Below are 115,343 nucleotides of genomic sequence, written 5' to 3'. Positions count from 1 at the left end.
GGATAATACCCTCTGACTTGTATATCAGAAAAATAATAATTCTGTCTTTCTGTTTCTAACGCTTCCCAAACATCATGGGGATTAGGCGTCAATGGGTAAATTGGAACACCTAAAATCATACACCCAATCTGAGCATTTGGAATCAATTCATGACATTTTTTAACCGCACGAGCACTAGCAACTAACTCATGGTGAATGGCTTGGTAAATATCTTCATGACTTAATTCTGATTTAGGAGTATTGATCCCTCCACTTAAAAATGGAACATGTGTAATGGAGTTAATTTCATTAAATGTCAACCAGTATTTTACCTTATCTTTATATCGTTTAAACACTACCTCAACATATTTTTCAAAAAAATCAATTAATTGCCTATTTTTCCATCCATCATACTCTCTCGTTAAGTGTAAGGGTGTTTCATAGTGAGATAATGTCACTAAGGGTTCTATCCCATACTTCAAACATTCATCAAATACTTCATCATAAAATCGTAACCCCTCTTCATTTGGTGTGTTTTCATCACCATTGGGGAATATTCTAGGCCACGAGATAGAAAGTCTAAACACTTTAAATCCCATCTCAGCAAATAATTTTATATCTTCTTTATATCTATGATAAAAATCTATTCCTTTTAATTTTAAATTATCTTCGGTTGGGTATTCTTGTGGTTCTTCTTGCCACCCTTTTCTAGTAACATCTTGTACAGATAATCCTTTTCCACCAATATTATACGCACCTTCAGCTTGATTCGCTGCTATTGCGCCTCCCCATAAAAAGTTTTCAGGAAATTTCATCTCTTCTCCCCTCTTCCTCTAAATTGTATATAAAATAGTATCTTGATTTGAAACATCACCAGTATCATTTGGCACAACAATGTCAATATAATTTGCGGTATTTGTCACAATAACAGGAGTCACTATGTCATATCCAGCTTCTTTCACTTTCTCTATGTCAACAGTAATCATTTTTTGTCCTTTTTCGACTGTATCGCCTGATTCAACAAACGATTCAAAATATTTACCGTTTAATTCAACTGTGTCAATTCCTATATGAATTAACAATTCAATACCAGAATCACTGGTTAATCCTATTGCATGTTTTGTCGGAAAAACTGCCGACACAACTCCAGAAAATGGAGCAACTATCTCATTGTTTTCCGGAACAACAGCGATACCATCTCCCATTATTTTCTCAGAAAAAGTTGGATCATTTACTTTTTCTAATGCTACTAATTGACCTTTTACAGGAGAATACACTTTTTTCGGATCATTGCTAACAGATAAATGAGTATTATCTACTTGGCTCTGGTCATTTGATGACATACTTTCTTCGTTAAATCCGTAAATCCAAGTAAAAACAAATGATAAAATAAATGAGCCAACCGCAACAATTATGGCATTAATAATATTTGAGTTTCCATTTTCTCCAATAAACTGAGGAAGTGAAATAAATGATGGTACAGCAAATGCATAAGATTCTAAATGGACAAACCCTGCAAATACACCCATAATTCCTGAAGCTAACATTGACGCATACAACGGTTTCTTAAATTTCAATGCAATCCCATATAAACCAGGTTCCGTTACACCAGCTATTAAGGCAGATAAACTGGCAGCTAATGCTGTTTGTTTTGTGTCTTTATTTTTTGATTTAAATGATACTGCTAACGCAGAAGCTCCTTGAGCAATATTCGAAGCTAACATAGCAGGTAAAATAAGCATATCTGGATTTTGGAAAGAGGCTATTAAAAAAATTGGTGCAAATGCCCAATGCATCCCTGTCATAACAATTAAAGGCATAAAAGCAGCCATCAACCCTAATGCTAACCAACCTGCTTTGTCTTGTAACCAAATCATCATAGTAGATAACCCTTCACCTACCAATGTTCCTAAAGGCCCTACAATAACTAAAGCTAGCACACCGGATACAATAATAACTAATAACGGTTTTGCAAAACTTTGAATAACAGATGGAATGATTTTGTCAAAGAATCGTTCAATATAACTCATCAACCAAACTACAATTAAAATTGGAATAACTGATGAACCATAGGATGCCAACGTAATAGGTAACCCAAAAACGTTTAAAGGATTTCCTTCCGCTACTAATGCAACGAAATTAGGATGCAACATAATCCCTGCCACAGTGACTGCCAACATTGGTGATACTTTAAATTTCTGTGCAGCGGTATAAGCTAACATGATTGGAATAAAATAAAACGGAGCATCACCAAAAAATGATAACACGGCAAACGTTTGAGAATCTTTGCTAAGTAAATTAATCATCGGTAGTATAATCAGTAATACTTTAATCATCCCTCCACCAATTAAAGCGGGAATTAAGGGAGACATACAACTAGTTATCACGTCTACAATCGCATTTAATACCGTTGTTTTTTCTTTAGGCTCTTCACTTGCATCATCTGTTTTAAAATCACCTAATTTTATAAACTCTTTGTAGTATTTATTGACATCATTTCCTAAAATAACTTGATATTGTCCTCCTTTTTTCATAACCCCCATAACCCCAGGAATATCTTTAACTTTTGCATCATCAACCTTATCCGTATTTTTTAATTTCACCCTAAGTCTCGTCATACAATGAGTAACTGAAATAATATTTTGTTCTTCTCCTAATGCTTGGTAAATTTCTTTCGCTGTTTTTTTATAATCCATTTTTCTTCCCTCCGAATATAAAATAAGAGCATAACCTATTACTAAATGTTTAGTGATAGGTCATGCTCTGTTAAGATAACAATCCTATTAATTTAAATTTTTTGTAATTCTTCTAATGTGTGCCGTTAAATAGACTAGTTCGGTGGCACTTAATTCGTATTGATAGTCCATCAAAATAGACTCTTTTATTTTAAGAGAACACACATATTCATTTTCATATTTATGTTTCAGTGTTTCTAATAAATCATCGTCCTCATCATCATAATGTTCATGTGCCAACAGTCTCTGAGCAAAAAATTTAACATGAGTTATAAAACGATAATAGTCTAATGAAGATTCATCAAATTCCGTATTGTAATGCTCTTTTACAATCTCATCAATTTTTTTGGTAATACTTGTCACCTCATAAGCATAATCATTTGTTTTACTATCAGACGCATTTATAAAATGTAATGCAATGAACGCTGCTTCGTCTATTTCCAATTCTACATTTAATTCTGATTTAATAATGGCTAAAGCTTTTTCTCCAACAGCATATTCATCAGGATAAAATCTTGCAATGTCCCATAGTAGAGGATTTTTTAATCGAATACCTTCCTGATATCTCTCAATAGTTGAATAAATATGGTCTGTCAGGTTAATGTATATTATCTCATTTAAGGCTCTACCCAATTTGATTTTTCCAAAATTTATAATTTTTTCAGAAACTAAAACATATTCCATTGGCACATTGATCAAAAGTTCTGTAAACTTATTTTGATTATTCTTATCTTGTAAGATGAATGTTTTTTCAACCTGTTCCATCTCAACCTTGGAACCTTTCTTCTTACCAAATGCAATTCCTTTACCCATCAGCAATATATCCAAACCTTTGCCATTTGAAGAGATGACTGTGTTATTATTTAATACTCTTTCTATGATCATAGCTAATCTCCTATTTAAACAAAAAAATCCCATTTAATCATTTATCAAATGATGTAAATAGGTCTCAGCTCACTAATGTGATAACTTCCATATTTAAAATAATCACTGTCTTGTATTCAAACATGCTTACCCTAAGTAATAACATAATGAATTATGAACATATATTAGCATTTTATTAAAGCGTTGTCAAACAAAAATGGCGTTATTTATAAATACCTATTTTTACTAGTTTCTCAGTCCGCTATTCTTGATGTAATCGTTGATGATAAGTTTTTCATGATTTGCTATATTTTCAGGTAAATTGTCTAATGGAACGAACTGACAATCAATTGTTTCATTCGTATGTTTTATAATGCTTCCTGTATAGTCTTTTATTAAGAAACTCATCGAAACAAATGAACAAATATCTCCATTAGGGTATGTAAATACATGATTTTCACCGCCGAAAACATTTAATAGTTCGACGTCTTTTTCTAATGTTTTCAATCCTGTTTCTTCAAAAAGTTCTCTGCATACTGCTTTATAGGGAGATTCATACAACTCAATTGAACCAGCAGGCAATCCCCATAATCCATTATCACTTCGTTTAATTAGCAATAATTCGTGACGCTCTATTAGTAAACCTAGCACGCCTGCTACTACTAATGGCCGATTTCCCACATCTTTTCTTAGCTCTAATAAATAGTCTTTCATATTTCTCCCTTTGTTTTTATTATAGTTTTTTTCTTTCATTTTCTTTGGCTATATCTTTTTGCAAGTCCTTTGCAAAATCTTTCGTATCAACCAAGCTTGCTTTATTTAAGCCTCCTAGTCCTGTATTTACCATCTTCCCCCAACCTTTTAAAGGATCTTTTCCTTTAGCTCGTAACTTGTCATTTTTTAACCGTATTTTTTCTGATTTTAAGAGTTTTTTATCATCCATTAGAGTCACCTCACCTTTATTATTAAAATTAATTAACTACATCTATAAATTTTGAATATCTCTTACGATCATTTTCTCTCCTACTCTTTCAATTATCCAGATATCTTTAAATGATATAGGCTCAATTTCACCACTTGGTGGCATACCATTTTCTTCAAAATAGTCAACCAGCGTTCCCTCGAATAGCACTTTTTTTAAAGGATTGTTTTGTGTGGAGCGTGTTACTTTGACCTTATCTATCTGAATATTTGTGACAATATTTTGTTTATTCAATCGTTTATATTCTGCTAGTTTTTGCTGAAAATCTTCATATAATGTGACATCCATTTGGTCTTTTACTTCTGTCATATCACCATGACTCCAAGCAAGTTGTATATTTCTAAACAATGATTTGTATTCCCATAATTCTAAGTCATCGATATCTGTATACATAGTATTTTCCTTTAAAGAGGATAAAAAATTTTTCAACATGAATAGTGGCGCTAATAAAATTAATAAAAGCACTTGAAAGATATTATGTCTTCCTGAATTGTTTCCTCCACTAATACTTCCACCAGTGTTTCCCCCACCACCTGCTCTTGCTTCAACTATTACTGGAAAAATATGATAAAAAAGAAAAACAAAGACCAAAAATACAAATAAATACCCTAATCTCTTTAATAATTTCTTTTTCATTTCCTATCCTCCTAACTATAAATAGTCGAAATTTTTAGTTGTAATACAGAACAACTCAAGGTTTACAGAATTTCACATCGTTTATTTAATTTTTTTGATACTATCACTGTTTCTCTTGAATAGCCTATTTCAATATATACGACATATCTTTTATATGATATTATCATAAAACCAATAATAAACATACTTTTTACTTGTTTGAAATAAGCTATCACCTATGATATTCACAGCATTAATTCTTATTAAAAGCCAAAATAAAAAGACCTATCAATAAAATAGGTCAAAAAATTAAAAAAATGTCATAAGAAATTCAGTAATAAACTTAACTACTGTACCTAAAATAGTAACAACACCTAAAAAACTTGTTACGATTAAGATTTTTTCTTTAAGATAGTTTTTTGTACTACGATTTTTTTGTAACTCCTCTAAAGTCCCATTACCTTCAGAAAAAGCAATAATTTCTTTAAATGTTTTGATGTTATATTTCTTCTTCTTTTTTTCTATCTTCATTGCATAATACATCATACCTATTGAGAAAAATAAAAAAGAAATCAACCCTTTTATGCCATCAAATACAATTAAACAAGGTATCCCAATAATTAACATCAGTATAAGAAAAATCAACATGCCTTTTACGTCTGTATCCATCTTCTCATTATCCACAACATTTTTCATTATTTCCATGTCCCCTTTGACTAATTCATCTAGGGTGATATCAAAAAGAATACTCAAAGCGAGTAAATTATGAATATCAGGATAACTTTTGTCATTTTTCCATTTAGAAATTGTTTGACGTGTGACATATATTTTTTTGCTAATACCTCTTGAGAAAATCCATGAAGTTCCCGATATTTTCTTAATTGTTTGCTAAAGTTCATTTTTTTATCCTCCTAGTGAATTAAAGAGTACATGATAAACTAGAGTCTTGTCTGTCTATTTATCGTGACAAAGCCTATATATCAACATGTATACAGTTGTTTACATATATCAATCACTATGATTAGTCACTTTTTTACTTGTTTCCGGTAAATCGTACCGTAGTCGTCTCTTACCAAATAATCATTATCTACTAAAAATCGTCTTAGAATAGCAAAGTCATCATAATAGTTTTTCAGGATGTTATTAATCTCTTTTTCAGTATAATCAGTATTTTGTTCAAACTGATCGCTCAATTTTTCAAATAATAATCGCTTATCTTTCGTTTTCCGAGGAATTGTTGTTAACTTTCCATCTTTAAAAAAACGTTCTATTGTCATTTTTAACCCTCCTTTTTAAACACCATTATAACGTAACGTTTCTCTTTTTGTCACCATTATTCAAAGCAAAAAAAGTCATAGATTATATCATATCAATGACATCATCAAAATGATTTAATCTACCACTTTTTAAATGAATATTATTTAATAAATATAATTAACCACAACTTCTTGTTCACTTTCTTCAAGATTAAACCCTGAATCAAACGTCACATGGGCAAACTTATAATCCATTTTATTTGGCAAATGATCGGCTAATAGTGTATCAAACGTACTATCCTCAAATGATTCCCCCGAAGCATGATTAATTTTAACCGTTAGTTGAACGAGTTCTTCTCCGTTTATCTCAATCCTCTCAAATCCTGGTCTATTTTCTATTATGTCATGATGTAATGTTCCAATATAGGTTGACTGTTTCTCCTTATCAAATAAAAGGGTGATACCTTTTGCAATAGGTGGATTGTGTGCCATCCAATAATCATAGTTATTAGGATACAATATATTCATGTATAAGTGACTCATAAATTTGTCGTGTTGTTCAGCTTCTTCGTACTTTTTCCCTAAAAATATTTCTGTCATAATATCGTTTTTTATACTTAGTGTGCTATTCATATAATCCCTCCATCTAAATAATCGTGCTACAAAAGTGACAAAGTGTTACTTTAGAAAAAGAATAACACAATAGTGACACTTTGTCACTTGAAACCCACTTTAAATAAAAAAGAAAAACCTACCCTATAAAGGTAAGTTTTCTTAGATTTCATATAAACATATCTATAACTTCTACAACATCTATCCAGGTCAACATGTCACATTGCTCGATTTTTTCTAAATGACGTTTTGTAAAATCAATTGCTCGTAACTGGTGGGTGACAATTTCACCTTCTACTTGTTGTGGCTGTTTAATCGTCACGTAAGTAGAAAAATCTCTATTTGTTGACGTGATGGGACACACCAAACAAAAACCAGTATGCTGATTAAATTCGTCTCGGCTAACAGCTAAAGCTGGTCGACGTTTTTTAATTTCTTTACCTTTTGATGGATCAAAGTCCATCCAGACAATATCCTTCTGTTTTGGCGCGTTCATTTAATGCTCGTCCCCTTTAGACATCATAATATCCCACTCGGTATCTTCTTGTACCACAGAATCCCTAAAACCTGCCCAATCCTTAGCATCTTTAAAAATATCTTCTTTTTTAGGTTTTAAAATATAGGCTTCGCCAACTTTAGTAATAGTAAACGTATCTCCTACTTCAGGAGAAATATCTTTAGGAAAAATAGCTCCAACAGAATTTCCAATTTTTCTAGCGACTGTTTCCATTACTCTCATCTCCTATTCACTTGTTAAACTCAGTATAACTAGATTTAACCACTCTGTCAAAAGTAAGAACGTCATTTTTCGCATTAAAAAAGCTCTTAGAATAGCTTCTAAGAACTTGTACCTTATTTGTTACTGTCACTATTAAAAAGAGGTTCATCTTTATCATGGTAATATTTAGGATTAATTTTTAAATACTCTTCTTTCTTTCCTTTTCCAATAAGAGACATAATCATGGGACTAAAACCTAACACACCTAAAATGACGGAGCCAACTACTAACTTTGTTTTACTAAACATGGTTATCATCCTCTCTCTTTAAAACTTACATTAAGTGTACCAAAAAAAGAATGTCTTGTCATATAATAATAGATATTAAAAAAAACATAAATTTCATTCAAGTTATTAATAAATAACATATTATTTTGACTATTATTGCTAAAATAAATGTAACTAGCGAACGATTGGAGGGTGACTAAAATGCTTGATAATCTTAAACAAGAATTCGATAAAGGAATGCCTGTAATAACTTATATTAAAAAGAAATATGGATTTGACTCAGTGGAAGAATTCGAAGCCTATATTAAAGAGTTAAAAGAAAAAGCTGATAAGTATGATGAACAACAAAAATAATCCATGTAAAAGCCCTTAGTTATTTTGTAGCTAAAGGCTTTTAAAAAAAACAAAAAATACCCACTAGTAAATTCTAGTCGGTATTTTTATTTTTTTCTACTTTAAAGTGAAAGGTTGTTTTTGCTTGATAATTTGGATGGGTTTGTAAAAAGTTGGAAATAAGCTCTGTCATATCAACTGTCACTTCTTTGATGATTTTTGACGCATCAAACATTGCGTAATTTCCGCCACCTACTGCACGATATTGATTAATGACAATATCTAGTGAATCATCCATCTTGATTGGTTTTCCTTTGTAAGATAACTCGCTCACACGTTCACCAACAGGATAAGACACATTGATTTTGTAATCAATACCACTATACATATCATAATTGTAATGCTCTGTTTTAGGGTATAAGAATTTATCGCTTACGACAATCTCGTCATCTTCATTCAGTGCAAAGTACTCAGCACTTTGTTCTAACGCATCTTTCAAGTCCTGTCCAGAAACTGTCAAAACGGCTAAAGTATTTGGATAAATATAATTTGTCACGATATCTCGCATCGTCACATCAGACTGGAATCCTTTACTGTCATTATCAAATAAAGCTGTACCAGAAATATCTGCCCCAGTGGCGTCCATCTGAACATCTTGAATGAATTCAATGTAAGCATGCCCATTAATTCGCACACTCATTGGATCAGTAATCGTCATGTCTCCATCTATGTGTCCAAGTGGTTGATCTAACCAGTCTTCTACAGTATCTAATACTGGTTTAAATGTTTCTACTATGTCTTTGTCAGCATCATAATCAGCCATTGTTAATAATTCAGCACTTGAATCTGTCACTTTTTTATCATCAGATAAGCATAGCGTGATTTTACCAACATGTTTGGCTTTATCTCCCGGTTGTGTAACAGGTGTGCCTTTAATTTTTTCTGCAATCACTCGGTGCTGGTGTCCAGTTACAAACGCATCAATTCCCTCAACTTGGGTCACGATATCGTATCCTTCGTTTTCACCAGTTAAGTTTTCTGTAGGAGTGCCAGTTTGCAAATCTTTTTCAAATCCGCCATGATAACTCACTATGACCACATCTGCTTCTTCTTTAAGTTTTGGTACATAGTGTTTAGCTGTTTCAAGTGCAGATAAAAAGGTTAATCCTTTAATCGTTTCAGGTTGTTCCCAATTTGGAATATAAGGTGTGGTTAGCCCTAACACCGCAATTTTTAAACCATTTTTTTCTAGTATCACATAAGCTTGACCAGTAAGTGGTTCATTGTTTTCATTTAAAATATTCGCACAAACGATTGGGTAGTTTAGTTGCTCCACTGTATCAAGTAAGTATTCGACACCATAATTAAATTCATGATTGCCTAGAACGCCAACATCATACCCAACAGCGTTCATAATATCTGCGACTTGTTTACTCTCTTTTTTCTTCGATAGGTAGTAACTCATGGGTGAACCTTGTAAAAAGTCCCCATTGTCTATTAAGACAAGTGTCTCATCAGATTGGCGTTGTTCTTCTTTCATCGCTGTGACAGCTTTTGATAGGCCAAATGGTAAATCTTGATTAACTGCTCTAAAATCTGTCGGGTACAAATAACCATGTGTATCACTGGTAGAAAGAATTGTTATCTTATCCATTGACTAATTTTCCTCTCAAATAGTTTGATATAACTTCGACAATTAAGATTAACACGATTAAGCCAATTAAGATAGACCCTACTTGATGCCAACGATATGAATTCATGGCAAAAATAAGTGGTGCCCCAATACCACCAGCTCCTACTAAACCTAAAATAGTCGCATCACGTAAGTTCATATCAAAACGATAGATGGTAATGGAGGTAAAGTTAGCAATTAATTGTGGGATAATCCCAAAACGAATTTTTTCAAACGTTGTACACCCAAAAGAATCCATTGATTCTAAAATACCTGTATCAATTTCCTCGATGACATCAACATATAATTTTGATACCATCCCAATAGATGTAAGAGACATGGTCATTACTCCGGCAAATGGCCCAGGTCCAGTCACACGGATAAACATTAACCCATAGACTAATGCCGGAATGGTTCTAATCACGACCACAAATGCTCTCATGAATAAATACACTGGTTTTGGCATAATACTTGGTGCCATTAAAAAAGCGATTGGAATAGATAAAATCGCACCAAAAATGGTTCCTAAAAAGGCAATACAGATTGTTTCAAATAATAAGTAAGGGACACCTTGTTTTGTGCCGTTAAATAAAAGCTGAGTATCCGGTTGAACAATCCCTTTGAGAATGTTTGCGGCAATTTTTCCACCGCCTTCGTCCATGGCATTAAAATTTAATGCTGACAACGACCAGATAAACGCTCCAAGCAAGACAGCTACTAATATAACGTATTGCTTTGTCTTATTTGGTTCTTTGTTTAATTCAGTTAAAATACGTTGATTCATATATGTCTTCCTTTTCTATTGTAATTTTTTACGGAAAAATTCGCTGATTGTTTCGATGATTCCAACAGAGATAACCAATACTACTAGAATCGTTCCAACGTTTCCGTAGTCTCGCCAACCCAACTGCTCGTTCAGTAAGATACCTAATCCACCAGCTCCAACATACCCTAAAATTGACGCATAACGTAAATTTCCTTCAAAGTTAAATAAAGAAGTCGATAGATAAGATGGTAAAATAGCTGGAATCACACTATAACGAAAAGCTTGCAAACGAGTTAGCCCCATTGATTCCAACGCTTCAAATGTTGACATATCAAGTGCTTCGATTTGTTCATATGTTAATTTTCCAACATAAGAAATCGTAAAGATAAAAATAGCAACTGTCCCTGCCATTGTTCCAAGACCAAATACAAATGTTGCGATTAAGGCAATAACGATTGTTGGTAGAGTTCTTAAGAAACTTAAAATCAATTTAAATAATGACGAAACAAAGCGATTTTTTACAATATTATTAGAAGCCAATATAGCAAATGGAACAGCTAATAATGCCCCAATGAGTGACCCTAGTAAAGACATTTTAATCGTGTCAAAAAGAGGAACCCACACTTTATCTAAAAAATCCATTTTAGGTGGAAACATGGCTTTTAGCATCACAAAAAACTGATCGCCACGAGTGACTAGTTGCGTGAAGTTAAATTGTGTTACTTGAATTGAAATATACATAAATATAAGAACTAATAACACAATCAACGGAGTGTAAGATGCTTTTTGAACGACTTGTTTTCCATTTGGCAAAGTGATCGTTTTTTTACGCATGTTTACTCTCCTTTCTTATCCCCATCATAAATGGTTGATAATACTTCTTCTGTCACGTCTTTTGATGGGCCATCATAAACAATTTGTCCTTGTCTAATCCCAATCACTCGATCAGCATATTCTAATGCCAAATCCACGTGGTGAATGTTAATTAATACTGAAATATTTAAGTCTTTGTTGATTCGTTTAAAATCATCCATGACAGTTTTAGCTGTGACAGGGTCAAGTGCCGCAACTGGTTCATCAGCTAAGATAACTTCTGGATGACTAGCCAATGTTCTAGCTAAAGCCACACGTTGTTGCTGTCCACCTGATAGTTGATCCACTCTGACAAAAGCTTTGTCTAAAATCCCAACATTGTCTAATGACTCTAAAGCTGTTACTTTGACGTCTTCTGGGAAAATACCAAACACACGTCTCCACCAAGGTAATTCAGGGACTGATGAAATCATGACGTTTTTTAGTACGGTTGCACGAGTGATTAGGTTAAATGATTGGAAAATCATCCCTATTTTACGGCGAAATTCCCTAATTTCTTTTCCTTTAATCTTTCCAACGTTTGTCTCATTAACCATTAATGTTCCTTCAGTGATATCATGCATACGGTTAACACAACGAATTAACGTTGATTTACCCGCTCCTGACAGTCCAATGATTGCGACAAACTCACCTTGTTCAATTTCTAAATTAATATCTTTCAAACCCACATATCCATTTGGATAGACCATTTGGACGTTATCAAACTTTATCATCTTAAAATCCTTTCTAAAAACAAACTGCCATCATCAAAAGAGATGATCGCAGTTTGACGTTTCGTTTTTCTTAAATTTATTTAGCGTCTTGAACTAATTTTTGTGCTTTTCGTTCATTATCATAGTCTTTAGGATTTGCTTCTACATATCCTTCGTGACTGTAGATACCAATAACTTTTTTACCTTCATCTGTTTTAGCGATGTTGATAAATGATTTTTGTAACGCTTTTTTCAAATCATCTGTCATTGTTTTAGAGTTTTTACTTACTGAGATTGTATCGTTATAAATCGCTGGTGTCACACCGATAACGTTTGTTTCATCCCAGATAGATTTTTCACGGCCAAATTCTTTTGTCCAGTTTTCTTCATTATCACGACGAGCGTCAGCATAAGTTAATACCACATCAACTTGACCTGAAGCTAAACGAGCAAAGGCACTACCGTAAGAATCTGATTGTACAATATTTTTTAAGTCAGTGATTTTTTTGTCATAGTTTTCATTTAACCATAAACTTGGGTAAATGTATCCAGCTGGAGAAGATGAACTCATCACACTCCATGAAAGGTTATTTAAATCATCCCATGATACTTTTTCACCTTTATTTACTTTATCTGCAACTGCTTGGCCTTTTGAAGATGGTCCAGCAATCATTAATGCACGGTAAGAATCAACTTGTTTGTCAGTTGGCTCAGTTGGTTTGTTTTCATTCCAAACTTTCGCTTCGTCTGAGTCGATTGACAATCCAGCGCGTGTTGCAGTTAAGATAGGTTCTGCCCCTTCATCATATAAGACGTAAGTTCCACCAGGGATAAAACCAATGTCAAGTGTACCTGAATCTAGTGACTCACCAACCGCTTCAAAGTTAGTTCCAACAGTGATGTCGATGTTTTTTACATCATATCCTTGTTCTTTTAACTCTTTTTGCATTAATTCTTTTAGAGGTTCTGTTGCTGAAACAATTTCCTCTGGATCTCTTGATGGGACAAAACCAACTGATAATGTTTCAATGGCTTTATCATCCTTACCTTTACTTGATTCGCTTCCTTTATCTTTAGCAGAATCGCTACCACATGCACCTAATGTTGCTACCAACGCAACTAGACCTGTATACTTCAAAACTTTTTTAAACAACGACTGTTCCTCCTTTAAATTATCTGCATCCACTTCCTTGAATACTCTTAAATTATAGCATTTTACTTCATAAAAGCAATTACATTTGAAAAAATTTGTCTTAAAAACGAATATTTTACCCTGTTTTTACACAAAATTTACGGTAAAGGAAGATTAAAAAAACAAGTGCAATTTTGCACTTGTTGATTATTTTTGTAATTCGATTTTAATACAGCGATTCATAATAACATCTGTTATACCATTATCATATAAAAGGTCAGCTGCTTCATCGTTTTCTATTCCTAGTTGTGCCCAAAAAACAGGCGCATCTGATTTTAAGAAATCTTTCGCCACATCCACTAATGCTGCACTTGGTCTAAATACATCAACGATATCAATTTTTTCATCAACTGATTCAATAGAAGGATAAACTTTTTCACCTAAAATCGTTTTTCCTTCTTTCATTGGATTAACTGGAATAATCTTATAACCTGCTGCTTGCACAACTTCTGCCACACGATAACTTGTTTTTTCAGGGTTATCACTTAATCCTACAATCGCCACAGTACGAGCAATGTTTAAAATCTCTTTTACTTTCTTATCGCCTAAATCTTTATATGCCATCATTATCAACCTCCTAATTGTTTCATTTATTATAACAAAAAAAAGCGATTACTTCTCTTAAACTGCCTATCTCAATTGTTCACTCGTTTATTTCATGGTAAAATAGACTAGCGTTAAGGAGGACACAACGTGAAAACTATTTCGTTATTTATATTAGCTTATTTACTTGGTTCGATTCAATCTGGTGTGTGGATTGGAAAATTCTTCTATCATAAAGATATTAGAGAGTTTGGAAGTGGCAACACAGGAACAACCAACACATTTCGCGTACTAGGAAAACGTGCTGGGACAGCCGTATTATTTATGGACATCTTAAAAGGAACAGTGGCAACTAGCTTACCAATCTGGTTTGGTTTATCAATTGATCCATTGTGGTTTGGTGTGGCTGCGATATTGGGGCATACTTTTCCAATATTTGGACACTTTAAAGGTGGTAAAGCTGTGGCAACAAGTGCTGGGATGCTACTAGCCTACTCACCCACTTTTTTCATCTACTCAGCTAGTTTGTTTATCATCTTTTTATTTTTAACTAGTACCGTTAGTTTAGCAAGTATGATTAGTGCTATCATTATTACCATTTCTACTATAGTATTACCAATTTATGCACCATTTATTCTAGCTGAACAAAACTGGCTACTCACTTCACTTGCTGTGGCCATCACATTGTTTATTATTATTCGTCACCGTGATAATATCAAACGAATCAAAGCAGGGACAGAAAGTAAAGTAAATTTTGGTTTAAGAAAAACAAAAAACCGTTAGACTCCATGGTTAGTCTAACGGTTTTACATTTTCTATAAAAATGTAAATTATGCTTCTTTAGTCATAACGTCTTTTCCATCATAATGACCACATGAAGGGCACACATGATGAGATTTTCTCATTTCACCACAGTTACTGCAAGCTGTTAAGCCTGGTACAGATAATTTGTAATGAGTACGACGTCTATTTTTTCTAGCTTTTGACGTTTTTCTTTTTGGTACTGCCATCTAGATACACCTCCCTACTAACTTAAATACGTGACAAGTCACATATATTCCAATCCTACTGCTCATCTTCCTTAAAAAAGTCAGATAATTTAGCAAGACGAGGATCAATGGTTGATGCTGCTTCAGTTTCTTGTTCTACCTTAATATCATCTTCTGAAACAACTTGCCAAAAGTCACCTTTTGGTAATTCTGTTGATTGCTTTTCTTCTTCTGTTAAAACTTGTAATGGTAAATTTAGTAGGATAAAGTCTTCAATCGCTTCTGTTAAATCGATTAAATCTTTTTCCAACACAATTATCAAGCTTTTATCATCTTCTGACACATCTTTTAATGCATCATACTGTCTAGGCGTCATGTATTCTTCATCTATGAGAAGATTTAATGGCATTTCAACAGGTTCTAATGAACGAGATGATGGAACAGTAAGAATGGTTTCAATTGTCATATGAGCATAGTAACCTATCTCATCGACTTCTAAAAACCCATTGACTTTAATTGGAGAAATATCAATAATAGATGGTTCTCTTTTTTTTAAAGAGGCTGATAAATCAATTGTTTCTAAGAAATCCACTTGACTTCCTCTAAACTTATTTAATTCTGACAATGCCCACTTCATTCTATCACTCCTTAAGCAACAAAAATAATTATACTAGTCTGTAATTCCTTTGTCAATCAGTTTTTGATAACATCATTCGGTTTAAATTAGTTATCTAATCGACGATTCTCACCAATCATGGTAATTTGTTTTGAAAGGTACTTAATCCGCTCCATGATGCGTTTTGCTTTCAATGGTTCGTCATCTCCTTTTTGCGAGAAGCGAAGATGTTCTTCTTCTAACTGTTTCATATCTAAATTAGAAGAGAAAAAGGTTGGTAATTTTTCTTGCATACGATACTGTAAAATCACACCCAATACATCATCTCGTATCCATGCACTCATAGAATCTGCCCCAATATCATCCAGCATCAGGATGGGTGTTTTCTTCACCGTATCCAGTTTTGATGCAACACTGTCATCTTTGATTGATTGCTTCATCTCCACACAAAAGGTTGGAAAATGGACAATCGTCGTTCGGATACCTTTTGTTGCTAACCCATTCGCAATGGCTCCTAACAAATAGGTCTTTCCTACTCCAAATGTGCCATACAAGTATAGTCCTTGATGAAATGCTTTTGGGTTCTCATAGTAATCATTCATAAATGTGATGGCTTCGCTCAATGCTTCTTTTCTCTCAGCCGTAATATTAAACTGATCTAATGAGGCGTCTTTGATATCTTTTGGCATTGAAATAGCTTGAACACGATTTCGAATCGTTTCATACTCTTTTTTCTTCAATAATTCTTCAGTCGGAACATAGGTGACATCAATAAAATGATGATTTAAAAATAATTTTGGTTCATATCCTGGGGCAATCATACTCGCATCATTGGCAAGAAATTTTTCTTTTTCTTTGACAAACTCATATAATTTAGCAGAACTTTTTAAAATATCGTCATCGGTCAACTGATCACGATGTTCGGCAATAAACGTTTGCACGTCTTGATCTTTTTGCACAACTTCCATTAGTTGCACTAAACGGTCTTGGATATTTTGATTGTTGACTGTTCGATTAAGTTGTTGATTGATGTGTTTCATGATGATTCACCACCTTGATTAAATTTCTTTAATTGTTGCTCTAGCATAGACAACTCTTCACCAGAAAGAGGGGTTTCTTTTCGACTGTCACCTGTTGCCCAATCTGGTAACGTTTCTTTTCTCGTTGGTTTTTTTGAATAATGTCGATTATAGTTCTTGTTTGTTGCTTTCTTGGTCGATTCTTGTTTGAAATTCTTCACTTGTTTTAAGGCTTCCGATGCTTTATATACTTTATTTTGTGCCCAGTTATTAGCAATTGTGTTCACCATATTTTGATTAAGTGATGGATTGTTTAACACAACCAGTGAATAATGAATCAACATATTAATCACTTCATCTGGCAATTTAGATTGCGCTTTTAAATTTTCAATCGTCCAACGTTCATTTTGCGCCACAAACCCATTTTTTTGTTCTTTAATGGCTTTTAAAAAAATGAGTGGGGCAATTCTTTCACACGATGTAATCACGGCAATTTCTTCTGGAGAGAATCCTTGATGTTTTAAATCATTTTTATGACGTTCAATCGCTTGATCGTCTTGTTTAGGTGTTAATGATGTGACTTGTTTCTTTTCTACATTTGATGCTATCGATTTGGTTTGATGATATTTTTTATAAATATGACGTTTAAACTCTTTCACATCGACTTCATTGGTGACATAGTCTAAACAATATTTCACATGACTCACCATATCTAATTCATTTATACCATACAATCCATGAATCGTGTAAACAAGTGGTTTAAATTCGGTGTTTAAAAAAGTTTGATCAATGTTTAAACCAGACAAGTTATCTACGAAAAATTCCCAATCAAATGTTGAAGCTTCTGCTTTAGGTACAACAGGTGTTGGAACCTGTTTCATCACCTGATTCGTTTGTTCGATTAACTCGTTTGATTGTACTAATCGCTCGGAGCTTAATTGAAAAATGTCAGTATAGTTGCTTGTAATGTCACTATAATCAGAGGTGTCAGGGGTATCTGGTTTAAATACCTCCACTAACGATTGAAATCTCTGTTCTCCAACTCTATCTAATAATAGCAAACTCAACACATCATCCGCTAAAAAAATATGTGGTGGTAAGACATTACCTAATATATAAACATAATGATAACCCTCATCTTTTTTTCGAACATAAGTCTTTAGTAACCCAATGGCTTCTAGTTTGATGCGAGATTGGTATAACTCTTGAAGTCCATTATTCATCATATCTTGTAACACAAAATGAGAGGTTGGTTTTTTAAATTCAGATACATGACTCAACAAATTATGGTACAACATCAACGCATTGCCACCAATTATTGGTTGATACAGTAGGTTCAAAACACGTGTATCTTCTCCATTTAATAGGCTATAACAATGTACTTCAAACGTATCTTTAGGCTTTAAATGGGGGTGTGTTTTAATCACCTCATACTCACTTCACTTTCTATCTTCTTAATCATGTTGCTCTTTATCAATAATTTCTTGTAATTCTTTTAAAAAGACACTCATATCTTTAAATTGGCGGTAAACGCTGGCAAAGCGAATATAGGCAATCTCATCTAGATTAACTAATTCTTCCATGACATATTCGCCAATTAAAGTGGTCGATACTTCATTGTCCCCTTTTTGTCGGACTCTATTTTCCACACGTTCAACGACTTGTTCCATCTGGTCCATGGACACGGGTCTTTTTTCTGCCGAACGAACTAAACCTCTTAGTATTTTTTCACGGTTAAACTCTTCTCTTGCCCCATTTTTCTTCACAACAAGTAATGGAGATACTTCAATACGCTCGAACGTGGTAAATCGAAAGCCACACGCTTCACATTCTCTTCTACGACGAATGGCACGATTGTCATCAGCAGGACGACTATCTACTACTCTTGAACCATTATAGCTACATTTAGGACACTGCATGTTTTTCACCTCTTCATAAACTGTCTCAACAGACGAAATAGTAGCACTATTATAACACGTAACACCACTATCGGTATAGGCAAACTCGTTTAGACAGATTAGACCATTATAACAAATTTTTATCCATACTAAAAAACAAAGAATCTTTTTTGAGAAATTCGTATTTAATAATGAATTTTTTGTTTAAAATATCGAATAATTTGTGCATATGTAAAAGATATATGATGATATTGCAAATTGTGTGACACAACGTCACTTTAGGTGTAATATACACACGTAAACAAATATTTTAAGTGAGGTGTACAAAGTGACAGATACAACAACTACGCAACAAAACACTGTCAAACATAAATGGTGGGCACTAGCCATATTAGCTCTTTCTGTGTCATTAGTCGTCATAGATGGGACCATTGTTAATGTGTCATTACCCGTCATTATGAAAGATTTGAAATTATCTTTTACTGATGCTGAATGGATTATTACGCTTTATTCGTTAATTTTCTCCTCTTTGTTAATCACAATGGGACGCATTGCAGATAATTTTGGTCGAAAAAAAATGCTGATTATTGGGATTGTTATCTTTTTAATCGGATCTATAATGGCTAGTTTTTCAAAAGATATTACGTTTATGTTAGCTGCTAGAACCATGCAAGGGATTGGGGGAGCAACGGTTTTACCAACTACCTTATCTGCTGTTAACTCATTATTCTTTGGCAAAGATCGGATTGTGGCTTTTGCCGTATGGGGTTCTGTTATTTCTGGTATGGCCGCCATTGGGCCTTTGTTAGGTGGGTATTTTACCACTTATATGACATGGCATTGGATTTTCTGGATTAATTTACCAATTGGATTATTTATTATTTTAGCGGCTTTAAAATTTTTACCTGAAACTTATGGTGAAAAGATGACGAACGGTTTTGATTTTATTGGCTTTATTTTATCAACTATTGGGTTAATTTTATTAGTATTTGGTATTATTGAAGGACGTAATTATGGTTGGTGGCACGTAAAAGGCGATCATCCTACTCTCTTTAACTTATCTATCATCCCAACCCTACTTGTTGTAGGAGCTATTTTCTTTGCTTTATTCTTAGTTTGGGAAGCACATCTAAGTAAAACAAATAAATCTCATTTACTTGATTTATCATTGTTTAAATTCAAAAGTTTTTCATTGGGGAACACCATTGCAGGGATTGTAGCAATTGGGGAATCCGGCTTATTATTCTTATTACCGCTATTTTTACAAAATATTTTGACACTTAGTCCTATTAAATCAGGTGCTATTTTAGCGATGATGGGACTTGGAGCCTTTTTAGCTGGTGGGATGGCATCCTTTATTGTTGAGAAAACATCTGCTTCATTTGTGGTTTCTCTTGGGTTATTCCTAGAAACACTTGGCTTTTTCGGATTCTTTAAAACAGTTGATCCCAATAATGGGTTAACTTGGATTATTGTTTGGTTAATCGTCTATGGTATTGGATTAGGTTTTGCCTCTGCCCAATTAACATCTATTGTGTTAAAAGATGTGCCACCTGCTCAATCAGGTCAAGGGTCAAGTATCCAGTCTACCGTTCGTCAAATTGGTTCCGCATTAGGAATTGCAATTATTGGGACAGTATTTGGTTTACAACTTCAACACGATATCCCAAATACACTAGACAATGTTGGATTGCCAACTCAAGTTCAACATTCACTTGAATCAAGTGTGATTGATAGTGCAGGTTCATCTATTCGTGTGTTAAAACAATCAAATCCTGAAGCATTGCATTTAACAAAATCAATTCAAGATAATATTGTCACAAAACTAGACCATAACTTTACAAACAGTGTGGTTAAAACAATCGGTATTGCATCTATTATTATGTGTATTAGTTTCATCTTAACATTTGGTCTTTACAAACGAAAAGATAAAGCGAAAGGATAAATAAATATAAATGAAACCACCTGAGCGAAAACGCTCAGGTGGTTTTTTATGAAAATGGTGTTAGCCAATTATCGACTTGTTTTAATGTTTCTTCGATTGATCCACTATTGTCAATGACAACATCAGCTAATCGTTTCTTTTCTTCTAAGTCCATCTGACTACTGATTCTTTTTAAAGCATCAGCTTCGTTCAATCGATCACGCGACATCAAACGAGATAGTTGCACCTGTTTTGGAACATAACAAACCATGACACGATCAACCATTTTATCATAACCGCCCTCATATAATAATGGAATATCGAGTACGACAAGTGGCTGTTCTTGTTTTTTATAGTCTGATATTTTCCTCAAGATATTTTCTCGTATTTCATCGGATAAAATACGATTAAGTAATTCCCTTTTTTCCTTATCTTCAAAAATAATCGACCCTAATTTTTTTCGATTAAGCTCGCCATTGGATAAAAGAATCTCTTCACCAAAATGAGCCACGATTTGATTTAAACCAGCTGTATTAGGTTCCACAACTTCTCTAGCGACGATGTCTGCATCAATCACAGGTATCTGTTTTGATTTAAAAAACTGACTAATCGTTGATTTCCCAGAAGCAATGCCACCTGTTAATCCTAATAAATAAGTCATGGTTGACTCCCCCTAATCATGAGTGACTTGACAGATAGGACAAAAGTGTGTGCCACGTTGAGCGACTTTTATTTTTTCAATCGTGTGCCCACAACGTTTGCAAGGTTCACCTTGTTTGCCATATGCCGATAAATACACTTGAAAATGACCGGCATCACCTAAAGCATTTTTATACGTTCTAATGGTGGTTCCACCAGCCTCTACAGCTGTTGCTAAGACATCAATAATGGCTTGATGAAGTGTTTCAACTTCATTATCCGTTAGTTTTGATGCTATCTGCTCTGGGTGAATACAAGACTGATACAATGCTTCGTCTACATAAATATTCCCTAACCCTGTGACAAGTGTTTGATCCAATAATAACGGTTTAATCGCACGATGCTTTTTCTTTAGTTGTTGCTTAAAAGTCTCTAAATCAAAATCTGGTAAAACAGGTTCTGGACCAAGTTTTTTTATTCCTTTATACTCTTGCCCTAATCCTTTTGGCTCAAGCGATAGACGTCCAAATTTTCTCACATCGAGATAACGCAACTCTGTTCCATCAGTAAATTGAAAACGCACATGGGTATGTTTCTGAATATCATCTGTTTGATTATGATATTCAAATTTTCCTTCCATTCGCAAATGGCTAATCATATCATGATGACTTAATTTAAAAATCAAAAATTTACCACGTCTGTCCACATCTAAAATCGTTTGACCGACTAATGTATGAATAAATTCGTCTACTTCAGGGGACTCAATAATTCTTCCCCAATCGACGATAACATTACTAATTTCTTTTCCTTTAACAAGTTGAACCAGTCCTTTTCTAACTGTTTCAACTTCTGGTAATTCAGGCATTCACTCTACCCCTTTAACTTATTTGGCATCATACCATGTGTCACCATAGCTACTATCCGCTCTAAGTGGCACAGATAATTCAACGGCATGGTTCATGGTTTCTTCAACTAATTGTTGCAAAGCTGGTATTTCTTCTTCAGGTGCTTCAAATACTAACTCATCGTGTACTTGTAACAACATCGTAGCTTGCATGTTTTCTTCTTTCAAACGTTTATTAATTTTAATCATCGCAATTTTTAAAATATCAGCAGCACTTCCTTGGATTGGCGTGTTAATCGCTGTCCTTTCAGCAAATGAGCGCAGATTAAAGTTTCTAGCATTAATATCTGGTAAATAACGGCGACGATGATACAACGTTTCAACATAGCCTTTATCTTTCGCTTCACGCACAATGTCTTCCATATATTTTTTAACACCTGGATACATCGTAAAGTAACGGTCGATAAACTCTTGTGCTTCTTTTCGTGTAATGCCTAAATTTTGTGATAAACCATAATCACTAATCCCATACACAATCCCAAAGTTCACGGCTTTTGCTTGACGACGCATATTACTATCTACGTCTTCAGCTTTTTCAATACCAAAGACACGCATCGCTGTACTTGAGTGAATATCTAATCCTTCAATAAACGCTTCTTTTAAGTGCTCATCATCAGAAATAGCCGCTAAAACACGCAACTCAATTTGAGAGTAATCTGACGCAAATAATTTCCATCCTTTTTGTCGTGGAACAAACGCTTGGCGAATTTTACGGCCTTCTTCTAATCGAATTGGAATATTTTGCAAGTTAGGATCAACTGAGCTTAGTCGCCCAGTTTGAGTTAGTGTTTGAATGTATCTAGTATGAATTTTATTGTCTTCAAAAATGACCTTTAACAATCCTTCCACGTATGTTGATTGGATTTTAGCTAACTGTCGATAAGACAAAATACTATCAATAATTGGTGACTCTCCCTGTAATTTTTCTAATACGTCAACTGCTGTCGAATAACCGGTTTTTGTTTTCTTAATAACAGGCAATCCCATTTTTTCAAATAAAATCACACCCAATTGTTTTGGTGAATTAATATTAAATTCTTCACCAGCAATACCGTAAATCGTTTGCTCAATTTCACTTAATCTCTCAGCAAATTCGCCTTTCATTTCTTGCAATCGACTTGCATTCACCGTGATACCTTCTATTTCCATGTCAGCTAAAATTAACGAAATAGGCAACTCAATATCATAAAATAAATCTGCTTGATTTTTATCTTCAAGATCAGTCATGATTGGCTCATACAATGAATCAATCGCTACAACTTTACGAGCTAGATGCTCATATAACGTGTCCATAGACCCTGGAAGCCCCTTTTTAGCGCCTTTTCCAAAAACCACTTCATCACGATCCACATCATAATAATCATAAAAATGAGCGATTTGAGCTAAGTCTTCACTGTTATTCGTTGAATCAGCTAAATACGCAGCTAATAGCATATCAAATTTAACATTTTCAAGTTTAATGTCATAACGATTTAACGCCACATACTGTCTTTTTGCATCAAAAACTTTTTTTGTTTTTTCATTGTCTTGGAGCCACTGAATCAACAATGGATGAGAAAATAAGTCCATATTATCTGTCACATAGACTTTTTCTTTGTTTCCAAAAGCAAACCCAACAATTGGGGAAGTATGATAGTTTTCTCCTAACATCTCCGCATAAAACGTCATATCTGAAGTAAACATGTCTTCCGTTAAGTCTGATATCACCTCATAATGAATTGCGACTTTTTCAACTAAATCACTTTCCACATTACTGGTATCTAATTTAGCTAAGAATGAATTAAAATCCATTTCTTTATAAAAAGGAATCAATTTTTCTAAATCTTTCCCATTGTAAGCTAAATCATCTAGTGTCATATCTAGTGGAACATTTGTGTCAATGGTTGCTAATTTTTTACTTAATAAGGCAATGTCTTTTTCATTAATCAGATTTTCTTTCATTTTACTTTTTTTCATGTCATCAATGTGTTCATATATGCCTTCAACTGTCCCATACTCTTTTAACAACTTGATGGCCGTTTTTTCACCGATTTTAGTGACACCAGGAATATTATCTGATTGATCTCCTGCAAGACCTTTCATGTCGACAATTTGTGACGGAGTTAATTCATATTTTTCCATGATATGCTCAGGTGTATAGCTTTCGATTTCACTGACACCTTTGACTGTCACATCAACTGTTGTGTGTTCACTAGCTAATTGAGTCAAATCTTTATCACCTGATAGTACCACAACATCCATTTCTTCAGACGCATATTTGGTCGCAAGTGTTCCAATGATATCATCTGCTTCATAATTATCTAGTTCAAAATGCTTCATTCCAAGCCCTTCGATTAAATCTCTTAAATAAGGCATTTGTTCCTTAAACTCGCTTGGTGTTTTCGCTCGTCCAGCTTTATAATCCTCGTAAAAGGCATGTCTAAAGGTTGTCTTACCTGCATCAAATGCTACTAGTACATGAGTTGGCTCTTCTTTAGCTAATATATTTTCTAACATATTGTTGACTGCATATAACGCATTTGTATGTAAACCATTGTTATTTTTGAAACGTTCAAGTGATTGATAGAGTGCATAGAATCCTCTAAATGCAATACTATTTCCATCGACTAATAATAATTTTTTCTTCGCCATTATGACACTCCATTTCTATTCTTCTGTTAGTATTCTATCAAATTTTGAGTGCTATTGCGAAAGTTAAAAATCGTAATGGGCTTTATTTTTGTCTAGTTGCGTTGTTTTTTAAAAGATTATCTTGTTTGCGATAATAGTTATAAAATATTATGCGCCATAATAACTGGCAAAGTAAAATATACCAACTTGTTTCGCTTTCCAAGCATTGGTTGGTCCAGTTTGATGGCTAACTGGTGTTGGTTCTAAAAAATAATATTTTGTATTCTCGTCATGTTTAAAGACATACTCAATATCTGATGTTATTGCTTCTTTGGGAAATCCATTCAAAAGTACTGTCAATCTAAGTGCCCTATCTGAACTGGTATGACTAAACAAAAACGTGCTGAAAAATATCATTACTAATAATAGTGTTATTTTCTTTTTCATTTTTCCTCCACACTTCACTAATTTTATTTGAAACATATTCTTTTTACTTAATATTTGATATGATAGATAAAATAATCAATTGAGGTGCTTTTATGAACAATTATGTAAATTTCTTATTTCTCACAGTTGTTCTGGTTATCATTCCAGGGCCTGACTACATTTTAATTACTAAAAATACGCTAGAATTTGGTAAATTAGCTGGATTTAAAACCATTTTTGGTACGTGTACTGCTTTAATGTGTCACACGCTATTTTCTATTATTGGTCTATCAGCGTTGCTCGTTAAGTCAGCTATTTTATTTTCCATTGTCAAATACATTGGAGCTGGCTATTTAATTTATCTAGGTATGAAATCTTTATTAACCAAACAAGACAGCACTCAACAACAAGAGAAAGCAACAAAAACAAACTTTTATTCTCAAGGATTAGTGACTAACTTATTTAATCCAAAAATCGCTGTGTTTTTTCTAACCTTTCTTCCTCAATTCGTGGATGCAAGTACAGGGACTTGGTGGCACTTTGGGGTATTAGGCATTACTTATATTAGTATTACTTTCATTATTTTTGGTTTATACACGCTACTTTTAAGTCGAGTAAGACACTTCTTTGAAAAGAATAGCACACAAACGCTCATTAATAAATCAGCTGGCATCATTCTACTTTTCTTTGGCTTGAAATTAATGCTTTCAGAGTAAACAAAAAGGCACAAAATCGCATGTATTTTGTGCCCTTTTATTTACCCAATAAAAAAGGAGAGTCCTAGTATAAAAACAATTGGAATCACGACAAACGCTACTGCTTTCCAATTTGCCAAATTAATTGTCATACCAATACCCATTCGTTTTTCAACCCAAAAGGATGGATCCTCTCGATTAAAGTAAAACATCCCCCATTTCCAATATTTATCATCATCATAGGCTTGTGGTGTCACACTTGATGGATCTAATCTCGATCCACTTTGTCCATAAATCACCATTAAACCAATAATAGTGAGTAACATGATCCCTATAAGAATAAATACTATCTTAGACATGGTCTTTTCAGTCAGAAATGGTACCACACTAGTCATTTGAATACTAAACATCATGATTTGGACCAAGACAGCGATCACTGTCCCTATGTAAGAGGATATTTTTCTAAAAGACTGACTCCATTTAACTGATTGATTATTCATCACGCGTTGCTTGCCACGTTTATACGATTCATTGGTGAAGCTTAATATAAATACCATGACTAATTGAATAACGGGTAAAGAATAAATATTAAACCATGTTTTATCAACCATTCTGGTTGGATTCCCCTGAAAATCCCATTGCATGATGATTTTATCAGGGATAATCGCCTGATTTTTTATCGTAATAATTATTTCGATTGCGATAATAATAAGTTGAATAGCAACTAATAACCATGTTGGAAAAATCGTCATGTTTTCTCGGTAATGTAAATCAAGCACCATTTTTTTATTTGGTTGATAGCCTTCTTCAATTAGTTTATTTTTATAATAGTCTACTTTTCGATTCGCAATGAAATAAGTCACAATACCAAACACCATTTGAAGGGATATAAATACTACCATTATAATACTTAACTTTTCATCAGACACATTCATTCCCTTATCAAATAAAACAAATAATACTACCATCAATACGCTTAATAGCATATTTTGATTAAAATATTGTTTCTTTAAATGAGTTATGTCATCGGTTTCCTTTGGTAATGTGATACCGAAAATAATCCCTCTTTGTGTTATGTAGGGTGTCATCGCCATTGAAAACCCTAAAAATAAAAGTAAAGCACTAATTATCCATATCATTTATTTCACGTCCTTTAATTACATTTAATCTTTGCGCAATTAACGCCTTTATATCTAGATCAAAAATTAACCCATCGATAATGATTTCATCTAATTTTTGTTGAATTTGTTTTTTATTTTCTTCGCTGGTTTGAATCGGTTTCTCACAACTCACCGTAAAACCCTTTTTTTCTTGAACCAATACGCCCTCTTCTACAAGTAATTTGTACGCCTTGTTAATCGTATGCAAATTCACTCCAATATCTCCTGCTAACGCCCTTACACTTGGCATATTTTGCCCTTTCTTTAGATTCCCTAATACAATCGCTTGCTTTATTTGAAACATTAGCTGACTATATATTGGGATAACACTCTCTGTATCAATCTCTATCATGGTCTCACCTCTTTTTGTTATAGTTATAGTATAACAAAAAAACGTTATATGTCAACTATAACAAAAAAGGACATCAAAAAAAGAAGCCCCCTTTTTAAAAGGACTTCTTTTACTTGTATTAATCTCTTCCAAAAATTCTTACTAACGCTAAGAATAAGTTAACAATATCAAGATATAAACTTAATGCACAGTAAACGGCTAATCCTGATGCTGTTTTTGCACCACTTTCTTGATAAATCACTTTAATTTTTTGGTTATCGTATGCAATTAATCCGGCAAAAATGACAACCATTGAATAAGAAATAAAATAATCAACTGGGGCACTTTTTAGGAAAAAGACGTTAATCAGTGTAGCAATAATGACACCTATCACTAAACTATATAACGCATGACCAATAGCACTTAAATCTTTTTTGATAAACACGCCAAGTAGTGACATCCCAACAAACATAATCGCTGTTGTAACAAACGCACGAACGATTGCTTGTTGATTATACATCGCAAGTGTGACAGAAATGGTAACACCTGTTAAAGCGGAATAAGCAATAAAACCAATTAGTGACTTAGCTGAATCATTAAAGGCATTTTTACCTAAATAAACAACTAATACTAACTGCGCAATCCACATACCCCAGAATAATAATGGGTTACCAAAAATAACTGGTAAAACAGATTCAGCAAATACATTAAGCACTAGGAAAGAAATTAAGGCACTAATACCCAACCCAACTCCTAAGTAGCCATATACTTTACTATAAAACTTCGCTAATCCATTTGTATTTTCAATTGTTTGATGTTGTTGATTCATTGACATCTCTCACCTTCTCTTTTGTATTAAGTTCGACAATAACCACCGAATTTAAAATGCGTTCATCATCATAATCATACGCTTTAACAGAAAGTGTCATCGTTCTTTTCAACTCATCAATGTTTATGATTTCAAAATGAAACGTCAATGTTTCACCATGATACACATTTCTCAACAAGTTAAATGTTAGATTCACAATATTCCATCCTGGACCAGGTAAATGTTTTGAGATATTACTTGAAATAATTCCCATTAGCATGACACTTGGTACAATTGGCGCATCATTAATCGTTTCTTCTGCAAATTCTGTTTGAATAAATAAAGGGTTCGCATCTTTTGTTAAACCTAGATAGAGTAAAATTTGACTATCTTCTAAAGTTTCTGTAATGCTTAAAATCTCTCCTTCATTAAATTCCGTAATGGCTTTAATTTTATTTTTTGACGAATCGATGATTACCTCTCCCTTCTTTTTTATCTTACCATATTAATAAAACAATCACCAACTACATTGTATTTGGACGAGTGTTTCCTAACAAACTTTCATACTCAACTTCAAATTTTTGTACATCTCCTGCTCCCATAAAAATCACAACAGCCTCTTTGTAATCAAGTAGTGGTGACATATTTTCTAGTGTAATTAAATCGCCACCTTTAGAAATTTTAACGCCTAAATCTTCAATTTTTACAGAACCAATTTCTTCTCTTGCAGAACCAAAGATGTCACATAAATAAACTTGGTCAGCGTGATCTAGTGATTCAGCGAATTCATCCAATAACGCAATGGTTCTAGTAAACGTATGTGGTTGGAAGACAGCAATAATTTCTTTTTCAGGATATTTTTGTCTTGCAGCATCAATCGTTACTTTAATTTCTGCTGGATGGTGAGCATAATCGTCTACAATAATCATATCAGAGACACGTTTTTCACTAAAACGACGTTTCACTCCACCAAATGTTAGCATCTCTTTGGCGACTAAACTCATATCAAATCCTTCTAAATGAGAAATCGCAATCACACTTAAAGCATTTAAGATATTATGCACACCATATGTTGGTACTTTAAATGAGCCAATCATGTCCCCTTTATGAAGCACATCAAATGATGACCCTTCTGTTGTTCGCTCGATATTAACTGCTTGGAAATCATCCGTCTCATTTAATCCATAATAATAAACTGGCACATCTGTTTTTAGACGTCTTAAGTTTTTATCATCACCAAATGCGATGATTCCTTTTTTCACTTGATTAGCAAATGATTGAAATGCATCAAATACGTCCTCAATGCCGTGATAATAATCAGGGTGATCAAAATCAATGTTTGTCATAATGGCATAATCAGGAGAATAAGCTAAAAAGTGACGGCGGTATTCACATGCTTCAAAACAGAAGAATTTCGCTCCTGGTTCACCATGTCCAGTCCCATCTCCGATTAAGTAACTTGTTGGTTCAATGCCAGAAAATACGTGAGATAAAAGACCAGTTGTGGTTGTTTTCCCATGAGAGCCTGTCACTGCAATGCTTGTAAAATGTTTGATAAATTCACCTAAGAATTTATGGTAACGAATAACAGGTAATCCTTTTTTAAGTGCCGCTTTTATTTCAATATGGCTATCTGGAAAAGCATTTCCGGCAATAATCACCATATCATCTTGTATATTAATTTCTTGAAAAGGTTTAATCGGGATATTAGCTAATTCTAACTCTCTTTGAGTAAAGATGTATTTGTCGATATCAGACCCTTGCACGGTAAATCCTTTTTGATGCAAAATGAGAGCTAAGGCGCTCATGCCTGTTCCTTTAATTCCGACAAAGTGGTACGTTTTATTTTTATGCAGTTCCATTGAAAAGCTCCTCTGTTAATAAATTATTACTATCTTGTATTATCTTACAAATAAGATAACAATTCAATAAAAAATACTTACAAGAATCAATTGATCCAAGTAAGTATTTCCTTAGTCAAAATAAAAGTTGTCTAAGTGTTGACTTGATTCATCTTGCATAATGCCAGACAACGATTTTTCTAATCGATGATTCTTCTTAGTCGCTTTTGGTGTTGGCGTTGTTTCATCAACCATCTCCACTGGATCTAATTCATCCATCATTAAAAAATTATCTTCAGCCGCTTTTCTTAAGTCTTTCATAACCTGTGTTGGCTCGACTTCACTCTTACTAACCGGTTTATCCTCAATTAAAGAAGCTGGAATATACTTAGGTTTAAATAAATCTTGTGGATTCTCCCCTGGCAAATGATAAGACGATTCAAACGGTTTTCGGTTATTATATCGTTTACGATATTTTGCTTGACCATTTTTATCTGTTTCATATAACTTATTGGAAAAAGATGATTGTGGCGCTTTATATTCTTGTTTACTCGGCTCAGCATACACCTGATTGTTCATCGTTTTGATTTCAACATTATTGGTATTTAAGTTGACGGTCTTTTCTACAGGTTTTTTAGGCACCGTAGTCTTAGATGTCAATGGGGTTTTCGGTTTCTTCACATTAATTTGTTGTTGCACACTACGTGTCGGTTCCGCTCGCTCGATTTCTACTTCTGGCAAGCCATCTCCACCAAAGTATTTAGGTTCAGCGACCATTTCGATAGGATCTAAGATAACTGTGTCATTTTCTTGATTGCTCACAGTTCGTTTAGCATTATCACTCGACTGTTGTGGTGGTCTATTTAATTTAACTCCTGACTCATCATCATAAGCAGGAAATCTAAAATGTTTACGCTTTTCAGAAAAATTCATCATTTATCATTCCTTTAATTTCACTTTATTTATTTTAACATACCTCTAGATAGAAAACATCTAATTTAACGCTAAATAAATAAAAGAGGCTGACCCAGAAGTCTTAAAATAGAAAAAATCCCGTGAAATCAGTTTATTAAAATATTGATTTCATGGGATTTCTGTTTTATTAGTTTGGTGATTTTTACTTAATAAATTACTTTTGGGTCAGCCTCTTCCTAGTTTGTTTAATGGAATAAATGCCATAGAAATGGTATATATACATCTAGCAGTGGGGCAAGAATACCAAAAAGAATTAAACTAACACCAAAAATAGATAACACAATACCGCTAACTTTACGCGATTTCTTCAACATATAAAAGATTAATACAACAATAAGAGCAACTGCCAATAAAATAGCTAGCTCAACTGAGCCCATATTTAAGGTTTTGCCTTCCATAAGTGGTTTAATAATTTGAGAATATAAGAACCAAATTAATTCAATCACATAAATAACAAAAAACCCTTTTAATAATAAGCGATATTTATTGTTCGACTGATTATTTGCCATTAATTCACTCCTCCCTTCTATATAGCACAATACGCATTATACCAAACTAAATCGCTTTTGTTAATCTTATTTGACTGCCAAGCAACAAAAAAACTAGTCTTAAAGACTAGTCTAGTGAAAAAATTATTTAATAATGTACGATTCCATTTCAGGAGCGTTTTCAATTGTGTCTGCTACTGGACATGTTTTGTTGATAAAACGCACGTAATCAGCAATTTCTTCGTCTGTGTTGTCAGCGTCGATATAAAAGTTTGATACGATTTTAGAAAAACCAACTTTAGCGTTTGGGTTTTTACCTGAAAAACCATCCGTATCTAATTCGCCTTCTACTTCAACTTTAATTGATTTCAAATTAATTTTATGATAAGCAGCAAAACTTTTGGCTACAATCACTTTACATGCCCCTAATGCACCTAATAATGCTTCCACTGGATTCATTCCAGTATCATTTCCACCTAAGTTTTTAGGCTCATCCAATACAAATTCAAAGCCTCTTGATTTTACGGAAACTTGTACTCCTTGAGTATTCTCTGCTACTGTTTTAAATGTTTGAACTGTCATACTAACTTCCTCCTAACCTAATATACCTCTTATGGTATCACAAAATAAATTTTTTAAAACTCAATTTAATTTATTTTACTAATATCCCATCATTTAAAAACGCTCTCAATCCTATTATTTCACTCATCATTACTTTAAAAGAGTAATATAATTGGAAAATAACAAAAAAAAGAAGCCATAATAGTCGCTTCTTTTTAATATTAAAGATTAATCAACTAACGCCTTATCATAGATCGTGTAGTCGCATCGGTAAATAAACAAATATTTTCCGTCAATTAAAATCCCCGTACTTTTTGGCACATCTGTTGAGTACATCGATACTTTGTTTCCAGCATAGGTAGCCAGTGGGGTTCCATTTTGACTTCTTATCAAGATCACTTTGTCTTTTCCTTTAAACGAATTACTAAAATCATTCACCATTGAATTAATCATTGGCACACTTCTTTTAGTGTTGTTGATATCTACTTTGTCAGCATATTCATCAAAAATATTCGTCAACCCTTTTTCTTCGATAATCATTGATGAGCCAACATGATGCATTTCATTTCTACCAACAGTGATTTGAATGACACTGGAATCTTTACTATCTTCATCTGTGTCAAAAGTATCATCCCGTTCAATTTTGACTGATTTACCTTGAACTTGATCCATCACTTGGCTTTGTTCATCATACGTTCTAACAGTCATCTCTAAGCCTTTAAAACTTTGTTCAAACTGCTTAAAAGAATTCATAATATCTTGGCAACCTGATAACATGATTACTGTCATACTTAATAATCCCACTACTAATAATTGTTTTTTATGTTTCATGATTAGCTCCTCTCCTTACTAAAAAAAGCAAAGACACCTTAGCATCTTTGCTTTTTATTATACTACTCTTCAGTTTGTAATGCAGTAAATGATAATTTATCATCTACAATTTCAATCATCACGTCAGATTTAGGGCCAATTTTTCCAGCCACAATTTCTTTAGCAAGAGGTGTTTCCACTTCTTTTGTTAAGAAACGTTTGATTGGACGAGCTCCGTAGATTGGGTCGTATGCTTGTTCAGCAATCCATGTTTTCGCATCATCTGAAATATTCAAGTGAATATCTTGATGTGATAAACGACGAGTTAAGCTTTCAGTCATTTTCACAATGATATCTTTCACATTGTCTAGACTAAGTGGACTAAACAAGATAGTATCATCAATACGGTTTAAGAACTCTGGTTTGAAGTGGCCACGTAACATGTCAAGTACGCCTTCTTTCGCACTTTCAGAAACATTTCCATCTTCATCGACTCCATCAAGCAATAATTGTGAGCCAATATTACTTGTCATGATTAACACAGTATTTTTAAAGTCAACCACACGGCCTTTAGAATCAGTCAAACGACCATCATCCAATACTTGAAGTAAAATATTAAACACATCAGGATGCGCTTTTTCAATTTCATCAAGCAAGACAATTGTGTATGGACTTCTTCTTACAGCTTCTGTTAATTGACCACCTTCTTCATAGCCAACATAGCCAGGAGGAGCTCCAACTAAACGAGACACGCTATGTTTTTCCATGTACTCACTCATATCCAAACGCACCATGTGGTCTTCAGAATCAAACAAGTTTTCAGCCAATGATTTCGCTAACTCTGTTTTACCAACACCTGTAGGTCCTAAGAATAGGAATGAGCCAAGTGGACGATTAGGGTCTTGTAAGCCAGCACGAGAACGAATCACCGCGTCAGACACGGCATCGACTGCCTCATCTTGACCAATCACACGTTTATGGAGTGTTTCGTTTAAGCGTAAGATTTTTTCTCTTTCGCCTTCTTCAAGTCGTTTCACCGGAATACCAGTCAAACGACCAACTACAACTGCGATTTCTTTGTCAGTTACCACTTCTTGTACCATACGGCCATCATGTTTTTCTTTTTCTTCTAATTCTTTTAACTCTTTTTCAAGTTTTGGAATTGTTCCATGACGTAACACTGCCGCTTCTTCTAAATCGTAGTTACTTTCTGCGTTTTCAAGTTGTGTTCTAGCTTGATCTAACTCAGAACGTTTTTCATTTACTTTGTTTAATTCTTCTTTTTCTGTTTCCCATTGCATTTTTAGTGTATTGGCTTCTTCTCTTAATTCAGCTAATTCACCTTGAAGAATATCTAAACGTTTTTTACTTGCGTCATCGTCTTCTTTTTTAAGAGCCGCTTCTTCGATTTCTAACTGCATCAAACGTCTAGTTACTTGGTCTAACTCAGTTGGCATAGAATTCATCTCAACACGAATAGTCGCACACGCTTCATCGACTAAGTCAATCGCTTTATCTGGTAAATAACGATCAGTGATGTAGCGATTAGACAACGTACTTGCAGCCACTAATGCATTATCATGAATGTTTACCCCATGATGGATTTCAAAACGTTCTTTCAATCCACGTAAAATACTAATGGTATCTTCAACAGTTGGTTCTTTCACTAATACTTTTTGGAAACGTCTTTCTAAGGCTTTATCTGTTTCCATGTATTCACGGTACTCATCAAGAGTAGTTGCCCCAATACAATGTAACTCACCACGAGCAAGCATTGGCTTAAGTAAGTTTCCAGCATCCATGCTTCCTTCTGTTTTACCAGCACCTACTATTGTATGGATTTCATCGATGAACAAGATAATCTCGCCATCGCTATTTTTTACTTCTTTTAAGACTGCCTTTAGGCGCTCTTCAAATTCCCCTCTGAATTTCGCTCCAGCAATTAATGAGCCCATATCTAAAGAGATAATGGTTTTATTTTTTAAGTTTTCAGGAACGTCTTTTTTCACAATACGTTGTGCTAATCCTTCGATGATGGCTGTTTTACCAACACCAGGTTCACCGATTAATACTGGATTATTTTTTGTTTTACGTGATAAAATACGAATCACATCACGAATTTCTTCGTCACGCCCAATGATTGGGTCTTGTTTTCCTGATTTTACTGCTTCATTAAGGTTTGTTCCGTATTTTTCTAGTGCTTCATATTGTTCTTCTTGATTTTGACTAGTCACACGTTCTCCTCCTCTCAAATCTTTAATTCGTTCAGTTAACTCCGCTTCTGTCACTTTTTGAGCCATTAAAAAACGAGTTAAACTAAAGTTTTTTAATTTCATTAAAGCTAACACCACGACTTCAGTTGATAAGTAGTCATCGTTAAAGCTTTCTCTTATTTTGTCAGCTTCTTGCAATAAGTGAAACAAGTTTTGACTTAAATTTTGTCCATATTGAACATTCCCACTAACGGTTGGTAATTTATCTAATTCATTATCAATTTCTCTTTCAAATGCATCCACATCTAAGCCAATACCGGCATATAAGTTTCTAGCAAAATGATTGGGTTGTAAGAATATTTTCCATAAGTGGACAATATCAATCTCTTGATTTTTTCGAGTGACTGCAACTTGTTGTGCTTCTGCAATAGCTTGTTGCAATGTCGTAGTCATTTTTTCTATATTCATATCAATACCCCCTTGTTCTTAACTACATTATTATTTTACACTTTAGGTCAAAATAGGTCAAACAAAAAGACTCGATGTTTGACTATAAATTTATTGTAATCAATCATTTAATGGATAACGACATTTTTTTGAGGTTTTAACCGACAGAATCTACCAAAAGACACAAAAAAGACTCGATTATCACCGAGTCTTCATATTTTTAGGCTTTTGCTTCATTTAATTTAACAATTTCGACAATTAAGCTAGTTGCTTTTTCCATGCTTTCAACTGCCACATATTCAAAACGTCCATGCATGTTTTCTCCACCAGCGAAAATGTTTGGTGTTGGTAAGCCCATGTAAGAAATTTTAGAACCGTCTGTTCCACCACGTACGGGTGCTTTGTTTGGTTCAATATCTAGGTTGCGCATGGCTTCATCCACTAAATCAATAATACTCATATCTTTTTCGATGACTTCACGCATATTGTAGTATTGGTCAAACAAGTTTAATGACACACGTTCTTGACCAAATCCGTCGTTAAATTCTTTTACGATTGATTCAATTAAAGCTTTACGTGCTTCAAATTTTTCACGGTTGTGGTCACGAATAATATAAGTCATGGTTGCTTCATCAGGCACGCCATCTAATTGTAATAAATGGAAGAATCCTTCATAACCATCTGTTTTTTCAGGTACTTCATCTTGTGGTAATTTGTTATGTAAGTCAATGGCAACTTGTAACGCATTAATCATTGTGTCTTTTGCTGTACCTGGATGGACATTTTTACCTTCGATTGAAATTTCAGCTTGTGCTGCACTAAATGTTTCAAATTGTAATTCACCAACTGGTCCACCATCCATTGTGTAAGCAAAATCAACTGGGAATTCTTCGACGTTAAATTTATCTGCTCCAACACCGATTTCTTCATCTGGACCAAATGCTACCATGATTTTACCATGTTTGATTTCTGGATGATTCACTAAGTATTCCATCGCAGTCATAATTTCAGCAATCCCTGATTTATCATCTGCTCCTAAAAGAGTTGAACCATCCGTTGTAATCAATGTTTGACCTTTATAGTTAGCTAAGTTAGGGAAATCTTTAACGGTTAACTTAAACTTGCCTTCTTTATCTAAAGGAATATCACTTTGACCATCATAATTTTCAACAAATTGAGGATTCACTCCAACAGCGTTAAAATCAGCTGTATCCATATGCGCGATAAACCCAATGCTACGCACATCTTTGTCAGTATTGCTTGGTAATGTAGCAATCACAAAACCATTTTCTTCGTTATGGAATACATCTGACATTCCAATATCTTCTAGTTCTTTTTTTAACTCTTTTGCAAACGCAATTTGAGTTGGTGTAGATGGTGTTGTTTTGCTTGTTGCATCCGATCTTGTTTCTGTCTTAACATACTTGATAAATCTTGGTACTAAATTTGTATACATAATTGACACTCCCTTATATTATTTCAAATGGATTGGTATTCACATCACTTTCGATAAACGTGACATCCCAATCATTTTGTTGTTTCCATTGATTAAATAACTCAACATAGTATTTTTTACAAACTGACTCTATATAATGTCCTGGGTCAATCACTGATAACCCTTCCTCCATCATATCATGAGCCGTATGATAATACACATCTCCGGTAATATACACATCTGCCCCTCTTTTAAGAGCGTCTTTATAAAATTTCTCACCACTGCCACCACAAATAGCCACTGTTTTTACTTGTTTATCTTTTGTGTCAGTCGTTAAACGAATGGCATTTAAACCAAACGTCTTCTTCACTTTTTCAACAAAATCAAGTAAGCTCATAGAGTTCTCTAATGTGCCGATACGACCGATACCATATGTTTTTGATATGTTTTCTAATGGAAAAATATCAAACATAGGTTCTTCGTATGGATGATACTCATTAATAATGGCTAACACGGTTGGATACTGTTGTGGTAAAAACATTAATTCAATTTTTTCTTCTTCAACACTTGTCAGCTCGTTATTCTCACCAATTGCCGGTTGAGCCTTTTCAAGCGGACGGAAACGACCTGTTCCGCTAGATGAAAAACTTGTGTAGTCATAGTTATGATAGGCACCAACACCTGCCTCACCAAACGCTTTTCGTAGTGACTCTGCATGGGTTGTCGGCACATAAACCACTAACTTACGATAAAAATATTCGTGAGTTTGACGTAAATAATCAGTCGCTTCAATACCCAACATCTCACAAAACAAATCATTCAACCCATTGTCGACGATATCCATATTGGTGTGTGCTGCGTAGACCGCAATGTCATGTTTCAATAAGTCAGCATACATTTTTGTCTGAAAATCATCAACTAATAAATGCTTCACTGGTCGAAAAATCGGCGGATGTTTCGCCACGATTAAATCTATTTTTTTATCAATCGCTTCTTGCACCACATCAGGTCTAACATCTAGTGTCATCATCACACGATTAATCGGTTTATTAAGCGTGCCAATATGCAACCCAACTGGATCATTATCTTCAGCAAGTTCTAGTGGAACAATTGACTCAAACTGCTTAATAAACTCTGTTCCTGTTATTTTCAAGCTAATACCTCCTTGATTAAATCACACTGATGATTGATTTGTGCTATTTTTTCATCTTGGCTTGTTTTAGATTGAGACAACTGATTCATCACACGTTCGTATTGTTCTAATTCAAATTGCCATTTTACTTTAAACACATCAGATGATTCTTTCATCAAAATGGGGCCAAATAACTCTTCTGATTCAGTTAGTTTCACCTTTTTGTCAGACTCTTTTGCGACAATAATTTCATATGTCTTATCATTTTCACGTAGTATTTTTTCATCTTGAATAAGGTAGTCATTTTCTACCAACCAACGTCTTAAAACATGAGAGCCAACGTTTGGTTGTAAGATTAATAATTCTTTACGTGTTAGGCATTTCTTGTTTTTACCACGTTCTAAAATATCACGAATGAGTGTGCCACCCATCCCACAAATCGTAATGGCACTCACATCATCATATGGTTTAATGACCTCTAATCCATCCCCTAATCTGACGTCGATTTTATCGGTTAGTAATAAATCAGTCACTAATTTTTGAGCAGATTCATAAGGACCTTTGACAACTTCGCCAGCGATGGCTCCTGTAATCTGATTATTTAATATTAAATGAGCAGGCAAATACGCATGGTCAGAGCCGATATCAGCTAAAAAGCTATCCTGTGGCACTAAATTTGCTACTGCTTCTAAACGGTTTGATAATTGTTGATAATCCATATATTCGCCTCACTTTTAGTCATTAAACTTATTATAACACTAATCATATTTTTTTAAATGATATAAACTGTATGATTTCTGTTATTTATAAAAAAAGACCGACAAGATAACTTGCCAGTCTTTCCAATTTAATTAAGCATTGTCTGCTTGTTTTTTACGTTTCGCTGCTTTTTCACGTTCAGCTTTGTTTAAGATTTGTTTTCTTAAACGAATGCTTTCTGGTGTTACTTCACAGTATTCATCATCATTTAAGAATTGTAATGATTCTTCTAATGTTAAGATTTTTGGTTTTTTAATCACTGATGTTTGGTCTTTTGTTGCAGAACGCACGTTAGTCATTTGTTTAGCTTTCGTGATGTTAACACCTAAGTCATTTTCACGAGAGTTTTGACCTACAATCATTCCTTCGTATACTTCTGTACCTGGTTCAACAAAGACAGTCCCACGTTCTTCAATACTCATAATAGAGTATGTTGTTGCTTTACCTTGATCGATAGAGACTAATGCACCGTTACGACGACCACTTACTAAACCAGAGATTACTGGTAAGTATGAGTCAAATGTGTGGTTCATAATTCCATATCCACGAGTTAATGACATAAATTCAGTTGAGTAACCAATTAATCCACGAGCTGGAGCTAAGAAGATTAAGCGGACTTGACCGTTACCTGAATTAATCATGTCTTGCATTTCTGCTTTACGTTGACCTAATGACTCAATAACGCCACCCATGTATTCTTCTGGAGTATCAATTTGTACACGCTCAAATGGCTCACATAATACGCCATCAACGTCACGATAAATAACGCTTGGACGAGATACTTGTAACTCGTATCCTTCACGACGCATGTTTTCTATTAAGATAGATAAATGCAATTCCCCACGTCCAGAAACAATCCATTTATCTGGTGATTCAGTTTCTTCAACTTTAAGAGACACATCTGTTTGTAATTGGTTTTGTAGACGTTCTTCAATTTTACGAGCAGTCACATATTTACCTTCGCGACCTGCAAATGGAGAGTTGTTAACTAAGAAAGTCATTTGTAATGTTGGCTCATCAATATGTAAGATTGGTAATGCATCTTGGTTGTCAACTGGTGTAACAGTTTCCCCAACAAAGATATCTTCCATACCTGAAACAGCGATTAAGTCACCAGCTTTGGCTTCATCAATTTCCACACGAGTTAATCCTAAGAAACCTAATAATTTAGTCACACGGAATTTTTTAACCGAACCATCTAATTTCATTAAGGCAACTTGGTCCCCAACTTTGATTGTTCCACGGAATACACGACCAATACCAATACGTCCAACGTAATCGTTGTAATCAAGTAATGATACTTGGAATTGTAATGGCTCATCACTATTATCAACTGGAGCTGGAATGTGCTCGATAATTGAGTCTAATACGTGATTCATTGTGTGTTCTTGATCTGCTGGATCATCAGATAAACTTGATGTTCCGTTTACAGCCGCAGCATACACTACTGGGAATTCTAATTGGTCATCATCTGCACCTAACTCGATGAATAATTCTAATACTTCATCCACTACTTCAGCAGGACGAGCAGTTGGTTTGTCAATTTTATTTACAACCACGATTGGTGTTAATTTTTGTTCTAAGGCTTTTTTCAACACAAAACGTGTTTGAGGCATTGTTCCTTCATACGCATCAACAACTAATACCACACCGTCTACCATTTTCATGATACGTTCAACTTCTCCACCAAAGTCCGCATGTCCTGGTGTGTCCAAGATGTTGATGTGTTTTCCAGCGTAGTTGATTGCTGTATTTTTAGCTAAAATCGTAATACCACGTTCTTTTTCAATATCACCAGAGTCCATCGCACGTTCTTGTAACTGTGTATGACCTTCCAATGTATTAGATTGTTTTAACAACTCGTCTACCAAAGTTGTTTTACCATGGTCAACGTGGGCAATAATTGCCACATTACGAATATCTTCTCTTAATTTCACTATTATATACTCTCCTTACTGTTTAAAAACATAAGCGATTAATCCTCGCTTAAATTAACCGACTATTCAGTATAACAAAAAAATTCCATGAAAAAAAGTGAAAGTTTTTCATTTTTCACTTATTTTTAAAAAAATTTTTGAATATCACTAAAAGTCTGTGGTGTTGCCACAATAAAATACTGTCTTTCTCCCAAAATATTGTAGTCTAAATCAGGAAATTGACGACAGACTAATCCTAACGCTTGTGATAAAACCGTTCCTGCTGCAAAATCCCAAGGGGCTAGATTGGAAATGTAACCATTTTGCTTGCCTCGAATGACATTTAAAAAATCTAACCCAGCACATCCTAACATTCTTACACCAATGGCTGCTGAAGCAATTTCTCTACTGTGTTCATAATTATCTGTATACATTTTCGCATTGCATCCCATTAACCCATCTGCTAAAGAAAGGTCTTCAGGTGCGTTTATCACTGTTTCGTTTAAGTAAACACCTGTGGATGGACCACCGTACACAAACTCATTTTTCATCACATCATAGATAAAACCTAGTAATGGATTTCCGTCTTCAAAAATGCCGACCATCACACAGAAATTTTCTTGTTGTTTGACAAAATTCAGCGTGCCATCAATTGGATCGATAATCCAAATGCGCCCTTTGGTTGAAGAAACATCTCTTCCTGTTCCTTCTTCGCCAATGATTAAATCATCGGGATACGCTTCATTTATTTTTTTTACTAAAAAGGCTTCTGTGCCTTTATCAACGTTCGTTACCAAATCACTGCGATTCGTTTTTTCTTCTACCTTGACCACTTTTTTTAACTCATCTTTAATGTATTGACCAGCTTCTTCAATCCACTGTTTGACTTGTAGCATTAATTGTTTGTTATCCATTCACTAAATCCTTTCTCTTAATCAAACCTGATTGTTTTTTTCTTGCCAATTGAACCACACGATATAAGGAATAACCACTGACTTCTTCAAATTCACGGCCTAATTGACGTTCTTCACCAATACTTTTAACGACTTCTTTAAATTCGCTATAGGTCTCTAAAAAATCATTGATGTCTATTTTAGATTCATATGCTTGTTCCACTGCTTGCCAAATTCCCATCACTTTTATTAATTCATCCGTTGTCCAATCTGGATTCATTGGATACGTAAAATTTTCTTTCACACGCTCACCTGTTCTCTTTATCATAATATTGTCTAGTTAAAAGTGTATCAAAAAAATCACTAAAGAGATAGTAAAAACAAATAAAAGCCAAAAAAGACGAAGAAAACTGTCCTTTTTGGCTAATAATTATTTTTTAATCTCATGATCTGGAAACGTCACTTTAAAGGTGGTTCCAACACCCAACTCACTAATGACTTGGATAGAGCCTTTATGAAGTTTCACTAACTGATCGACAATAGATAGACCTAACCCTGATTCACCATATTTTGTGTTTTTCCTTGATGGATCAGCTTTATAATATCTATCCCACATATTTTTTTGTTGCTCTTTATCCATCCCAATACCATTATCAGAAATAGAGACAACTGTCGCATTTTCTAGGCGAGACAAGGACAACCGTATCTCACCGTCTTGCGTAAACTGAATCGCATTAGTCGTAATATTTACCACTACCTGAACAAAACGATCGTAATCAGCACATACTGTAATCGGCTCAGATGTTTCTAAAATAAGTTGATCATTTTTATCACTCGCTTTACCTTTTAGCTGTTCAATAATCAACTCTAACACTTCAGTCGCATTAAATTGTTGCATAATCATTTTGATTTGATTGGTTCGAATTTTTTCATAATCAAGATTTTCATTGACTAAACGAATTAATCGTCTGGTTTCATTTTGCATAAGCGTAATGCATTTTTCTTCTTGATCTTTCGGAATCGCACCATACGAAATCCCTTCTAACAGACCATTGATGGTTGTTAAAGGGGTTCGCATTTCATGAGCAACATCTGCCATAAAATTACGACGACGCTCTTCTTGGCGTTCGATTTCTTCTTGTGACTCTTTTAGCGCAACGGCCAGTAAATTAAAGTCAGACGCAAGTTCATCTAACTCATCACCTTTATCTTTTACCTTTATTTGCACATCATAATCCCCATTAGCTAATTGATTAGTTGCTTGTTTCATTCGGTCTATTCGTTTAACTTGGAATTTAGCCAAAAAGTAACTTAACCAAATCGCAATAATGGTCGAAATTAAAAATCCTTTAAATAAGTCATTGGTCAGTGATTTTAAACTAGCATCTATGCTGCTATCTGGTCTTGATACTAACAACAGTCCAATAAATTTTAAGTCAGGCGACGAAAAGAGTGGTTGAATAAATAACGATGTTGGTTGACTAGTATTTGATAAGTGTGTATCTTTTACTGTCTTCTTAATCGTATTTCCATTTTTTAATGATTCCAATTCTGATTTTGTTACATAACTAGAACCACTTTGCCCATCAAATTCTACTGGATAGCTAACCGTTAAATCAGGATTTAGCATCGTAAATGCCACTTTTTGTTTTTTCAACACAGATTGAGACGTATCGAGTGATTGCTGAAGCGTCCAGTTTTGTTGTTTGATATTTTCAATAACGGTATCAGAGTATCCCTTTAACTGAGCATACGAGGTTTCTGTCACTGTTCGCCTAGTATACGAGCGAAACGAAATGCCAAAAATGATTAATACCGTTAAAATAATCACAACAAAAGCGAGCATCTGTTGGAGTAGATATTTCATAAAGCGCTACTCTTTAATACCTGAATCGTCAAATTTATACCCAACGCCCCAAACTGTTTGAATCACTTGTGGACCAACTTTTTCGATTTTTTGTCTTAATTTTTTGATGTGCGCATCAACTGTTCGTTCATCTCCAAAATATTGGTAATCCCAAACTAATTCCAATAATTTTTCACGAGAGAATACTTGTCTTGGTTTTCTAGCCAATGTTAATAATAAATCAAATTCTTTTGGTGTTAAACCACTCACCAATTCATCATCAAAGTAGGCTTCGCGTGTTTTAATGTTAATTTTAAAGTGTTCTGTTTTCACATCAAAATCTTCGTTTCCACCGTGTTCAGTGCTTCCGTCACCGTCTTCTTTGATTTGTGCTCTTCTATGTAAAGCTTTAATTCTAGCAATCAATGTAATTGGGCTAAATGGTTTTGTGACATAGTCATCTGCTCCCATTTCTAATCCAATCACTTGGTCACTTTCAGAATCTCTTGCTGTTAACATGACAATCGGAACAGATGATGAATGTTTTCTCATTTCACGACAAACACTCACACCATCCATTGTTGGTAAATTTAAATCTAGTGTAATCATGTCCCAAGATGTTGGATCTTCTAAAAAGGCATCTAGTCCTTCTTTTCCATCATCCTTAAAAGTAACGTCCCATTCTTCATTTAAAAAGAACATTTTCATCATTTCTGAGACAGACTCGTTGTCTTCAATCATTAATAATTTCATGTGTATATCCCCCTATTCATTTTTACCAATCTCGCGGTCAAACTCATCATTGAACAACTCAAGACGTCGTTCAATTTGATAGAACACACTAATAATAGGTATTGCTATCAAAAATATTTCTAAAATAAAGAATTGTGTCATGCCACTACTCTTTATAAGAAAACCAATTAACCATGTGATGATTCCAATCAAAAGCAATACTTTAGCCGCTATTTTTTGAGCATACTTGAATGAGGCATCTGTGTATCTTGCTCGCTGCGTACGGTACCCGTATTTGTTTTCTCGCTTTTTCGATGGAAAAATCAAGTAGATGACACCAAGCACCGTCATCAACATTCCAACAAAACTAAATATCAAAATAACACCTACCTTACATTTCTTCTAATAGTATACTCTTTTTAGAACGTACATGGAACTAAAATGGACAGATTAGTTATATAAGCACCTAAATAACTTTACAAAACAATTTCAAATATTTCAATGATTGCGCTGTTTTTTTAAATAAATATTTAATCTTTGAGCTATTATTCACTAATTAGTTTCAATTTTTTCCAACTTAATGATTATTTTAATAAAAAAAAGAAGATAAACGCTTTTTTTCTTCACGTTATCTTCTTATTTTTTTGGCCTTTGAAATTAGTGTGTTTCTCCGCCAATTGTTCGAATATCTTCCTTGTTGTTAAACAAGACGATGGCCTCAAGTGATTTTTCAAGTGAGCGTACAATATCTTTTAAGCTCATGCTTGGTTGATTTGGTTTATCAACCACTTGTGATGGGATAAACGGAACGTGGATAAACCCACCTTTTACATTTGGAAATTCTTTATCAATCAAATATTGAACTTGATACATGATATGATTGCAGACAAATGTTCCTGCCGTGTTTGATACTGCCCCAGGTAAGCCTGCTTCTTTCATTGATGCTACCATCGCTTTGACTGGTAATTGAGTGAAATAAGCGGCTTGACCATCTTCTTGAATCACTTCATCAATTGGTTGGTTGCCTTCATTATCTGGAATACGCGCGTCATCTACATTGATTGCCACTCGTTCTGGCGTCACAGAAAATCGTCCGCCAGCTTGACCGATATTGACCACGACATCTGGTTGATGTTTTATCATGGCTTCTTGTACAACCTCTTTTGACTTATTGAAAACAGTTGGTATTTCTAATTTAATAATTTCTGCCCCATTTATTTCATCTGGTAATTGCTTTACTGCTTCAAGAGCAGGATTAGTTGATTCTCCGCCAAAGGGATCAAAACCTGTTACTAATAGTTTCATCTTTCTCTATCCTTTCTTTTTTAAAATGCTAATACATACATTAAAATGATATGAATGATAATCATCGCAATAGCCATTGGTGCTTGGGCTTTTATCACACCATTTGTGTCATCCATCTCAAGTAAAGCCACAGGTAACGCATTGAAATTAGCGGCCATTGGGGTTAAGAGTGTCCCACAAAATCCTGCCGTCATCGCAAGTGTCCCAGCAACAACAGGGTCCCCTCCTTGCATCATCACAAATGGAACACCAATTCCTGCTGTAATAACAGTAAAGGCTGCAAACGCATTTCCCATTACCATAGTGAAAATCATCATACCTAAACAATAAGCAATGACGCCTGCTAAGCGATTTCCTTCGGGAACAACACCTGAAATAGCATGAGAGATCACATCACCCACACCTGCTGCATTAAATACCACACCAAGCGCTGCTAGTAACTGTGGCAAGATACCTGTCGTCCCCACCGATTGTAGCATGCGGTCAGTATCTTCTAATGCTGTTTTTGGTGGAGCTTTCGTAATCACCATCGCCACAAGTAACGCGACAATCGAAGCCACACCAATCCCCACTTGCCCTCCAAGTGGTGTGTACGAAATCACCACAGCGACAATTGCTAATAAAACAGATGGGAAAAAAATCCAACTTCCGATTCTTTCGGCTGATTTTTGACCTTCTTCTTCACTAATCTCGGCTAATTTACCAACTTTTACTTGTTTGAATAAAGTTAAAACACCAATAATAGCTAATAACACACCTGATACAACATAAGGCATTAGTTTTCCAGCCGCAAAAATCACCCCAAGGATTAACCAAAAAAGCCCAGTACCAATACGGGCACTATTGGTCTCGTCTTTAAAACAACGAACAGCTGTCATCATAGATAGTAAACCAATTAAAATATAAAAGAATTCTAAAATTGCTGGAATATATGCCGCCATTATTTTTCAACTCCTTTATTCTTTTGGTATTTTCTTGCTAATTTTTTATCAAATAACCAATTTGACGCAGCAGAAAGAATTAAAGCGATCACTGCCACAAGTAACGCCATACGCGCAATGCTTGCATCACTTACTTTATAACCTAAATCTTTTAACGTTCCATAAATTAATAGCACACCTGCTGAGGCAATAAAGGTATTTTGAGCAAAAAAATTAGCAAAATTTTCGTTTGCTGCAGCTCTTGCTTTAATTTTATCTTCGTCTTCTTTTGACATATCCCCATAAGTATGTTTGGCTGCTGCTTGAGCCATTGGGTTGACGATTGGACGTACAAACTGAGGATGTCCAGATAAACGAATCCCAAATAAACCGGCTAATTCACGTAGTGCAGTATATAGTGTGATAAATTTTCCGGGCGTGAGTCCTTTTATTTTCTTTATTAAAATAACTGCCTGTTGCCTTAATCCAAATCGCTCAGATAAGCCAATCATTGGTAATGTTAATAGAAATATTGTCACCAAACGATTATTAACAAAGGCTTCACCTAACATTGTAAAAAATTCGTATAATGACATACCTGATACAAGCGCTGTTGACAATGCTGCCACAATAACTACTGCGATGGTATCAAATTTAAAAATAAATCCGACTAAAATAATCAAAATGCCGATTAGTTTAATCCATTCCATAAAATCCCTCCTAAAATAAAAAATATAATTAAAAGTATAATTAACGTTTCTAATAAAGTAAACACTTTTATTACTAAGAATTACCATTTGATGTCATCTAATAGCTATACATAACCATCTTTTATACTTCGTCATTTATATAACACATATTATTGATAATTACGTTTTTTTACATAATTTTTACACTCTATTCATAAACTTCACGATAAATTAGTTGATTAAATAATTGGTATATGTTAAATTAAAGATGTGGTTGACGTGAGTCTTCCATGAAAGTTTTAAAAAGGAGGAATGTGTTATGGTATTTACACAACAAGCCATTCAATACCGCGTAACCTTAAACACTGATGAAAACATCTTTATTGTATTTGATGCAACAAACGATGAAATCTTTGCAACAGGCGCAACCATTGAAGAAGCAAAAAATAACTTAAATCAACTTGTTAAGGAGTAATTACATTGGACGAATCCAGTAATTAAAGCAAGTATTCACCCCTAAACCCATGGATGAATACTTGCTTATTTTATTTATTAAAATGAAAAGTGACTTTTTTCTTTCAGTAATTGTTATAAAATCCATTCACCCTAAAAAGTGGTATAGGTAAAAAAAATCAAAAAACACAAAAAAAGACAATGTTTTTCAAATACAAACACTGTCCACATTTTTATTATTTGTCTTTAATTGGTTCATCATCAAACACTGCCATTATCTTTCCATCGGCTTGTTTAGTCGCAGAAATCAGATACAATGTTTTATCTGGGTATTTATCTAATGTATAAATACCATCTTTAGCTTTATCATCTAGAGCATCCCAGGACTCAAATTCTTCTGTGTATTTTCCTTCGTCCGTTGTTTTTGAATCAGTTTTCGAATCATCCGTTTGCTCTATTTTGGATAAATCAATACTTCCTGTATCTTTTGCCACAATATCAGGTGCGCCACCTTTTATTTGTTCAGTGTAAAAGTAATAACCTACCCCACCAATAATAATGACTAAAATTAAAATAGAAAAAATTCGTTTAAATACTTTCATGTCTTATCTCCTCTAAAGGCTAGCTCATGCTATTGACACCATCGACGATTTTTTTTACATCTTTATATAATTCTTCAATGGGAACAAACCTTGCTTTTCTTAAATATTCTCTACCATCTAAAAATAATAATATGACTGGTACTGTCATTACTTGATATTCCCCAGAGACTTCTGGAATATCAAACGTATTCACTTCTAAAAATGTCACATCTTCACTAAATTCAGCTAATTTTTTCTCCACTTGTGGTTTCAATCCGTGACAAACACTACAATTCGGTTGGCCAAAATAAACCATCGTTAATCCTTCTTGAGACACTTTTTCATTTAATTGATTGATGTCATAAACTTTTTCAAACATAACGTTTCCCCTCATTTCTCTCTTTATTATATAAAGAGACTAAGGTTAATCCAACTTTTATGCCTAAAGCGGTTTAAACCCAAATAGAGTAGGATAATATTCCAACGTACCTGCTAAATCCATCACATCTAAAAAAGAATAAATTGCCATTATCTCCCATGATCTATTAAAGGTTTCATCAAATCGCTCAATGATTGAATCAAGTTCTTGATGAATCACTTCCAACACATGTTCCTCAACACTTAATACATTTAACTTGTAATGGTGTTCCTCTATGGTCAAATACCCCAACGTGACAAGTGAAGCTAGAAAAATATCAGGTGTGTCGGATGAGATGATTCGTCCTTTTTCAATCCGACGTAATTTTCGTTCAACATATGTTAAAAAATAAGACTCATTTACATCACCCAATTGTTTTTCTAACGCTAAAAACTGTGGTGATTTTGTGTTTTCTCGGTAAGTTTCTTCATAAAAAAAACTTGGTAAACTGACACATTCAGCTAAATTGGTTAGACTTTCAAACGATAGCCATTCTGTTTTTTTACCAGTTAATTGTTGAAAATATACAGGCAACTGCTTTATTTCCGCTAATACTGGTGTGTCTTCCATATACTGTCCCAAAGTTATATTACCTTGTATTTTTTGGTGCAAAGCATACAAAAAATACAAGGCACGCTCTTTTGTCGATAAAGCCAATTGGTTGCATTCAGCTTTTAATTTTTCAACACAAGGTAAAAAAAATGACTGATAGGTCTGTTTTAATTCTTCTTGTTTTTCTTCGGATATCACGTTTCCAACTAACTCATATCGTCCATGATGACGCGTGATAAGTCCTGCTGATATCCATATTTCGATTATCACCTCAATCTCTTCCACATTAGGCAAGGCACGTTTTATATCGCGCAAGGTCACACTTTCCCCTTGCTCAATCATAAAATTAACAACTTGTTGAAATGCTTTATCTTGCATTAATGACCGATAAGTCTGTTCTGTTTGTAATGTTATAAATTGATACATTAAATTAACGCCTCATTTGAAAAAAATCTCCAAGTTTCCTCAGAGATTTTTAGGTTTTTTATGCATTAAATGCGTTTGTTAGCGGTGGAACCACTTGTTTTTTACGTGACACGACACCAGCTAATTCAGCTGTATTATTTTCTAAGGTCACACCAAAAGCTGCTTCCACTTTTTCTTTTGGTTCTCCAACAACAAGAGCCACTGAATTACTATCTAAAATATTTGTAATCACTAAGACAAATAAATCAAACCCGTTATCAGTGTTTTCTTTTGCCATCGCTTCTTCTAATTCTGCTTGACGAGCTAATACGTCGTTCACATCTACTGTATTAACTTGACCAATACGAACTGATTTATCGCCCATTGGGAAAGTTTTAGCATCCGCATTGATTAATTCTAATGCTGTTTTAGTTGAAAGATTAGTTCCTGCTTTTAACATATCCAAGCCATAAGCATCTAAATCAACACCAGCAATTTCAGCTAATTCTTTCGCTGCCGCTACATCTTCATCCGTACAGGTTGGTGATTTAAATAGTAATGAATCAGACACAATCGCTGAAAGCATCATACCTGCTATGTCTTTTGGAATGTCAATGCCATGTTCTTTATAGATTTTTAAGATAATAGTATTCGTACAACCGACTGGCTCAGCACGATAATACAATGGATTAGCTGTTTCAAAGTTTGCAATACGGTGATGATCCACTACGGCTAATACGTCTAATTCTTTAATGTCACTCACACTTTGTTGTGCTTCATTGTGATCAACTAACATCACTTGTGTTGTTTCATTTGCACAGCTTTCAATCACTCTTGGTGCATCCACGTTAAAATAGTTTAATGCATACGTTGTTTCTTCATTTGGTGTTCCTAAAGCAACAGCTTCAGCTTCTACACCTAGTTTATTTTGTAGATAAGCAAATGAGATTGCTGAAGCAATTGCATCTGTATCCGGATTTTGATGACCAAAAATTAATACCTTTGTCATAGTTATATATCCCTCCAATTAATGTCATACAATTTGTATTATATCACAATTTTTATCATCAATAAGCAGAAAATTTTAAAATTAAGAATGTCAAGCTGACTTGACATTTTTAATCATCTTTAGTAATCTGTAAATGTAAAGGACACTTTACAAAAGGAGGAGCTATGAAAAACAATTTAGCTAACATCAGAAAAGAGAAAAAAATGACTCAACAAGACTTAGCCAGTGTGTTAGATATTTCTAGACAAACCATCATTTCACTTGAAAAAGGAAAATACAATCCTTCTATTATCTTAGCACTAAAAATTGGCAATTTTTTTAATATCCCTGTTGAAGACATTTTTTTACTCGAAGAAGACGATTAAAAGGAGAACACACATGAAAAAGAAAAAAATCGCAAGTGTCATCTTATTTACCATCGGAGTGATCTTACTACTTATCGGATTATTAGTTCAATCAAATCTATCCTCTATTTCAATTGGCCTTGGATCAGGATTTATTGGAGGAGCGATGGCAAACTTATTAAAATACAAAAAATTCGTTACCAATCCGCAATATGCCAAACAATATAAAATAGAAGAAAATGACCCTCGTAACATTGAAATACGTACTATGGCACTAGCTAAATCTGGCTCCATTTTATCTATCTTAGTAGTCATTTTATCTCTAATTACATCTGCCACACAGCAAGCTCTTTGGATTACAGCAACATTAGTTGGCTTATTTTTCATTCATACCGCTTTAACTTTTTATTTTATCACCAAACTAAATAAAACCATGTAGAAAAAACAGATAGGTTAACCTAGTGTAGCTAATCTATCTGTTTTGTTATTTAATCTGCGTCTGTTTCAATAATTTCTCCAGTTTGGGCATTAATCTTATACTCAATTTCTTTTGTCAAACCAGCTTTAATGGAAATATCCCAATAAGTGACACCCATATCTTCTTTGATTTCCCAATCATCTATTTTGCCAGAACCAGCTTCTTTCAAGGCAACATCAAAAATTTCATTCATATCTTTTAAGTTTGTTAAGTCTAGTTTATTTTCTTTTCGTTTTACGCCATCTTTCTCATCTCGATCTAAGTTTTCTTCACGTTCTTTTTTTACATCTTTTGTATCAGTATTTACTTTTATTTCATATTCTTTATTATCATCTACACCTTCTATCGCGTAAAATGATTGGCCTAAACTAGTGTCTAAACTAATTGATGTAATATCAGTATCTGGATAAGTTTCTTTATATGTTTCTATCGCGTCTGCTAAACTCACATTGTAAACTGTTTCTGAAGAAGTTGACGTACCAGTCGATGAGCTACTAGACGTATTAGTGGCACTATTTGAACTTGAAACTTGTGAGCTTGATGACTTAGTTGTATTACCCGAATCAGTGTTTTGTGATGAACACCCAGCAAATACTCCTAATGATAAAACCACACTACTTAATAAGATTATTTTTTTCATTTTTCATTCTCTCCTTTTGTTTTCCTTAACATGTTCTTATTATAAAGTATGTTTTATGAAAATAATATCCTACTTAAGAATGATTTTCAATAAGACCTCATATCTATAAACCCTAAACTCACAAAAAAGCCTAGAAGATACTCCTTCTAGGCCATCCATTATTTCACCGCACGTTTTTCTTTATACTTGTTATAGTCTGCCGTATGAAGTAATTCTTGGGCATTTTTCACTCTTTCTTGAGTTGGTGGGTCAATCCCTTTTAATGGGTAATCAATCCCTAAATCTTTCCATTTAAAAAGGCCCATTGTATGATATGGTAATACTTCTACTTTATCGACATTTTTTAATTCTTTAATAAAATCATCCAATCGAATTAAATACTCATCATAATCTGTTCTTTGAGGAACCAACACATGACGAATCCAAACTGGCTGACCAATATCAGACAAATACTTTGCCATTTCTAAAATATTATCATTAGTATGCATTGTTAGTTCTTTATGACCTTGTGGATCGATATGTTTAATATCAAATAAAAACAGATCAGTGTATTTCAGCATCTCATTAAATTTGCTAAAAAATGGTTCGTCAAACGTAAATGGTTTCCCGCATGTATCAACGGTTGTATGAATCCCATGTTTTTTTGCTTTTTTAAATAAATCAATGATGAAATCAAGTTGAAGTAATGGCTCACCACCACTAATGGTAATTCCACCATCTTCACCCCAATATGATTTATAACGCAATGCTTCTTCTAATATTTCATCAGTTGTTACTTCGCGTCCTCCACCAATTTTCCAAGTATCAGGATTATGACAAAACTGGCAACGCATTTTACACCCTTGCATAAATACAATAAAACGAACGCCAGGACCATCGACTGTCCCTAAATTTTCTGTTGAATGAATTCTACCTGTTACTGATTCTGTCATTATCGTCACTTCCTAACTTTGCTTTAAAAAAAGGATGACCGCTAAAACAGCCATCCTTTTATTTTACTAATTGTTTAATTACATTCTATCATGAGCAGTACGAGAAATAACGTCTGCTTGTTGTTCAGGTGTTAAATCACGGAATTTAACAGCATATCCAGATACACGGATAGTTAAGTTTGGATATTTTTCTGGATGAGCTTGAGCGTCTAATAATAAATCTGTTGTAAAGACGTTCACGTTCAAGTGATATCCTCCTCTATCGAAGTAACCATCCATTACGTTACGTAAGTTGTTAATACGAGTATCATCATCTTTACCTAAACCATTAGGGTTAATAGTTTGTGTATTTGAGATACCATCTAAAGCTGATGTATAAGCAAGTCTTGCAGTTGAGTTTAATGATGCTAAAAGACCATTTTTCTCACCTAAGAATTTACCATCTTGGTAACTTGGGTTAGCACCTGGTGCTAATGGTTTACCTGCACGACGTCCATCTGGTGTGTTACCAGTTGCTTTACCATAAACAACATTAGAAGTAATCGTTAATAATGATGTTGTAGGTGTTGAGTTTCTATAAGTATGTTGACGTTTAATTTGAGTCATGAAGTAGTCTAAGATCCAGTTTGCCATTGCATCTGCTTCTTCATTGTCATTTCCGTAAGTTGGGAACTCATTTTGTGGAACATAGTCAACTGCTAATCCATCTTCGTCACGGATAACTTGTACGTTACCATGTTTGATAGCCATGATACTATCAGCCGCATGTGAGATACCAGCGATACCTGTTGCGAATGTACGTTTTAAGTCAGTATCCATGAATGCTAATTGTGGTGCTTCATAAGCATATTTATCATGCATGTAATGGATAACGTTTAATGTGTTTACATATAATTCTGCTAACCAATCTAACATATCTTTGTAACGAGTGATGAATTCATCGTAGTTTAATGTATCACCAGTCATTGGACGGAATCGAGGTGCAACTTGTGCTTTCGTCACTTCGTCAACCCCACCGTTGATTGCATACAATACCGCTTTTGCTAAGTTAGCACGAGCTCCGAAGAATTGCATGTCTTTACCCATTACAGTTGCAGACACACAACAAGCAATCGCACAATCGTCTGATCCCCAGTTAGCACGTAATAAATCATCATTTTCAAATTGGATTGAAGAACTTTCTTTCGCAATTTTAGCTGCATAAGTTCTGAATCCTTCTGGTAAATGAGAAGAATACAATACTGTTAGGTTTGGTTCTGGAGATGGTCCCATGTTTGTTAATGTATGTAAAATACGGAAATCATTTTTAGTTACTAATGAACGTCCGTCAATTCCCATACCAGCAATTGATAATGTTGCCCAAATTGGGTATCCAGAGAATAATTGGTTGTATTCAGGAGTACGAGCAAATTTAACCATACGTAATTTCATAATTAAGTGGTCAATTAATTCTTGTGCTTCTGCTTCGTTAATCACACCGTTTTCTAAGTCACGTTGGATGTAGATATCTAAGAATGCTGAAATACGTCCGATTGACATTGCTGCACCATTTTGAGATTTAATAGCTGCTAAGTAACCGAAGTATACCCATTGGATTGCTTCTTGAGCGTTTTTAGCAGGTTTAGAAATATCAAATCCGTAGTAAGTAGCCATTTCTTTAATGTCAACTAATGCTTTGATTTGATCAGATACTTCTTCACGTAAACGGATAACATCATCTGTCATCACTTTGTTACCTACGTTAGATAAGTCTTTTTTCTTTTCAGCGATTAAGAAGTCAATACCGTATAATGCTAAACGACGATAGTCACCGATAATACGTCCACGACCATAAGCATCTGGAAGACCTGTAATAATTTTATTTTTACGAGCGGCTCTCATTTCTGGAGTGTAAGCATCAAATACACCTTGGTTATGTGTTTTTCTCCAGTCACTGAAGATTTTAGTCATTTCGTCATCAACTTCATAACCATTAGATACTAAGGCATTGTTTGCCATGTTGATACCACCGAATGGCATAAAGGCTTGTTTTAATGGTACGTCAGTTTGTAACCCAACGATTTTTTCTTCTTCTTTAATTAAGTAACCTGGTTCATGTGATGTTACTGTGGCAGGGATGTTGTTATCCATGTCATAAACACCATTTTGTTCGTGTTGAACTTCAAATAATTCTTGTAGTTTAGTCCATAATTTTTCTGTGCTGTCAGCAGCTGGCTCTAAGAAACTGTCGTCACCTTTATACTCTGTGTAGTTTGCTTGAATAAAATCTCTAACATCCACTTGTGTGCGCCATTTACTACCTTTAAATCCATCCCAGTATCCCATAATATGAGAACCTCCTTAAGTTAGTTGTTTCAAAGTTTTATATTTAATTTCTTTACATGTTCAGTATAACACAAAAACAGATTTGCGCAAGTGTTATAGTGAAAAAAATTACTAATTTTGTTAAAAAAAACACAAGGACTGTTTAAACGCTAGTTTATTGACTTTCTTAAAATTTTATTAAGGTGCTTTTCTGTTTTATCTGTTTCATTTATTGTGTCTATCTGTATTATAACAGCGGTTACATTTCAACTTGTGTCATATAACAGAAAAAGAAGAAATCCTTGAAAGATTTCTTCTTATTATTTAGTCTTCTTTTTCTTTTTGTGAAAGAGTTATTTTAACCACTTCTCCATCTACTTTTTCATTTGAAATAAATGAGCCATTAGAGGTTCGATCATTAACCGGGATATCTTTTGTATCTGTTGTGTAGCTTGCACCGTTTTTGGTTTCTACTATAATTGATTCATTATCATCATTAGTTGATATCGCCGAAAAGACGCGGTGTGGATTATTTTTTAATTCTCTTAATACCATCAATCCACGTTTTGCTCGACCTAATTTACTAATCTCTAATACATCCATCTTCTTGACTGATCCGCGTTGTGTCACGACTGTCACCAAATGTTCTGCCGTACTAATTGGGAAAATATGACTTGAAACTAAGTAATCTCCCTCTTTTAAGTTCATGGCTTTAACGCCAGATGCTTTAGCACCAACTGTTGGCACTTCACTTAGATCATAACGCAATCCAAATCCTAAGTGACTTATCAAGGTGACTTCATACTCTATTTGAGTTGAGATTAGATTTGCACTAATCAACTCATCTGTGTCTGTTTTGAGTTTCATACACATCAACGGACGGCTCTTATAAGTACGCCAACTAGCAAATTCACTCATTAGTGTTCGCTTAATCATGCCTTCTTTTGTTACGAAAACAAATTCTTTCGTTTCATCAATCGTTTCATAAGGGAAAACTTTCAATATTTGTTCATTTGGAAGAAGGGTACTTAGTGTTTGTGAAAAATGTTCACCAACATCCTTCCATTTTTTATCTGTTAATTCATGCACAGGACGGTAAATAATATTCCCCTTTGTTGTAACAAACAACACATGATGATGGGTATTTAACTGTTCTACATAAATTAGATCATCTGATTCTTTCATGTCAATGGCATCATCTTTTGATGCACCGTATGATCTTAAACTACTACGTTTAACGTATCCTTCACGTGTCACGCTGACCATGACGTCTTCTTGAGGTACGATAACAGCTGTTTCTATATTGATTTCTTCTATTTTATCCTCTAAAACAGTTCGTCTAGCGGTATCATAATTTTTCTTCACTTCACGCAATTCTTTTTTCATGACTTTTAACAACTCATTCGGGTTATTAATAATCAACTCAAGCGATTTGATTAATGCTTCTAACTCAGCTGCTTCTTGTTCAAGTGCCGTAATATCCGTATTTGTTAAACGATATAATTGCAATGATACAATCGCTTCTGCTTGCTCTTCACTAAAGTCATGTGCTGAAATCAAGTTATCTTTGGCATTCTTTTTGTCTTTACTTTGACGAATAATACGAATCACATCATCTAAGATGGATAAAGCTTTCATCAAACCTAGCACAATATGTTCACGTTTCTTCGCTTTATTTAAATCAAACTGACTGCGGTCAATAATCACTTGTTTACGGTGAGTAATATAGCCTTCTAAAATATCTTTCAACCCAACTTGTTGTGGACGAAGTTTATTGATGGCTACCATATTAAAGTTATAATTCACTTGAAGTTCCGTGTTTTTAAGTAGATAGTTTAAAATACCTTCTGCGTCGACTTCCTTACGAAGCTCCACCACAATACGTAAACCCGTTCTATCCGTTTCATCTCTGACTTCAGATATTCCCTCTACTCGTTTTGTCAAACGTAATTCATCCATTTTTTTCACTAAGTTTGCTTTATTGACTTCATAAGGAATTTCAGTAATGACGATTTGCTCACGACCACCTTTTAGTGGTTCGATTTCAGTTTTAGAACGAATAATTACTCGACCTTTTCCTGTTTCATAAGCTTTCTTCAATTCTTTTTTTCCTTGAAGAATCGCGCCTGTTGGAAAATCTGGTCCAGGAATAAATTCCATTAATTTATCGACACTAGCATTTGGGTGATCGACTAAGTAAATCGTGCCATCAATAACTTCACCTAAATTATGTGTCGGAATTTCTGTTGCATACCCAGCTGAAATCCCTGTTGACCCATTAACTAAAAGATTCGGAAATCCTGCAGGTAAAACAGTTGGTTCTTTTTCTGTGTCATCAAAGTTCCAAACAAAATCAACGGTTTCTTTTTCGATATCTTTTAATAGCTCACCACTAAGTTTAGATAGTCGTGCTTCTGTATAACGCATCGCAGCAGGGGGGTCGCCGTCCATACTCCCGTTATTCCCATGCATTTCAATTAATGGTTCACGTAACTTCCAATCTTGACTCATACGAACCATTGCTTCATAAATACTGCTATCACCATGAGGATGGTAATTCCCCATGATGTTTCCGACAGATTTAGCTGATTTTCTAAAACTTTTTTCGTAAGTATTACCGTCCTTATTCATTGAAAATAAAATACGGCGTTGAACAGGTTTTAGTCCATCTCTTATATCAGGTAATGCTCTATCTTGAATAATGTATTTTGAATAACGTCCAAAACGGTCTCCCATTACATCTTCTAGACTAAGATTTTGAATCCCGTGTTCTTGATTCATTCTTGTTCTCTCCCTTTTGTTGGTACTCGCTAATCAAATAGATTGATTTCTTCGACTATGTCATTATCAGGTGTGACGTGTTCCTCTATAATGTCATGGTTTTCTAAAATACTGCCATCTTCTTCTAATGTAAATTGAACGTGTTCTTCAATCCATTTACGACGGGGCTCTACTTTGTCACCCATCAACGTTGTCACACGTCTTTCAGCTCTTGCTGAGTCATCAATCGTTACTCGAATCAATGTTCTTGTTTCAGGATTCATGGTTGTTTCCCAAAGTTGATCGGCATTCATTTCACCTAACCCTTTGTAACGTTGGATTAAGTAGCCTTTCCCCATCTTTTTCGTAATATCAGCCATTTCATCATCTGTCCAAGCGTACTCTAACTGCTCAGTTTTACCGCGACCTTTGCTTACTCTATATAGCGGTGGTAAAGCAATATAAACTTTTCCTGCTTCGACAAGAGGTTTCATGTAGCGATAGAAAAACGTCAATAGTAACACTTGAATATGTGCCCCATCTGTATCCGCATCGGTCATGATAATGACTTTATCATAATTCACATCATCTAGTTGAAAATCAGGACCAACACCAGCGCCAATGGTATAAATCATGGTATTAATTTCTTCATTTTTTAAAATATCTTGTAATTTTGCTTTTTCCGTATTAATGACTTTTCCTCGAAGTGGTAAAATCGCTTGGAATTTTCTGTCTCGGCCTTGTTTAGCTGATCCTCCAGCAGAGTCCCCTTCGACTAAGTACAATTCATTTTTCTTTGGGTTACGTGATTGTGCTGGGGTTAATTTACCAGATAGTAAAGATTCCCCTTTACGACGTTTTTTCCCGTTACGACTGTCTTCTCGTGCTTTACGTGCCGCTTCTCGTGCTTCTCGTGCTTTCAGCGCTTTTTTAACAAGCATTTGAGATAAATCATTGTTTTCTAACAAATAAAATCCTAATTGATCACTAATGACTGTATCAACAATTGTCCTAGCAGCTGGTGTACCTAATTTTCCTTTCGTTTGCCCTTCAAATTGAAGCAAGTTTTCGGGAATACGCACACTAATAATGGCTGATAACCCTTCTCTAAAGTCGCTACCTTCAAGATTTTTGTCTTTTTCTTTCAACAAGCCTGTTTTTCTCGCATATTCATTAAATGATTTGGTTAAAGCCGTTTTCATTCCGACTTCATGTGTTCCACCATCTCTTGTACGCACATTGTTAACAAAAGACAAAATATTTTCAGAATAGCCATCATTGTATTGGAAGGCAAATTCCACTTCAATGCCGTCTTTTTCTCCGGCAAAATAAACGATTGGAGATAAGTCATCTTTGCTTTCATTTAAATAAGCAATAAACTCTTTGATTCCATCTTCATATAAAAAGACATCTTCTTTTTCTTGTCCTTCTCGTTCATCGGTTAGAGTGATTTTAATTCCTTTTAATAGAAAGGCAGATTCTCTTAGACGTTCAGATAATACGTCATAAGAAAAAACCGTTGTTGAAAAAATGGACGCATCTGGTTTAAACGTAATTGTTGAACCATTTTGTTTAATCGACGTTTTCGTCTTTTTAAATTTCCCATCAGGATGTCCACCATCTTTAAATGATAATGTCGCCATCTGACCATCTTTAATGGTTTCCACTGTTAACGTACTTGATAAAGCATTCACCACACTTGCTCCAACACCATGAAGCCCTCCTGAGGTTTTATAACCACCTTGGCCAAATTTTCCACCTGCATGTAATATAGTAAAAATCACTTCAATCGTTGGCTTTCCAGAAGCATGCATTCCTGTTGGCATCCCTCTACCATAATCTCGTACACTGATACTATTGTCTTTATGTATTGTGACATCAATTTCTGTTCCATAACCAGATAACGCTTCGTCAACGGCATTATCAAATATTTCAAAAACCAAATGATGTAATCCTTTAGAGTCTGTTGATCCAATATACATCCCTGGACGTTTTCTTACCGCCTCTAGACCTTCTAATACTTGAATGGATGAATCATCGTATTGTCTATTTATTTCTTTTGACATAGGTAAACTCCTTTTCTACCATCATAACGTAAACAAGTTAATTGCTTGTTCTAATCAATAATAGGCTACTTTTAAGCCGATGTAAAGAACAGGTATTCCCCCTCTTTACGGCAACATCACTTATTCTATAATAAAATAATGTATCTTGCAAAGTTAGTTTTTTTCGAAAAAATAATGAAGCTTTAGAATTTTAATTTACAACGTTTTAAAAAAACTGTATATTTATTAAATAGTTATATTTTTTTAAGAAAGGATAGGTCTATGAACAATACAAAAAATCAAGTGAATTTATCACTATTATTATCCACGTTATTTTTAGGTTACGTGATTGTCTACATTGATAAATTGTCTGTTGGTATCTCCATTATTTCAATTAGCAAAGACATCCCCATGACAGAAAGTCAAAAAGGACTCATTTTAAGTGCTTTTTTTATTGGATATGCCATTATGCAAGTGCCAATGAGTTTTGCAATTAATAAATTTGGTGCAAAAAAAGTGCTTATTTGGTCAGTTTTTATGATTGGTGTCTTTGATTTTATTTTTAGCTTTAGCCAAACAGTCACGATGCTTTTAGCCATCCGACTTTTAACTGGTATGCTTGCTCATTCTGGTTACCCTTCCGCTTCTAGCAAAGAAATCATTGATAATTTCCCTATTGAGCGTAGAACGTTTGCTAAAGGAATCCTCATCTCCTCTTCTGGAATTGCTGGTGTTGTCGGTCCTATTTTACTCTCTCCAATTATTGATAAATACAATTGGAAGTTTGCTTATGTGTTACTCACTATTCTTGCTATTGCTGCCTCTTTTATCATTGCAAGAGGAATCCCCACACCAAACAAACAATCAATAGAAGTCGCTGAAGAAGATTCTGAAAAAGTATCCTTACTGAAAATTTGGAAAAACCGAAACATTTGGACACTATTTGCGGCTGCGTTTTTTGTTAATAGCTTACTGTACGGAATCAATAACTGGTTACCAAGCTTTTTAACGAGTCAACGCGGTATTACACTGACTCAATCTGGTGTTGTTAGCTCATGTGTGGGTGTGTTTTCTCTCGTTGGAGCCATTGGTGGGAGTTATATCGTCAGTAAATTTTTCTCTGAGAAAGATACGATTGTCATTATGATAATGGCAACAATCGGCTCGTCATTAGTCTTCTTATCTTATTATGTCCATTCTCTTGTTCTATTTATCCTTGTTTTAGGATTAGCGACTTTATCAATGACGGTTGCGTTTGTTACTCTGATGACAATCCCCCTAAAAGTATTTACTGGAAAACACTTTGCGCCAAGTTACTCAACCATCTCAACTGGTGGTATTTTAGGAGGAGCAACAGCGCAGATTATTATTGGGGCATTAGTAGATAGCTCAGAAACTTACTTGTCTGCCTTTATTTATTTCTTTGCTTTAGGTATTTTAGCAGCACTTTCTTTAGCCTTCCTTAAAAAAGGCGCTGAACATTATTAAGCAAAAAGCACATCACCTGAATTAAAAAGGTGACGTGCTTTTTATTTTAGTTTTGATAATTGTCTGTTCATTGTCATCACACCAATAATAGCCAAATGAAGCCCTAAAAAGAGTAGGACTATTTCTAATTTAATGAAAGACCACTCAAGGAATATGGTTTTAAACACATACCATGGTCTAACAAAAATATCAATCGAATGAAATCTCGGTGGAAATCTTCCAGCATAGATACCTAGTGATGATAAGAAACAAACAAGCAGTAGTACACCGCTTACTTGTGTGGTGGTCAATCGATACTGTTTTTTTGCATAAGATAGAAGTTTTAGTAACTGTCCAAATCCAATGAGAACAAAACTAAAAATCGCTAGAAACAAGACAATCGTCAGTGTCCAATCACCCAAATTTTTAATACTATCCCCTGTAAAATGATTGTAAATATCTAAAATATCCATGTGAATAATATCTGTCACTAAATAAGGAATATTAGGAAAATACAACATAAATAAAGCGGCTAGTCCTAATTTCAACCCATTCTTCTTCACACGAAAAAACTGAAACGACAACTCTAAAGGGATGTACGCGAGTAAAATATTCAAAGATAAAAACGAAAAACGTGTATTATAGGCCCCAATAATAAGCAACAAACTCATTAGTCTGACAATATTTTTCATTTTCCAACCCCTTTTCTATCTATTCATTACTGCTCTACGATATTTCTAAAATAAAGAAACTCCTCCATCAACTCTTTATTCACTCTCTCCCCTTTAAGCATCAGGTCTTGAGCTGTTTGATATAGCTTGTTAAAGCGTACCATATCAACCTTTTCTTCTACCATGAGAGCAGCTTTCAAATGAGATAACTCTGTTACAAAATGTTCTGGATTCATTCTTTTTTCCCCTTCATCTAGTTTTTCTTTATCTATATATTATAACATCTTTTTGTTCGTTTTTTGAAAAATTCATTAAATAATCAATTCTTTAAAACACTTTTTTCGATTGAAATTTGCTATAATATGTTTAGAAATGATGTTAAGGGGGATGAAATGATGATTTATATTGACAAAGAAAAATTTGCCCAAGCAGTCTTGATGTCCGAGAAAAAAGAGTTAACACTCGATCAAAAACTCGATTTGTATGTTAAAGCGATGGATTTAGCAGCTCAGCATAACAAAGAAATTCCCAAACCAAAAATGAATATGTTTGGGACTAAAGCGCCTTAAAGAGCTTTCCATTAATTGGAAGGCTTTTTCAGTGTCTTTAGATAATCTTTTGTTTCTGGTGAGATTCTTAAACTTTCTCTCGCTTTTTGAATCGTTTTTTGATGCGTCCAATCATCTAATTTACGTTCACTAATATAGGCAATCGTGGCATCATACTGCTTAGCCAAGCTGGTCGCAAAAAACCACGCACGCATCATATTGACATAATAGGCCTCACTTTTTACCTCGCATACACGATCCAAAATGGATTGATTAAAGTTTTCATCTACTAGATAAATGTTCATCAGCTGCAATATAGCAAAACGCACTGTGTATTCTTCACTTGAGGTTAGCCACTCATCAATAAATGGCAATAACTTTTCTGGATTCTTTTTAAATACAGTAGGTGTTTGGCAATCTGTCACGGCCCAATTATCTGCATAAGGCAAAAAAGTTTGATATGCTTTGATAGCTTCTTCAAAATCTTTTGTACTTGAAATAATCAACATGTGAAGTACATTTTCTTCATGATAAGTATGAGGTAACTCTGATAAAAAGTGTGCTGTATCATCATTTTTTATCATCTCTTTAGCTAATTTTCTGAGTTGTGGCATCCTAACGCCAATAACCTTATCTGGATTAACTGTCGGAATTAATTTGGCATTAAATACTTTGTAAGTCCTGTCTTGCATCGAAAAAAGTTTTTCTTGTGTTGGTGTCATTAAGGTTCCTCCATTAAAAAAGCACCCGACAAATTTGTCGAGCGCTCATTAATTGTCTTATTTAAGACGTTCGTTTAGTTCTTTTGCTAAGTCTTCAAAACCTGGTTTTCCTAGTAAAGCAAACATGTTTTTCTTGTATGCTTCAACACCTGGTTGGTCAAATGGGTTTACGCCATTTAAGTAACCTGAAATACCTACTGCAATTTCAAAGAAGTACATTAAGTAACCTAATGTATAAGCATCTGTTTCAGGAATATTTACCACAAAGTTTGGTACGCCACCATCTGTATGGGCTAAAAGAGTTCCTTCAAATGCTTTTGTATTAACAAAATCAATTTCTTTTCCTTGAATGTAACCTAAACCATCTAAGTCTTGATCAAGTACAGGAATTTCCACATTTTTACGAGGTTTTTCTACTTTAATAACTGTCTCAAAAATGTTACGACGTCCTTCTTGAATGTATTGACCTAATGAATGTAAGTCAGTTGAGAAGTTTGCACTTGATGGGTAGATACCTTTTTGATCTTTTCCTTCAGACTCGCCGAATAATTGTTTCCACCATTCAGAGAAGTATTGTAAGTTTGGTTCGTAATTGATTAATAACTCCGTTACTTTTCCTTTACGGTATAAAATATTACGTAATGCAGCATATTGATATGCTTCATTTTTTGTTAAATCATCAGAGCTGTATGCAACGCGAGCATCAGCAGCACCTTTCATTAACTCATCAATGTTAGCACCTGTTACAGCGATTGGAAGTAATCCAACTGGTGTTAATACAGTGAAACGTCCCCCAACATCATCAGGAATAACAAATGTTTCCCAGCCTTCAACGTCAGCTTCTGTTTTAACAGCGCCTTTAGCTTTATCAGTTGTTGCATAGATACGTTTGTTTGCTTCTTCTTTACCGTATTTTTTCTCTAATAAATCTTTAAAGACTCTAAAAGCAATCGCTGGTTCAGTTGTTGTACCAGATTTAGAAATAACATTCACTGAGAAGTCTTTGTCGCCAATAATTTGGATTAAATCAGCTAAATAAGTTGAACTGATTGAGTTTCCAGCAAAGAATACTTGTGGTGTTTTTCTTTCTTCATTGTCTAAAAGATTGTAGAATGAGTGGTTTAAAAAGTCGATAGCAGCTTTAGCTCCTAGGTATGATCCACCAATTCCGATAACGATTAAAATATCTGAATCTGATTGAATTTTTTCTGCTGCTTTTTTAACGCGAGCAAATTCTTCTTTATCGTAGTTTTCTGGTAAATCAATCCAACCACGGAAATCATTTCCTGGTCCAGTCCCTTCACGCAATGCATTGTGTGCTGCTGTTACTTCTGCTTGCATGTAACCTAATTCATGGTCACCAATAAATGTACCAACATTTGAATAATCAAAACGAATATGTGACATAATCATCCTCCTAATAATATGTGATTCTTCGTACAAGAATACATACCTATTCTACCATTTTTTTGAATTTTTCACATCTTTTTCAGATAGTTTATAACAAAACGTGGAGAATTTTTATTAAACAAGTCCTTGAGCAAGCATTGCTTTTGCAACTCGTTCAAATCCAGCAATATTTGCCCCAGTTAATAAATCGTCTTCTTGCGCGTATTCTTTTGCTGTTGTCGCACATGTTTCATAGATATTTTTCATAATGTTATCAAGTTCTGAATCGACTTGTTCGAAAGTCCAAGGTAAACGTTGAGCATTTTGAGCCATTTCTAAAGCTGATACAGCCACTCCACCAGCATTAGCGGCTTTACCTGGACAATAGATAACACCAGAATCAGTTAATTGGTGCAATGCTTCCAATTTTGTTGGCATGTTTGCCCCTTCAGCTAAGACTTTTACCCCGTTTTTGATTAGGATAGCTGCTTCGTCTAATCCAATTTCATTTTGAGTGGCACATGGTAAAGCTACTTCATAAACAATGTTTTCTGTCCAAATTGACGCATTTTCAACGTACTTAGCATTTGGTTTTGCTGCCGCATATTCACTTAAACGACCGCGTTTTACTTCTTTGATTTCTTTGACTAACTCACAGTCTACACCATCTTCATCAATGATATAACCAGAAGAGTCAGAACAACCTAATACTGTTGCACCTAATTCTTGTGCTTTTTCAATCGCATAAATGGCCACATTTCCACTACCCGAAATCATGACACGTTTACCTTTTAGTGAATCGCCTTTGTCTTGTAATAAATACTTAACAAAATACACTAAACCATAACCTGTTGCTTCTGTACGAGCTAAACTTCCCCAGAAAGCAAGTGGTTTACCTGTGATGACTCCTGCTTGATAACCATTTAGGCGTTTGTATTCACCATATAGATACCCAATTTCACGTCCACCTACACCCATATCACCTGCTGGAACATCCATGCTTGGGCCAATATGTTTTTGTAATTCTTGCATAAAACTTTGACAAAAACGCATGATTTCGCCATCTGATTTACCTTTAGGATCAAAATCACTTCCGCCTTTACCTCCACCAATTGGTAAAGAGGTTAAACTATTTTTAAAAATTTGTTCAAACGCTAAGAATTTCATGATACTTTGATTCACTGATGGGTGGAAACGTAATCCCCCTTTGTATGGTCCTAACGCTGAGTTGTATTGTATACGGTATCCTGTATTAACCATCCATTCACCAGAATCTGACATCCAAGGAACACGGAACTCGATTAAACGCTCAGGTATAATCAATTGCCCTAAGATATTTTTTTCACAATATACGGGATTTTTTTCTAAAAATGGTGTCACTGTAGTCAAAAACTCTTCCACTGCTTGAATGTACTCTGGTTGATAACCATACTTTTCTTTCACTTCATCCATCATTTTTGTTACATAATCTTGTGCTGACATAATGTATCATTCCCTTCTTAAACTTAATTAGTATTATATAGTATTTAAATAAAAAAAAAAAATATTTTCTCATCAAATTTTAAAAAAAGTATGCTAAACTATCATTTAATAACGAAAGGAGTGGCAATAGATGGGTATAGATGTCATTGTCATTGGTGGGGGAACAAGCGGTATGATGGCTGCCGTTTCCGCAGCAGAAAAAGGCGCACGCGTCATGATTATTGATAAAAATAAAATGCTTGGAAAAAAACTACGCTTAACTGGCGGAGGTCGTTGTAACGTCACCAATAATAGACCGCCAGAAGAAATTATTTCTTTTATCCCTGGAAATGGGAAGTTTTTGTATAGTACCTTCTCTCAATTTAACAACTATGACATTATGGAGTTTTTCGAAAGCCACGGTGTGCACTTAAAAGAAGAAGATCATGGAAGAATGTTTCCTGTTGAAAATACCTCTAAAGCAATCGTTAACGGCTTATTTGATCGCTTAAATGCATTAAATGTTGAATTAAAAATGAAAACAACGGTTAAAAAATTATTAGTAACTGATGGCAATATAACAGGAGTGATGACTGACACAAAAGAAGAAATTCATGCACCTTGTGTTGTCTTAGCAACTGGTGGGAAGACTTATCAATATACTGGATCCACTGGGGATGGATACACGTTGGCTAAAAAAGTGGGGCATACTATCACCAAACTTTTTCCAACTGAATCTCCCCTTTTATCTGAAGAGTCTTTTATTAAAAGTCGTGAACTTCAAGGGTTATCTTTAAGAGACATTGGTTTATCTGTTCTAGATGAAAAAGGAAAAGTGGTGGTCACACATGAAATGGATGCGTTATTCACTCATTCTGGTATCTCAGGTCCTGCAGCACTTCGTTGTAGCATGTTTGTCAATCAACTACTTGAAAAAGGACAAGAAACTGTCACCATGTCGCTCGATTTGTTTCCATTAAAATCTGAGCAAGACATCAAACAACAAGTAATCAGCATACAAAGTGAAGATGGCAATAAATCCATTAAGAACGCATTAAAACCATTGATGCAAGAACGCTACTTAGAATTTTTATTGGGACGTTGCCATATCAACACGCAAACCCCTTTTAAACAAATCACTGAAAAAGAGATTGATGCTCTTGTTGATGAAATCAAACATCTGACTTTTACAGTCAATAAAACCTATCCACTTGATAAATCATTTGTCACTGGTGGGGGGATTAGTCTAAAAGAAGTCAATCCTAAAACAATGGAAAGCAAATGTGTGAACGGCTTGTTCTTCTGTGGTGAACTGTTAGATATCAATGGCTACACTGGAGGATTTAACATCACCGCTGCTTTTTGTACAGGACATGTTGCCGGTGAACACGCGGCTGAAATTGCTAGTTATTTTAACTATTAAAATAGAAAAGACTTGCCTTAGCTTTACGGCTGAGGTAAGTCTCTTTTTTGTATTTTAACAACATAAACACTATAAAATAACGCCAGTATACCAGAAAATACCATACTATATTTTATTAAAAAAGGCGGATCATAATAAATAGATAGCTGGTAATCTCCTTTAGGTAACTGAAATGATAAAGTTCTCTCGGATGAGAGGGTTGTTTTAATGCGTCTCCCATGCTCATCTTCCACCACTATCCCACTATACCCAATAATGGGTGTAATAACAGTATTTGTTGGATCCGTTAGTGTCAGTTCTATTATCGCTGCATGACGTTTAAACTGATAAGGCATTGGGACTTCTTCTTGATTCACTTGCCCTATCTTATCTTTAATGCGTTTAGTTTGTTCGTCTGTCAATCCTGCTGGAAAGTAATCTTTATTCACTGACCTTTCATATCGTCTCGTTGTCACAATATCTTGCTTACTATACATTAATTTATTTAACGACCGACGAATCATTAAAGAATTGACACTAAGAGTCGACATAATTAAAATACCGACACTTAATCCAAGAATCACTCGTTTTCTTGACAGCGTAGTAACCTGACTTAAACTGTCAGCTAAAATAGCCGCTCCTAAAAAACTGCCAAATACTGATAAAAATGGCATTAAACGAAATGGAAATTGAATAATAGATAAGGGTGTCTGTTGCAACAGATGCCAAGGAAACACTGATGTCATCATGAGTGTTATGACAAGTGATACCCATAAACATAGTCTGAGTAGTTTATTTTTCCGAACAAAGGATTCTTTTTTCCAAATCACTTGATACACGCCAATAATAAGAGTAAACAACAAAACAATGCCAATGCTCATGTAACTTAAATAATTGACACTAGAGGATGCCAACATAACTCCAACATTTGCGGCTTCACTAGCTAAATCATGAATTCGTACAGAACGAATATGTAGAGTAAACATTTCATAAATAATCGGAGCTAGCGCACCAAACGAAAGCAACACAGTCATAACGGCACTAAACACTAGTTGCTTGAAAACTTGTGTCGTAATCATTTTTTTAATCAGACTAACCACAAATAATACCGCTAAAACAACAACGGCTAACATGAGCGATAAAATATGTGAGTACGAAATAAGTGCTAATCCACCAATCAGCCAATATTTTTTTGTTCCGTTGTCTTTTAAAATACTATAAAATCCAGCAAATACTAAAGGATACATGGTTAAAACAAAAAATTCACCCAAATCAAATCGTTGATAAAAACAAATCATTCGATAATGAGAAAATACATAAAAAAATGAAAAAATAAACGGTAGATACTGCTTGGCTCGCATGTTTATTTGTGACAAAGCGATATTACTAATATATTTGGCACACTTGTATGCAATATAAAACGTCAGTAAATTCATCAAAAATAAATACCCATACACGCCACCAATCACTGATTGAAAAACAAAGGATAATAACGCGATTGGCAAGACTGTTGTGAGCGTAGGATAAAAAATATTTGCTCCATAAAAAATATCATGCTCACCAAACTTTGCGATAGCTTGCGTGTGCCCTGTGTCTTTTAATTGATCCATGACACCAAAAATTCGTGCAAAATGAAATGGATAATCATCTCCACGAATAAGTGCCACATGCCATCCTGTTAAATCCACAATCGGTAACATATAAAGTAATGATAATCCTATCCACAGAAATAGAATAAAAAAACGTTCTTTCTTCATTTGTCATCCTTCTTTATTTAATCTATTAATAAAAAACATCGTACAACATAAAATAGATTTTTTAGTTTATTAACTATGTCAAAACATGGTTATATTACCAAATAATCGTTCAATACGCCAATAAGAGCTATTTTTATAGCGAGTTGATTTTTAAGTACATATAAAAAAACGATTATAGGATTACCCTAAAATCGTTTCATCTTCTGTTAAATTCGCATATTGTCCTCGTGTCACGTTTAATAAGTCTTCCGGTGAGACGCTCATTTGAAGTCCACGTCGCCCCGCTGAAACATGAATGGTATCAAAAGATTTCGCTTCTTCAGCATAATAAGTCGGAAATAGTTTTTTCATTCCAACAGGAGAACACCCTCCATGAATATAGCCTGTTAAACTTTCGAGCTCTTTCATTGGTAGCATCTCTATTTTTTTATTACCACTGACTTTGGCTAATTTTTTTAAATCCAGTGTTTTATTTCCAGGTATTACTGCCACAACAGGGCCTGTTTTATTCCCCACAGTCACAAGAGTTTTAAACACTTGATTTTCATCAATCCCTAACGCATGAGCCGTTTCAAGTGCCGCTGCGTGCGTGTCACTATACTCATACTCTCTTGTATCAAATGCTATTTTCTTTTGTTCTAAAATTCTAACGGCATTTGTTTTGGCTTTTTTCTTAGACAAGACTATCTACTCCTCGTTTTTGTATCCAATGACTTCCATAGCATCTCTCACAACTGATATCGGCAGTTGTCCAGGTGCGGATGATTTTTTCCCATTCGATGCATATGTCATCACTGACCCAAATAATTCACCCGTCATACGTGACAATTGCCCAAATTCTCCCATACTAATCAAAACAAAAGGAATGTCTGGATAGTCTTCTTGTATGTTATTCGATACTTCAAGAACAGAAAGCATATCAGATAAATCACTTGGTGTGACAGCTAATTTACACACATCGCCACCAAAGTCATACATGTCTTTAATGGTTTCTTCCATGTGTTCTTTTTTAGGCGTAAAATGATTATTATGTTTTGATACAATCGCTCGAACACTTTTTCTTTTAGAGTAATCCAATATATCAGTTGGTCTTTCTAAAAGCATTTCAAGTTCTAAATCAACCATATCAATATAGCCTGTATCAATCATTGTGCGGTTGAGTTCAAGATATTCATCTAACTCAATATGTTGTCCGCCACCTTCTTGTAATGTTCTATAGGTAAAAATAAGTGGCTTATCATCTATGGCATACCGCACAAAATAGGCTGCTTTTTTCATGAATCTTGCATCATGAATATACATAAAATAATCTGCGCGCCACTCGATGACGTCGCAATCTAATTTACTTAATCGTATGGCTTCTGAAAATAATTCTTCAAAATTCTTTGCCACAAGTGGTACACATACTTTTGGTTTTCCTTTTCCTAATTCAAGGTTACGTACTTTTAACTCTGACATCAAACCCCACCTATCATTTCATAATCACATTTATTTCACTTGGTAAAACAATACTTTTAAATAATTTCCTTCGCTAAATTCTTTTGCCACTCGGAAATCTTCTGGTAATTGATATAATTCTAAAAACGTAAACGCACGACCAGTTTCTTTTATCCCAGACTCAACCATTTGTCTAAACTTATCTAACGAAACATTTGCAGCATTTGTTGACGCGATGAGTAACCCGTCTTTATTCAATAACTCTACCGCTTCTGTTGTTAGCTGTTGATAGTCTTTGGCAACAGAAAATACTTTCTTTTTATTTCTTGCAAAACTTGGTGGGTCCATTACAACAATATCAAAAGTGAATTGTTTTTTAAAAGCGTATTTAAAATAATCAAAAACATCCATTACTATTATAGACTGATTGTCAGTATTAAGTCCATTCACAGCAAATTGTTCTTGTGTTTTTTGTCGACTTCTTTTTGCTAAATCAACACTTGTTGTTGACACAGCACCTCCCATTGCACTTGCAACAGAAAAAGCCCCAGTGTAGCTAAAGGTATTTAATACTGTTTTTCCAATCGCATATGTATCAGTCAAACGACTTCTGACTTCTCGTTGGTCTAAAAAGATGCCTGTCATTAATCCTTCATTTAAATAAGTCGCATACGTGATGTTGTTTTCTTTGATTAAAAGTGGCTCAGGCGCTTTTGTCCCATTTAAAAATGTTGACTCAGGTATGCCTGTTGTATTAAAGCGAATTTTTTCGTATATTCCCTGATACGCAATATCAGAAGACATCAACGCTTCTAATATTTCTTCTTTTAATTGGTAGATGGTGTCATTATACCAAGAAACCACTAGAAAACCAGCATACCAATCAATCGTCACGCCACCTAATCCATCTCCTTCACCATTAAACAAGCGAAAAGCGTTGGTGGCTTCATCTTTAAAAAACGTTGAACGATAATCTTTGGCTTCATTAAATAGGTTAATTAAAAAAGATTTATCTATCGGTTGGTTTTCAGAAAAACTTATCATCCAACCTAATCCTTTATGTTGTTTTCCTAAATAGCCATATCCTAAAAATTCGTCTTTTTCAGAGTAAAAACTTACCCATTCTTTACAATCATCTTGGGCATTTACCATATCTTCAGCTTTAATTAATGGATAATGGCCTTTGTATTTTTGACTTTTCTTTTGCTTTATTTGTACTTTCTTCATGCAGTCAATCCCTTTAATTTCTATTCATTTATTGTATGATACTACTATATCAGTTTTTGAGCTTTTTTGCTCCCTTTTTTAAGGATGTTAGTTCTATATTTTTTTTTAAGAAAAATGACCATAATTGACAGACATGTAAGGAATATGTAAAATGTAACATGGAGTATTCAGCTTGGTGGTCTAGTGACGCTAAGTTGTTAAGAAAGGATGTTTATTTTGAAACATAAATATAATAAAAACTGGATTAACACCAGGATGGGTTTTTTCTCATTAATGGTTGTGTTATTCTGGCTAAAAAACCTACTAGCTTATACAGTTGACTTTAATTTAGGAATTGAAAGTTTTTTCCAATACGTTATCTTATTCATTAGTCCTGTGGCAACAACAGTCTTTTTATTCTCTGCCGCACTCTATGTAAAAAGTCCGAAAAAAGCCTACATTACGTTACTGATTATCTCATCATTAACCACCTTGTTACTTTTTTCTAACGTCATTTATTACAGAGAATTTACAGATTTTATTACCGTTAACACCATGCTTGGTGCCGGTAAAGTAGCTTCTGGTCTTGGTGAAAGTGCTCTTCGTATGTTTAGACCATATGATTTATTGTATTGGATTGATATTATTGTTGTGATTGTCTTACTTGCGACTAAAAAAATCAAGATTGATGAAAGACCAATCGCTGCACGTTCAGCTTTTGCTGTCACAAGTTTTTCCATTCTATTATTTTCAGCTAACTTAACTTTAGCTGAAACTGATCGACCTGAATTATTAAAACGAACATTCTCAAGAAATCATATCGTCAAATATTTAGGGATGAACGTCTTTACTGTTTATGATGGTGTGCAAACATATAACGCCACTCAACGACGAGCTCAAGCTAGTCAAAATGACTTGGTTGATGTACAAGAATATGTGAAAACACATTATGCTGAGCCAAATGATGATATGTATGGGATTGCTAAAGGACGTAACGTGATTTATATCCATTTAGAAAGTTTCCAACAATTTTTAATTGATTACAAATTAAAAGATGAAAATGGTGTTGAACATGAAGTCACTCCATTTTTAAACAGTTTATTCCACTCTAATGAAACATTTAGCTTTGATAATGCCTTCCACCAAGTGGGTTCAGGTAAAACAAGTGATGCTGAAACATTATTAGAAAATTCATTCTTTGGATTAAGCCAAGGACCATTGTTCACTCAATTAGGTGATAAAAACACATTCCAAGCTGCACCTGATATCTTAGGTCAAACACAAGGATATACTAGCGTTGCCTTCCATGGTAATGGTGGCTCTTTCTGGAATCGTAACGAAACATATAAACGTTTAGGTTATAACTATTTCTTTGATGGTAGTTACTATGATGTCAATGAAAATAACTCATTCCAATATGGGTTACATGACAAACCATTCTTAGAACAATCCATTCAATATTTAGAACATGTGCAACAGCCGTTTTATTCTAAATTTATTTTAGTATCTAACCATTATCCATATGCAAAATTTAAAGATGATAATGCTGGTTTCCCTATCGCTAATACATCTGATGCCACAATCAATGGTTACTTTGCAACGGCAAACTACTTAGATACAGCCGTTAAAGAATTCTTTGATTACTTAAAAGCATCTGGTCTTTATGACAATTCAGTCATTGTGTTATATGGTGACCATTATGGTATTTCAAATTCTCGTAACAAATCTTTAGCTGAATTACTTGGTAAATCAAAAGAAGAATGGAACGAATTTGATGATACTGCTGTCCAACGTGTGCCAGTTATGTTCCACGTTCCTGGTCAAACTAAAGGTGGGGTTGATCACACATTTGGTGGTCAAGTTGACGTCTTACCAACACTGCTACATTTATTAGGTGTTGATACTCAACCATATATTCAGTTAGGACAAGATTTCTTCTCTAAAGACAAAGACCAAATAGTTGCCTTTAGAAATGGAACCATCGTCACACCAAAATACACGATCTTAGGTGAAACCATCTATGATACAACAACTGGTGAATTAATTGACACACCAACAGAAGAACAATTAGCAGAAATAGCGGACATAAAAGAAAAAGGAAACACACAGCTTCATATGTCTGATGCGATCACAAATGGTGATTTATTGAGATTTAATACAAACAGTGGATTAAAACCACTTGACCCTGCTAAGTTTGATTACAAAAATGAGTTAGATAAACTCCTTCAAGTTGAACAACAAAAAGGAGACAAATCAACCAGTGTCTACTCACTACATAATAATCAATCAACGGTTGACCTATTTAAAACTCAAACATATAAACAAATTGAAGAAGAAAAAAATGGAAATACTCAAAGTAGTGCAACCACTGAAACTTCTTCATCAACAGCTAAATAAAGCGAAAACCACGCAAGAGTTTAACTCTTGTGTGGTTTTTTGTATTCTTGTTTTAGTTGTAATAATGATTGAAACACTTTTTCTAACTCTTGGCTCGGCTCAATGCTCATCTTACCTAACACTTCACTGATTTTTGTTTCAAGTACTAATAAATCATCTTTACTTTTTGCTTTTACTTTAATTGATTGTTGTTCTTGGTATTCTATGTAGTTGCCATCAAACATCTTAATCTGCTCATTTTCGATAATAAGAAGTTTAGTCGCAATAGACTCCACAAAACTTCGGTCATGTGACACAAAAATGACCGTTCCATCAAAAGCTAATAATAATTCCTCAAGAGCGTTTAATGCTTCAATATCCAAATAATTTGTTGGTTCATCTAGCAGCAATGTGTTTATGTCACTTAATATCAATTTAGTCAACGTAACTTTGACGCGTTCCCCACCACTTAATACCTTAACTAGTTTTTGAATGTCTTCTTCAAAAAATTGCATTCGTGCTAAAATCGTTCTTGCTATCATTTGATTCGATTCTCTTGACGTAGATAACACATTTTCTAAAATAGTGCTATTTTCTTCAAGCAAATCAACCTTTTGAGAAAAGTATCCTACTTTTATAGCAGGTGACAGTTGGATAGTATCCTCTCCATTTAAAATCATTTGCAATAAAGTGGTTTTTCCAACACCATTTTTTCCAATAATCGCGACTTTTTCTTTATTTTTGATGTAAAAATCACTTCCTGAAAACAATGTTTTTTTCCCTATTTTTTTCGTTACATTGTTTCCTCGTAAAATTATATGGTCTCCAGATAAGTGAGATAATGATGTGGACATCGTTAACTTCGCGACTTTTTTTGGTGCTTCAACATGAGTGAGTTGTGCTAATCTTGTTTCTAATGCTTTAGCTGATTTATCAAGCTTTTTTTGCTTCTTAGCATAATAAGGCTTACTTCCTCCAACTCTTTCCCCCGCTTGTTTTTTCTTTTTAGGAACTGACATCGCTCCATTTGCTTGTTGTTTTTTCATGCGAATGGCTTGTTCTAGTTCTGATTTTTCTCGTTTATATTGTTCATACTCTTGCTGTCTCGTTTTTTCATCTGCTTGATACTGTGCTAAAAAGGTAGAATAATTCCCTTTAAATACACTTAATTCACCATCTTTTAAAAACCAGATTTTATTACAAACCGATGTTAAAAATGTTCGATCGTGTGAAACAACCACCACGCCTTCATGATGTTCTAACACGTTCTTTTCAACCCACTCAACATGCGTGTCATCTAAATTTGTTGTTGGCTCATCTAGTAACCACACGCTTTCCTCTGTAAAAGCCTGTTGTAAATATCGCTGTGTTTTCTCTCCTCCACTTTTATCATCAAACCCTTCTTTAAATTGTTTGACTAACGTCACAGAAGTATGGTGTTGAATCAGCGTGTCTTCTACACTTAATTCTTTAGCTAAAATATGTAGTAAGGTTGTCTTGCCACTCCCATTTGTCCCAATTAAACCTATTTTATCGCCTTTATTTACTGATAACGGATTAAGATTTAACATTAAATCTGGTGTCAATTCATAAGTAATGTGAGTTGTTTCTATTTGCTTCATAAAATCGTCTCCTCATTTTAGGAGAAAAAAATCCTCCTATCATTCTTAGAATAGGAGGGTTTAAACGTGTTAAGGGTAAATTAAATAAGCTTATTTTCCCAAGACTACTTTATACAACCACACCTATTCTACAAATAAAGATAAACGCATAACAAAATAAACTTGTTTCATCGTTTTCTTTACTTTGCTTATAAATAGGATTTAGTTGTACATGTATTTGGGTCACCCTTTCATTAATTATTGTTTTCACTATAACATGGTGATACTTGTTTTGACAACCCACTTTAATTGACTGACTTGACAGATAATTCTAACAACTGTATGATAGAAAAAATATTCATTTATTAGGGGGAGTTAAATGAAAAGAAAAGCATTTGAAACAGCTTTGCCTTATACATTACCAATTTGTGTTGGGTTTTTATTTTTAGGGATGTCTTATGGTTTTTTAATGCGAAGCATGGGATTTAGTGTCTGGTACCCAATGCTCATGAGCTTTTTTATTTATGCAGGCTCAATGGAATTTGTCACAGCTAACTTGCTCATGTCAACTTACAATCCACTTTATGCCTTTGTTTTGACTCTTTTAGTCAACGCTAGACACATATTTTACGGGATTTCTATGTTGGACAAATACAAAAATACCGGTTGGAAAAAGTTTTATTTAATTTACGGGATGTGTGATGAATCCTTCACGATAAATTGTACGGTTACACCACCAAAAGATGTTGATAAAGGATGGTTTATGTTTTTTGTCACGCTATTAAATCAAATTTACTGGGTAGGTGGCGCGACACTTGGTGCGTTACTAGGTTCTGTCATAACCTTTGATACAACTGGAATTGAATTTGTCATGACCGCTTTATTTGTTGTCATGTTTATCAATCAATGGGAAGAAACAACTGATCATAGACCAGCTCTCATTGGATTGATTAGTTCGTTTATTTGTTTGATTTTGTTAGGAGCTGACAATTTTATGTTGCCGGCAATGGCTTTAATTGTGTTAATCTTTACCTTAGATAGAAAAAATCTAGATAAACAGGAGGTCACCACATTATGACAACCATGTCTTTGCCTCATCAACTGATTACAATTACCGTTGTAGTGATTGGTACAATGATTACTCGCTTTTTACCTTTCCTGTTATTTCCAGAAAATAAAACACCACCAGCCTATATCACTTATCTAGGGAATGTTTTACCTTATGCCACAATGGGACTGTTGGTAATTTTTTGTTTGAAAGATGCTGTGACTAGAGCTTTTGCTTTCCCAGAGTTACTCACTATTTTATTTATTGTCATCATCCATAAGTGGAAACACAGCACATTTTTAAGTATAGGATTAGGGACTGTTTTTTATATGGTTCTCATTCAAAATATTTTTTTTTAGAAAGGATGCTACCTAAATGAAAAAAATAAAGATTGGTGTCATCACTATTTTAATCTTTATCAGTTCATTCTTTTTGATAAAAAAACAGCAATATACCCAACTAGTCAAACAAGAAATGAGTCAGTATACTGATTCTCATATTGTCGATAGCCAAGAAATTGACAATACTAAACTATCTTACCAATGGATTAATAATCAATATATCTATCAAATCAAACTGAAAAAAACAGATAAAACAACTTACATCACACTGCATTACGATGTTCCTCAAACAATTTTGACTTCTGTTTTTCAGCCATCCGTTAAACCGTTTCAACCCAATATCTACACTCATTTTAATGGAAAAACTATTGATTTTGATAACCAATTAACAATAGATATCTTTAAGAATGTCTCGTTTAAACATTCTTTTTCATCGAAATAGCTAAAACCATCTACCTAGAACAAAAGATAGATGGTTTTATTTTTTAACTAATACGTAAATATACTTTTATTTGCGATGGATCAATCGTATAAAAAGTGTTATTTTCTTCATAAATAGAGGCACCAATTTTTCTAAGTGACATCAGTTTCTCATCTCTGATTGTCTCACTTGGAAATAAAATAGTATAACTTTCGATGCCTGTCTCTGTTTTTTCGGCATGTTTAATCTGCGTACCTGACCAAGTATTTAATGCGATGTGGTGATGGTAGTTTGAATCAGATAAAAATAACGCCTCTCTTCCGTAGCGACTGACCACATCAAACCCGAGCCCATCAACATAAAATTGTTTATTTTTTTCTAAGTCATTTACTTGTAGATGAATATGTCCCATCACCGTTCCTTTAGGTAATCCATTCCAAACTGGGTTAACTGATTCTTTTAACAAATCATCAAAATCAACTGGATCTGTTGTCATCTTCACTTCTCCATTTGACCATTGCCAAACACTCGCATCTCTATCAACATAAATTTCAATGCCATTGCCATCTGGATCATTTAAGTAAATGGCTTCACTAACTAAGTGATCTCCTCCACCCAAACGAACGCCTAAATTAATAAAATGTCTCACGACTTGAGCTAAGTCTGCTCGTTTTGGTAATAGCAAAGCAAAATGGTATAACCCTGTTCGTTGTTCTTGTTTTTTGTTTATATTGTTTGGTTGGGTGATCGTTAACAAAACATCCTGACCATTTGTCGTAAATGACACACTATTTGACGTTTGTTCTTTTATTTTTAATCCTAATACTTCTGTATAAAAACGTGTTGATTGATTTAAGTCACTCACTCTTAGCTGAACTTCTCCAACATAAGTCACTGGTTTTTGATGGAATGTCATATTTTATCGACCTCTTTCTATAACTCTTACTTTATGTAAGTAACTATACAACGAAAAAGACAATACTACAACTAACTTGCTTCGTCCTTTTTATTTTATAAACACCATACTAATAACCGCACCAGTTTGATGAAAATGATCACGATTTTTTATAATTAGTTGCCCATTGTTTCTCTTCACTATTTCTTTGACAATATGAAGTCCCAATCCGTGTGACGTGGTATTATCTAACTTACTAGATACATATTTTCTTGAGGCTGCTTCTAGTATCACGTCAGAAAAACCTGTTCCCTCATCCGTTACCGTAATACGATAGTCATCATGATTATCACTAAAATCTAGCAGAATAGTCGAATTGATTTTAGAATGTTCAATCGCATTAATCATAATATTTTGTAAAGCCATCGCGATACCATCTGTTTCAAGTAGCTTATCACTTATATCAGCACATGTTATCATTAGAGTTCGATGATGCGTATCGCATAATAGCTGTGCCATATCAATCCAATTATTCAATACATCCTTGGTTACTCCCTTTTTTTCCTCAAACATATGTGTTGAAATCATTCGTAATTTTTCAACGTAGCTTTCTAAACGAGAGACACCTTTTTCCATGTCTGATACTCTTTCGTAAGATGTTTCTGTCAACTCTTCTTCACTTAATAATTCAAGATTACCTTTAACCAATGTGATGGGTGTTCTAATATCATGTGTCACCGACTCAATCAGATGGCGTTGATTTTCTTGCATTTGCCATTGTTCCTGCAAAGATTCTTTTAAATCATGTGCTAGTACATCAATCGTTGATAACACTTCATTTATTTCTTTATAATCACTCGTCATTCTTGGGTAATCAAGATTATGTTGTTGAATGTAGACACTGGCTGTTGAGATTTTTTGAATTTCTCGTTTCAATCTCTTCGTTAATCTCACAATTAAAAATAAAAAACCACTTATCCAAACAAAAAAGACTAAAAACCAATAAAACCCTTCAACATGAGGAATAACTTGGTTAAGTGACTTTGATGAAAAGAGCATACTCAATTTGTAACTCACAATCAGTTCTTTCTCACCAACTGTGTAATATCGAAACACTCTTGCCCCAATAAAACTATCCTTTGAAGCTCGTCCTGTTTTTTTAGCTGTTTTGACATATGATTGATATGTCTGATTAATGGTATTATCCACTATGTTTCCCTTTTTGATATACTCATAATCATAAAAAAAGGGTAAACTTTCTGGTGTCCAATTATCCGATTTAAACTCTTTTTCAACTTGATTAAGTTGACTTTCTGGGTAATTCGCCGGATAGATTATTCCAACATTCACCAAAATATTAAGGAGTACAAAGAAAAAAACCATGACAAAAAACGTGTAAAGTAACTCCATAACAGCATATTTGGTTACTAATTGTGTTAATCCTTTTCTACTTCCCATTTATACCCCACTCCCCAAACTGTTTTAATTGGATTCACACCAAAAGGATGAAATTTGGCCCGAATTTGTTTCACTCGCTCAGTCATTGTGGTTTGGCTATCTCCCACTGCGTCCAATCCATAAACAGAGGTATATAGATTTTCTTTAGAAAAGACTTGTCCTTTATTTTTTAACAAGAGTTCACAAATAGTGTATTCACTAGACGTGAGTGCGATTTCTGTTTCATCACAAAAGAATCCTTTTGCTACTAAATCACACGATACTGGATAATCTACCAACCGATAGTGCTTTTGACGTTGCTCTCTTCTTAAATGAGCTGCTACTCTGGCGCGTATTTCTTTAATGGAAAAAGGTTTCGTGACATAATCATCTGCTCCCAAAGCAAATCCTTCTAATTTATCTTTTTCAAAATCTTTTGCTGTCAGAAGAATGATAGGTGCATCAATCCACTCTCTATATTGTTTTAAAAACTCAAAACCAGTCATCTCTGGCATCATGACATCTAATATCACTAAATCATACTGTTTTAAATCATCAGGATTGATATCATTAGCACCTAACTTAACATCGACTGTGTATTCTTTACTGAGGGCATTCCCTATTAATTTTAATAAATCTTCGTCATCATCTATCACTAACAGTTTCATTTTATTCCTCCAATCGTGTCACACCATCCCAATTATTATACCAAAGCGACAATAGGTAGAGAAGAATTGACGTTATTAAAACAGAGCCCATCCAAAATAGACTGAGCACATGAAAAGGAATCATTTCTTTTCCTACATCAAAGGTAAGTTTTATCGGCCATGTAAAAGGCAAAAACTGGCAAATATTGTCACCCAAATGAGTTGTCCCAAGTAAAATGGCTGCTAATGTAGTCAAACACCCCATTATGACGCTACCAGAATAAGAAAATCGTAGTGATACATATTGATAAACCACAATCATTGGCATTAAAGTGATTAGTAGAGTGATGGTTAATAGAATGAACTCGGTACGATGAAATAATTTATCCGTAACTAATAAAAAAATAGCCAATAGACTCACTGCTATTAAAACAACAACCACACAAATAAGCTTTATCAATACAAATCTTGTTAAAAATAATCGCCGTCTGTTGATACCAATTCGTAAATCATTGGCATAGAAACTAGCCAATTTATCTGAATCATAAACCATCGGAACAAGCACACTCAAGGAAAAACTAGCGATAATGGACAGCATGGCAAAAAATGAGAGTACCTCTTGTCCTTTTAATGTTTTAGAAACAGAAAAAAACACACAAATGATAACCGAATATAATATGGGGGCTAGTATCATTAACACTCTCACTGGAGTCCTTTTACTTCTAATCCAGTATGATTTAATCATTGTTTTTCCTCCTCGACACGATAGTTAGTAATATAAGACTTAGCACATAAACACACAAACTTAAAATGATGCCTATATAAATTGACTCTCTATTCATCAAGGGGTGATGCTCCGCCAAAAATGTGCCATTGGGATGAATACCAATAATAGGTGCTAACATACGTAAACTATATGAGCATGGAAAAAACACCCACTTTGATGTCACTGCCATAATAGGTGATGGAAAAACCAATAAAAAGTTAATCAAAATGACGATAATTTTTTTATGTAATAGTTCTATAAATAAAAATGACAGACCAATCACTGGCAAACTTCCAATAAAAAGAATAATAGTTGCCATAACTAAGGTCTTAATTTGAATCATTTCATGAAAAATAAAGGTTCCTACTCCATCTATAAGTATAGAAGAAATTATTAACATCAACAAAAGTTCTCCTAGCACGATGGCATTTTTTGCTAGTAGCATCTTACTTTTACTTAGCCCTAAACTTTTTTGTCTAATAATATGTGCGGTTGTTTCTTTACTACAACTGTTGACAACCAATAAACTGAGGATAACTGGTAAAATCAGAATTGGATACCAATTAAATGATGTTGCCATGATGTAACTTTTACCTGGTGGTGCGATGCCCATTAGATTAACCATTAGAAGATTAAATACTACCACAATGATAGGCACAAGATTCATCAGTGTCACATTGGCAGAACGTTTTTCTTTGATGCCCTCTGCTTTAATATACTTCATCATTTTCTCTACCATCCTGTTTAATAATTTCCATAAATAATTCTTCAAGATGAGTATCAGTTGGATCATTTTTTCCTTCATAACGCAATCGTCCATGATTGATAATCCCTACTTTATCAGCAACCTGTTGCACTTCACTTAATAAATGACTTGATAAGATGACCGTGATTCCTTGACTAGAAAATAGCTTTATTAATTCCCTTAACTCTTGTATTCCAACAGGATCAAGTCCATTTGTCGGTTCATCTAAAATCAATAATTTTGGATGATTGATTAACGCCATAGCAATCCCTAAACGTTGCTTCATTCCAAAAGAAAAATCTTTTGCTAATTTTTTCCCTGTATTATCTAACGAAACAATGGATAAGACTTCCTTAATTCGTGTTTTACTAATATTTAATAATGTGACCAAAACCTCTAAATTTTCATAAGCAGTTAAATTAGGATAGATAGCAGGATTTTCAATAATCGCTCCTATCTGTAGTAAGTCGCTTTGTTTGATTGGCTTTGACTTAAAATAAATTATGCCGGAATCTGGTTTGATAACTTGGGTGATCATTTTTAGTAGCGTTGACTTTCCTGCCCCATTTGGTCCCAATAAACCATACACTCCTCCTTCCTCTATTGTTAATGACAGATTATCTAAAACAACTTGATGTTTAAACTGTTTTGACACATCTTTTATTTCAATTATATTCTTCATTGTCATGTCCTCCTTTTGATGACCTTATTATAATGACTAAATATAATTGAAATATAATGTAAAAATGTATTCTACATATTTTTATAAACTTTACATTATCCTATTTTTTCCTCTAAAAAACGTATCTTTTATCTACAGAATATCTTATAATGATATGTGTTGAGAAAATTATCATTCATCATTACTAAACGATTAAAATAAACACCTATTCGTTTACTTTTTATCTTGATTAATTTATAATTTAACTCAATTTGAAATATATTCAAAAAAGGAGGTATTAATTATGAGGAGAATTAATAAAGCGACTGTCTTATTAATTTTTTTATGTAGTGCCGCATCTGGTGGTTCACTTATCGTGCATTCAAAAACAAGCCAACAACTTAATCATAATAGCCCTTTTATCAAAGACACTTTACCTTTAAATACGACTTTAATAAATAATAACTCTCCCTCTTTTCGATCTGGTGAATCTCTATCAACTGAGATAGCACCTTCTACTGCTTGGTTTTCTAAAACTGTATTTCCAGGATATGAAGATGAAATCGATGAATTAAATGAGGAATCAATTGTTTGGGACAGCACACCCTTTATTCTTAAACGAAATACCAAAAAAGCGGTATTCCAACCCTTATGTCGAATCGACTATAGTACATTTGCTAACCGTACTGATTTATCAAAAATAAAGTATACGTTTACCTTGAATGGACCTGGAACAATTGATTGGAACGATGTAACGTTGTTTAGAGAAGCAGATCATTATCAGTATCCAACAACTGCTATTACTCTAACTCAAGAGAGCCAAAATGTTTATACCTATGAAATTGATATTAGTCAAATTGCACAAACTGTTAACTCCGAAGATTTATTTGTTTTTGGTTTAAAGGTCAATAACCTAGATTATGATATTGAAACAAATCTCAGCTTTAAAACAGAAGTTTATTATAAATCTGATCCAACAATCATTACAGTACAACCAAATATTAATGGTATCTCCTTTGCTAAGGAAAATCTTCAACTAAATCTTCCGCCAGAAAAAAAATTATGTGTAGGTGATACTCCTCCTAACTATAAAGATGGAGCTAGTTCTAGTCTTGATTTTCAATCTCAATGGTGGCCATCTGATTTTACTGGAAAAACAAGTGATATTACCATTGATTCAACTCAAGTTGATTACAATACACCAGGAACATATCAAGTAAACTATTCAGTTACAAGTGAAACAGGTGAAACGACGGTTACAAAAGATTTAGATGTAACGATTGTTGATAACAGTATCACTATTAACTATCAAGACGAAGAAGGAAATATTCTACAAACAAACACATTGCCTTATCAAGCAAAAGGAACTCCTTTTTCTGAGAAATCCCCTGCTATTCCTGGCTACTCTTTAAAAAATCAATCTGATAAAACGATTGAGGGAACATTCAATTGTGATGCTCAGACATTTAATGTGACATATAAAAAAGATAGTGTGACACCACCACCTGCTATTCAGTATGGTAAAGTCACTACTTTATTCATTGATGAAAATGGAAATTCTATTGCTGCTCCTGTTGTTGATAATGGGGTTGTAGGGACAGACTATCAAACAAGTCCGATTGATATCGAAGGATATACCCTTACTTCTGTCCCTAATAATAAAACTGGGAAATTTAGTAATGAAAATATCACCGTGACCTATGTTTACAAAAAAGATGTTGTCACGCCTCCTTCTGTTGAATACGGACAAGTCACAACTGTTTTCGTGGACGAAAACGGACATTCTATTGCTGCTCCTGTCGTGGACACTGGGATTGTCGGAACAGACTATCAAACTTACCCAATTGAGATTGATGGATATACTCTTATCTCCGTTCCTAATAATGAATATGGACAATTTATTGATGGAACAATTACTGTTACCTACATTTATAAAGCAAATGATGTCACGCCTCCTATAAATGAATATGGACAAGTCACAACATTCTTCGTTGATGAAGATGGGAATTCTATTGCTGCTCCTGTCGTGGACACTGGGATTATAGGAACAAATTATCAAACAAGTCCGATTGATATCGAAGGATACACACTTATCTCTGTTCCGAATAATGAGATAGGACAATTTATCAATGGGAATATTACCGTCACTTATGTTTATCAAAAAGATGAAACAATACCTCCTTCTATTGAATACGGACAAGTCACAACATTGTTTGTTGATGAGAATGGAAACTCCATCTCTAAACCGATTGTTGAAACTGGCATTGTAGGAGAAACCTATCAAACAAGTCCAATTGACATCGAAGGATACACCCTTATCTCTGTTCCTAATAATGAGATAGGGCAGTTTATTAATGGAGATATTACCGTCACTTATGTTTATCAAAAAGATGAAACGATACCTCCTTCTATTGAATATGGTCAAATTACAACATTGTTTGTTGATGAAAATGGGCAATCTATTGCAGAGTCAATTGTCGAGACTGGCATTGTTGGTGAAGATTATCAAACTCATCCAATTGAAATTAATGGTTATCGTTTAGTTTCTGTTCCTGATAATGAACGCGGGAAATTTGGTAATGAAAATATCAATGTCACCTATGTATATGAGCGAATTTCCGATGATTCTATCATAGATGATACAAAAGATGATAATGATGTAGAGAAAAATGATGAAAATAATGTCGTAAACAATCAAAATATTGGTAACGGAAAAACTGATGATACTAATACAACAACAAAAGATGCAATCCTTCCTTCAACCAATAATACGTCAAAAAAACTTTTACCTAAAACTAGCGAGGCTAAAGAAAATAAACTAGTTATTTTAGGATTAATGATGTCATCCATCACTAGCCTAATTACTGTATTTCGTCGTCAAAAGTAGTATCCCCCCTTTTTTCACAAACAATTTAAACTAAAGCCAAAGCATTAACTTGTTTTGATACTTTGGCTTTTTTAATGTGTTCGTTCTGACCAAGAATAATTGATAATTATCCCCTTTATACACAAAAAGCAATCCGTAGAAACTACGAATTGCTCAAGACTTTATAAATACCTATTATTTATTTCGCCCATATTTGCGTTGGTTTTTTCTTAATACCGCTTAATAACGTCACTTTAGTATTTATTAAACACTCATTTCCCTAGTCATTATTTCCTAGGTTTTCCCATCTTATTAGCTATACGAATTTCGTTATGAGCCAACACTAACTGTTTTCGTTATTGTTCATCACGAATTTTTTTTAAGATTGTCTTTACTACTGTAGGATAATAATTTTCAACACCTAGTTTTTCAGCCTCATTCTTAATTCCACCATTATTTGCACCAGAATAATGAGGAATATAGAAAATCTTATATGTTTTTTTCAGTTTAAGTTTTGAATTTATCAGGAATTTTTCTGACCACTCATATGGCTTTTTTCCTATACAAAGTAATCTGATCTCTTTTTCTTTTGGAAGTAACAACGAAATTTCTTCATCAAATTCTAATATAAGTCTTTCTAATAATTCTTTGTTATCTATAGAATTAATAAATTTAGTAATTGTAGAGCTATTACTCCCTACAATTGGAAAAAAGTCAGTCATATAAGACCCGTATTCAGGAGTACCTTTAATTGCCTGAGCGAGCAAGTAATCTCTACTTCGTCCTACATTGTGAAAATTATTCCATGGTCTTTCTTTATTTTCTATTTTTCTAGTTGCTAACTTTGCCTTTTCTTCATCAAACTCTCCACCAGGATTCATGGCTACAAAAATAGTATTTGATTTTTTTAATTGGTCTTCATATATAGAAAAATCAATGTCTTCAACTAAATCTGCTTCATTTTTGAATTCCCCATCAGCTCGATTACTTTCCCAAACAGCCCATGAAGCTAAAGCAGAATAACCTCGCATTCTTTCAATCTTATTATCCATTCTCAGACTCCACCTTCCTTTGCTAATATCATTATACAATCTTCAGAAATTAAATAATAGTACGAGTATTATTTAAACTAAAACATAAAAAGAATTCCCTTCACTTTGTACCTCTATTCTTTATTTTGCTTTTGTTCCTTCAGCTAAATTATCTGCTCACCAATGTCCATAGCATCTTGATTACTATTTAATTTCACTAATAGCAGTTTTTTCAATGTATACAAATAGTAGACGAATTTTAGTCACACGCTAGTTACGAAGATAAAATAATTTCTCAACATGAAAATAAGAAGTTTCTCGATAAACAGCCTTATAACATTAAGCAATTAAAAAAGATGATAAATTTGACATTACTTTAAAATTTGACAAAAATCCAAAATAATCGATAAATAGCCCCTTCATACACAAAAAAGCAATCCGTAGTATCTACGAATTGCTTAAAACGTTATAAATACCTATTATTTTATTTCGTCAACACTGTCACACACTCAATATGTGTTGACTGTCTACTTAGTATCTTCCTACTATAGCACTTTTACACGTTTTAGTTTTAACGTACTGCTGTAACCAATCTAGTTCTAGAATTTGTTTAATTTTCAATGAACGATAGCCATCATTTTTCATAGCCAGTAGAATAGCTTCCTTCCATGTATTGTTTGATGCTATACGTCTTGCCAGTGCCCGGAGGACCGAAAAGAATTTTATTCCAACCAGGATTTGCTGGTACTTTTTCAGCAGATTTTTTATTTTTCTCAGTTTCTTTATAGTGCCAGTAATCTTTAACTATTTCTTCGATTTGTTGTAAGGATGGTGATGTTTCCCCTACTTTGATTTCAATCAAGTTCTCGGTCTTGTAGTTTTCACGACCACTACCAGTAAAAACTTCGCCCCTTAGCTTTTTGTCTTTTTCATTGGTGCGATCATACACAATGTTATTTGCATAGTCATTAATATACCCATTAGGTCGCATCTGACTCCCGCCATACGCTTTATTGAAATTCCATCCAAATCCAACCCCAGCAACAAAAATACTCGATTTCTCTACTTTCTTATCACGACCAGTTATAAATTTATTAGTTGCAGCTTTTTCTTTGGAGTATTTTCCATCATTTTCCGAATAAGCCCAGTCACTGAAGCTTACGAATTCAAGCATAATTTCAGTTAGTCGGTTAATTTTGTATTGTTCGAGATTAAGTCCATCAACAATATATTTTTTGTTTTTCCAGTATTGATGCCCATTGATTGCTCCTTTCAAATTTGGGTATCAAAAAAGCACCTATGATTTTTAGATGCCCCAAAACTATTTAATTAATTTTCGAATCATTTGCTTTCCACGACTTTTGATTAATTTTAATGATTCTTCTCTATATTGTTCAAATTTCATATCCGAGAATGGTGTATTATTCTTATCACAAATGTATTCCCAAATTTGCGTAAAATAATTCTTGGTTAGATAATTTTCAAAGGTATCGAACGACTTGAAAAACTCTTGATTTCTAGGATCTAAAATTGCCCTTTTAAGTGGATAGTATTCCTTTACTTCAATAGGAATATCATTTTTACCATAACCATATTTCGCTACATGAGTCAAAAAGATGTCGAAATAATCATGTGGAAAATCGCCCATCATGCCATTTCGATTAGTATTTAAACTATATTTCTTGTCAGTGAAAAAGTTTGGAAATAGATTCCCTATGAAATGATTATTTTCGATTCCATTATATTTTGGGTCTATCCTTTTCCCAATAAACTCACCATCCCTAACGAGAGATGGAGAACGCCATGAAAAGATTACATCTCCTGTGAAATTGTCCTTGTTGTAAAAATCAAAAATAATTTTATATATTCCCTTAGCCAAACAACCCACATCACTTTTTAGGTCATATGTAATAGCACTTTGCTGATTTTTTTGTGCTAATTTAATAAACTCATTTAGTTTCAATATTTATACCTTCCTACGTCTCATTTAGTCTAATTATACGCTACAAATAGGTTCAAAGAAATAGCAAACCTCGATCATCATAAACACTTGCACCATTATCATTTCCACAACGAATTGCTCGATCAAGAGCCATAATTATCGCAATGGCACCATCAATCTTTTCAGTAAATTTTTCTTTATCTGCTTTTATATTATCCGCAGGGTCAGGTCGTACGAAGATATTATCCATATTCCAACGAAGAACTGGATGACCACCATGTGCTAACTTCTGCTCAAATGTCAACTTCATCAACTCTTTAGTAGCCGGTCTCATTTCTTGGAAGCCCTGACCAAACGGAACAACAACGAAAACCATACCTTCTAAGTTATGAACCATTTGAATTGCTCCCCAATGGTCAAAGATAATCTCACGAATATTGTATTTCTCACCAAGCTCCTCGATGAATTTTTCAATAAAGCCATAATGAACCACGTTTCCTTCTGTTGTTTGAACACAACCTTGCTTGCCCCGCAGATCATAATAAATATGATGCTTCACACAACTGTCCATTCTGTAATGGCGAACTAAGTAAACCTGTTCAAACAGCCTACATCGATACTGCTAGGTCAGAATTGCATTCATTGCTCTCTCAATTATCAGATTTGACGGAAGAATCTCATGATACCGAAGTTGAACTGCAAGAGCTAATGGAACAGCTTGATGAGCTTAAAACAAGAAATAAATCGCTTGATGCAGCAATCAACGATGAACTAAAACCAAAAGCTGAGACGTTAACTGTCTTCAGAAGTACCAAGTAAATCTATGTTTGCAATCTCATCAATAATTTCAAACACTGTACCATATAATTGATCTGATTTAGCTTTTTGAAGTTTATCGATGTACGAACTGTTCCCAGTCGTCGAGTTCATCATTTCGTAATCGGATTTTTCTTGGAAATCTTGGATAAGTCTTCTTTCAAGATAATCAGTAACTGCTTTTGACATTTTGCCATCAGATCTTGCAAAGAACAAAACAGATTCAACCCAAGCTTTGTCTTCTTTGAGAAAATGTTGCGATAGCCGAAGTGAGATTGATTGCCCGGTAGCCTGTCCAACATATCGTTTGTTCCCTCCTATCAAAACATAAACAGCTGGATAATTTACGAAATCCTGTTTTTTCAAATATGGAAAGTCACTTCGACTCATCGAAACCAAAATTGCAGGCTCACGCTCAAAATATGAAATATTGTCTTTCTGTGTATCTGAAAAAATAAAAATCTACTTCATGATCATGTCTCCCTTGAAAGTTCGATAATATATTATATAACGTAACCGTTATCAAAATCATCTAAGCTGTCAACTCTACGGTGTAAAACCTGTCAACTCAAAGCTTAAAAGCATTTCTGTCAACTCTATGGGTAGCCCTTAAATTGTCTTTTTTACGCCAAAAAAAGAGCTACTACAGAATTATCCATAGCAGCTCAAACCTTATTATATCAACGTTCCACACGAGTGAGCAGTCCTACACACTCAATATGCGTTGTTTGTGGGAACATATCGACTGGATAAACGGTATCAGTTGTATAGCCTAGACTAGCAAATAATTTCATATCACGTGCCATCGTACTTGGGTCACAAGAAATATAAACAATTTTTTCAGGTTCTAGTTCAACTGATTGTTTGATAAAGTCTTCTGTTAATCCTTTTCTTGGTGGGTCAACGACAATCACATCAAACTTAATGCCATCTGCTGTCCAATTTTTTAGAACTTTATCAGCAGCTCCTGCTTTAAATTCAACATTTGTGATGTCATTGATTTCAGCGTTATGAATCGCATCTTCAATCGCTTCTGGCACGATTTCAACACCATACACTTTTTTCACTTTGTTAGCCATGCTCAGCCCAATTGTTCCGATACCACAATAGGCATCAAGAACCACGTCATCTTCTTTCAAATCAGCTAACTCAATGGCTTTTTTATAAAGATTTTCAGCTTGTTCTGTGTTTACTTGGTAGAATGATTGAGCAGAGATATGATATGTCTTACCTAATAACTCGTCACTAATGCTATCTTTACCGTATAAAACGCTCAAACGTTCATCTAAGACTTTGTTTGTCACGTTTGGTTGGATATTTTGCATGACAGATACGACGTTTGGATAAGCTGCCACAAGTTCAGTCACAATATCATGTAAATAGAAAATTTTCTTTTTACGTGTCACAAAAGTTACCATCACTTCATTTGAGTAATGTCCTTTGCGAATCACGATACTTTTCAGATGTCCTGAATGTTGGCTTTCATCATATGGTTTAATTGAGTATTTTCTTAATCTTTCTTTCAAGAATAATAAAATTTCATCAATCATTTTATCTTGAATTAAAAAGTCTTCAACCACAATTAAATCATGACTATTTTTTCTAAAGAATCCAAGTTCAATTTCAGCACCAATCATACGTACTGGGATTTGAGCTTTATTTCGGTAAGCAAATGGATGTTCCATTCCTAAAACGTCCGCAACATTTAATTCGTCAAAACCACCAATTCGTTTCATCGCTTGAGTCACTTGATTTTTCTTAAAATCTAATTGTGCATTGTAGCTCATATGGTGTAGTGGAGCAATTCCTGTACGAATTAAATCCTTTTCCACCGCTTCGACACGGTTTTCACTTGTTGTTTCCCATGTCATAATTTTTGCAAACGCAAATTTTTTCATGACTTTCATCACATGAATTTTTACTCGCTCTCCTGTAATGCCCTCTTCAACAAAAATAGGGAAACCATCCACTTTTGCCACGCCTCGTCCATCATACGTCATATCAATAATATCAACAACTAAACGCTCATTCTTTTTCACTGGTGCTTCGATTTTTTCTTTTTTCATAAAATCCTCTTTCTATTTTAAACAGTGCACGTACTACTCTTTATTGCCAAAAATATTGCCATCTTCATTAATGTCTTCTTGAGTGAGTTGTTCGACTTGTTCGATAAATCGATCAGACGCTTCTTCTTCTTCAATTGAAATAGCCGAGTCAGGTATTGCATCCAAATTAGCATAAATTTCTATGTGTTGTTTGTAATTGATAAATTCCATTGGTGCATCACCACCATATTCACCATCTAAGTTAATCATCATGCGGTAATCATCATCAAATGCTTCAGCATATAACTTAGACGTTTTAATGTATTCAATTCTAGGGTCATCAATGTGTTTTCCGCCATTTAGCATTAAAGCCACCAAATGCATAATTTCTAATACATTGGCTGTTTTAACAATAATAAGCGAAAATTTTCCATCATCTAATTGAGCATCGGGAACAATTTGTTCAAAGCCACCAACTGAATTGGTTAGCCCTAAGAAGAACATCGATGCTTTCCCGTCGAACTCACCATCGTCATATTTCAGACGCATTTTAATAGGTTTCACTCGCGGTAACATCTCTGCTCCTTTTGCTAAATAGGCAAGATAGCCAAAAACACTTTTTAGATGAGATGGTACTTCGTAAGTTAATTCAGTCAAGTAACCACCTGCTGCAATATTCATAAAATAAGTGTTTCCAGCTTTTCCAATATCTGATTTAATGGTCTGATTTTTTAAAATAACCTCTGCTGCTTTCACCACATTATCACGTGGAATTTGCAACGCACGAGCAAAGTCATTTGTTGTACCACCAGGGATAATCGCTAATTTAGGTCGTTTTTCAAGAGGGGCAATCCCATTAATGACTTCATTAATCGTGCCATCTCCTCCCGCTGCGATAATCAAATCAAATCCTGCATTTGCAGCTCTAGCGGCCTCTTTTTTGGCAGAAAAAGGCTCAGGTGTTGTCGCAAACGCACTGGCTTCATATCCAGCTTTTTCAAGTACCATTAAAATATCTGCTAAATTTCGTTTTAACAATTCTTTTCCAGATGTTGGATTATAAATTAATCTTGCTCTCATTTAACTTGCTCCTTACTATTGAACTTGTTTAACGTTTCAATAATTCCTCATTTAGTAATTTGTTAACGACTCCTGGATTTGCTTTTCCTTTTGTTGCTTTCATAATTTGACCGACTAAGAAACCAACGGCACGATCTTTTCCATTTTTAAAGTCTTCGATTGACTGTTCATTTTTATCTAATACCTCATTAATCATCGGTAATAATTGTGCGGGATCAGATAATTGGACTAATCCTTTTGCTTCAACGACTTCTTTAGCGTCGCCACCGTTTTCGATTAACTCTTTAAACACTTTTTTCGCAATTTTAGAACTAATTGTTCCATCAGCAATTAAGTTAATCATACCAGCAAGGTTTTCTGGTGTTAATTTTGTTTCAAGTAAGTCTAAATGCTCGCTATTTAAGTAAGCTGACACTTCACCCATTAACCAGTTAGAGGCTTGTTTCGCATCTGCTCCGTTATTGACTGTTGCATCAAAGAAGTCTGACATGTCACTTGATAGAGTTAATACCATCGCATCGTATTCAGGTAACCCTAACTCGTTAACATAACGAATACGTCTGTCTGCTGGCATCTCTGGTAATGATTCTCTGATTTCTTCTACCCATTCTTCACTAATATCAATTGATGGAATATCAGGTTCTGGGAAGTAGCGATAATCACTTGCCCCTTCTTTCACACGCATTAAAATCGTTGTTTTCGTTGATTCATCATAACGACGTGTTTCTTGTTGGATAATGCCACCTGACATTAAGACTTTTGCTTGACGTTGTTCTTCAAAAGCCAATCCTTGTTTCACATAGTTTAGTGAGTTCAAGTTTTTAAGTTCTGCTTTTGTGCCGAATTTTTCTTGGCCATAAGGTCTTAGAGAAATATTAGCGTCACAACGCATAGAACCTTCTTCCATTTTCACATCACTCACACCAGTAAATTGGATGATTGAGCGAATGGCTTCTAAATAAGCATACGCTTCTTCAGGTGAGCGCATATCTGCTTCAGAGACAATCTCAATCAATGGTGTGCCTTGACGATTTAAATCAACATAGGAATAACCATCTGTTGCATGGATATTTTTACCCGCATCTTCTTCTAAATGAACACGTTCGATGCGGATTTTTTTCTTTTTGCCTTCTACTTCAATCTCAACCCAACCATCGTATCCAATTGGTTTGTCATCTTGAGAAATTTGGTAAGCTTTTGGATTATCTGGATAAAAATAATTTTTTCTATCAAAATTTGTGTGATGGTTGATTTTACAGTTAAGCGCTAAAGCGGCTTTCATACCATATTCAAGTGCACCTCTATTTAAAACAGGTAAAACACCTGGCATTGAAAAATCAATCACGTTTGTATTGGTATTTGGGTCTGCACCAAAATGAGCGGCAGATGGTGAAAAGATTTTTGATTCGGTTTTTAATTCCACATGGACTTCTAACCCAATGACTGTTTCAAAATTCACTATGCTTTACCTCCTAAAATAACAGGTTGTTTTTTATGGAAATCGGTTGCTTGTTCAAACGCATAGGCTGCTTGATACATTTTTTCTTCGTCAAAATGATTTCCAATCAATTGAATCCCAATCGGTAATCCTTCAGAGAATCCTCCTGGAACACTCATTCCTGGTAAACCAGCTAAATTCACTGGAATGGTTAAAATATCACGCATATATGCTGTAATTGGATCATCTTTAGCTGCACCAAACTCAAATGCGACAGTTGGTGAGACAGGTCCTAAAATCAAATCATAATTTTCAAAGACTTTTTTAAAATCATTCACAATCAAGGTTCTAACTTGACCAGCTTTTCTAAAGTAAGCATCATAGAATCCAGCACTTAATGAGAACGTTCCAAGCATGATACGACGTTTAACCTCTGAACCAAATCCTTCAGAACGTGAGTTAACATACACGTCTTCTAAGTTTGACACATTTTCAGAACGATAACCATAACGAATCCCGTCAAAACGTTGTAAGTTTGATGATGCTTCTGATGAAGCGATAATATAATAAACTTCCACGCCATAAACCGCATTTGGCAAACTAACTTCGTCTACTGTCGCGCCAAGTGCTTCAAACGTTTTAACGGCATTTTTCACTGCGTCACGAATATCAGGATGAACTCCCTCACCCATAAATTCTTTCGGTACCCCAATTTTCATGCCTTTAATGTCTTGACCAATCAAATTAGTAAAATCTGGTGTGTCACAACGAGAACTTGTGCTGTCTTTTGCATCATGTCCAGAAATCGCATTTAAAATCATGGCATTGTCTTCTACCGTACGAGTCATTGGCCCAATTTGGTCTAAACTTGATGAAAAAGCAATTAACCCATAACGAGACACACGTCCATAAGTTGGTTTCATCCCCACAATGCCGTTAAATGAGGCTGGTTGGCGGATACTTCCACCTGTATCACTACCTAAAGAAGCAGGAACTTGTCCAGCTGCCACACTTGCTGCTGATCCACCAGAAGAGCCTCCTGGTACTTTTGTTTGATCCCACGCATTTTTAGTTTGTTTAAAATAAGAGGTTTCAGTTGAAGAACCCATTGCAAACTCGTCCATGTTTAATTTACCCATAGATACAAGTCCTGCTGATTCTAATTTTTCAACGGCTGTTGCTGAATAGATTGGGTTAAAGTTATATAGCATTTTACTTGCTGCTGTTGTTAACACGTCTTGTGTCACGATATTATCTTTAATCCCAATCGGAATACCAGCTAGTGGCGTTAATTCGCTGCGTGGTGAGTCATCAATTTTTTTTGCTTCTGCTAAGGCTTTTTCTTCGCTTAGCGTGATAAATGCATCAATTGTTGGTTCAGTTTGTTTGATGTAATCAAATCCACTTTTTACAATTTCTTGTGAGCTTAACTCTTTTTTATTCAGTGCCTCACTTAATTGTTTTACTGTTAATGTTTGTAACTCAGTCATTATGCTCCTGCCTCCCCATTATCCATGATTGCCGGTACTTTAATGTAACCATCTTGTGTTTCAGGAACATTACTTAATAACGCGTCACGACTTTCGCCTTTCACACTAATATCTTCTCTAAAAACATTGGTTTCTTCCGTCACGTTTGAAGTAAACGCAACGTCTGTTGTATCAACGTTGCTTAAACTAGCCATCATATCTGTGACTTTCCCTAAATGTTTTGTCATCTCATCTAATTCACTGTCTGAAAAACGCAATTTTGATAATTTTGCGACGTGTTGTACTTCTTCTTTTGAAATTGCCATCAATATTCTCCTTTTACTCTGTTGTATGTGATGCATTTATGGCATCAACCATTTGTTGTTCGCTCCAAACTTCAATACCTAATTCTTGAGCCTTGGTTAATTTACTGCCTGCTTCTTCACCAGCAACGACGATATCTGTTTTCTTCGACACACTTCCGGTCACTTTACCACCTAACGACTCAATCTTTTGTTTGGCTTCCGTTCGTTTAAACTGGGTTAGACTCCCTGTTAAAACAACGGTTTTGTCTTTAAATGGTGACTCAATAGAGGTAATCTCTTCTTTTGTCACACCAAGATAGGTCATATTGACACCAGCCTGTTTTAGTTTGTCGATTTGTTCTAATGTTTCAGAAATAGAAAAATACTTAACAATACTGTCAGCTATAACAGGACCAATTGTATCAATTGCAAAAATGTCTTCTTTACTTGCTTCTATAATACCATCAATTGTTTTAAATTCACTCGAAATAATTTTAGCAGCTTTTGACCCAACGTGTTGAATGCCTAAACCAAACAATAACCGCTCTAATGAATTGCCTTTACTGTTTGCAATGGCTTCTAAAATATTGTTTGCTGATTTTTCTTTAATTTTATCAAGTGTTAATAATTGCTCTTGCGTTAAATAGTACAAGTCTGCTGCTTGTTTGACAAGTTCTTTTTCATACATTTGTTCTAACACACGAGGGCCTAATCCATCAATGTTCATGGCATTACGTGACACAAAATGATTTAGTCCTTCTTTAATTTGTGCCGGACAAGCCGGATTTAAACATCTCAATGCCACTTCTGATTCAATACGCTCCAATTCAGAATGACAGGTTGGACAATGTGTCGGAAAGTCATATGGCTGACTATCAGCTGCTCGTTTATCTAACACAACTTGTGTGACTTCAGGAATAATATCTCCAGCTTTGTGAATCACCACTGTATCAAGCAACCGAATATCCTTTTCAGTAATCAAATCACAATTATGCAAACTCGCTCGAGAAACGGTTGTTCCAGCTAATTGTACCGGATCCATCACTGCAGTTGGTGTCACCACTCCAGTTCGTCCAACGGTCCATTCTATTTCACGTAACACGGTTTGGACTTCCTCAGCTGGAAATTTATAGGCAATCGCCCATTTAGGTGCTTTTACAGTATAACCTAATTCATTTTGTGCTTCAAAATCATTCACTTTAATCACTATACCATCAATTTCATAATCAAGGGAGTGACGTTTATCGCTAAATTCTTCAATATATTGCCAAACTTCATCAATTGAGTGACAAAGCTTACGTTGATGATTGGTTTTAAATCCTAGACTATCTAAGTAATCTAACGCTTCAGTTTGAGTCGTTAATCCTAACGCTTCAGGATTAGCAATCGTATATAAAAACGTGCTCAACTGACGTTTTGCTGTGACAGATGAATCCAATTGCCTTAAACTACCTGCCGCTGCATTACGTGGATTCGCAAACACACTGTCACCTTTTTTATCACGCTCGTCATTTAATCTGACAAACGATTCTTTTGGCATATAACACTCACCACGCACATCAAGCGTCACAGGAGTTTGTAAGGATAATGGAATCGAGTGAACGGTACGTAAATTTTGCGTGATGTCTTCACCAACCACACCATCTCCACGTGTTGCCCCTTGAATAAATTGCCCATTGGCATAGGTCAAATTAATCGCTAAACCGTCAATTTTCAATTCAACCATGTAACTAATTTCTTTGCTCGTGCCTTTTCTCACGCGTTTATCAAAATCACGCAAATCTTGCTCGTTAAAGGCATTACTTAAACTCATCATGGGTATCGTGTGTTCAACTTTTTGAAACCCATCGAGTAATTTTCCACCCACTCGTTGCGTGATAGAATCACTTGTCACAAGTTCTGGAAACTGTTCTTCTAAACTTACTAATTCTTTGTATAACTTATCATATTCATGGTCACTAACTAGTGGCGCATCTTTCACATAATAAGCGCGTGCCCATTCATTTAATGTGTCTCTTAATTCAGATACACGTTTTGTTGCGTCATCAATCCCCAAAATGGTCACCTCTTTTTAATCTACTTTTGTAATTGGTGCAAAAGCGGCTAATAAACGTTTAATTCCTTGAGAAGGAAATGCCACGTCTAACTCCATATCTTTAGCGTCACCACTCACTTTCACAACCGTTCCAACACCCCATGCTTTATGTTCGACTTTGTCACCTGGTTGCCATGGTGCTTTTTCGCCACCCGTTTGTTTTTTCGCTGTCACAGCTGTTGTTGTTGGCTGCTGATACGTTGCTCGACGGTATTTTTCCCCAATCGGTTTTTGGCTAGCGACTTTATGCACTGCGCCAACTTTTTCTAACACATCTTCATCAATTTCTTCTAAAAAGCGTGACGGACGATTGTATTGCGTACGTCCATATAACATACGGCTCGATGCGTTCGTTAAGAATAATTGTTTTTCCGCTCGGGTAATCCCCACGTAAGCCAAACGACGTTCTTCTTCTAATTCATCACTTTCTAAAACAGCTCGTGATAATGGGAAAATACTTTCTTCCATTCCAACTAAAAAGACATATGGAAACTCAAGTCCTTTAGCCGCATGAAGTGTCATAAAGGTTACTTGACCTTGGTCATCTTCTAGTGAATCGATATCTGACACAAGTGCCAAATCATTTAAAAAGAGCGCTAATTTGTCTTCATCGTTTTCACTTTCATCTTCATAATCGCCTGCTTCGTAACGCTTATCAAATTCTTTTGTAACAGTTAAAAACTCTTCCAAGTTTTCTAAACGTGAATGAGATTCAAGTGAGTTTTGTTTCACCAAATCTTCTTGGTAGCCACTTTTATCTAAAACTTGTTCGACTAATTCTGTAATCGTTAGAAATGGAATCATTTTTCTTAACTGCATAATCATCTGACCAAAATTACCTAGCTCTTTTTTCGCTTTACCAGTAATTGGGGTTAAATCAATATCAACGGTTGCCTGAAGTAATGACCAACCATGCATATCAGCAAATTCTCTGATTTTTTCAATCGTTCCAGGACCAATGCCTCGTTTTGGACTGTTCACCACACGCTCAAAACTTAACGAATCCATCTCATTTGAAATCACTTTTAAGTAACCTAAAATGTCTTTGATTTCTTTACGGTCGTAGAACTTATGTCCGCCCACCATTTTATAAGGAATATTGGCTTTTAAGAACGTATCCTCAATCACACGTGACATGGCATTTGTTCGATATAGCACACAAAAATCGCCATATGAGCGCTGTTCCTGTAACTTCAACTGTTGAATGGTTGTCACAATGTACTGCACTTCTTCTCGTTCAGAATTTGCACGATAATACACGATTTTTTCGCCTGATTGATTATCTGTCCATAATTCTTTTTTCTTACGGTTTTGATTATGGTTAATCACACTGTTTGCTGCCTGTAAAATATGTTTCGTTGAACGATAGTTTTGTTCCAGTAAAATCGTTTTTGCATCAGGATAGTCTGATTCAAAATCTAAAATATTTTGCATATCAGCTCCACGCCATCCGTAAATACTTTGGTCCGCATCCCCAACCACGCATAGATTATTAAAACGTTGTGCAAGTAAATTAACCAACGTGTATTGTGCGTGGTTTGTATCTTGGTACTCATCGACGTGAATGTATTGAAATTTGTTTTGATAATAAGACAAGGTTTCAGGACTTTCTTTAAACAAGCGAATCGTTAACATAATCAAATCATCAAAATCCATTGATTGATTGTTGCGAAGTTCTTTTTGGTATCTTTTGTAGCACGTTGCAACAATTTGCTCAAAATAACCTGTGTAGCGTTCTTCATATAATTCAGGCGTTAATAATTCGTTTTTTGCCTGACTAATCTGAGATAAAATACTGCGTGGATCATATTTTTTAGGATCAATATTTTCTTCTTTTAAAATCCGTTTAATCAATGTTTGTTGGTCACTAGCATCCAGTATCGTGAACTGGCGATTGTAACCAATCAAATCAGCGTCACGTCGTAACATTCTGACGCACATTGAGTGGAAAGTTGAGACCCACACATCTTCACCAACTGTTCCAAGAATCGACACCACACGTTCCTTCATCTCTTTGGCTGCTTTATTGGTAAAGGTGATAGCTAAAATATTCCAAGGATTAACCCCTTTTTCATCGATTAAATAAGCGACACGATGAGTTAAGACTCTTGTTTTCCCACTACCTGCACCAGCCATGATAAGTAAAGGCCCTTGTGTCGTTTGAACGGCAGCTTGTTGTTTGTCATTTAGACCTGCCAATAAATTATGTTTTTGCGTCATTTGGTACGAACACCCTTTCTGATCAAATCCTTTTCTATTATAGCAAATTCTTAGAATAATTTCTTTCTATTTTTCTTTTTGAATTGCTTAATCCTAAAATATGGATTACAATTTAAGAAAAAGGAGGTTATTTATGACTCGTTTAATAAACGTCACGATAGACAGACCTCTTGGGTATCAAAATGAATTTGGAACTGTTTATCCAATCAACTATGGCTATGTCAAAAACATCATAGCAGGAGATGGGAAAGAACAAGATGCCTATATTTTATCACGAACTGTTCAAACCCCGATTGAATCATTTGATGGTGTCCTCATCGCCATTGTCAAACGACATGACGATGTTGAAACCAAATGGGTCATCTCGTCTCCAGGTGAAACCTATACAGCAGAAGAAATATATGACCAAATTAAGTTTATCGAACAATATTTCGATTCTTCTGTGTATCTTGTTGACTAACAGCCAAAAAGTCCCTATTCGCTTAAAACGAATAAGGACTTTTTTTAATTGACTTTATTAATTTTATCCACGCCATAATATTTTGACTTCGTCACGTTTTGCCAATGATTTGGATTAGGACTAAGGTCAGGTGTTAAATAGTAAGGACTGTGGTCGTTTGTACTATTAATGGCGTTTAGATTTAATTCTTTCTCGCCTTTTTTCTTTTGTTCCTCAATGTAAACTTCACGCTTATTGTATTCATTATATGTACGTCGAACATCCACATAAGCTGCACGATAATTGATTAAGAACAATGGGACTAGAATTATCACATAAGCTAAATTCATTTTTTGGAACACAGATAATTGATCCGCAAAAATATTTTTGACTAAAATCCCCATCGCGATAACAATCATGGTTTCAATCCCAAAATAAGTTCGTTCATTAATAATTTGAATCCCTGCCATAATCAACGTACAAGAAGCAAGAATAGCTGTTGCAAAGAATAATATGGCCAAATAATTTAATTCTTTATTGCGTTGTAAGAAAATAGAGATGCTTAATAATAGAATAAAAATGATTATTTCTAAATAATAACGGCTTCCCATCGCAACTATAAAGTGATACATGTTTTTTAAAATAGGGATTTCTCCGCCACTTACACGGTTTAATCGTTGCATTTGACCAGGAGCAAACGTCATCAAGCAATACCCACCAAATGAAGCAAACATCGTAATCACATAAGGAATCACGTGTTTACGTTTATTGTATAACCAATACACGATAAACCAGAATTGGAAAAAGACAATACCAGCAGACGTTGTTTCACTACACCAACCAGCAATTAAACCAATAATAGGAAAAATGAATTGATTCACTTTATAATCATAGAGTTTTGGGTTTCGATAAGGTAATAAAGCAATTAAACAAATAACCGTTGTCCATAAATAGTTAAATGCACCATCCCACCACAACACTGTTGAACCAAACGCTGGCAAATAAAACCACAAAATGACAAAAATTATCATAAATGTTAACGGATTGACTTTCCAACTCTTCTTAATCATATATAATACTAATAAAATGAAAAAGATGTAGACAATCGTATTGGCAACATCAAAAACAGATTTACCAAAAAGAGTTGAAAGCTGCATTAGAAAATGGGCCGGAATTCGACCATTCATCACTTTGTAATGTGCTGCTTGTGACTTAACGACTTCCATAAAGCTACTCAATCTTGTCCCATCTGCAAACGAATAATGATAGTTAAAATCATCTGAACGCAATGTCGTTAACGCATTTAGTTTATACATTAAAAAAGCAGCAGCTAACACGACTATCACACTGATAACTGGACTTATTTTTTTATAATTTACTTTCAAATTAACACTTCCTTTTATCTCTTTATTCTTTTATTTCGTCATCTTTATCTGTCTGCTCTTGTGTCACAAATTCTTGGACCAAATAAGGCGGACGGCGTTTCACTTCGATAAAGATTTTTCCAATATACTCTCCTATAATCCCCATAAAAAACAACTGCGTTCCACTCAAAAATAACAACAAGATAGTCAACGTTGGATAACCAGGTGTGGCACTGCCATGTACTAAAGTCGTTATCAAGGTATAAATCAAATACAAAAATGAAAAAGTCGCAATAGCAACCCCTGAATACAGTGACAACCTAAGTGGTACTACCGAATCAGAAATAATGCCATCTATTGCTAGTTTTACCAATGATTTAAATTGCCATTTGGTTTCTCCAGCAAAACGTTCATTTGCTTCAAATGTGATTTCTTTTTTCTTAAAGCCAATCCACATATAAATCCCTTTTGTGTATCGTTGTGTTTCTCTAATTTTTTTAATGCTATCTATACATTTTCTATCCAGTAATCTAAAATCTCCCACTGCTGGAATCACTGGTACAGATGAAAAACGAGTCAGTATTTTATAGTACATCTTTGAAAATGCCTTTTTAAAGAATGACTCTCCGTGACGTGTAACACGTTTACCATAAACATCTTGATAACCTTTTTCCCATTCAACTATCATTTTAGGAATCGTACTTGGAGGATGTTGTAAGTCAGCATCCATAATGATAATAGCATCACCAGTTGCATAATCAAATCCTGCTAACATCGCAATTTCTTTTCCAAAATTACGAGATAAATCCACACATTTCACTCGACTATCTTCTTTAGACAACGTTTTAACAATGGATAGTGACTGATCCATACTCCCATCGTTGACAAATAAAAATTCAAATTCGTAACTTCCAATATACTCTTTAGATAGTAAATCAAGCTTGTCATATAGTACAGCTAGATTTTCTTCCTCATTATACATTGGAACACAGATAGTAATTTTTTTCACACAAACAACCTCTTTTACTATTTTTATACCCTATTCATCAGATGTCACACAGAAAAAAATCCAGTGACAAACCCAACATATTTCAAACGCGTCACAATTGAATAAGACATACATTGTTCATGATACAATAAAATGGCCTACTTTAATACTAAAATTTCAATTTTCATTTTCTTTAAAACATAAAAAGCCCTCACGAAACGCGAGAACTTTCTATTATTTTTAAGGTTGACCTTCCATTATCTTCCATGTGATTTCACCAGTATAACTACCTGTATAAACATCACCTGAAGAACCTAAATCTAATTTAATCCCATCAGATTTAGGCTTGTCACCCCAATCATGGCTAATATCATATACACTAGCCTTATTCTCTTTATAATGAAAAATTGGTTGTGACTGATCAGATAACACTTTATCTTCCCCTTTAGAGACATAATGAATCACATCTTCTAATTTGTTTCCATCCGCCGATTGAAGCGGTGCTGTCATTTGGGCATACATACTCCAACCACTAGAAGCATTCGCTCTTGTATCACTCACTATTAACTCTTTATCATACATCGGTTTTTCTACGCGATTTGGGCTTGCAATGTATTTAACCGTTCCAAAATCTAATACAGTTGGAACTGACTGAATCATCACAGTGCCTTCCACATGGTAAACAATCACCATTTCCGAATCTGCTACATTGAACGCTGTTTCATTTTTTGGTCCACTGCCTAACAAATAACCATCTTTTGCAAGTAAATCTCGCTTTTCTTGAATGGTTTTATCTTTGGTTAAATCTAGCGTATCGCCAACTAGCGCTTTTATCGTTGTGGTGTAATGATCTAATACTTTATCCGCCTCGTTAACAAAACTAACTGTTAGTACTGAGTCTATATTTGTCACACGTACATTCATTGTTTTTACTATGTCGTCATAAATCCCTTCACCCGCATCTTTTGCAGGAACAACTAAAGACACCGTATAAGGAGTAGTTTTGATATTTTCAGTATCGTCTAATCCCCCTAAATCTTTTATCGTCACATATTTTGTCAAATCAACTTTTTGACCATTAAGCAATTTATATGCCGAAATATTTCCTTTTGACAAGATATCGTTTTCTATTTCTTTTTTAGACATATTTCGTAAATCTTTGTACTTAATCGACACATCATCTGCTTTAATATGACTATCAGACTCAACAACAGTTAATGTGGTATCAATGGTTGCTGTATTACCTGCTTCATCTGACACATCCACTTTAATGGCATGTTCACCTAGTTCAGACATCAATGACTGTATCTTATCTAATGGATTTTCAGTATTATATTGATAGGTAAATCCCGTATTATTTGGATTGGTATCTGCCACATCTTGTACTAAATCCTCTGCATCTGGAGCAGTGCTGTTAACTGGTACATAGTAGTTTTTTCCCTTTGCAGTGGGTGGTGTTTTATCTTGCACCACATTAATGACCGAATCACTTTTTCCATTTAAAAAACCATATGCTTTGATTTTATCTCCTGCGACCAACTTCATATCACTTGGAACATCAAACTGATAAGTTTCATTTTTTGTTACTAAATGATATTTTTTGTCTTCACCTTCAACAGGTGAAGCAACTGTTGCATGTGGTAATAAAACATCTTTACTTGGATCTTTCTCGTCTACCACTTTATAAAAAGCGACACTCGATCCTTGATTCACGACACCTTTAAAGACTTGACTACTTGATAAATCAGGATTATCACTTAACTCATCAAAGCCCAAGTGAACATCGGGGATATAATCAAATAGCACACGAGATAGTTTGTTTGTATCGTAATGTTCAATAAAATCATCACGCATTTTATAAGTTAAACTATTAGCTATTATTTTCTTGATATTATCATCAGCATAACTGATATTCATACCATACATGGGACTCCAATCATATGTTGGTTGTGAATCGCCTTTGTCCGCATCTGCTTTCGTCCATCCTTTAACTGCTTGAATATCTGCTAGAAAAGAGCCTGCATCCATTCCAATTAAAGACGCATTAGAATTACCACGTACGTCTAAATCAATTCGACGAGCGTTAGCAAATTGAAAATTCGCACCAGTAGCAAAATCCAACATTGTTCTTTTACCAGAACCGTTTTTAATTTGGGAAGTAAAAAGACCTCGTTCACCGATAATAAATGTTGATTTATCGGCCCCGTATATCATAGAGTCTGTTGAATTTCCTTCGCCATCCGATACAAATTTTGCTACTCCCTCATCAGATACGTTAAAACTAGAATTAGCCGATAAGGTTAAAATATTACCTATTCCACCATTCTTATTGATTGTTAACTCACTTTTTTTAGCAACGTTTATTTTAGAATTTACCCCCATTAAAACACCTGATGCTTGTGTTGTCATATTATTAGCATTAAGAACCATTTTCGCAGCATTTCCTACGTTAATACTGGACTTATTCTGTAACATAACAGCTCCATAACTTTTAGGTATCGGTCCCCCATTAGTTATGATAAATTCGCTATTAGTATCCATATTAATGGTAGTTTCCCAATTTTTCGAATCATCACTAGTGTTATTGGTTAAACCTAAATAAACCGGAACTCTTTTAGTGCTTTTTGCAGTTTCTGTGACAAGTTTGGCGTTCTTCCCTATATCGACTCGTCCATTTCTCTGAATATTAATGGCTGAAGGAATAGCTTGTGTAGCTCCCCAATTCTTATTTTCTCCAGAATTTCCATTAGTCTTTATCGAAACTGTTGCGTTGTCTTTTAAAGTCAATGATGGTTGTATATGACTAACATCCCCAACATTACAATAATATCCTCCGAGTATAACCCCATCACCTTGATCAACTTCTAAATTGGTTTTAGAATGCTCAGTAAAAATCAACGTGTGAGATTCTAATCCTGCTTGTTGTTTTGTCAACATCGTTCTAGCTGTTCCGTCAAATGATTTATAGGTTGTGTCATTAGAGTGGATATTATTAACTCCTTCAAATGTGACAATCGATTGAAAAGAGGCTGTTACTTGTGATCCTGAATAATTTACATTTCGATATGTTGAGTGACAACCACCTTTAAAGCTATCTCTCATTGTTATTGGACCATACCAATTAGATCCATACAAATCAATGTTATCAAATGTTACACTAGGATTTGTTGCAGAATTAGACCACCAATAATAAGAAGTAGGTAAAAAATCCAAAGAATAACCATTCCCTAAAATCGCAAAATCTTTTCTATCATTGCTCATCTTAGTATTAATTTCAGAATTTGAATTAGTGTTAATCGTATTTATCATATTTCCCTGTACTTCTATTACCGTCACATCTTTTGCTAACAAAGCCTTATCTAGTTCTTTCCATGTTGTCGGTTTTGCCACTTTCCCTGTGTAAATAATCACATCAGTCGATAACTCTTTTCCTGTACCTGAATACTCCGCTGGGACCGTTAACGTGATATGATGTTCTGCCAAATCATTAGAAGACGTTGAAAACAAATCACCCAAGTCTCCTACTTGAATTTCATCTGTCACATCACCCATCAAGCTATAACCAGTGGCACCACTCTCATACAAAATCATCTCTTTTGCAGCTTGTTCATCGCCATTGAGAGCCTTGATATCTTCCATGCTTTTACCGAAATTGTATGCTACAATTCCTGTTCCTTGACTATCTAAACTAAATTCTTTTAGATTAGGTAAACTACCAAACTGTTTCTTTTTAAGCGCTGTTTGTTTTTGTGTTAGTGACGGGATTGTTTCAACTCCAGATACTGCTTTTACTTTTTTACCTTCGACTAAAAGCACAAAAAAAAATAGAAAAACAATCAACATCCATCGATTTTTCTTCACTTATCTCTCCTCCTCATTTTACAAATAAATCTCACTCCTTTTGCTTTCACTTTTAAAATTCATATCATACAATTAAATCATTTAACTATTAAATAAAAATAGATAAAATACTTAAAAGTCATATTTATATTATAATGCCATTGTAAAATAATTACAATTAATTATGAATTTTTCTTGAAAATAAATAATAACATCATTTTACGAACACATAATAGACATTTAAAACGAAATAAACCACATATAACTTTTAGACACTTAAACTAGTTATATGTGATTCATTTTTACTTATTTTGCTTTGATTAAGACCGACTTATCTACTTTGTAATATCTAAAAACGTCTCCCTCGTAATCTTTCGCACCTTGAATATCTTTTAAAAAGTCATTCACGAGTTCACTATTTCCATAAAAGTTTTTGGTTTGTGTGCTAGCGTTCATTCCAAGTTGTTTCACAGAATTATAATAACGATTTAAGATTAGCTGACCATCAACTGAATTGACAGTACTTGCTTTTTTGGTACCATAACTTGCCATTGAGGTTGATAATTGACGAATATTTTGTTCTAATTTTACTTGATCATCCTTCTTATCTCGTAACAATTTTAGTTGATCTTCAAAATCACGTATCAAATAGTAAGAACTCACAATAGACTTAGAATCTTCTTGCGTCAAATTCATTGATTGATAGTATTTTATATAAGCAGAACCACTAAAAAATAGAATAGAAGAGACTAAAGATACTATAAATAAAATTAGAATAGAGTGTTTCTTTTTTGTAAGAGCTTTTTTCTCTTCTTTTTTTTCCCGTTTTTGCTTTTTGTTTTTTACTCTCTTTTTGGAAAGCTGCTTTAACTTCTTACCAAGAAAGATAAAACGAAAAAGGAAATAACAGACACCTATCACAAATAAAATACCCAATGATAAGGCAATGATGTAAATCCATTCTAAATCCAACATAGTCTCATACTCCTATAACTGTTCTATTTTTTATTACGACGTTTGCTTTTTTTCTTTTTAGCTTCTTCTTTTTTCTTTTTACGATATAGAAGGAACACTATGATAAAAATAATGATTAACAACAGACCTACTATCATGGCCACTAGTTTCCAATTAAACCCTTTTTCTTGGACTAACCCAACATCTCGATTATTAAACTTATCTGCTTCTTCACTTGTAATTTCAAACGCTTGTTTCCAATGCCAAGTTTGATTTCTCTCACCTGAAGTCACAAGTATATCTGCCTCATAGTTACCTGGTTTCATCGGCTCACCATTCATACTAACAGGGTAGTTAATAAATGAATTAGGGGCCATTCTCATCGCTGTTTGTTTCTTCTCATAAAGAACGGTTTCACTGCCTTTTTTCATGATTTTCACTTCAGTGGTCATATCATTCACATATGACGGCATAATATTAGAAAAATTAATGAATATCGCATTACGATAATTTGATTGCCCTGGCTCTACCTTGTTTAATTTCAATTCTGGTGGCACATCTTTATCATTTTCTTGTAACACCACACCCACAACATAGGCATATTTATTAATTATTTTCGTTCCGCCTTCTTCTGTTTTAGTTCCCTCTTGATTATCTTTTTGAATTTCAATCCCACCTGAAATCACCCCATCATATGCTTCATCTGGCATCTTTACAGTAAACTCAACTGTTTTGGTTTCATCAGGAGCTAACTCCACTTTCTCAGGTCCTTTTAAAATATCTTTTAAGTCAAATTTTAATGAGTCATCTTTTTTTATTTTTGATATACCATACTCGATAACCCCATTTTGATTTGTTTTCGCACTGTTGATGGCAATAGAAACAGAAATTTTTTCTTTACTAGGATTATTAAATGTCATGGATAATTTTTGTTCCTGACCTGGCTCTACCATCAATTTATAATACCCTAAACTTTTATCCGTCTGATTATCTGGATAATTTATTTTATAATTAAATCCTGCTGGTGATTCTGCCTCTTCGGCAAATACAACATCTGAAGCACCGAAAAATGCGCAAACCATCACACTTAATAATGTCACAACCAATTGACTTACTCGTAATTTCTCCCTCATAACAAACCCCACATCTACCTTTATTTTATTTCTTTCTATAAACACATAAAGTCAAAGCCAGTTTTGACACCGACTTTGACACTTTTAACTATTTTATCTATTAAAGTCAAAAATTATTCAGCAGCAACAATTTTCCAAGTTACTTCAGCTTCATAATCACCTTTAACCATATCAGTTGCTGTTGCAGCTGGGACAGTTAACTTAACAGATTTGTCATCTGTCGCTTTGTCTTCACCTTGTGCATTGTAGTCTTTACTTTGACCAAATTCCATCATGAAACGACCTTTACCTTCTTTTTTCTTTTGATCAGCTGTTACCACTGTTACGGCATCTCCAGCTTCCCCTTCTTTATCAGTTAATGTGAAAGCTGTTTTAGAATCTGATGGTAATGTTTTTTGTGCAGCTGTCTTATCATTGTCTTGTGATTGAGCTGCTATCATACCATTTGAAAAATCAAGTGTTGAACCTTTTAACACATTTTCACCTGAAGTGAATTGTTTAGATAATTGAGCAGTAACTGTATAACCGTAAGTACCACCTGCACGAACGTCAGCCCATTGTACATAAGCACCACGTGTTTTAGCGCCACTTTCAAATTTCATTGGTGCTGCAAAAGCTTCTACATCATTTGCTGAAGTTTTGATTTCACCAAAGTTTAAATCTGTTGTTCTTTCAATAACAAGAGAACCAGTGTCTTCATTTTTATTTTCTTTTGGTGAGTCTTTATCTGGTTCTGGTAAAGGTTTAGTAGGATCTTCTGCATCGATTGTTGGTGTATCTTTACCTCCAGCAGTACCTTCTTCAACTGTTACTGAGCCTTTAGATGTTAATTTTGTTGCTTCAGCTGAGGCTAATAAAGGAGCGCCTAGAGTAGATACCCCTAAAATTGCTAATAATGCTGTTGAATAAATTTTTCTTGTTTTCATTATAAATTCTCCTCCTAAAATTTTATATATATGTTAAGGCAATCTGCCTAACACCCATGTTAATTCTGTTTCATAAGAAACAGGTTGAATATTTGTCGAATCAGGCACGGTTAATGTCACAGCAGAATTTCTAATCAACGGTTTTTTTGTCTTTGCATCGATAAGTTGATTATTATTTTCATCTACTACTGGTGACAAAGTCGGTGACTGATTCTTAGTGTTCTTATCAGATGCTCCAAACGAGATAAGCCATGTACCACGTGCTTCATTTGGTTTTGCTGATGCGACTTCGTATGCCATTTCCATCTCATTAATCGCGATTGTTTCTCTAGTCACAGTAGGTGGGCGACTTTCACTAATTGAATTGGCCCATCCTTTATCTAAAGATAAAATAGCTCCCTTTAATTCTTCTTTAAGGTATTTATCTTTTGTAACACTAGTAAACTGACGATTTTGTTTGACTTGAAGTGACCATCCTGATTTAGACTCTTGTTGGTTTGTAATCTGGATGTAGTTAGCACGAGCATCTAATTTTCCATCAAATTGTTGTGCTAGTGCAGCGTATTTTCGATTTGTCTTAGTGATTTTGTTTGCCCCAAAGTTTAAAGGAGAAACAAAATCAATTCTCAAATCACCACTTGTTGAATAATCGGTATCTGTATCAGTTGGCTTATCAGGATTTTCTGGATCAACAGGGGGGGGTTTATCACTTACCTCCACTTTTACTGAACCATTATGTCCCAATTCACCTTGTGCGTTCACAATATGTCCATCAAATACAATCATCAATAACACACATAAAGTATATGGCAACACGCGCTTTATATTATGATTCATACTCATCATCCTTTCGACGTTTTCGCAAAAAGAATAACAATAAAACCACTAAAATAATGATGATGCCAATGAAACCATCATGTTTTATCACTTCTCCTGTTTGAGGTAAAATACCTTTTCCAACTGTGGAGTTACTGGTAATGATTTGATTATCTTTTTTTGTTGATGAATCATGACTGATTGACTCATCGTCTTCATAAAAAGATATCTCACTAGGTACGACCACTTGAGCATTAGTAGAAGCACCCAACACAATAAAGGGTTGAGTGAGCAAACTAACTAGCACAACCATCAAACAGATTAAAAAATGAGGCATTTTTTTTGTCATCTCTTTCATCTCCTTAAGGTTGTCCTTCCATAATTTTCCAAGTAATCTCTCCTGTGTATTGCCCAGTATGGATATCACCTGAAGAACCTAATTGTAATTTAATACCATCTGATTCTTTCTTATCGCTCCAATTTTTGCTGATGTCATGAAGTCCTTTTTTGCCAGTATCAATCTGATAAATAGGTTCTTCTGCTTCTGATAGAATAGTTTCTTTACCTGATAACACATAACGTAAAACATCTTGGAGTTGTTTGCCATCTTTTGTTTGTAGGGGAGTTGTAATAGATGCCGTCACTCTAAAGCCAGTTGCCTGACCTGAACGCGTATCTCTTACAACTAAATTGTTATCGTATGTTGGTTTTTCTACACGGTTAGGGCGTGCAATGTATTTAACTGAACCAAAATCCAGTTCAGTTGGTACTGATTGAAATTGAATCGTGCCATATACTTTATATGTCACGACTACTTCTGTATCCGTGACTGAAAAACTTGATTCCTTTTCGGGTCGCTTGTCTTGATCAATCAAATACCCATCTCTATTTAACTGAGCAATCTGTTTTATGAGTGTTTCATTTTTTGTTAAATCAATGACATCGCCAACTTTTGCTTTGATTGTAGTTGTGTAATCATCTACCACTTTATCGACTTCATTAACAAATTGAACAGTCATCACAGAATCAATATCTGTCACCGTTACATTAATTTCACCTAAAATATCTTCTGTTGTTCCGGCATCTTTTGCAGGTACGACAAGTGATACGTTATAAGGTGTACTTTTAATGTTAGCTAAATCAGTCAACCCGTTTAAATCTTTCACTGAAATAAATGGTGTGACATCTTCTTTTTGACCATCTGATAATTTATATGCTTCAAGCTTTCCATTTTTTAAGATGTATTGCTTGATGTCATCTTCAGACATGGTTCGCAAGTCCTTATAAGAAATCATTAAATCTTTCGATATTAGGTTAGTATTTGTCTTAATAACTATTAATTTTGCATCGATCGTTGTAGTATTACCCGCTTCATCAGATACATCTACTTTCACAACATGTTCTCCTACATCAGACATGTAACCATCTACTACTTCTTGAGGCGTGTCTTTATTAAACTTATAGGTAAAACTCTTGTTGTTAGGATTAGTATCTTTTATGTTTGTCACAAATTTTTCTGGTAATGGGGTTGTGCTATTCAGTGACTCATAAAATGTGACACCTTCTCCTACTGGCGGTGTGTTATCTTGTACTGTCACAATTTTTTCATCTGTTTTACCATTTAAAAATGCATGAGCTTTTATTTTATCGCCTGCTTTTAATACCACATCTTTTGGTAAAATAAACTCATACGTTCCTTTATTATCCGCTGTGGTATGGAATTTGGTTTCATCATCTTCCACTGGCGAAGCGACTGTAGGTGTTGTTAGAAGAATATCTGTTTCAGGTTTATCCTCATCAAGCACTTTATAAAAAGCGATATAAGCACCATTGTTAGCTACACCTGTTAGTTTTTGTCCCCGTTCAATCTTTCTATTATCACTTATCTCGTCCAATCCAACACTAACATCTGGAATAAAGGTATAAAGAATTTTAGAAAAGTTTTCCGTTCGATAGTTCTCTTTAAAATCTTCACGTGTTTTACGTGAAATACTATTAGCCTGAACATCGATTGTTCGACTGCGGTTATAATTAATCACCATGCCGTACATAGGATTCCATTTAAATGTGGCACTTTTGACTTCATCGTCCTCTTCATCTGACACTTCGGTTATTTCAGATAATGTAGCTACTTTAGATGCATCGTTTTTCGACCAAGCATACACCTTTTGAACATCTGCAATAAACGTTCCAGGGCTCGCCATATTAATTAAGTTAGCATTAGGATTACCACTAATATCTAACTCGACTCTTTTAGCATCTTTAAATTGAAAGTTGGCATTCCTATCAAATTGAAGCATATCTCTTTTGCCTTCACCATTTTTCATTTTCGAACTAAAGTGGCCTTTTCTACCAATAATAAAGTTAGATCCTGTCCCACCATAAATCATTGGATCAGTAGAACGTGTTTCATTTTCAGAAGTAAAAATAGCTTGTCCTTCGTCAAAAACATTAAACTCAGAATCTTTATCCAGTTTTAAAATCTGACCTCTACCACCATCTTTGTGAACATTAAGATGAGCATCTTTATCAACATTAATCTTGGAGTTTGCCCCCATACTAACAACTGGAGCACCAGTAGTCATACTGTTTGCATTCACATCAAAATGAGCATCCTCACTAATATTAATTTCAGAGTAATTATTTAGATAGATAGAAGCTCTATTAGAGGGGATGGGGCCATTACTATTAGCTATAAAGCGACTGTTTTTACCCAGGTTAATTGATGTTACCCAACCATTTCCCCTCCTAAGACTATCATCAAAATCCATCCTAACCGGTATCCTAATTGTGTTTTCAGCTGTTTTTGTAGTAACAGTAGCTCCTTCTTGTAATTCAACCTTACCATTACGCTGAAGATTAATTACAGAATAAATGTTTCCGTTTTTTGACTCACCACTATTTCCTAATGTTTCAATCATTACATTAGCATTTCTTTCAACAGTCATTCTAGGTTGGATAGATTTAACAGGATCAGCATCCGAATACTTTGCTCCTAGAATTACACCATCGCCATTTTCAACTTCTATACTGGTATCTGAAGATTCAGCAAACTCTAACGTATGCGCTTCTAAACCAGACTCATTTTGATTCATACTTGTATTTTTAGTTCCATCAAACGATGTATAACTATTACATGATTTTATATTATTTTTTCCTTCAAACCTCATAATAGCTTGATAAGAAGCTGTAATTTGGGAGCCTGTATAATTTATATTTCGATATATAATCGTGGAACCTAACCCTGTAGTATTTCTTATTGAAAAAGGGCCATAGTAATCAGTACCATACATATCTAAATTATCAACAATAATTTTATGATTCTCATTGTGGTCATACCATTGATATACTCTTTTTTTAAAATCAATTGAATGACCATTACCTAAAATAGCTATATTTTTTTTTCTATCTTGAATATCATTTAGAAAAATTCTACTACCTTTAATATTATCCCTTGATGACACAAAATTAAGAATATTACTTTGAAGCGATTTTAAAATGTCAACAACCACAACATCTTTATCCTTCATTGCTTTATCCAACTCATCCCACGTACTCACTTTTGCAACTTTACCCGTATATATAATAATTTCGGTAGATAACTCTTTTCCTGTACCTGAGTATTCGCTGGGAACAGTCAACTTAATATGATGTTCAGCTAAATCATTAGATGCCACTGATAATAAATCGCCTAAATCACCAACTTCAATATGTTCTGACACATCAACGACCTTGCTATCAGATAGTCCATACGCCACAGCTCCTGTTTCGTATAAAATCATCTCTTTTGCTGCATCTTCATCACCGTTTAACTCTTGAATGTCTTCCATACTTTTTCCAAAGTTATAAGCGACGATACCAACTCCGTCATCATTCAAACTAAACTCTTTTAAGTTTTGTAAGTCACCCCATTCCTTTTTTGGCTTAGTTGATACGTCCTTTAATGACGTACTTCTACTACTTACTTTCGTATTAACACTTTTTTCACTATTTTGTGTACTGTCTTTCGTTGACATTTCAGTTTTCGCTTCAGATGATGGTTTGCTCTCTTTTGCTTCAGATTGCCAACCGATTGACATGCTCATGACAATAGACAGTATTAATACAAAGAAGTAACCAGGATATTTTTTTCTCATCTTATCCCTCCTGTGATAATTCAATTGCTTGTTTATCACCCTCTCCTCCAATTAATCAATCTTTTTAAACGTAAAAAACTATTAAATAGGATTCAAAGTTGCTTTAAAAACCAAATGAACAACTTTATGTTTATTATAGTTAAAATACAGAGAAAAAAACAAATTTTTTATGAATTATATGTGAAATTGTTCTATAAATAGACAGTTAATTGAAATACTTTTTAAAATAGTTTGTTTATCATCTAACTATTGATATAAATAACATATAAACCCTTACATAAACACAAAAAAACAGATAGCGTAAAATATTTTGTGTAAATAGAAATTTTAGGTAGATAAAAAGAAAGTCCATTCTGTAAAATTAAAGTTACCACAACCGAAATTTTATAGGAGGACTTTCTCATGACTAATTTTACTACAG

General features: G+C 34.4%; 110 protein-coding genes and 2 pseudogenes (1 of these 112 running past the window's edge). 17 read left to right on the top strand and 95 right to left on the bottom strand.

Annotated elements, in window-relative coordinates; genetic code table 11:
* The 12 genes from CBF36_RS00540 to CBF36_RS12225 all read right to left on the bottom strand — a co-directional run.
* On the bottom strand, nucleotides 1–794 hold the 5' portion of the coding sequence (locus CBF36_RS00540; protein WP_125955670.1) for a glycoside hydrolase family 1 protein. It extends 625 nt beyond the left edge of the window; 794 of the gene's 1,419 nt are visible here — the first part of the coding sequence; the start codon lies at nucleotides 792–794; the stop codon falls past the left edge of the window.
* Nucleotides 795–812: 18 nt separating this feature from the next.
* Entirely contained in the window at nucleotides 813–2,675 is a 1,863-nt protein-coding gene (locus CBF36_RS00535) for a beta-glucoside-specific PTS transporter subunit IIABC (RefSeq protein ID WP_125955668.1), read from the bottom strand.
* Nucleotides 2,676–2,762: 87 nt separating this feature from the next.
* The gene (gene licT, locus CBF36_RS00530) at nucleotides 2,763–3,599 is read right to left on the bottom strand and encodes a BglG family transcription antiterminator LicT (protein ID WP_125955667.1); all 837 of its coding nucleotides are present in this window, start codon (nucleotides 3,597–3,599) and stop codon (nucleotides 2,763–2,765) included.
* 225 nt (nucleotides 3,600–3,824) lie between these two features.
* Nucleotides 3,825–4,292 (bottom strand): NUDIX domain-containing protein, encoded by a 468-nt coding sequence (locus tag CBF36_RS00525; RefSeq protein WP_125955665.1) that lies wholly within the window; start codon nucleotides 4,290–4,292, stop codon nucleotides 3,825–3,827.
* 19 nt (nucleotides 4,293–4,311) lie between these two features.
* Nucleotides 4,312–4,521, bottom strand: coding sequence for a hypothetical protein (locus CBF36_RS00520; RefSeq protein ID WP_125955664.1), 210 nt, complete (start codon nucleotides 4,519–4,521; stop codon nucleotides 4,312–4,314).
* A 42-nt stretch (nucleotides 4,522–4,563) separates the two neighbouring features.
* On the bottom strand, nucleotides 4,564–5,196 hold the full coding sequence (locus CBF36_RS00515) for a TIM44-like domain-containing protein (protein ID WP_125955662.1): 633 nt from the start codon (nucleotides 5,194–5,196) through the stop codon (nucleotides 4,564–4,566).
* Nucleotides 5,197–5,484: 288 nt separating this feature from the next.
* Nucleotides 5,485–5,880 carry a hypothetical protein gene (locus tag CBF36_RS00510; RefSeq protein WP_243637944.1) on the bottom strand — a complete coding sequence of 132 codons (396 nt, stop codon included), beginning with the start codon at nucleotides 5,878–5,880 and terminating at the stop codon, nucleotides 5,485–5,487.
* 320 nt (nucleotides 5,881–6,200) lie between these two features.
* On the bottom strand, nucleotides 6,201–6,452 hold the full coding sequence (locus CBF36_RS00505; protein ID WP_125955660.1) for a DUF2087 domain-containing protein: 252 nt from the start codon (nucleotides 6,450–6,452) through the stop codon (nucleotides 6,201–6,203).
* A gap of 144 nt (nucleotides 6,453–6,596) precedes the next feature.
* Nucleotides 6,597–7,064 carry a hypothetical protein gene (locus tag CBF36_RS00500; RefSeq protein ID WP_125955658.1) on the bottom strand — a complete coding sequence of 156 codons (468 nt, stop codon included), beginning with the start codon at nucleotides 7,062–7,064 and terminating at the stop codon, nucleotides 6,597–6,599.
* Between the two features lie 148 nt (nucleotides 7,065–7,212).
* Nucleotides 7,213–7,539: a type II toxin-antitoxin system PemK/MazF family toxin gene (locus CBF36_RS00495; protein WP_125955656.1), complete on the bottom strand. Its 327-nt coding sequence runs from the start codon at nucleotides 7,537–7,539 to the stop codon at nucleotides 7,213–7,215.
* On the bottom strand, nucleotides 7,540–7,773 hold the full coding sequence (locus CBF36_RS00490; RefSeq protein WP_125955655.1) for an AbrB/MazE/SpoVT family DNA-binding domain-containing protein: 234 nt from the start codon (nucleotides 7,771–7,773) through the stop codon (nucleotides 7,540–7,542).
* A 122-nt stretch (nucleotides 7,774–7,895) separates the two neighbouring features.
* Complete coding sequence (locus CBF36_RS12225; RefSeq protein WP_165865344.1) at nucleotides 7,896–8,069, bottom strand: hypothetical protein; 174 nt, start codon at nucleotides 8,067–8,069, stop codon at nucleotides 7,896–7,898.
* A gap of 180 nt (nucleotides 8,070–8,249) precedes the next feature.
* On the opposite strand from CBF36_RS12225, the gene CBF36_RS12220 reads away from it, so the two are divergent.
* Nucleotides 8,250–8,402 (top strand): hypothetical protein, encoded by a 153-nt coding sequence (locus CBF36_RS12220; RefSeq protein ID WP_165865343.1) that lies wholly within the window; start codon nucleotides 8,250–8,252, stop codon nucleotides 8,400–8,402.
* Between the two features lie 73 nt (nucleotides 8,403–8,475).
* Here CBF36_RS12220 and CBF36_RS00485 read toward each other — a convergent pair whose 3' ends face one another.
* The 6 genes from CBF36_RS00485 to CBF36_RS00460 form a co-directional block, all read right to left on the bottom strand.
* Nucleotides 8,476–10,035, bottom strand: coding sequence for a bifunctional metallophosphatase/5'-nucleotidase (locus CBF36_RS00485; RefSeq protein ID WP_125955653.1), 1,560 nt, complete (start codon nucleotides 10,033–10,035; stop codon nucleotides 8,476–8,478).
* Entirely contained in the window at nucleotides 10,028–10,837 is an 810-nt protein-coding gene (phnE, locus tag CBF36_RS00480) for a phosphonate ABC transporter, permease protein PhnE (protein WP_125955651.1), read from the bottom strand. Before phnE (CBF36_RS00480) ends, CBF36_RS00485 begins: the two co-directional genes overlap by 8 nt.
* Nucleotides 10,838–10,852: 15 nt before the next feature.
* Nucleotides 10,853–11,653 (bottom strand): phosphonate ABC transporter, permease protein PhnE, encoded by an 801-nt coding sequence (phnE, locus tag CBF36_RS00475; protein WP_125955650.1) that lies wholly within the window; start codon nucleotides 11,651–11,653, stop codon nucleotides 10,853–10,855.
* Between the two features lie 2 nt (nucleotides 11,654–11,655).
* Nucleotides 11,656–12,405, bottom strand: a complete 750-nt coding sequence (phnC, locus tag CBF36_RS00470) for a phosphonate ABC transporter ATP-binding protein (protein ID WP_125955648.1) — start codon at nucleotides 12,403–12,405, stop codon at nucleotides 11,656–11,658.
* Nucleotides 12,406–12,481: 76 nt separating this feature from the next.
* Entirely contained in the window at nucleotides 12,482–13,537 is a 1,056-nt protein-coding gene (locus CBF36_RS00465) for a phosphate/phosphite/phosphonate ABC transporter substrate-binding protein (RefSeq protein WP_125955645.1), read from the bottom strand.
* 186 nt (nucleotides 13,538–13,723) lie between these two features.
* Nucleotides 13,724–14,140, bottom strand: coding sequence for a CoA-binding protein (locus CBF36_RS00460; RefSeq protein ID WP_125955881.1), 417 nt, complete (start codon nucleotides 14,138–14,140; stop codon nucleotides 13,724–13,726).
* 129 nt (nucleotides 14,141–14,269) lie between these two features.
* Between CBF36_RS00460 and plsY the strand changes: the two genes are divergently transcribed.
* Nucleotides 14,270–14,902 carry a glycerol-3-phosphate 1-O-acyltransferase PlsY gene (gene plsY, locus CBF36_RS00455; protein ID WP_125955644.1) on the top strand — a complete coding sequence of 211 codons (633 nt, stop codon included), beginning with the start codon at nucleotides 14,270–14,272 and terminating at the stop codon, nucleotides 14,900–14,902.
* A 47-nt stretch (nucleotides 14,903–14,949) separates the two neighbouring features.
* Here plsY and rpmF read toward each other — a convergent pair whose 3' ends face one another.
* The 5 genes from rpmF to nrdR all read right to left on the bottom strand — a co-directional run bounded on the left by rpmF (nucleotide 14,950) and on the right by nrdR (nucleotide 18,662).
* Nucleotides 14,950–15,129 (bottom strand): 50S ribosomal protein L32, encoded by a 180-nt coding sequence (gene rpmF / locus CBF36_RS00450; RefSeq protein ID WP_125955642.1) that lies wholly within the window; start codon nucleotides 15,127–15,129, stop codon nucleotides 14,950–14,952.
* A 55-nt stretch (nucleotides 15,130–15,184) separates the two neighbouring features.
* Complete coding sequence (locus CBF36_RS00445; RefSeq protein ID WP_125955640.1) at nucleotides 15,185–15,745, bottom strand: YceD family protein; 561 nt, start codon at nucleotides 15,743–15,745, stop codon at nucleotides 15,185–15,187.
* Nucleotides 15,746–15,831: 86 nt separating this feature from the next.
* A complete protein-coding gene (dnaI, locus tag CBF36_RS00440; RefSeq protein WP_125955639.1) occupies nucleotides 15,832–16,764 on the bottom strand; it encodes a primosomal protein DnaI in 933 nt (310 codons plus the stop codon).
* Nucleotides 16,761–18,170 (bottom strand): replication initiation and membrane attachment family protein, encoded by a 1,410-nt coding sequence (locus tag CBF36_RS00435; protein WP_125955637.1) that lies wholly within the window; start codon nucleotides 18,168–18,170, stop codon nucleotides 16,761–16,763. The genes dnaI and CBF36_RS00435 overlap by 4 nt, the downstream gene beginning before the upstream one ends.
* A gap of 27 nt (nucleotides 18,171–18,197) precedes the next feature.
* On the bottom strand, nucleotides 18,198–18,662 hold the full coding sequence (gene nrdR / locus CBF36_RS00430; RefSeq protein WP_125955635.1) for a transcriptional regulator NrdR: 465 nt from the start codon (nucleotides 18,660–18,662) through the stop codon (nucleotides 18,198–18,200).
* A 307-nt stretch (nucleotides 18,663–18,969) separates the two neighbouring features.
* Here nrdR and CBF36_RS00425 point away from each other — a divergent pair, with 307 nt between their 5' ends.
* Entirely contained in the window at nucleotides 18,970–20,586 is a 1,617-nt protein-coding gene (locus CBF36_RS00425) for an MFS transporter (RefSeq protein ID WP_125955633.1), read from the top strand.
* 46 nt (nucleotides 20,587–20,632) lie between these two features.
* Here the strand turns inward: CBF36_RS00425 and coaE are convergent, their stop codons facing one another.
* The 4 genes from coaE to CBF36_RS00405 all read right to left on the bottom strand — a co-directional run bounded on the left by coaE (nucleotide 20,633) and on the right by CBF36_RS00405 (nucleotide 25,165).
* The gene (gene coaE / locus CBF36_RS00420; protein WP_125955631.1) at nucleotides 20,633–21,226 is read right to left on the bottom strand and encodes a dephospho-CoA kinase; all 594 of its coding nucleotides are present in this window, start codon (nucleotides 21,224–21,226) and stop codon (nucleotides 20,633–20,635) included.
* 12 nt (nucleotides 21,227–21,238) lie between these two features.
* On the bottom strand, nucleotides 21,239–22,069 hold the full coding sequence (gene mutM, locus CBF36_RS00415; protein WP_125955629.1) for a DNA-formamidopyrimidine glycosylase: 831 nt from the start codon (nucleotides 22,067–22,069) through the stop codon (nucleotides 21,239–21,241).
* Between the two features lie 18 nt (nucleotides 22,070–22,087).
* Nucleotides 22,088–24,739, bottom strand: coding sequence for a DNA polymerase I (gene polA / locus CBF36_RS00410; RefSeq protein ID WP_125955627.1), 2,652 nt, complete (start codon nucleotides 24,737–24,739; stop codon nucleotides 22,088–22,090).
* Between the two features lie 147 nt (nucleotides 24,740–24,886).
* Nucleotides 24,887–25,165: a hypothetical protein gene (locus CBF36_RS00405; protein WP_125955625.1), complete on the bottom strand. Its 279-nt coding sequence runs from the start codon at nucleotides 25,163–25,165 to the stop codon at nucleotides 24,887–24,889.
* A gap of 92 nt (nucleotides 25,166–25,257) precedes the next feature.
* Between CBF36_RS00405 and CBF36_RS00400 the strand changes: the two genes are divergently transcribed.
* Nucleotides 25,258–25,860 (top strand): LysE family translocator, encoded by a 603-nt coding sequence (locus CBF36_RS00400; RefSeq protein WP_125955623.1) that lies wholly within the window; start codon nucleotides 25,258–25,260, stop codon nucleotides 25,858–25,860.
* Between the two features lie 41 nt (nucleotides 25,861–25,901).
* Here the strand turns inward: CBF36_RS00400 and CBF36_RS00395 are convergent, their stop codons facing one another.
* The 22 genes from CBF36_RS00395 to CBF36_RS00290 all read right to left on the bottom strand — a co-directional run bounded on the left by CBF36_RS00395 (nucleotide 25,902) and on the right by CBF36_RS00290 (nucleotide 47,121).
* Nucleotides 25,902–26,978, bottom strand: coding sequence for a DUF1648 domain-containing protein (locus CBF36_RS00395; protein WP_125955621.1), 1,077 nt, complete (start codon nucleotides 26,976–26,978; stop codon nucleotides 25,902–25,904).
* Nucleotides 26,962–27,351, bottom strand: a complete 390-nt coding sequence (locus CBF36_RS00390) for a GntR family transcriptional regulator (RefSeq protein ID WP_125955619.1) — start codon at nucleotides 27,349–27,351, stop codon at nucleotides 26,962–26,964. The genes CBF36_RS00395 and CBF36_RS00390 overlap by 17 nt, the downstream gene beginning before the upstream one ends.
* A gap of 118 nt (nucleotides 27,352–27,469) precedes the next feature.
* A complete protein-coding gene (locus tag CBF36_RS00385) occupies nucleotides 27,470–28,165 on the bottom strand; it encodes a Bax inhibitor-1/YccA family protein (protein WP_243637943.1) in 696 nt (231 codons plus the stop codon).
* Entirely contained in the window at nucleotides 28,134–28,613 is a 480-nt protein-coding gene (locus tag CBF36_RS00380) for a MaoC family dehydratase (protein WP_125955617.1), read from the bottom strand. The genes CBF36_RS00385 and CBF36_RS00380 overlap by 32 nt, the downstream gene beginning before the upstream one ends.
* A gap of 49 nt (nucleotides 28,614–28,662) precedes the next feature.
* Complete coding sequence (gene murC / locus CBF36_RS00375) at nucleotides 28,663–30,000, bottom strand: UDP-N-acetylmuramate--L-alanine ligase (RefSeq protein ID WP_125955616.1); 1,338 nt, start codon at nucleotides 29,998–30,000, stop codon at nucleotides 28,663–28,665.
* A gap of 111 nt (nucleotides 30,001–30,111) precedes the next feature.
* Nucleotides 30,112–30,912, bottom strand: a complete 801-nt coding sequence (locus tag CBF36_RS00370) for a hypothetical protein (RefSeq protein WP_125955614.1) — start codon at nucleotides 30,910–30,912, stop codon at nucleotides 30,112–30,114.
* Nucleotides 30,913–31,139: 227 nt separating this feature from the next.
* Nucleotides 31,140–31,463 carry a hypothetical protein gene (locus tag CBF36_RS00365; RefSeq protein ID WP_125955612.1) on the bottom strand — a complete coding sequence of 108 codons (324 nt, stop codon included), beginning with the start codon at nucleotides 31,461–31,463 and terminating at the stop codon, nucleotides 31,140–31,142.
* A 123-nt stretch (nucleotides 31,464–31,586) separates the two neighbouring features.
* The gene (locus CBF36_RS00360) at nucleotides 31,587–32,024 is read right to left on the bottom strand and encodes an OsmC family protein (RefSeq protein ID WP_125955610.1); all 438 of its coding nucleotides are present in this window, start codon (nucleotides 32,022–32,024) and stop codon (nucleotides 31,587–31,589) included.
* A gap of 207 nt (nucleotides 32,025–32,231) precedes the next feature.
* Nucleotides 32,232–32,834 carry a DUF5052 family protein gene (locus CBF36_RS00355; protein WP_125955608.1) on the bottom strand — a complete coding sequence of 201 codons (603 nt, stop codon included), beginning with the start codon at nucleotides 32,832–32,834 and terminating at the stop codon, nucleotides 32,232–32,234.
* 62 nt (nucleotides 32,835–32,896) lie between these two features.
* Nucleotides 32,897–35,494 (bottom strand): ATP-dependent chaperone ClpB, encoded by a 2,598-nt coding sequence (gene clpB, locus CBF36_RS00350; protein ID WP_125955607.1) that lies wholly within the window; start codon nucleotides 35,492–35,494, stop codon nucleotides 32,897–32,899.
* Between the two features lie 199 nt (nucleotides 35,495–35,693).
* Nucleotides 35,694–36,929: a peptidase T gene (gene pepT, locus CBF36_RS00345; protein ID WP_125955605.1), complete on the bottom strand. Its 1,236-nt coding sequence runs from the start codon at nucleotides 36,927–36,929 to the stop codon at nucleotides 35,694–35,696.
* Nucleotides 36,930–36,942: 13 nt separating this feature from the next.
* Entirely contained in the window at nucleotides 36,943–38,061 is a 1,119-nt protein-coding gene (locus tag CBF36_RS00340; protein WP_125955603.1) for a Nif3-like dinuclear metal center hexameric protein, read from the bottom strand.
* Nucleotides 38,058–38,759 carry a tRNA (adenine(22)-N(1))-methyltransferase gene (locus CBF36_RS00335; protein WP_125955601.1) on the bottom strand — a complete coding sequence of 234 codons (702 nt, stop codon included), beginning with the start codon at nucleotides 38,757–38,759 and terminating at the stop codon, nucleotides 38,058–38,060. Before CBF36_RS00335 ends, CBF36_RS00340 begins: the two co-directional genes overlap by 4 nt.
* Before the next feature lie 132 nt (nucleotides 38,760–38,891).
* A complete protein-coding gene (gene typA / locus CBF36_RS00330; RefSeq protein WP_125955599.1) occupies nucleotides 38,892–40,736 on the bottom strand; it encodes a translational GTPase TypA in 1,845 nt (614 codons plus the stop codon).
* 125 nt (nucleotides 40,737–40,861) lie between these two features.
* Nucleotides 40,862–41,629 carry an inositol monophosphatase family protein gene (locus tag CBF36_RS00325; protein WP_125955597.1) on the bottom strand — a complete coding sequence of 256 codons (768 nt, stop codon included), beginning with the start codon at nucleotides 41,627–41,629 and terminating at the stop codon, nucleotides 40,862–40,864.
* Nucleotides 41,622–41,936: a UPF0223 family protein gene (locus CBF36_RS00320; RefSeq protein WP_165865342.1), complete on the bottom strand. Its 315-nt coding sequence runs from the start codon at nucleotides 41,934–41,936 to the stop codon at nucleotides 41,622–41,624. The genes CBF36_RS00325 and CBF36_RS00320 overlap by 8 nt, the downstream gene beginning before the upstream one ends.
* 102 nt (nucleotides 41,937–42,038) lie before the next feature.
* Nucleotides 42,039–43,475 carry a sensor histidine kinase gene (locus CBF36_RS00315; protein WP_125955595.1) on the bottom strand — a complete coding sequence of 479 codons (1,437 nt, stop codon included), beginning with the start codon at nucleotides 43,473–43,475 and terminating at the stop codon, nucleotides 42,039–42,041.
* A gap of 6 nt (nucleotides 43,476–43,481) precedes the next feature.
* A complete protein-coding gene (locus CBF36_RS00310) occupies nucleotides 43,482–44,207 on the bottom strand; it encodes a response regulator transcription factor (protein ID WP_125955593.1) in 726 nt (241 codons plus the stop codon).
* 12 nt (nucleotides 44,208–44,219) lie between these two features.
* Complete coding sequence (locus tag CBF36_RS00305) at nucleotides 44,220–44,564, bottom strand: SdpI family protein (RefSeq protein WP_125955591.1); 345 nt, start codon at nucleotides 44,562–44,564, stop codon at nucleotides 44,220–44,222.
* A 279-nt stretch (nucleotides 44,565–44,843) separates the two neighbouring features.
* Nucleotides 44,844–45,491, bottom strand: coding sequence for a pyroglutamyl-peptidase I (gene pcp, locus CBF36_RS00300; RefSeq protein ID WP_125955589.1), 648 nt, complete (start codon nucleotides 45,489–45,491; stop codon nucleotides 44,844–44,846).
* A 20-nt stretch (nucleotides 45,492–45,511) separates the two neighbouring features.
* The gene (locus tag CBF36_RS00295; protein WP_125955587.1) at nucleotides 45,512–46,432 is read right to left on the bottom strand and encodes a DUF979 domain-containing protein; all 921 of its coding nucleotides are present in this window, start codon (nucleotides 46,430–46,432) and stop codon (nucleotides 45,512–45,514) included.
* Complete coding sequence (locus CBF36_RS00290; RefSeq protein ID WP_125955585.1) at nucleotides 46,432–47,121, bottom strand: DUF969 domain-containing protein; 690 nt, start codon at nucleotides 47,119–47,121, stop codon at nucleotides 46,432–46,434. Before CBF36_RS00290 ends, CBF36_RS00295 begins: the two co-directional genes overlap by 1 nt.
* 298 nt (nucleotides 47,122–47,419) lie before the next feature.
* Here CBF36_RS00290 and CBF36_RS12215 point away from each other — a divergent pair, with 298 nt between their 5' ends.
* Complete coding sequence (locus tag CBF36_RS12215; protein WP_165865341.1) at nucleotides 47,420–47,575, top strand: hypothetical protein; 156 nt, start codon at nucleotides 47,420–47,422, stop codon at nucleotides 47,573–47,575.
* Between the two features lie 214 nt (nucleotides 47,576–47,789).
* On the opposite strand, the gene CBF36_RS00285 is transcribed toward CBF36_RS12215, so the two are convergent.
* The 4 genes from CBF36_RS00285 to CBF36_RS00270 all read right to left on the bottom strand — a co-directional run bounded on the left by CBF36_RS00285 (nucleotide 47,790) and on the right by CBF36_RS00270 (nucleotide 50,518).
* Nucleotides 47,790–48,155: a hypothetical protein gene (locus tag CBF36_RS00285; protein ID WP_125955583.1), complete on the bottom strand. Its 366-nt coding sequence runs from the start codon at nucleotides 48,153–48,155 to the stop codon at nucleotides 47,790–47,792.
* 19 nt (nucleotides 48,156–48,174) lie between these two features.
* Nucleotides 48,175–48,513, bottom strand: coding sequence for a thioredoxin family protein (locus tag CBF36_RS00280; RefSeq protein ID WP_165865340.1), 339 nt, complete (start codon nucleotides 48,511–48,513; stop codon nucleotides 48,175–48,177).
* Between the two features lie 63 nt (nucleotides 48,514–48,576).
* Complete coding sequence (locus tag CBF36_RS00275) at nucleotides 48,577–49,530, bottom strand: DUF1803 domain-containing protein (RefSeq protein ID WP_125955579.1); 954 nt, start codon at nucleotides 49,528–49,530, stop codon at nucleotides 48,577–48,579.
* A gap of 58 nt (nucleotides 49,531–49,588) precedes the next feature.
* Nucleotides 49,589–50,518, bottom strand: a complete 930-nt coding sequence (locus CBF36_RS00270) for a manganese-dependent inorganic pyrophosphatase (RefSeq protein ID WP_125955577.1) — start codon at nucleotides 50,516–50,518, stop codon at nucleotides 49,589–49,591.
* Nucleotides 50,519–50,682: 164 nt separating this feature from the next.
* Between CBF36_RS00270 and CBF36_RS00265 the strand changes: the two genes are divergently transcribed.
* The gene (locus CBF36_RS00265) at nucleotides 50,683–50,883 is read left to right on the top strand and encodes a helix-turn-helix transcriptional regulator (RefSeq protein ID WP_125955576.1); all 201 of its coding nucleotides are present in this window, start codon (nucleotides 50,683–50,685) and stop codon (nucleotides 50,881–50,883) included.
* Nucleotides 50,884–50,896: 13 nt separating this feature from the next.
* Nucleotides 50,897–51,301 (top strand): hypothetical protein, encoded by a 405-nt coding sequence (locus tag CBF36_RS00260; RefSeq protein WP_125955574.1) that lies wholly within the window; start codon nucleotides 50,897–50,899, stop codon nucleotides 51,299–51,301.
* 49 nt (nucleotides 51,302–51,350) lie between these two features.
* On the opposite strand, the gene CBF36_RS00255 is transcribed toward CBF36_RS00260, so the two are convergent.
* The 5 genes from CBF36_RS00255 to parE all read right to left on the bottom strand — a co-directional run bounded on the left by CBF36_RS00255 (nucleotide 51,351) and on the right by parE (nucleotide 60,042).
* Nucleotides 51,351–51,980, bottom strand: coding sequence for a PepSY domain-containing protein (locus CBF36_RS00255; protein WP_125955572.1), 630 nt, complete (start codon nucleotides 51,978–51,980; stop codon nucleotides 51,351–51,353).
* Nucleotides 51,981–52,138: 158 nt separating this feature from the next.
* Nucleotides 52,139–52,912 (bottom strand): pyruvate formate-lyase-activating protein, encoded by a 774-nt coding sequence (gene pflA / locus CBF36_RS00250; protein WP_125955570.1) that lies wholly within the window; start codon nucleotides 52,910–52,912, stop codon nucleotides 52,139–52,141.
* A 78-nt stretch (nucleotides 52,913–52,990) separates the two neighbouring features.
* The gene (gene pflB / locus CBF36_RS00245) at nucleotides 52,991–55,237 is read right to left on the bottom strand and encodes a formate C-acetyltransferase (protein WP_125955568.1); all 2,247 of its coding nucleotides are present in this window, start codon (nucleotides 55,235–55,237) and stop codon (nucleotides 52,991–52,993) included.
* Between the two features lie 303 nt (nucleotides 55,238–55,540).
* Nucleotides 55,541–57,997, bottom strand: a complete 2,457-nt coding sequence (gene parC / locus CBF36_RS00240) for a DNA topoisomerase IV subunit A (protein WP_125955566.1) — start codon at nucleotides 57,995–57,997, stop codon at nucleotides 55,541–55,543.
* A gap of 29 nt (nucleotides 57,998–58,026) precedes the next feature.
* Entirely contained in the window at nucleotides 58,027–60,042 is a 2,016-nt protein-coding gene (parE, locus tag CBF36_RS00235) for a DNA topoisomerase IV subunit B (protein WP_125955564.1), read from the bottom strand.
* Between the two features lie 261 nt (nucleotides 60,043–60,303).
* On the opposite strand from parE, the gene CBF36_RS00230 reads away from it, so the two are divergent.
* A complete protein-coding gene (locus CBF36_RS00230; protein ID WP_125955562.1) occupies nucleotides 60,304–61,509 on the top strand; it encodes an MFS transporter in 1,206 nt (401 codons plus the stop codon).
* A gap of 41 nt (nucleotides 61,510–61,550) precedes the next feature.
* Here the strand turns inward: CBF36_RS00230 and CBF36_RS00225 are convergent, their stop codons facing one another.
* Nucleotides 61,551–62,180 carry a DUF1361 domain-containing protein gene (locus CBF36_RS00225; protein WP_243637942.1) on the bottom strand — a complete coding sequence of 210 codons (630 nt, stop codon included), beginning with the start codon at nucleotides 62,178–62,180 and terminating at the stop codon, nucleotides 61,551–61,553.
* 26 nt (nucleotides 62,181–62,206) lie between these two features.
* Nucleotides 62,207–62,395, bottom strand: coding sequence for a hypothetical protein (locus CBF36_RS00220; protein WP_125955561.1), 189 nt, complete (start codon nucleotides 62,393–62,395; stop codon nucleotides 62,207–62,209).
* 159 nt (nucleotides 62,396–62,554) lie between these two features.
* Between CBF36_RS00220 and CBF36_RS12210 the strand changes: the two genes are divergently transcribed.
* Nucleotides 62,555–62,728, top strand: a complete 174-nt coding sequence (locus CBF36_RS12210) for a hypothetical protein (protein ID WP_165865339.1) — start codon at nucleotides 62,555–62,557, stop codon at nucleotides 62,726–62,728.
* Nucleotides 62,729–62,739: 11 nt separating this feature from the next.
* On the opposite strand, the gene CBF36_RS00215 is transcribed toward CBF36_RS12210, so the two are convergent.
* From CBF36_RS00215 to gdhA, 3 genes are all read right to left on the bottom strand, one after another.
* Entirely contained in the window at nucleotides 62,740–63,429 is a 690-nt protein-coding gene (locus tag CBF36_RS00215; protein WP_125955559.1) for a DNA alkylation repair protein, read from the bottom strand.
* A 57-nt stretch (nucleotides 63,430–63,486) separates the two neighbouring features.
* A complete protein-coding gene (locus CBF36_RS00210) occupies nucleotides 63,487–64,836 on the bottom strand; it encodes a glucose-6-phosphate isomerase (protein WP_125955557.1) in 1,350 nt (449 codons plus the stop codon).
* Nucleotides 64,837–64,953: 117 nt separating this feature from the next.
* Nucleotides 64,954–66,300, bottom strand: coding sequence for an NADP-specific glutamate dehydrogenase (gene gdhA, locus CBF36_RS00205; RefSeq protein ID WP_125955556.1), 1,347 nt, complete (start codon nucleotides 66,298–66,300; stop codon nucleotides 64,954–64,956).
* A 130-nt stretch (nucleotides 66,301–66,430) separates the two neighbouring features.
* Between gdhA and CBF36_RS00200 the strand changes: the two genes are divergently transcribed.
* Complete coding sequence (locus CBF36_RS00200) at nucleotides 66,431–67,702, top strand: BaiN/RdsA family NAD(P)/FAD-dependent oxidoreductase (RefSeq protein WP_125955554.1); 1,272 nt, start codon at nucleotides 66,431–66,433, stop codon at nucleotides 67,700–67,702.
* Nucleotides 67,703–67,725: 23 nt separating this feature from the next.
* Here the strand turns inward: CBF36_RS00200 and CBF36_RS00195 are convergent, their stop codons facing one another.
* The 4 genes from CBF36_RS00195 to CBF36_RS00180 form a co-directional block, all read right to left on the bottom strand.
* On the bottom strand, nucleotides 67,726–69,438 hold the full coding sequence (locus CBF36_RS00195) for a hypothetical protein (protein ID WP_125955553.1): 1,713 nt from the start codon (nucleotides 69,436–69,438) through the stop codon (nucleotides 67,726–67,728).
* Nucleotides 69,439–69,618: 180 nt separating this feature from the next.
* Nucleotides 69,619–70,119: a Cys-tRNA(Pro) deacylase gene (gene ybaK, locus CBF36_RS00190; protein WP_125955551.1), complete on the bottom strand. Its 501-nt coding sequence runs from the start codon at nucleotides 70,117–70,119 to the stop codon at nucleotides 69,619–69,621.
* 6 nt (nucleotides 70,120–70,125) lie between these two features.
* A complete protein-coding gene (gene aroD, locus CBF36_RS00185; RefSeq protein WP_125955550.1) occupies nucleotides 70,126–70,896 on the bottom strand; it encodes a type I 3-dehydroquinate dehydratase in 771 nt (256 codons plus the stop codon).
* A gap of 30 nt (nucleotides 70,897–70,926) precedes the next feature.
* Nucleotides 70,927–72,102, bottom strand: coding sequence for a class I SAM-dependent rRNA methyltransferase (locus CBF36_RS00180; RefSeq protein ID WP_125955548.1), 1,176 nt, complete (start codon nucleotides 72,100–72,102; stop codon nucleotides 70,927–70,929).
* 207 nt (nucleotides 72,103–72,309) lie between these two features.
* On the opposite strand from CBF36_RS00180, the gene CBF36_RS00175 reads away from it, so the two are divergent.
* Nucleotides 72,310–74,478: an LTA synthase family protein gene (locus CBF36_RS00175; RefSeq protein ID WP_125955547.1), complete on the top strand. Its 2,169-nt coding sequence runs from the start codon at nucleotides 72,310–72,312 to the stop codon at nucleotides 74,476–74,478.
* Between the two features lie 20 nt (nucleotides 74,479–74,498).
* On the opposite strand, the gene abc-f is transcribed toward CBF36_RS00175, so the two are convergent.
* Nucleotides 74,499–76,079 (bottom strand): ribosomal protection-like ABC-F family protein, encoded by a 1,581-nt coding sequence (abc-f, locus tag CBF36_RS00170; protein ID WP_125955545.1) that lies wholly within the window; start codon nucleotides 76,077–76,079, stop codon nucleotides 74,499–74,501.
* A 358-nt stretch (nucleotides 76,080–76,437) separates the two neighbouring features.
* On the opposite strand from abc-f, the gene CBF36_RS00165 reads away from it, so the two are divergent.
* The 3 genes from CBF36_RS00165 to CBF36_RS00155 are packed head-to-tail and all read left to right on the top strand — an operon-like array spanning nucleotide 76,438 to nucleotide 77,889.
* A complete protein-coding gene (locus CBF36_RS00165; protein WP_125955544.1) occupies nucleotides 76,438–77,136 on the top strand; it encodes an AzlC family ABC transporter permease in 699 nt (232 codons plus the stop codon).
* Nucleotides 77,133–77,465: a branched-chain amino acid transporter permease gene (locus CBF36_RS00160; RefSeq protein WP_207854429.1), complete on the top strand. Its 333-nt coding sequence runs from the start codon at nucleotides 77,133–77,135 to the stop codon at nucleotides 77,463–77,465. Before CBF36_RS00165 ends, CBF36_RS00160 begins: the two co-directional genes overlap by 4 nt.
* Before the next feature lie 16 nt (nucleotides 77,466–77,481).
* Complete coding sequence (locus CBF36_RS00155) at nucleotides 77,482–77,889, top strand: hypothetical protein (protein WP_125955542.1); 408 nt, start codon at nucleotides 77,482–77,484, stop codon at nucleotides 77,887–77,889.
* A 43-nt stretch (nucleotides 77,890–77,932) separates the two neighbouring features.
* Here the strand turns inward: CBF36_RS00155 and CBF36_RS00150 are convergent, their stop codons facing one another.
* The 6 genes from CBF36_RS00150 to CBF36_RS00125 all read right to left on the bottom strand — a co-directional run bounded on the left by CBF36_RS00150 (nucleotide 77,933) and on the right by CBF36_RS00125 (nucleotide 83,040).
* Nucleotides 77,933–78,784 carry a VOC family protein gene (locus CBF36_RS00150; RefSeq protein WP_125955540.1) on the bottom strand — a complete coding sequence of 284 codons (852 nt, stop codon included), beginning with the start codon at nucleotides 78,782–78,784 and terminating at the stop codon, nucleotides 77,933–77,935.
* A gap of 90 nt (nucleotides 78,785–78,874) precedes the next feature.
* The gene (locus tag CBF36_RS00145) at nucleotides 78,875–80,221 is read right to left on the bottom strand and encodes a sensor histidine kinase (protein WP_125955538.1); all 1,347 of its coding nucleotides are present in this window, start codon (nucleotides 80,219–80,221) and stop codon (nucleotides 78,875–78,877) included.
* The gene (locus CBF36_RS00140) at nucleotides 80,200–80,868 is read right to left on the bottom strand and encodes a response regulator transcription factor (protein WP_125955537.1); all 669 of its coding nucleotides are present in this window, start codon (nucleotides 80,866–80,868) and stop codon (nucleotides 80,200–80,202) included. The genes CBF36_RS00145 and CBF36_RS00140 overlap by 22 nt, the downstream gene beginning before the upstream one ends.
* Nucleotide 80,869: 1 nt before the next feature.
* A complete protein-coding gene (locus tag CBF36_RS00135) occupies nucleotides 80,870–81,592 on the bottom strand; it encodes an ABC-2 family transporter permease (RefSeq protein WP_125955535.1) in 723 nt (240 codons plus the stop codon).
* Nucleotides 81,585–82,340: a lantibiotic immunity ABC transporter MutE/EpiE family permease subunit gene (locus CBF36_RS00130; protein WP_125955533.1), complete on the bottom strand. Its 756-nt coding sequence runs from the start codon at nucleotides 82,338–82,340 to the stop codon at nucleotides 81,585–81,587. The genes CBF36_RS00135 and CBF36_RS00130 overlap by 8 nt, the downstream gene beginning before the upstream one ends.
* A complete protein-coding gene (locus CBF36_RS00125) occupies nucleotides 82,324–83,040 on the bottom strand; it encodes a lantibiotic protection ABC transporter ATP-binding subunit (protein ID WP_125955531.1) in 717 nt (238 codons plus the stop codon). Before CBF36_RS00125 ends, CBF36_RS00130 begins: the two co-directional genes overlap by 17 nt.
* A 283-nt stretch (nucleotides 83,041–83,323) precedes the next feature.
* On the opposite strand from CBF36_RS00125, the gene CBF36_RS00120 reads away from it, so the two are divergent.
* A complete protein-coding gene (locus CBF36_RS00120; protein WP_125955529.1) occupies nucleotides 83,324–85,906 on the top strand; it encodes a MucBP domain-containing protein in 2,583 nt (860 codons plus the stop codon).
* 335 nt (nucleotides 85,907–86,241) lie between these two features.
* Here CBF36_RS00120 and CBF36_RS00115 read toward each other — a convergent pair whose 3' ends face one another.
* The 4 genes and pseudogenes from CBF36_RS00115 to CBF36_RS00100 form a co-directional block, all read right to left on the bottom strand.
* Complete coding sequence (locus CBF36_RS00115; protein ID WP_125955527.1) at nucleotides 86,242–86,937, bottom strand: hypothetical protein; 696 nt, start codon at nucleotides 86,935–86,937, stop codon at nucleotides 86,242–86,244.
* A gap of 613 nt (nucleotides 86,938–87,550) precedes the next feature.
* Nucleotides 87,551–88,192, bottom strand: a complete 642-nt coding sequence (locus CBF36_RS00110) for a hypothetical protein (protein WP_125955525.1) — start codon at nucleotides 88,190–88,192, stop codon at nucleotides 87,551–87,553.
* Between the two features lie 45 nt (nucleotides 88,193–88,237).
* Nucleotides 88,238–88,879 carry a hypothetical protein gene (locus CBF36_RS00105; RefSeq protein ID WP_165865338.1) on the bottom strand — a complete coding sequence of 214 codons (642 nt, stop codon included), beginning with the start codon at nucleotides 88,877–88,879 and terminating at the stop codon, nucleotides 88,238–88,240.
* Nucleotides 88,880–88,931: 52 nt separating this feature from the next.
* Nucleotides 88,932–89,414, bottom strand: a pseudogene (locus tag CBF36_RS00100) (terminase TerL endonuclease subunit); the annotation flags it as partial.
* Between the two features lie 86 nt (nucleotides 89,415–89,500).
* Here CBF36_RS00100 and CBF36_RS12395 point away from each other — a divergent pair.
* The gene (locus tag CBF36_RS12395; RefSeq protein ID WP_243637941.1) at nucleotides 89,501–89,677 is read left to right on the top strand and encodes a hypothetical protein; all 177 of its coding nucleotides are present in this window, start codon (nucleotides 89,501–89,503) and stop codon (nucleotides 89,675–89,677) included.
* Here the strand turns inward: CBF36_RS12395 and CBF36_RS00090 are convergent.
* From CBF36_RS00090 to pcrA, 8 genes and pseudogenes are all read right to left on the bottom strand, one after another.
* Nucleotides 89,654–90,136: pseudogene (locus tag CBF36_RS00090) on the bottom strand (GIY-YIG nuclease family protein); the annotation flags it as partial. The gene CBF36_RS12395 and the pseudogene CBF36_RS00090 overlap by 24 nt on opposite strands.
* Before the next feature lie 218 nt (nucleotides 90,137–90,354).
* Nucleotides 90,355–91,740: a 23S rRNA (uracil(1939)-C(5))-methyltransferase RlmD gene (gene rlmD / locus CBF36_RS00085; RefSeq protein ID WP_125955523.1), complete on the bottom strand. Its 1,386-nt coding sequence runs from the start codon at nucleotides 91,738–91,740 to the stop codon at nucleotides 90,355–90,357.
* 33 nt (nucleotides 91,741–91,773) lie between these two features.
* Nucleotides 91,774–92,799 carry a diacylglycerol kinase gene (locus tag CBF36_RS00080; protein ID WP_125955521.1) on the bottom strand — a complete coding sequence of 342 codons (1,026 nt, stop codon included), beginning with the start codon at nucleotides 92,797–92,799 and terminating at the stop codon, nucleotides 91,774–91,776.
* A gap of 28 nt (nucleotides 92,800–92,827) precedes the next feature.
* Nucleotides 92,828–94,258 carry an Asp-tRNA(Asn)/Glu-tRNA(Gln) amidotransferase subunit GatB gene (gene gatB, locus CBF36_RS00075; RefSeq protein WP_125955519.1) on the bottom strand — a complete coding sequence of 477 codons (1,431 nt, stop codon included), beginning with the start codon at nucleotides 94,256–94,258 and terminating at the stop codon, nucleotides 92,828–92,830.
* Entirely contained in the window at nucleotides 94,258–95,727 is a 1,470-nt protein-coding gene (gatA, locus tag CBF36_RS00070) for an Asp-tRNA(Asn)/Glu-tRNA(Gln) amidotransferase subunit GatA (protein WP_125955517.1), read from the bottom strand. Before gatA ends, gatB begins: the two co-directional genes overlap by 1 nt.
* A complete protein-coding gene (gene gatC, locus CBF36_RS00065) occupies nucleotides 95,727–96,032 on the bottom strand; it encodes an Asp-tRNA(Asn)/Glu-tRNA(Gln) amidotransferase subunit GatC (protein ID WP_125955515.1) in 306 nt (101 codons plus the stop codon). The genes gatA and gatC overlap by 1 nt, the downstream gene beginning before the upstream one ends.
* 13 nt (nucleotides 96,033–96,045) lie before the next feature.
* Nucleotides 96,046–98,076 carry an NAD-dependent DNA ligase LigA gene (gene ligA, locus CBF36_RS00060; protein ID WP_333502250.1) on the bottom strand — a complete coding sequence of 677 codons (2,031 nt, stop codon included), beginning with the start codon at nucleotides 98,074–98,076 and terminating at the stop codon, nucleotides 96,046–96,048.
* A gap of 6 nt (nucleotides 98,077–98,082) precedes the next feature.
* A complete protein-coding gene (gene pcrA, locus CBF36_RS00055; RefSeq protein ID WP_125955511.1) occupies nucleotides 98,083–100,326 on the bottom strand; it encodes a DNA helicase PcrA in 2,244 nt (747 codons plus the stop codon).
* A 133-nt stretch (nucleotides 100,327–100,459) separates the two neighbouring features.
* Here pcrA and CBF36_RS00050 point away from each other — a divergent pair, with 133 nt between their 5' ends.
* On the top strand, nucleotides 100,460–100,786 hold the full coding sequence (locus tag CBF36_RS00050) for an inorganic diphosphatase (RefSeq protein ID WP_207854427.1): 327 nt from the start codon (nucleotides 100,460–100,462) through the stop codon (nucleotides 100,784–100,786).
* A gap of 44 nt (nucleotides 100,787–100,830) precedes the next feature.
* Here CBF36_RS00050 and CBF36_RS00045 read toward each other — a convergent pair whose 3' ends face one another.
* From CBF36_RS00045 to CBF36_RS00005, 9 genes are all read right to left on the bottom strand, one after another.
* Entirely contained in the window at nucleotides 100,831–102,150 is a 1,320-nt protein-coding gene (locus CBF36_RS00045; protein WP_125955508.1) for a DUF3329 domain-containing protein, read from the bottom strand.
* A gap of 22 nt (nucleotides 102,151–102,172) precedes the next feature.
* Nucleotides 102,173–103,138, bottom strand: coding sequence for a glycosyltransferase family 2 protein (locus CBF36_RS00040; RefSeq protein ID WP_125955506.1), 966 nt, complete (start codon nucleotides 103,136–103,138; stop codon nucleotides 102,173–102,175).
* 219 nt (nucleotides 103,139–103,357) lie between these two features.
* Entirely contained in the window at nucleotides 103,358–106,978 is a 3,621-nt protein-coding gene (locus CBF36_RS00035) for a pectate lyase-like adhesive domain-containing protein (protein WP_125955504.1), read from the bottom strand.
* A 285-nt stretch (nucleotides 106,979–107,263) separates the two neighbouring features.
* A complete protein-coding gene (locus tag CBF36_RS00030; RefSeq protein WP_125955502.1) occupies nucleotides 107,264–107,932 on the bottom strand; it encodes a hypothetical protein in 669 nt (222 codons plus the stop codon).
* Nucleotides 107,933–107,955: 23 nt separating this feature from the next.
* Nucleotides 107,956–109,044: a WxLIP family cell surface protein gene (locus CBF36_RS00025; RefSeq protein WP_125955500.1), complete on the bottom strand. Its 1,089-nt coding sequence runs from the start codon at nucleotides 109,042–109,044 to the stop codon at nucleotides 107,956–107,958.
* A 113-nt stretch (nucleotides 109,045–109,157) separates the two neighbouring features.
* Nucleotides 109,158–109,970, bottom strand: coding sequence for a WxL domain-containing protein (locus CBF36_RS00020; RefSeq protein ID WP_125955498.1), 813 nt, complete (start codon nucleotides 109,968–109,970; stop codon nucleotides 109,158–109,160).
* A gap of 33 nt (nucleotides 109,971–110,003) precedes the next feature.
* The gene (locus CBF36_RS00015; protein ID WP_165865337.1) at nucleotides 110,004–110,807 is read right to left on the bottom strand and encodes a WxL domain-containing protein; all 804 of its coding nucleotides are present in this window, start codon (nucleotides 110,805–110,807) and stop codon (nucleotides 110,004–110,006) included.
* Nucleotides 110,797–111,135: an LPXTG cell wall anchor domain-containing protein gene (locus CBF36_RS00010; protein WP_165865336.1), complete on the bottom strand. Its 339-nt coding sequence runs from the start codon at nucleotides 111,133–111,135 to the stop codon at nucleotides 110,797–110,799. Before CBF36_RS00010 ends, CBF36_RS00015 begins: the two co-directional genes overlap by 11 nt.
* Before the next feature lie 13 nt (nucleotides 111,136–111,148).
* Nucleotides 111,149–114,922, bottom strand: a complete 3,774-nt coding sequence (locus CBF36_RS00005) for a pectate lyase-like adhesive domain-containing protein (protein WP_125955493.1) — start codon at nucleotides 114,920–114,922, stop codon at nucleotides 111,149–111,151.
* Nucleotides 114,923–115,343 lie beyond the last annotated feature (421 nt).

Origin of the sequence: Vagococcus bubulae (genome assembly GCF_003950315.1) — a bacterium.
GTDB classification, from domain to species: domain Bacteria; phylum Bacillota; class Bacilli; order Lactobacillales; family Vagococcaceae; genus Vagococcus; species Vagococcus bubulae.
This window is presented reverse-complemented; position numbering and strand designations above follow the sequence as displayed.

Coding starts and splice junctions, on each gene's coding strand:
- CBF36_RS00535 (WP_125955668.1), bottom strand. CDS start 2,675: ATGGATTATAAAAAAACAGCGAAAGAAATTTACCAAGCATTAGGAGAA.
- licT (WP_125955667.1), bottom strand. CDS start 3,599: ATGATCATAGAAAGAGTATTAAATAATAACACAGTCATCTCTTCAAAT.
- CBF36_RS00525 (WP_125955665.1), bottom strand. CDS start 4,292: ATGAAAGACTATTTATTAGAGCTAAGAAAAGATGTGGGAAATCGGCCA.
- CBF36_RS00520 (WP_125955664.1), bottom strand. CDS start 4,521: ATGGATGATAAAAAACTCTTAAAATCAGAAAAAATACGGTTAAAAAAT.
- CBF36_RS00515 (WP_125955662.1), bottom strand. CDS start 5,196: ATGAAAAAGAAATTATTAAAGAGATTAGGGTATTTATTTGTATTTTTG.
- CBF36_RS00510 (WP_243637944.1), bottom strand. CDS start 5,880: ATGGAAATAATGAAAAATGTTGTGGATAATGAGAAGATGGATACAGAC.
- CBF36_RS00505 (WP_125955660.1), bottom strand. CDS start 6,452: ATGACAATAGAACGTTTTTTTAAAGATGGAAAGTTAACAACAATTCCT.
- CBF36_RS00500 (WP_125955658.1), bottom strand. CDS start 7,064: ATGAATAGCACACTAAGTATAAAAAACGATATTATGACAGAAATATTT.
- CBF36_RS00495 (WP_125955656.1), bottom strand. CDS start 7,539: ATGAACGCGCCAAAACAGAAGGATATTGTCTGGATGGACTTTGATCCA.
- CBF36_RS00490 (WP_125955655.1), bottom strand. CDS start 7,773: ATGGAAACAGTCGCTAGAAAAATTGGAAATTCTGTTGGAGCTATTTTT.
- CBF36_RS12225 (WP_165865344.1), bottom strand. CDS start 8,069: ATGTTTAGTAAAACAAAGTTAGTAGTTGGCTCCGTCATTTTAGGTGTG.
- CBF36_RS12220 (WP_165865343.1), top strand. CDS start 8,250: ATGCTTGATAATCTTAAACAAGAATTCGATAAAGGAATGCCTGTAATA.
- CBF36_RS00485 (WP_125955653.1), bottom strand. CDS start 10,035: ATGGATAAGATAACAATTCTTTCTACCAGTGATACACATGGTTATTTG.
- phnE (WP_125955651.1), bottom strand. CDS start 10,837: ATGAATCAACGTATTTTAACTGAATTAAACAAAGAACCAAATAAGACA.
- phnE (WP_125955650.1), bottom strand. CDS start 11,653: ATGCGTAAAAAAACGATCACTTTGCCAAATGGAAAACAAGTCGTTCAA.
- phnC (WP_125955648.1), bottom strand. CDS start 12,405: ATGATAAAGTTTGATAACGTCCAAATGGTCTATCCAAATGGATATGTG.
- CBF36_RS00460 (WP_125955881.1), bottom strand. CDS start 14,140: ATGGCATATAAAGATTTAGGCGATAAGAAAGTAAAAGAGATTTTAAAC.
- rpmF (WP_125955642.1), bottom strand. CDS start 15,129: ATGGCAGTACCAAAAAGAAAAACGTCAAAAGCTAGAAAAAATAGACGT.
- CBF36_RS00445 (WP_125955640.1), bottom strand. CDS start 15,745: ATGAAGTGGGCATTGTCAGAATTAAATAAGTTTAGAGGAAGTCAAGTG.
- dnaI (WP_125955639.1), bottom strand. CDS start 16,764: ATGAAACACATCAATCAACAACTTAATCGAACAGTCAACAATCAAAAT.
- nrdR (WP_125955635.1), bottom strand. CDS start 18,662: ATGCAGTGTCCTAAATGTAGCTATAATGGTTCAAGAGTAGTAGATAGT.
- coaE (WP_125955631.1), bottom strand. CDS start 21,226: ATGACTTATTTATTAGGATTAACAGGTGGCATTGCTTCTGGGAAATCA.
- mutM (WP_125955629.1), bottom strand. CDS start 22,069: ATGCCTGAATTACCAGAAGTTGAAACAGTTAGAAAAGGACTGGTTCAA.
- polA (WP_125955627.1), bottom strand. CDS start 24,739: ATGGCGAAGAAAAAATTATTATTAGTCGATGGAAATAGTATTGCATTT.
- CBF36_RS00405 (WP_125955625.1), bottom strand. CDS start 25,165: ATGAAAAAGAAAATAACACTATTATTAGTAATGATATTTTTCAGCACG.
- CBF36_RS00400 (WP_125955623.1), top strand. CDS start 25,258: ATGAACAATTATGTAAATTTCTTATTTCTCACAGTTGTTCTGGTTATC.
- CBF36_RS00395 (WP_125955621.1), bottom strand. CDS start 26,978: ATGATATGGATAATTAGTGCTTTACTTTTATTTTTAGGGTTTTCAATG.
- CBF36_RS00390 (WP_125955619.1), bottom strand. CDS start 27,351: ATGATAGAGATTGATACAGAGAGTGTTATCCCAATATATAGTCAGCTA.
- CBF36_RS00385 (WP_243637943.1), bottom strand. CDS start 28,165: ATGTCAATGAATCAACAACATCAAACAATTGAAAATACAAATGGATTA.
- murC (WP_125955616.1), bottom strand. CDS start 30,000: ATGGAACTGCATAAAAATAAAACGTACCACTTTGTCGGAATTAAAGGA.
- CBF36_RS00370 (WP_125955614.1), bottom strand. CDS start 30,912: ATGAATTTTTCTGAAAAGCGTAAACATTTTAGATTTCCTGCTTATGAT.
- CBF36_RS00365 (WP_125955612.1), bottom strand. CDS start 31,463: ATGGCAAATAATCAGTCGAACAATAAATATCGCTTATTATTAAAAGGG.
- CBF36_RS00360 (WP_125955610.1), bottom strand. CDS start 32,024: ATGACAGTTCAAACATTTAAAACAGTAGCAGAGAATACTCAAGGAGTA.
- CBF36_RS00355 (WP_125955608.1), bottom strand. CDS start 32,834: ATGAAACATAAAAAACAATTATTAGTAGTGGGATTATTAAGTATGACA.
- clpB (WP_125955607.1), bottom strand. CDS start 35,494: ATGAATATAGAAAAAATGACTACGACATTGCAACAAGCTATTGCAGAA.
- pepT (WP_125955605.1), bottom strand. CDS start 36,929: ATGTATACAAATTTAGTACCAAGATTTATCAAGTATGTTAAGACAGAA.
- CBF36_RS00335 (WP_125955601.1), bottom strand. CDS start 38,759: ATGGATTATCAACAATTATCAAACCGTTTAGAAGCAGTAGCAAATTTA.
- CBF36_RS00325 (WP_125955597.1), bottom strand. CDS start 41,629: ATGGATAACAAACAATTAATGCTACAAGTCAAACAGTGGATTGAAGAA.
- CBF36_RS00320 (WP_165865342.1), bottom strand. CDS start 41,936: ATGATAAAGAGAACAGGTGAGCGTGTGAAAGAAAATTTTACGTATCCA.
- CBF36_RS00315 (WP_125955595.1), bottom strand. CDS start 43,475: ATGAAATATCTACTCCAACAGATGCTCGCTTTTGTTGTGATTATTTTA.
- CBF36_RS00310 (WP_125955593.1), bottom strand. CDS start 44,207: ATGAAATTATTAATGATTGAAGACAACGAGTCTGTCTCAGAAATGATG.
- pcp (WP_125955589.1), bottom strand. CDS start 45,491: ATGAAACTATTAGTAACAGGTTTTGATCCCTTTGGCGGAGAATCAACT.
- CBF36_RS00295 (WP_125955587.1), bottom strand. CDS start 46,432: ATGGCGGCATATATTCCAGCAATTTTAGAATTCTTTTATATTTTAATT.
- CBF36_RS00290 (WP_125955585.1), bottom strand. CDS start 47,121: ATGGAATGGATTAAACTAATCGGCATTTTGATTATTTTAGTCGGATTT.
- CBF36_RS12215 (WP_165865341.1), top strand. CDS start 47,420: ATGGTATTTACACAACAAGCCATTCAATACCGCGTAACCTTAAACACT.
- CBF36_RS00285 (WP_125955583.1), bottom strand. CDS start 48,155: ATGAAAGTATTTAAACGAATTTTTTCTATTTTAATTTTAGTCATTATT.
- CBF36_RS00280 (WP_165865340.1), bottom strand. CDS start 48,513: ATGTTTGAAAAAGTTTATGACATCAATCAATTAAATGAAAAAGTGTCT.
- CBF36_RS00275 (WP_125955579.1), bottom strand. CDS start 49,530: ATGTATCAATTTATAACATTACAAACAGAACAGACTTATCGGTCATTA.
- CBF36_RS00270 (WP_125955577.1), bottom strand. CDS start 50,518: ATGACAAAGGTATTAATTTTTGGTCATCAAAATCCGGATACAGATGCA.
- CBF36_RS00265 (WP_125955576.1), top strand. CDS start 50,683: ATGAAAAACAATTTAGCTAACATCAGAAAAGAGAAAAAAATGACTCAA.
- CBF36_RS00260 (WP_125955574.1), top strand. CDS start 50,897: ATGAAAAAGAAAAAAATCGCAAGTGTCATCTTATTTACCATCGGAGTG.
- CBF36_RS00255 (WP_125955572.1), bottom strand. CDS start 51,980: ATGAAAAAAATAATCTTATTAAGTAGTGTGGTTTTATCATTAGGAGTA.
- pflA (WP_125955570.1), bottom strand. CDS start 52,912: ATGACAGAATCAGTAACAGGTAGAATTCATTCAACAGAAAATTTAGGG.
- pflB (WP_125955568.1), bottom strand. CDS start 55,237: ATGGGATACTGGGATGGATTTAAAGGTAGTAAATGGCGCACACAAGTG.
- parC (WP_125955566.1), bottom strand. CDS start 57,997: ATGAATCAAGAACACGGGATTCAAAATCTTAGTCTAGAAGATGTAATG.
- parE (WP_125955564.1), bottom strand. CDS start 60,042: ATGTCAAAAGAAATAAATAGACAATACGATGATTCATCCATTCAAGTA.
- CBF36_RS00230 (WP_125955562.1), top strand. CDS start 60,304: ATGAACAATACAAAAAATCAAGTGAATTTATCACTATTATTATCCACG.
- CBF36_RS00225 (WP_243637942.1), bottom strand. CDS start 62,180: ATGAAAAATATTGTCAGACTAATGAGTTTGTTGCTTATTATTGGGGCC.
- CBF36_RS00220 (WP_125955561.1), bottom strand. CDS start 62,395: ATGAATCCAGAACATTTTGTAACAGAGTTATCTCATTTGAAAGCTGCT.
- CBF36_RS12210 (WP_165865339.1), top strand. CDS start 62,555: ATGATTTATATTGACAAAGAAAAATTTGCCCAAGCAGTCTTGATGTCC.
- CBF36_RS00215 (WP_125955559.1), bottom strand. CDS start 63,429: ATGACACCAACACAAGAAAAACTTTTTTCGATGCAAGACAGGACTTAC.
- CBF36_RS00210 (WP_125955557.1), bottom strand. CDS start 64,836: ATGTCACATATTCGTTTTGATTATTCAAATGTTGGTACATTTATTGGT.
- gdhA (WP_125955556.1), bottom strand. CDS start 66,300: ATGTCAGCACAAGATTATGTAACAAAAATGATGGATGAAGTGAAAGAA.
- CBF36_RS00200 (WP_125955554.1), top strand. CDS start 66,431: ATGGGTATAGATGTCATTGTCATTGGTGGGGGAACAAGCGGTATGATG.
- CBF36_RS00195 (WP_125955553.1), bottom strand. CDS start 69,438: ATGAAGAAAGAACGTTTTTTTATTCTATTTCTGTGGATAGGATTATCA.
- aroD (WP_125955550.1), bottom strand. CDS start 70,896: ATGTCAGAGTTAAAAGTACGTAACCTTGAATTAGGAAAAGGAAAACCA.
- CBF36_RS00180 (WP_125955548.1), bottom strand. CDS start 72,102: ATGAAGAAAGTACAAATAAAGCAAAAGAAAAGTCAAAAATACAAAGGC.
- CBF36_RS00175 (WP_125955547.1), top strand. CDS start 72,310: ATGTTTATTTTGAAACATAAATATAATAAAAACTGGATTAACACCAGG.
- abc-f (WP_125955545.1), bottom strand. CDS start 76,079: ATGAAGCAAATAGAAACAACTCACATTACTTATGAATTGACACCAGAT.
- CBF36_RS00165 (WP_125955544.1), top strand. CDS start 76,438: ATGAAAAGAAAAGCATTTGAAACAGCTTTGCCTTATACATTACCAATT.
- CBF36_RS00160 (WP_207854429.1), top strand. CDS start 77,133: ATGACAACCATGTCTTTGCCTCATCAACTGATTACAATTACCGTTGTA.
- CBF36_RS00155 (WP_125955542.1), top strand. CDS start 77,482: ATGAAAAAAATAAAGATTGGTGTCATCACTATTTTAATCTTTATCAGT.
- CBF36_RS00150 (WP_125955540.1), bottom strand. CDS start 78,784: ATGACATTCCATCAAAAACCAGTGACTTATGTTGGAGAAGTTCAGCTA.
- CBF36_RS00145 (WP_125955538.1), bottom strand. CDS start 80,221: ATGGGAAGTAGAAAAGGATTAACACAATTAGTAACCAAATATGCTGTT.
- CBF36_RS00140 (WP_125955537.1), bottom strand. CDS start 80,868: ATGAAACTGTTAGTGATAGATGATGACGAAGATTTATTAAAATTAATA.
- CBF36_RS00135 (WP_125955535.1), bottom strand. CDS start 81,592: ATGATTAAATCATACTGGATTAGAAGTAAAAGGACTCCAGTGAGAGTG.
- CBF36_RS00130 (WP_125955533.1), bottom strand. CDS start 82,340: ATGATGAAGTATATTAAAGCAGAGGGCATCAAAGAAAAACGTTCTGCC.
- CBF36_RS00125 (WP_125955531.1), bottom strand. CDS start 83,040: ATGAAGAATATAATTGAAATAAAAGATGTGTCAAAACAGTTTAAACAT.
- CBF36_RS00120 (WP_125955529.1), top strand. CDS start 83,324: ATGAGGAGAATTAATAAAGCGACTGTCTTATTAATTTTTTTATGTAGT.
- CBF36_RS00115 (WP_125955527.1), bottom strand. CDS start 86,937: ATGGATAATAAGATTGAAAGAATGCGAGGTTATTCTGCTTTAGCTTCA.
- rlmD (WP_125955523.1), bottom strand. CDS start 91,740: ATGAAAAAAGAAAAAATCGAAGCACCAGTGAAAAAGAATGAGCGTTTA.
- CBF36_RS00080 (WP_125955521.1), bottom strand. CDS start 92,799: ATGAGAGCAAGATTAATTTATAATCCAACATCTGGAAAAGAATTGTTA.
- gatA (WP_125955517.1), bottom strand. CDS start 95,727: ATGACTGAGTTACAAACATTAACAGTAAAACAATTAAGTGAGGCACTG.
- gatC (WP_125955515.1), bottom strand. CDS start 96,032: ATGGCAATTTCAAAAGAAGAAGTACAACACGTCGCAAAATTATCAAAA.
- pcrA (WP_125955511.1), bottom strand. CDS start 100,326: ATGACGCAAAAACATAATTTATTGGCAGGTCTAAATGACAAACAACAA.
- CBF36_RS00050 (WP_207854427.1), top strand. CDS start 100,460: ATGACTCGTTTAATAAACGTCACGATAGACAGACCTCTTGGGTATCAA.
- CBF36_RS00030 (WP_125955502.1), bottom strand. CDS start 107,932: ATGTTGGATTTAGAATGGATTTACATCATTGCCTTATCATTGGGTATT.
- CBF36_RS00025 (WP_125955500.1), bottom strand. CDS start 109,044: ATGAGGGAGAAATTACGAGTAAGTCAATTGGTTGTGACATTATTAAGT.
- CBF36_RS00020 (WP_125955498.1), bottom strand. CDS start 109,970: ATGAAAACAAGAAAAATTTATTCAACAGCATTATTAGCAATTTTAGGG.
- CBF36_RS00015 (WP_165865337.1), bottom strand. CDS start 110,807: ATGAATCATAATATAAAGCGCGTGTTGCCATATACTTTATGTGTGTTA.
- CBF36_RS00010 (WP_165865336.1), bottom strand. CDS start 111,135: ATGACAAAAAAAATGCCTCATTTTTTAATCTGTTTGATGGTTGTGCTA.
- CBF36_RS00005 (WP_125955493.1), bottom strand. CDS start 114,922: ATGAGAAAAAAATATCCTGGTTACTTCTTTGTATTAATACTGTCTATT.